General features: G+C 37.0%; 83 protein-coding genes, 2 tRNA genes and 1 other annotated feature (1 of these 86 running past the window's edge). Of the genes, 47 read left to right on the top strand and 38 right to left on the bottom strand.

Features of this window, described 5'->3' with window-relative positions:
- Positions 1 to 123 precede the first annotated feature (123 nt).
- On the bottom strand, positions 124 to 561 hold the full coding sequence (locus DK857_RS14270; protein ID WP_109394220.1) for a type II toxin-antitoxin system HicB family antitoxin: 438 nt from the start codon (positions 559 to 561) through the stop codon (positions 124 to 126).
- Positions 562 to 804: 243 nt separating this feature from the next.
- On the opposite strand from DK857_RS14270, the gene DK857_RS14265 reads away from it, so the two are divergent.
- On the top strand, positions 805 to 1,542 hold the full coding sequence (locus DK857_RS14265; protein WP_099659652.1) for a phosphatase: 738 nt from the start codon (positions 805 to 807) through the stop codon (positions 1,540 to 1,542).
- A gap of 74 nt (positions 1,543 to 1,616) precedes the next feature.
- Here DK857_RS14265 and DK857_RS14260 read toward each other — a convergent pair whose 3' ends face one another.
- The 5 genes from DK857_RS14260 to DK857_RS14240 form a co-directional block, all read right to left on the bottom strand.
- Positions 1,617 to 3,215 (bottom strand): methyl-accepting chemotaxis protein, encoded by a 1,599-nt coding sequence (locus tag DK857_RS14260; RefSeq protein WP_167392450.1) that lies wholly within the window; start codon positions 3,213 to 3,215, stop codon positions 1,617 to 1,619.
- A 672-nt stretch (positions 3,216 to 3,887) separates the two neighbouring features.
- Complete coding sequence (gene nqrE / locus DK857_RS14255; protein ID WP_109394221.1) at positions 3,888 to 4,487, bottom strand: NADH:ubiquinone reductase (Na(+)-transporting) subunit E; 600 nt, start codon at positions 4,485 to 4,487, stop codon at positions 3,888 to 3,890.
- A 336-nt stretch (positions 4,488 to 4,823) separates the two neighbouring features.
- A complete protein-coding gene (gene cyaB, locus DK857_RS14250) occupies positions 4,824 to 5,375 on the bottom strand; it encodes a class IV adenylate cyclase (RefSeq protein ID WP_109394222.1) in 552 nt (183 codons plus the stop codon).
- Positions 5,376 to 5,616: 241 nt separating this feature from the next.
- Positions 5,617 to 5,997, bottom strand: coding sequence for a DUF2628 domain-containing protein (locus DK857_RS14245; protein WP_109394223.1), 381 nt, complete (start codon positions 5,995 to 5,997; stop codon positions 5,617 to 5,619).
- A 311-nt stretch (positions 5,998 to 6,308) separates the two neighbouring features.
- On the bottom strand, positions 6,309 to 6,743 hold the full coding sequence (locus DK857_RS14240; RefSeq protein WP_072062602.1) for a universal stress protein: 435 nt from the start codon (positions 6,741 to 6,743) through the stop codon (positions 6,309 to 6,311).
- 703 nt (positions 6,744 to 7,446) lie between these two features.
- Here DK857_RS14240 and ftnA point away from each other — a divergent pair.
- From ftnA to DK857_RS14220, 4 genes are all read left to right on the top strand, one after another.
- A complete protein-coding gene (gene ftnA / locus DK857_RS14235; protein WP_075673382.1) occupies positions 7,447 to 7,950 on the top strand; it encodes a non-heme ferritin in 504 nt (167 codons plus the stop codon).
- A 434-nt stretch (positions 7,951 to 8,384) separates the two neighbouring features.
- Positions 8,385 to 8,777, top strand: coding sequence for a copper homeostasis periplasmic binding protein CopC (gene copC, locus DK857_RS14230; RefSeq protein WP_023582413.1), 393 nt, complete (start codon positions 8,385 to 8,387; stop codon positions 8,775 to 8,777).
- Positions 8,777 to 9,673, top strand: coding sequence for a copper homeostasis membrane protein CopD (gene copD / locus DK857_RS14225; protein WP_109402502.1), 897 nt, complete (start codon positions 8,777 to 8,779; stop codon positions 9,671 to 9,673). The genes copC and copD overlap by 1 nt, the downstream gene beginning before the upstream one ends.
- Before the next feature lie 47 nt (positions 9,674 to 9,720).
- Complete coding sequence (locus DK857_RS14220; RefSeq protein ID WP_109394225.1) at positions 9,721 to 10,065, top strand: YebY family protein; 345 nt, start codon at positions 9,721 to 9,723, stop codon at positions 10,063 to 10,065.
- A gap of 303 nt (positions 10,066 to 10,368) precedes the next feature.
- Here the strand turns inward: DK857_RS14220 and DK857_RS14215 are convergent, their stop codons facing one another.
- The 3 genes from DK857_RS14215 to yebS all read right to left on the bottom strand — a co-directional run bounded on the left by DK857_RS14215 (position 10,369) and on the right by yebS (position 14,384).
- On the bottom strand, positions 10,369 to 10,611 hold the full coding sequence (locus tag DK857_RS14215) for a DUF1480 family protein (protein WP_075673379.1): 243 nt from the start codon (positions 10,609 to 10,611) through the stop codon (positions 10,369 to 10,371).
- Positions 10,612 to 10,822: 211 nt separating this feature from the next.
- Positions 10,823 to 13,141: a PqiB family protein gene (locus DK857_RS14210; protein ID WP_109402501.1), complete on the bottom strand. Its 2,319-nt coding sequence runs from the start codon at positions 13,139 to 13,141 to the stop codon at positions 10,823 to 10,825.
- Entirely contained in the window at positions 13,083 to 14,384 is a 1,302-nt protein-coding gene (yebS, locus tag DK857_RS14205) for a membrane integrity lipid transport subunit YebS (RefSeq protein ID WP_375804067.1), read from the bottom strand. Before yebS ends, DK857_RS14210 begins: the two co-directional genes overlap by 59 nt.
- A 233-nt stretch (positions 14,385 to 14,617) precedes the next feature.
- On the opposite strand from yebS, the gene DK857_RS14200 reads away from it, so the two are divergent.
- From DK857_RS14200 to htpX, 5 genes are all read left to right on the top strand, one after another.
- Complete coding sequence (locus DK857_RS14200) at positions 14,618 to 15,115, top strand: GAF domain-containing protein (protein ID WP_109394228.1); 498 nt, start codon at positions 14,618 to 14,620, stop codon at positions 15,113 to 15,115.
- A 95-nt stretch (positions 15,116 to 15,210) separates the two neighbouring features.
- Positions 15,211 to 15,906 carry an RNA chaperone ProQ gene (gene proQ, locus DK857_RS14195; protein ID WP_109394229.1) on the top strand — a complete coding sequence of 232 codons (696 nt, stop codon included), beginning with the start codon at positions 15,211 to 15,213 and terminating at the stop codon, positions 15,904 to 15,906.
- Positions 15,907 to 15,925: 19 nt separating this feature from the next.
- A complete protein-coding gene (gene prc, locus DK857_RS14190) occupies positions 15,926 to 17,986 on the top strand; it encodes a carboxy terminal-processing peptidase (protein ID WP_109394230.1) in 2,061 nt (686 codons plus the stop codon).
- A 916-nt stretch (positions 17,987 to 18,902) separates the two neighbouring features.
- Complete coding sequence (locus tag DK857_RS14185; RefSeq protein WP_109394231.1) at positions 18,903 to 20,255, top strand: OprD family outer membrane porin; 1,353 nt, start codon at positions 18,903 to 18,905, stop codon at positions 20,253 to 20,255.
- A 417-nt stretch (positions 20,256 to 20,672) separates the two neighbouring features.
- Complete coding sequence (gene htpX, locus DK857_RS14180) at positions 20,673 to 21,551, top strand: protease HtpX (RefSeq protein ID WP_109402499.1); 879 nt, start codon at positions 20,673 to 20,675, stop codon at positions 21,549 to 21,551.
- 85 nt (positions 21,552 to 21,636) lie between these two features.
- On the opposite strand, the gene DK857_RS14175 is transcribed toward htpX, so the two are convergent.
- The 4 genes from DK857_RS14175 to hxpB form a co-directional block, all read right to left on the bottom strand.
- Positions 21,637 to 22,500, bottom strand: coding sequence for a hypothetical protein (locus DK857_RS14175; RefSeq protein WP_227003175.1), 864 nt, complete (start codon positions 22,498 to 22,500; stop codon positions 21,637 to 21,639).
- Between the two features lie 129 nt (positions 22,501 to 22,629).
- Positions 22,630 to 24,021, bottom strand: coding sequence for an L-cystine transporter (locus DK857_RS14170; RefSeq protein ID WP_109402498.1), 1,392 nt, complete (start codon positions 24,019 to 24,021; stop codon positions 22,630 to 22,632).
- A 243-nt stretch (positions 24,022 to 24,264) separates the two neighbouring features.
- On the bottom strand, positions 24,265 to 24,831 hold the full coding sequence (locus DK857_RS14165) for a metal-dependent hydrolase (RefSeq protein ID WP_109402497.1): 567 nt from the start codon (positions 24,829 to 24,831) through the stop codon (positions 24,265 to 24,267).
- Between the two features lie 310 nt (positions 24,832 to 25,141).
- Positions 25,142 to 25,810, bottom strand: a complete 669-nt coding sequence (gene hxpB / locus DK857_RS14160) for a hexitol phosphatase HxpB (RefSeq protein WP_109402496.1) — start codon at positions 25,808 to 25,810, stop codon at positions 25,142 to 25,144.
- 200 nt (positions 25,811 to 26,010) lie between these two features.
- Here hxpB and DK857_RS14155 point away from each other — a divergent pair, with 200 nt between their 5' ends.
- Positions 26,011 to 26,550, top strand: a complete 540-nt coding sequence (locus DK857_RS14155; RefSeq protein ID WP_109402495.1) for a YniB family protein — start codon at positions 26,011 to 26,013, stop codon at positions 26,548 to 26,550.
- A gap of 144 nt (positions 26,551 to 26,694) precedes the next feature.
- On the opposite strand, the gene DK857_RS14150 is transcribed toward DK857_RS14155, so the two are convergent.
- From DK857_RS14150 to DK857_RS14130, 5 genes are all read right to left on the bottom strand, one after another.
- Positions 26,695 to 27,567 carry a fructosamine kinase family protein gene (locus DK857_RS14150; RefSeq protein ID WP_109402494.1) on the bottom strand — a complete coding sequence of 291 codons (873 nt, stop codon included), beginning with the start codon at positions 27,565 to 27,567 and terminating at the stop codon, positions 26,695 to 26,697.
- 154 nt (positions 27,568 to 27,721) lie between these two features.
- On the bottom strand, positions 27,722 to 28,579 hold the full coding sequence (locus tag DK857_RS14145; protein ID WP_109402493.1) for a metal ABC transporter permease: 858 nt from the start codon (positions 28,577 to 28,579) through the stop codon (positions 27,722 to 27,724).
- Positions 28,576 to 29,487: a metal ABC transporter permease gene (locus DK857_RS14140; RefSeq protein ID WP_098943142.1), complete on the bottom strand. Its 912-nt coding sequence runs from the start codon at positions 29,485 to 29,487 to the stop codon at positions 28,576 to 28,578. Before DK857_RS14140 ends, DK857_RS14145 begins: the two co-directional genes overlap by 4 nt.
- Before the next feature lie 2 nt (positions 29,488 to 29,489).
- The gene (locus tag DK857_RS14135) at positions 29,490 to 30,377 is read right to left on the bottom strand and encodes a manganese/iron ABC transporter ATP-binding protein (RefSeq protein WP_098943141.1); all 888 of its coding nucleotides are present in this window, start codon (positions 30,375 to 30,377) and stop codon (positions 29,490 to 29,492) included.
- Positions 30,374 to 31,231, bottom strand: a complete 858-nt coding sequence (locus DK857_RS14130; protein WP_223672508.1) for a metal ABC transporter substrate-binding protein — start codon at positions 31,229 to 31,231, stop codon at positions 30,374 to 30,376. The genes DK857_RS14135 and DK857_RS14130 overlap by 4 nt, the downstream gene beginning before the upstream one ends.
- Before the next feature lie 518 nt (positions 31,232 to 31,749).
- Between DK857_RS14130 and DK857_RS14125 the strand changes: the two genes are divergently transcribed.
- Complete coding sequence (locus tag DK857_RS14125) at positions 31,750 to 32,421, top strand: transglycosylase SLT domain-containing protein (RefSeq protein ID WP_109394236.1); 672 nt, start codon at positions 31,750 to 31,752, stop codon at positions 32,419 to 32,421.
- Here the strand turns inward: DK857_RS14125 and DK857_RS14120 are convergent.
- Both DK857_RS14120 and DK857_RS14115 read right to left on the bottom strand, forming a co-directional pair.
- On the bottom strand, positions 32,418 to 33,131 hold the full coding sequence (locus tag DK857_RS14120; protein WP_109402492.1) for a MarC family NAAT transporter: 714 nt from the start codon (positions 33,129 to 33,131) through the stop codon (positions 32,418 to 32,420). The genes DK857_RS14125 and DK857_RS14120 overlap by 4 nt on opposite strands.
- Positions 33,132 to 33,230: 99 nt before the next feature.
- On the bottom strand, positions 33,231 to 33,824 hold the full coding sequence (locus tag DK857_RS14115) for a GNAT family N-acetyltransferase (protein WP_109402491.1): 594 nt from the start codon (positions 33,822 to 33,824) through the stop codon (positions 33,231 to 33,233).
- Positions 33,825 to 34,090: 266 nt separating this feature from the next.
- On the opposite strand from DK857_RS14115, the gene DK857_RS14110 reads away from it, so the two are divergent.
- Entirely contained in the window at positions 34,091 to 34,429 is a 339-nt protein-coding gene (locus DK857_RS14110; protein ID WP_109394239.1) for a tRNA-binding protein, read from the top strand.
- A gap of 99 nt (positions 34,430 to 34,528) precedes the next feature.
- The gene (locus DK857_RS14105) at positions 34,529 to 35,218 is read left to right on the top strand and encodes an AraC family transcriptional regulator (protein WP_109402490.1); all 690 of its coding nucleotides are present in this window, start codon (positions 34,529 to 34,531) and stop codon (positions 35,216 to 35,218) included.
- A 4-nt stretch (positions 35,219 to 35,222) separates the two neighbouring features.
- Here the strand turns inward: DK857_RS14105 and DK857_RS14100 are convergent, their stop codons facing one another.
- Positions 35,223 to 35,663, bottom strand: coding sequence for a PACE efflux transporter (locus tag DK857_RS14100; RefSeq protein ID WP_109394241.1), 441 nt, complete (start codon positions 35,661 to 35,663; stop codon positions 35,223 to 35,225).
- 1,427 nt (positions 35,664 to 37,090) lie between these two features.
- Between DK857_RS14100 and thrS the strand changes: the two genes are divergently transcribed.
- The 19 genes from thrS (at position 37,091) to DK857_RS14005 (ending at position 55,700) form a co-directional block, all read left to right on the top strand.
- Positions 37,091 to 39,019 carry a threonine--tRNA ligase gene (thrS, locus tag DK857_RS14090; RefSeq protein ID WP_075673357.1) on the top strand — a complete coding sequence of 643 codons (1,929 nt, stop codon included), beginning with the start codon at positions 37,091 to 37,093 and terminating at the stop codon, positions 39,017 to 39,019.
- A 3-nt stretch (positions 39,020 to 39,022) separates the two neighbouring features.
- Positions 39,023 to 39,562 carry a translation initiation factor IF-3 gene (infC, locus tag DK857_RS14085; RefSeq protein ID WP_109394246.1) on the top strand — a complete coding sequence of 180 codons (540 nt, stop codon included), beginning with the start codon at positions 39,023 to 39,025 and terminating at the stop codon, positions 39,560 to 39,562.
- 94 nt (positions 39,563 to 39,656) lie between these two features.
- Positions 39,657 to 39,854 (top strand): 50S ribosomal protein L35, encoded by a 198-nt coding sequence (rpmI, locus tag DK857_RS14080; RefSeq protein ID WP_004263702.1) that lies wholly within the window; start codon positions 39,657 to 39,659, stop codon positions 39,852 to 39,854.
- Between the two features lie 42 nt (positions 39,855 to 39,896).
- Complete coding sequence (gene rplT, locus DK857_RS14075; protein ID WP_006537111.1) at positions 39,897 to 40,253, top strand: 50S ribosomal protein L20; 357 nt, start codon at positions 39,897 to 39,899, stop codon at positions 40,251 to 40,253.
- Between the two features lie 106 nt (positions 40,254 to 40,359).
- Positions 40,360 to 40,483, top strand: a sequence feature (Phe leader region).
- A complete protein-coding gene (gene pheM / locus DK857_RS19605) occupies positions 40,361 to 40,408 on the top strand; it encodes a pheST operon leader peptide PheM (protein WP_120655563.1) in 48 nt (15 codons plus the stop codon). (Overlaps the previous feature by 48 nt.)
- A gap of 100 nt (positions 40,484 to 40,583) precedes the next feature.
- Positions 40,584 to 41,567, top strand: a complete 984-nt coding sequence (pheS, locus tag DK857_RS14070) for a phenylalanine--tRNA ligase subunit alpha (protein ID WP_023582383.1) — start codon at positions 40,584 to 40,586, stop codon at positions 41,565 to 41,567.
- A gap of 14 nt (positions 41,568 to 41,581) precedes the next feature.
- On the top strand, positions 41,582 to 43,969 hold the full coding sequence (pheT, locus tag DK857_RS14065; protein WP_109402489.1) for a phenylalanine--tRNA ligase subunit beta: 2,388 nt from the start codon (positions 41,582 to 41,584) through the stop codon (positions 43,967 to 43,969).
- Between the two features lie 4 nt (positions 43,970 to 43,973).
- A complete protein-coding gene (ihfA, locus tag DK857_RS14060) occupies positions 43,974 to 44,270 on the top strand; it encodes an integration host factor subunit alpha (protein ID WP_023582381.1) in 297 nt (98 codons plus the stop codon).
- A gap of 377 nt (positions 44,271 to 44,647) precedes the next feature.
- On the top strand, positions 44,648 to 45,658 hold the full coding sequence (btuC, locus tag DK857_RS14055; protein WP_109402488.1) for a vitamin B12 ABC transporter permease BtuC: 1,011 nt from the start codon (positions 44,648 to 44,650) through the stop codon (positions 45,656 to 45,658).
- Position 45,659: 1 nt separating this feature from the next.
- On the top strand, positions 45,660 to 46,409 hold the full coding sequence (locus DK857_RS14050; RefSeq protein ID WP_109394249.1) for a vitamin B12 ABC transporter ATP-binding protein BtuD: 750 nt from the start codon (positions 45,660 to 45,662) through the stop codon (positions 46,407 to 46,409).
- Positions 46,410 to 46,542: 133 nt separating this feature from the next.
- Positions 46,543 to 47,688 (top strand): UDP-4-amino-4-deoxy-L-arabinose aminotransferase, encoded by a 1,146-nt coding sequence (gene arnB, locus DK857_RS14045; protein ID WP_109402487.1) that lies wholly within the window; start codon positions 46,543 to 46,545, stop codon positions 47,686 to 47,688.
- Complete coding sequence (gene arnC, locus DK857_RS14040) at positions 47,689 to 48,669, top strand: undecaprenyl-phosphate 4-deoxy-4-formamido-L-arabinose transferase (RefSeq protein ID WP_109394251.1); 981 nt, start codon at positions 47,689 to 47,691, stop codon at positions 48,667 to 48,669.
- Positions 48,669 to 50,651 carry a bifunctional UDP-4-amino-4-deoxy-L-arabinose formyltransferase/UDP-glucuronic acid oxidase ArnA gene (arnA, locus tag DK857_RS14035; protein ID WP_109402486.1) on the top strand — a complete coding sequence of 661 codons (1,983 nt, stop codon included), beginning with the start codon at positions 48,669 to 48,671 and terminating at the stop codon, positions 50,649 to 50,651. The genes arnC and arnA overlap by 1 nt, the downstream gene beginning before the upstream one ends.
- A gap of 9 nt (positions 50,652 to 50,660) precedes the next feature.
- On the top strand, positions 50,661 to 51,554 hold the full coding sequence (arnD, locus tag DK857_RS14030; RefSeq protein WP_109394253.1) for a 4-deoxy-4-formamido-L-arabinose-phosphoundecaprenol deformylase: 894 nt from the start codon (positions 50,661 to 50,663) through the stop codon (positions 51,552 to 51,554).
- A 7-nt stretch (positions 51,555 to 51,561) separates the two neighbouring features.
- Positions 51,562 to 53,226: a lipid IV(A) 4-amino-4-deoxy-L-arabinosyltransferase gene (arnT, locus tag DK857_RS14025; RefSeq protein ID WP_109402485.1), complete on the top strand. Its 1,665-nt coding sequence runs from the start codon at positions 51,562 to 51,564 to the stop codon at positions 53,224 to 53,226.
- Entirely contained in the window at positions 53,226 to 53,567 is a 342-nt protein-coding gene (gene arnE / locus DK857_RS14020; protein WP_109402484.1) for a 4-amino-4-deoxy-L-arabinose-phosphoundecaprenol flippase subunit ArnE, read from the top strand. Before arnT ends, arnE begins: the two co-directional genes overlap by 1 nt.
- Complete coding sequence (gene arnF / locus DK857_RS14015; protein WP_109394256.1) at positions 53,564 to 53,962, top strand: 4-amino-4-deoxy-L-arabinose-phosphoundecaprenol flippase subunit ArnF; 399 nt, start codon at positions 53,564 to 53,566, stop codon at positions 53,960 to 53,962. Before arnE ends, arnF begins: the two co-directional genes overlap by 4 nt.
- A gap of 149 nt (positions 53,963 to 54,111) precedes the next feature.
- The gene (locus tag DK857_RS14010; protein ID WP_109394350.1) at positions 54,112 to 54,603 is read left to right on the top strand and encodes a C40 family peptidase; all 492 of its coding nucleotides are present in this window, start codon (positions 54,112 to 54,114) and stop codon (positions 54,601 to 54,603) included.
- A gap of 77 nt (positions 54,604 to 54,680) precedes the next feature.
- Positions 54,681 to 55,700 (top strand): lipoate--protein ligase A, encoded by a 1,020-nt coding sequence (locus tag DK857_RS14005; RefSeq protein WP_109394257.1) that lies wholly within the window; start codon positions 54,681 to 54,683, stop codon positions 55,698 to 55,700.
- An 81-nt stretch (positions 55,701 to 55,781) separates the two neighbouring features.
- On the opposite strand, the gene DK857_RS14000 is transcribed toward DK857_RS14005, so the two are convergent.
- From DK857_RS14000 to ppsR, 10 genes are all read right to left on the bottom strand, one after another.
- A complete protein-coding gene (locus tag DK857_RS14000; protein WP_069369334.1) occupies positions 55,782 to 56,150 on the bottom strand; it encodes a helix-turn-helix domain-containing protein in 369 nt (122 codons plus the stop codon).
- Positions 56,151 to 56,677: 527 nt separating this feature from the next.
- The gene (locus tag DK857_RS13995) at positions 56,678 to 57,472 is read right to left on the bottom strand and encodes a heme ABC transporter ATP-binding protein (RefSeq protein WP_109402483.1); all 795 of its coding nucleotides are present in this window, start codon (positions 57,470 to 57,472) and stop codon (positions 56,678 to 56,680) included.
- Positions 57,469 to 58,473, bottom strand: coding sequence for a FecCD family ABC transporter permease (locus tag DK857_RS13990; protein WP_109394259.1), 1,005 nt, complete (start codon positions 58,471 to 58,473; stop codon positions 57,469 to 57,471). The genes DK857_RS13995 and DK857_RS13990 overlap by 4 nt, the downstream gene beginning before the upstream one ends.
- Positions 58,473 to 59,288, bottom strand: coding sequence for a heme/hemin ABC transporter substrate-binding protein (locus tag DK857_RS13985; RefSeq protein WP_109402482.1), 816 nt, complete (start codon positions 59,286 to 59,288; stop codon positions 58,473 to 58,475). Before DK857_RS13985 ends, DK857_RS13990 begins: the two co-directional genes overlap by 1 nt.
- Positions 59,289 to 59,303: 15 nt before the next feature.
- Positions 59,304 to 60,353, bottom strand: coding sequence for a hemin-degrading factor (locus DK857_RS13980; protein WP_167394844.1), 1,050 nt, complete (start codon positions 60,351 to 60,353; stop codon positions 59,304 to 59,306).
- A 35-nt stretch (positions 60,354 to 60,388) separates the two neighbouring features.
- Positions 60,389 to 62,416, bottom strand: coding sequence for a TonB-dependent hemoglobin/transferrin/lactoferrin family receptor (locus DK857_RS13975; protein ID WP_109402480.1), 2,028 nt, complete (start codon positions 62,414 to 62,416; stop codon positions 60,389 to 60,391).
- Between the two features lie 68 nt (positions 62,417 to 62,484).
- A complete protein-coding gene (locus DK857_RS13970) occupies positions 62,485 to 64,671 on the bottom strand; it encodes a TonB-dependent receptor domain-containing protein (RefSeq protein WP_109402479.1) in 2,187 nt (728 codons plus the stop codon).
- A gap of 80 nt (positions 64,672 to 64,751) precedes the next feature.
- Positions 64,752 to 64,934 carry a hemin uptake protein HemP gene (hemP, locus tag DK857_RS13965; protein ID WP_088495769.1) on the bottom strand — a complete coding sequence of 61 codons (183 nt, stop codon included), beginning with the start codon at positions 64,932 to 64,934 and terminating at the stop codon, positions 64,752 to 64,754.
- 258 nt (positions 64,935 to 65,192) lie between these two features.
- Positions 65,193 to 66,242 (bottom strand): 3-deoxy-7-phosphoheptulonate synthase, encoded by a 1,050-nt coding sequence (locus DK857_RS13960; protein ID WP_109402478.1) that lies wholly within the window; start codon positions 66,240 to 66,242, stop codon positions 65,193 to 65,195.
- 121 nt (positions 66,243 to 66,363) lie between these two features.
- The gene (ppsR, locus tag DK857_RS13955; protein WP_109402477.1) at positions 66,364 to 67,230 is read right to left on the bottom strand and encodes a posphoenolpyruvate synthetase regulatory kinase/phosphorylase PpsR; all 867 of its coding nucleotides are present in this window, start codon (positions 67,228 to 67,230) and stop codon (positions 66,364 to 66,366) included.
- 218 nt (positions 67,231 to 67,448) lie between these two features.
- On the opposite strand from ppsR, the gene ppsA reads away from it, so the two are divergent.
- Positions 67,449 to 69,821: a phosphoenolpyruvate synthase gene (ppsA, locus tag DK857_RS13950; RefSeq protein ID WP_109394266.1), complete on the top strand. Its 2,373-nt coding sequence runs from the start codon at positions 67,449 to 67,451 to the stop codon at positions 69,819 to 69,821.
- 455 nt (positions 69,822 to 70,276) lie between these two features.
- Here the strand turns inward: ppsA and ydiK are convergent, their stop codons facing one another.
- Entirely contained in the window at positions 70,277 to 71,389 is a 1,113-nt protein-coding gene (gene ydiK / locus DK857_RS13945; RefSeq protein WP_109402476.1) for an AI-2E family transporter YdiK, read from the bottom strand.
- Between the two features lie 216 nt (positions 71,390 to 71,605).
- Here ydiK and ydiJ point away from each other — a divergent pair, with 216 nt between their 5' ends.
- From ydiJ to DK857_RS13890, 11 genes are all read left to right on the top strand, one after another.
- Positions 71,606 to 74,662 carry a D-2-hydroxyglutarate dehydrogenase YdiJ gene (gene ydiJ, locus DK857_RS13940; protein ID WP_109402475.1) on the top strand — a complete coding sequence of 1,019 codons (3,057 nt, stop codon included), beginning with the start codon at positions 71,606 to 71,608 and terminating at the stop codon, positions 74,660 to 74,662.
- The gene (menI, locus tag DK857_RS13935) at positions 74,659 to 75,072 is read left to right on the top strand and encodes a 1,4-dihydroxy-2-naphthoyl-CoA hydrolase (RefSeq protein ID WP_109394268.1); all 414 of its coding nucleotides are present in this window, start codon (positions 74,659 to 74,661) and stop codon (positions 75,070 to 75,072) included. Before ydiJ ends, menI begins: the two co-directional genes overlap by 4 nt.
- A 172-nt stretch (positions 75,073 to 75,244) precedes the next feature.
- Positions 75,245 to 75,865 carry a hypothetical protein gene (locus DK857_RS13930; protein WP_109402474.1) on the top strand — a complete coding sequence of 207 codons (621 nt, stop codon included), beginning with the start codon at positions 75,245 to 75,247 and terminating at the stop codon, positions 75,863 to 75,865.
- A 416-nt stretch (positions 75,866 to 76,281) separates the two neighbouring features.
- Complete coding sequence (gene sufA / locus DK857_RS13925; protein WP_036913225.1) at positions 76,282 to 76,650, top strand: Fe-S cluster assembly scaffold SufA; 369 nt, start codon at positions 76,282 to 76,284, stop codon at positions 76,648 to 76,650.
- 17 nt (positions 76,651 to 76,667) lie between these two features.
- A complete protein-coding gene (gene sufB / locus DK857_RS13920; protein WP_075673222.1) occupies positions 76,668 to 78,170 on the top strand; it encodes a Fe-S cluster assembly protein SufB in 1,503 nt (500 codons plus the stop codon).
- A gap of 44 nt (positions 78,171 to 78,214) precedes the next feature.
- Positions 78,215 to 78,961, top strand: coding sequence for a Fe-S cluster assembly ATPase SufC (gene sufC / locus DK857_RS13915; protein WP_109394271.1), 747 nt, complete (start codon positions 78,215 to 78,217; stop codon positions 78,959 to 78,961).
- Positions 78,936 to 80,243 (top strand): Fe-S cluster assembly protein SufD, encoded by a 1,308-nt coding sequence (gene sufD, locus DK857_RS13910; protein ID WP_109394272.1) that lies wholly within the window; start codon positions 78,936 to 78,938, stop codon positions 80,241 to 80,243. The genes sufC and sufD overlap by 26 nt, the downstream gene beginning before the upstream one ends.
- An 11-nt stretch (positions 80,244 to 80,254) precedes the next feature.
- The gene (gene sufS, locus DK857_RS13905) at positions 80,255 to 81,493 is read left to right on the top strand and encodes a cysteine desulfurase SufS (protein WP_167394843.1); all 1,239 of its coding nucleotides are present in this window, start codon (positions 80,255 to 80,257) and stop codon (positions 81,491 to 81,493) included.
- A gap of 21 nt (positions 81,494 to 81,514) precedes the next feature.
- Positions 81,515 to 81,943 carry a cysteine desulfuration protein SufE gene (gene sufE / locus DK857_RS13900; RefSeq protein ID WP_109394274.1) on the top strand — a complete coding sequence of 143 codons (429 nt, stop codon included), beginning with the start codon at positions 81,515 to 81,517 and terminating at the stop codon, positions 81,941 to 81,943.
- 116 nt (positions 81,944 to 82,059) lie between these two features.
- Positions 82,060 to 82,977 (top strand): L,D-transpeptidase family protein, encoded by a 918-nt coding sequence (locus DK857_RS13895; RefSeq protein WP_109394275.1) that lies wholly within the window; start codon positions 82,060 to 82,062, stop codon positions 82,975 to 82,977.
- 154 nt (positions 82,978 to 83,131) lie between these two features.
- Positions 83,132 to 83,632, top strand: a complete 501-nt coding sequence (locus DK857_RS13890; protein WP_109402472.1) for a hypothetical protein — start codon at positions 83,132 to 83,134, stop codon at positions 83,630 to 83,632.
- Positions 83,633 to 83,746: 114 nt separating this feature from the next.
- Here DK857_RS13890 and DK857_RS13885 read toward each other — a convergent pair whose 3' ends face one another.
- Both DK857_RS13885 and DK857_RS13880 read right to left on the bottom strand, forming a co-directional pair.
- Entirely contained in the window at positions 83,747 to 83,986 is a 240-nt protein-coding gene (locus tag DK857_RS13885) for a major outer membrane lipoprotein (RefSeq protein WP_036937280.1), read from the bottom strand.
- A 265-nt stretch (positions 83,987 to 84,251) separates the two neighbouring features.
- Positions 84,252 to 85,310, bottom strand: a complete 1,059-nt coding sequence (locus DK857_RS13880; RefSeq protein ID WP_036937277.1) for a linear amide C-N hydrolase — start codon at positions 85,308 to 85,310, stop codon at positions 84,252 to 84,254.
- 454 nt (positions 85,311 to 85,764) lie between these two features.
- Between DK857_RS13880 and DK857_RS13875 the strand changes: the two genes are divergently transcribed.
- Both DK857_RS13875 and gadC read left to right on the top strand, forming a co-directional pair.
- On the top strand, positions 85,765 to 87,156 hold the full coding sequence (locus tag DK857_RS13875; protein ID WP_109402471.1) for a glutamate decarboxylase: 1,392 nt from the start codon (positions 85,765 to 85,767) through the stop codon (positions 87,154 to 87,156).
- Between the two features lie 103 nt (positions 87,157 to 87,259).
- Positions 87,260 to 88,816 (top strand): glutamate:gamma-aminobutyrate antiporter, encoded by a 1,557-nt coding sequence (gadC, locus tag DK857_RS13870; protein WP_109394279.1) that lies wholly within the window; start codon positions 87,260 to 87,262, stop codon positions 88,814 to 88,816.
- A 96-nt stretch (positions 88,817 to 88,912) separates the two neighbouring features.
- Here gadC and pykF read toward each other — a convergent pair whose 3' ends face one another.
- The 4 genes from pykF to DK857_RS13850 all read right to left on the bottom strand — a co-directional run.
- Complete coding sequence (pykF, locus tag DK857_RS13865; protein WP_109394280.1) at positions 88,913 to 90,325, bottom strand: pyruvate kinase PykF; 1,413 nt, start codon at positions 90,323 to 90,325, stop codon at positions 88,913 to 88,915.
- Between the two features lie 467 nt (positions 90,326 to 90,792).
- A tRNA-Val gene (locus tag DK857_RS13860) sits at positions 90,793 to 90,869 on the bottom strand.
- Positions 90,870 to 90,898: 29 nt separating this feature from the next.
- Positions 90,899 to 90,975: transfer RNA gene (locus DK857_RS13855), tRNA-Val, on the bottom strand.
- A 148-nt stretch (positions 90,976 to 91,123) separates the two neighbouring features.
- A protein-coding gene (locus DK857_RS13850) for an MATE family efflux transporter (protein ID WP_109394281.1) crosses the window boundary here: on the bottom strand, positions 91,124 to 91,732 show its final stretch. The gene runs 765 nt beyond the window's last position; the window shows 609 of its 1,374 coding nt (coding positions 766–1,374); the start codon falls outside the window, past its right edge; its stop codon occupies positions 91,124 to 91,126.

Genomic DNA, 91,732 nt, shown 5'->3' with positions numbered 1-91,732 from the left:
CAAAGTAGCAAAGACACTTAGCTTGAACGAAGAGAAAGCAGCGTCATTTAGGCGCAGTCGGTAATAAGCCCTTATAGGGCAAGAGCAAACCACCCGTTTTACGGGTGGTTATGATTTTAACTATTATTGATTGATATTTTTATTAACGCTGACAGAAATGGCATAGCCTAATAAATAAAGTGCTTGCTCTAGACTATCTACTTTTGAGGTCTGATTAATTTCAAGTAGACGCTCTATTTGAGCGCTCGTTAAATTCATCTTTCTTGCAAGATCAGATTTTTTTGTCTTTGTTTCTAACATCGCATTATGTAACGCAATTTTTAAACAGCTAATAAGAGGTAAGTAGACAATAAAATCACCAGTTTGTGCTTTGGATGGTGTAGGAATGGGCAGTTTACTCGCAACAAACTCTTCAAGACCTACATGCAAAATATCAGAGGCTTCTAGTTCAATATCATCTTCTGTATAAGCAACAGCGTGTATATTATCAAAATCACGGTAGGTAATTTCGTAAGTTTCACTTTCTTCATCAAAATGAGCGACTGCTGGATAGCTGAACATAAATAACCTTTTATAAAGTTGAAAGCCATATTTAAAATGAAATTACACAATATAATGTGTTTTCAAAATTCTTGTGTATAGTACTAAAGTGAAACTTTATTTATCTATTTGATATTAAATAGTATGTTAAAGATTAAAGCATATTTATCAAAAATTATCTTCATTTCTTGCTAATGTGAGAAAAAGTGAAGTGGATAATATATCGTTTGTTAGTTGTTAGGTGTTTTTAGGAAGGAGTTGTTTATGTATCCCGTTGATTTACATGCTCATACTATTGCTAGTACACATGCTTACAGTACAGTTAGTGAATATTTTCAACAAGCTAAAAAGCAGGGAATTCAATTATTTGCAATTACTGACCATGGCCCAGATATGGATGATGCACCTCATGAATGGCATTTTTCTAACTTACCTGTGATCCCTCGTATTATTGATGGTGTTGGTATTCTTTATGGTATAGAAGCGAATATTAAAAATATTAAAGGTGAAACAGATTGCAGTGAGAAAATGAGTAAGAAATTAGATATTGTACTTGCTGGCTTTCATGATCCGGTAATGAGTTCATTAGGCCTTGTTGATAATACAAAAGCGTTAATTGCAACAATAGCAAGTGGCTGTATTCAAATGGTAACGCATCCGGGCAATCCAAAATATCCAATAGATATTGCTGAGGTTGCAAAAGTAGCTGCCACTTACAACGTTGCTTTAGAAATGAATAACTCATCATTTATTCATTCTAGAGTAGGAAGTGAGAAAAACTGTATAGAAATAGCGAAAGCAGTGCGTGATGCAGGAGGATTAATTGCATTGGGTTCTGACTCACATATAGCTTCTTCACTAGGAAATTTTGATCGAGTATTAGAAGTATTAGCCCAAATAGACTTTCCACATGAGCGTATACTGAATGTAACTCCAAGAAGAGTGTTAGATTTTCTAAAATCACATGGTAAAAAAGAGATCCCTGAATTTAGCCATTTTTAATATTAGCCTAAATCAGTAATAAGAAAGCTATCCTAAGATTAAGATAGCTTTTATGCTGTAGGTAGATTTAATACTTACTGATGAAAAACAGTCAATTCTTGTTTTAATCTATCTGATTGTGTTTGCAAAGAATCTAATGAACTGACTAATTCCCGTGTCATTGTTGAGTTAGCTTGTGTTGTTTGATCTAATTGATTTATCGCATCTTCAATTTGGGCAATACCATTACTTTGTTCATTTGTAGAAATAGAAATATCGTGGATCATTTCATTAATATTTTCAGTATGTTTAGAAATATCTATCATATTATCGTTTGCGTCAGCAGCTAACTGAAAACACTGATTTATTTTTTTACTTGAATTAGCGACAAGTATTTTTATCTCTTTTGATGCTAAGTTACAGCTAATGGATAATTCTCTTACTTCTTTAGCAACAACAGCAAAACCTTTTCCGTGTTCACCCACTCTTGCCGCTTCTACGGCAGCATTTAAAGCCAACAAGTTTGTTTGGAAGGCGATATTGTCAATCGTAGAGGTAATATCGTTAATTTGTTCAGAGAACGTGACAACCTCATGCATATTTTCAACAACGTTAGCGAGCATTTCATTACTTTGATGGATCATCGTATCTGCTTTTGTTACTAGCTCACATGATGTTTGTGTATTTTCTGCATGTTGTTTTGATGTCACACTTAATTGTCGTATTCCTGCTGAGGTTTCGAGTACAGCTGCTGATTGTTGTTCAACACGAATGGCAAGATTATTGTTCATAACAGCAATATCACTTAGTTCGGAATTAATAAGACCGGAGCTGTGATTGATGTTATTTACGATCCGTTTTATCTGGTCTCGCATTTTTTGAATATTAGTAGTGAGAATATTTATTTCAAATAGACCTTTTGTCGTGACATCAGTCGCTAATTCTCCATTACTAATATCTTCGATATTTTTCATTATCGCGTTTAAAGGTGAAATAAAGTTTTTTCGCAGTACAATCTGAACTAAGAAAGAAAAAATAACAATTAATATTGAAATGACAATTAAGCTATAAATAATTTTATCGTACAGTAACTCGCCTTCATCTAATGAAGCCGTATAATAATTTTCTAGTTGTTGATGATAGGTAGTATAAGCTTGTTCAAAATTGTCTTGATAGGTTTGTGTTGGTTGATTTAAGTATTCGTATGTTTTACCTTGTTCTAGAAAGGCTAAAAATTCAATTAATGCTGCATTAAGCTCAGTATATTTCTGCTCTAGTTGTTGTATATAAGTTTGATTTTCAACATTATGAGGAAAACTCTTGAAACTTTCCCACCCGTTTTCAACGAGTTGAAGTTTTTCTTTAGCTTGTTGTAATAATGAAGAGATATCCGTATTTGCAGTAGCCATTTTATTAATAATTAATAAGTGGCGGGAACTGGCTCTATTTAGGGTATTACGCGTTTGTAAGAGATTTTCCCAAGTGTTATTCAATAGTGATTGTTCATGGTAGATATTATTTAGTGTGTTTAAGTTTCTCTTGTAATCATTGACTGAAGAGAGGAATAAAACACAAGCTAGACCAAGAAGTAAGATTAAAGAGCCTGTAATAAGCCAAACTAAAGTGGTTGTTTTTAAACTCGACATAGTAAAAGAGACGTTTGGCAAATAACGTTGTTTGAAGTTCTTAAACATGTAATGTTATTTCCTTTTTCATAAAAATATAACTGTGTAGTTTATTGATTTTTAAGTTTTATTTTTACTTCCTGTAACTGGTATATACAAAGAATTAAGAAAAAATATAAATATTTTTTAGATCATTCTTTGGTTTAATGCCATATATCCTTTTGATTTTTTCAAATACTAAAAAATAGTATCGGCATTTTATAAATATTCTTTATGCTTATTTATTACTCTAATTAATAAATTTATTAAATGTATTAATTTATCTTGCAACACTTTGATTTTTAATTAATTTATCTTAAATATTAAAAGTTAACGATAAATGGTAAAAATGAGATAAAAGATATTATCTCAATAAATAAGTTTTAACCTGTTGATTTATTATTAATTTTATGTGACTGGTTGGTTTTTTTTAAACAATTAGATTTAAATAGTCTAAGTGTTTCTATTTATAAAATAAAAAAGTAATAATGATTAAAACAGCAATAAATTAAATTATTTTTTATTGATTTTAAAGAATAAATAAGAGAGTCTAACGTTAAAATGGGAGAGAGATAAAAAGATCACAGTAGATAAAAAATAAGAAAACAGACGAAATCACTATAAACGGAAGGTATATTACCCTCCCGTTTATAAATAAAGCTTACATTAATGATGTATGAAAATTGGATGAAAAATAAACTTTTAAAGCGAAATCCCTGAGAACGACATAAAACCAAGAGACATTAATCCTACCGTGATAAATGTGATCCCTAGTCCTCTCAATGCTTTGGGAATATCTGAATATTTCATTTTTTCACGTAAACCAGAGAGCGCGATAATCGCAAGTAGCCAACCTATGCCACACCCAGCACCATATATCACTGATTCAGTAAATGTGTAGTCACGTTCAACCATAAAAATGGTGGCACCAAAGATAGCGCAATGAATAGTCAATAAAGGCAAAAAGATCCCTAATGAATGATAAAGCGAAGGGATAAATTTATCTAAAAACATTTCTAAAATTTGAACTAATGCCGCTAAAACGCCAATAAAAGTGATATATCTAAGAAAACTAAGATCAATACCTTCGACTACCGCATCTTTCTTTAGAATGAAATGATAGATTAAGTTATTGATAGGTGTGGCAATAATCAATAATGCAGTAACAGTAAGACCCAGTTTTAATGAGGTTTTTACTTCTTTAGAGACAGCAAGAAAAGTACACATTCCTAAAAAGAAACTTAATGCCATATTCTCAACAAAAGTCGCCTTAATAAAGATATTAAGGTAATTTTCAAGCATAAACCCTCCTATTAATATATTTTTTTACTAATTCTAGTAAAAACAGTACCTTAATATAAGTGGTATTACAAAAATATCTTTAAAATTAGATCTGAATGACATTTTTTGACTAAGAAGATGCTTTATTTGAGGTAGGGAGAATGACATTCTCAGATAAATATAATAAATATGGCACTCAAATAAATTTTCTATTCGACTCGTTATTTTTTACTTTTTAGTAGATAAGATAAAACAATGCTAGAAATGACAAAGCACCAATATCTATTGATAGAATATCGGTGCTCTGATTAGAGAATTTTGATAATTTCTATGAGGATATTTACTTAGTAAAATTGTTTATGACTTGAGGTTATTTAACATTAGTGTTTTATAGTTATTTTTCTCAAGATCTTTTTCTGTAAAGCCAAATTTTGTGGCTAAGTGCTTTAGTTGGTCAGCATAGAACGAGAGTTTGTTTTGGTCGTCCGTCATGATAGCAAACTCAGCAAATGATCCTAGTTTATCTAGTTTATCGATAGTGATATGAAACTCATCTAGAAAATAGATTTCTCTTGATTTTGTATAATTAAGAATACAATGATAACCAAGCGTCGTGAACATAGAGACTGTTTTTTCTGCATCTTCAATACGAACAGCTTCACATTGTGATAAATCAGGGCCTTTAACGATAAGAAGGTTTATTCCTGCAGGGAGCATTTTTCTTACACATAAACTGATAGTAGGAGCTGAAAATTCAGTATTATCATGCTCCATGTACCAATCTGTTTCTTGATTCTCAGGCGTAAATAATGTGGCTCCTGACTTTTTTAATTCGTTAATAAATTCTTTTGGATTTTGAAGGTGGTATTTTAGTTCGGCTTCAAATTTACCTTGAAAGTGATTAGACATACGTTTTCCCTAATTTAGTGTTAATGCATTATAGCATTAGCAAAGTATCCTTCTGAGATAAAAACGAACTTTTAGTGTTATTTCATTATTTTCTATTTTAAACAATCATTATAGAGAGTTATATAAAAATATTTAAATAGAGTAATGGATAGAATGACTATGAAATAAGAAGAAGGAGGAATGATGTTATTAATAAAGGAATGAATAAGAGAAAATAAAAGGGGCATTGCCCCTTTTATTTTTACAGAACACCTTCAAACGGGTTCCAGCTTTGATCATTTTTGGTTTCTTTCAAGTAATACGCATAGTTGGCTGTTATAGCCCATAAAACGTTAATTGCTATACCTACAGCATTGATAACACCGTTATTTACAGGTAAGAAGCCAATAATAGTAAAAATAGCAATATTAATAGCAAATAATGTTAATGCTTTACGCCATAAACCTAAAATAAGAAAATAAATAAAACCAAAGAAAAATGCCCAGATATTCATTCCGATAAGAATACGTTTACCAAAGGGAAGTGCTTTATAAGCAGCTTTATATTCTGATGTTTTAGGTGAGCCATATTGATCAAAAAATGAAAAACGCTCTTGCCATTTTTCGGAAATTTCTTTATTCATTTTAATTCCTTTTACTCTGTTGATTAAATTTGGTCTTGATGGAAAAGTATTTTTACATAATTTAACATCGTGAACAATATAAATTTATTAAGAGATTATTAATATAGTCATTTATATAAAGGTATTAAAGAGAATGTGATTTTATTTTTTTAATAATTATCTTATTGCTTTAGAATATATTTTTAATTACTACTCTTAAAAATAATGGCAATAAAATAAAATATTATTTTGAATGGATTTTATGGTGAAAAGAATAAGAAATCTGGCTTATGACGAATACCAGATTTCTTATAAAAGTAGGGAGTGGGTGATTAACGCACGACTAGTACAGATGATTCTGCGTAACTGACCACGGAAGATGCGGTAGAACCTAGAAGATAAGTTTTCATCCCAGGATTACGAGAACCAATGACAATCAGCTCTGCTTGAATTTTTTTTGCGGTTTCTAAAATTTTATCGCGTGGATTACCTATAGACACATAAAATTGAGTTGTACTATTGGGAATATCAATATGCGATAAATTTTCTTTTAGTGTGGATAATGCAATTTCAATACGTTGTTTGTCACTAGCTAGTCTATCTTGGCCTGCGAATGCAAATCCGACAAACGACTCATAACTTGGAATAACTGATAAAAAATGAATATTCAATTTGTCAGCGACAGACAATGCTTTTAGATGAGACACAACCTTGTCCAATAAACCAAGCTCTGTAAAATCAACGGGTACTAACACTGTTTTTGTCATAGTGGCTCCTAATTAACCTTTTATTATGATTAGGGCTTTAATATTAATTTTTTGTGCATACAAATATGAGTTACCTACTAATCTTATCAGTCAAAATGAAAAACTGCACAAAAATTGAAATTATTTTTATTTTTTGAGAGTTATGTATTTTTTTATATGAAAAAAAGTGAAAAAAAACTGCGATCTGAACCAATAAATGTGTAGAAATATCAAATAGAAATTATAGAAAAAGGGAAGTATTAAAAAGTAATAGACCGAATATTTTATTTTTTTAATAATAATTATTATAGATATCACTTTGCATATATTTTTTGATATGTGATAAAGCTTATTCTTGAATATCATTTAATGGCTAAAATATAATTTATATTTTATTTTAATACAGAAAATTTGAATCCTAAAGAAAAAACAATAAATATAAAAGCTAAAGATAAAATTAAAGAGTGAGAGTTATATTGTTATTTTTCAATGTGTTATGTTTGTTTTATGATGATAATTAAATGCATGTTTACTCTTAATGATAATAAGTACTATTTAACATTAAAATATAGAGAGAGCATATTACAAATGAGATTGGTTTTTATTTTTATTACAGATAATTGATTAAAAAAATAAACAAAAACTATATGTAAATAGCTATATTTTTATTTTTAAGTGTGCATAATATCCATAATGTTAATTTTCATCGCAAAGGACGTAAAATATGTTACATCAAGATATGATCAATAAATTGAATGAACAGCTAAATTTAGAATTTTATTCAGCAAATCTTTATTTGCAAATGAGTGCTTGGTGCGATGACAAAGGATTTGATGGTGCTGCTAAATTTTTAAAAGCTCATTCTCGTGAAGAAATGGAACATATGCACCGTTTATTTGATTACTTAAGTGATACAGGCGCAATGCCTTTACTTGGTGCGATTGAAGCTCCACCAGCTGAGTTCTCATCATTATCTGAATTGTTCGATAAAACTTACGAACATGAAAAACATATTACATCTGAGATTAATAAATTAGCGCATGTTGCAATGACGACTCAGGATTATTCAACATTTAATTTCTTACAATGGTATGTTGCAGAACAGCATGAAGAAGAGAAACTATTCAAATCAATCCTAGATAAATTAGCAATGGTGGGTGACAGTGGTAAGGCTTTATTCTTGTTAGATAAAGATCTGAACACATTATCAACATCTGCACATGTTTAATTATTAATAAAGTTTTAGATAGCTTAAGTTAATAAATGAATTATTGCGCTCTGCTATGAATGAATAGCAGGGCGCTTTTTTATTCTTCTGCATTAGCTCTATTCTTATTCCTATTTTTTATCTCTTCCTCACTTTCGTTTGCGTATTTTTTATCCTAAAATTTTTTTTGATTGTTATTTATACAAGGTGTTTATTTTACTTTTAGTTGTATTCGGTTATGTATTGAACTGTTTAGACTGTCAATATGGGTATTATATTTTTTCGAAGTGTAAAAATGGGTGATATTTGAAACAGAAACTGGTCTAAATAACATATATTTTGAGTGCTAGTTCACAACCTTTTATTTCTAATATCAAGAAGCGAAGATCTTGACGTAAATTTGCTATAAAATATTTCCATAAATAAAAAAATCACCTGTAATTTAAGAGGTTATTATGTCATTAAATACACTTAAGACATCTTGGGGTAAATTATCGGCTATTGCTGTTTTATTCCTTGGTATGTCATACCAACAAGCATTAGCACACGCACACTTAAAATCACAGTTACCTGCTGAAGGTGCTGCTATTGAACAAGCGCAAGCGCCTAAAGTTATTACGCTAGACTTCTCTGAAGGTATTGAATTAGCCTTTAGCAAAATCAAAGTTACTAATAGCGATGGTAAAGAAATTACCGTAGGAAAATTGAGTTTAGACCCTGTTAACAATACTAAATTGTTATTGCCTTTAGAAAGTGATTTAGCTGAAGGTAACTATTTAGTTAATTGGAACGTTGTTTCTGTTGATGGGCACAAGACAAAAGGTTCTTATCAATTTAGTGTAAAATAATGACACCTGAAGACGTTTATATTTTATGCCGTTTTTTCCATTTCGTGGCAGTCATGTTTATGTTCGGACTGAGCTTCTCGGCTGCCATTCTTGCAAAAGATAAGTTCATTCCTCTTATTCAAGTTCGTTTGCGTCCTGCATTAGCCATTAGTACTGTCACTGTCTTTATTACGACTTATCTATGGATGGCTGTACAATCCGGTATTATGGGCGATGGATGGGAGGATGCTTGGTCATTTGAAATATGGAAAGCGGTATTAGGTACTTCATTTGGTCAAGTTTGGCAATGGCAATTAGTTTTGGCAATCATTGCGTTAGCTGTTTTATTTATACACCAACGTTATGTTCGTAACTTTTCTCTATTAATTGTTGCTTCGATTATGTTGATCTTACATGCATCTATAGGTCATGGTGCAATGTTTACAGGTTCAGAAGCGATATTTTATAAGCTTAATCAAAGTATTCATCTTATTAGTGCTGCGTATTGGTTTGGTGGTTTATGGCCATTTGTTGCTTGTTTACAGTTTTTGCGGAATAAAGACGAGCTTGCAGATGGAATGATCAAACCGATTATTGGTACCATGAAGCGGTTTTCACTTTTGGGTCATATTGCCGTTTTATTGGTTACAATTACTGGTATTATCAGTGCCGTAATGTTAATTCCAGGATGGCCGGCAGTACCATTGTCATCTGAATATCAAAGTATGTTATGGCTTAAAATTAGTTTAGTGCTGTTAATGCTTGGTTTAGCCGTAATCAACCGTTATGTTTTAGTTCCTCATATCCGTAAGAAAAATAATTTTCAATGGTTACTAGTGAATAGTTGGTTTGAGCTGTTACTTGGAACAATGGTTATTTTTACTGTCGCCATCTTTGCGATTAACTCACCTGTATAGATTGTTATATAATCGAAAAAACCTAATTTCTTAAATGAGATATCCACATGAAACGTTTTTTATTTGCGGGAATGTTAATGCTGTTTTCTTTTCAAGCATTCTCGGCAGCACCTATTTCAACGGTCAGTAAGCTTCAATTTGGTGACGACTGGCCATTTACACGAGAAGAGGTGATGCTCAATTGTCGTGCTGATGGTGCTTGGTTTGTGATTAATCCAGCAACACTGATGCAATATCCACTTAATGAAATTGCAATGGAACAAATGGAAAGTGGAAAAGTAAAAGCACAGTTAATTGATGTTATTTTACTACCGGATCCGAATACACCTGAAAAGAAAAAATCAGTAGAAGTGATACAAAATGCGATTAAGTCGCTCTGTAAGAATAATTAATCAAGTGATTAATAATATGGTTAAGAGTTTTTTATTTTTATCGCATTGATTTAAATAATAAAAATTAAGAGTGATAATTTTTTGAATAGAAAATAGTGTGCTACTGGGCTGTTTACTGGATCTTTACATATTGTTAGCTAATATTTAACAGTAGGTTGTGAGATAAAAAAGTCTGAGTTAGTCCTCGATTTTTGTTTATGTAGTAATCAGCAATTAGTTTTTAGCGCACGGCTCACAATGAGCCATTTCCCTAAGCCAGATAAATGATTTATCTGGCTTTTTTTATTTCGCTTTAGCATCTCGTTACGCCACTTTTAAGATCCAGTGGTGGCTATCCTTATCATAAGCATGGCGATAAAGCAGAATATTTTTATCTTTCAATTGGGCTGGAATACTTGTGTTTTCATCCCATCCATCTAATTGCATGCAAAACTCTTTGTCATAATCACATGGAATATGAATATAAGTTAATTGGTTATCAGAAGAGTGTTTCAAAGTAATATCTTCAATTTCATAGCAAGCAATTTTTAACGTTGTTTTTTTCATAATAAAGCTCCAGTTTAAGCGATGTCGTGTTGTGTCCCGTTGTGTTTTATTGGTGGCATTTATTTTAAAGAATGCTTTTTGACCAAACAAAATTAAGCATAGTATAAATGGAATCTATTTCCAAAATATTTTTTAGAAATAAAAAAAACGGATCATTTTTTGTGATCCGCTTTAAATAAATTATCTGAAATAGGGCAGAATTATCTAATTTTTAAGGTTTAGGTATTGCCGTTCCCCATTCATCCCAATCTTTGGGTTCTTTATCATTTAAAATGAAATTCTGTTCCTGTTTTGCTTTCACTTGTAATGGTGTTGAAGGTGGTGTTGCAAAAGTGATCCCTCCACGTATAAATTGCTTGAATGTACCACTACGAATAACACCGCCAGTTAAACCAAACGAGAAGTTATATCCTGATGAAAGCCAAAACTCTGTATTATTTCGAACAAGGTATTGGTATTTTTTACTAATACGGATGTGAATTAATACTCTGTCAGACATGTTTCCGAGTTCAAGACCTGTCACGGCACCAACCTCAAGACCACGATAGTAAATTGGCGTACCAATTTGTACTGAACCAGCCTCTGTGGCATTTAATACAAGATTTAATCCATCGAGATAGCGTGAGTCTGTAATGTTGGATGTTTGCAATTCAAATTGACGATATACGCCACCATTACCGGGCTCTGCTTTAATATAAGGTTGAATAAGTGAATCTAAGTTATCTAATCCTGATGCTGTTAATTCAGGAGTAACTACAGCAAAACGACTGCCAGATCTCGCGAAGGTTTTGACATAATCAGGGTAGAGAACTGCTGATACAATTACCGCTTTTCTATCTGATGAAAGGATTAATGATTCGACTTGGCCAATATCAATTCCTAAATAACGAATAGGCATCCCTTCAGAGAGTTTACTTGCATCGTATGTTTTTAGCGTAATTTGTGCACCGATAGCTCGTGCACTAGTTTCTGATGGATAGAGTTTGTAACGTGAAACGTTATTATTGATATTTTCGAAGTTATCAAAACTAATCGCGCCTTTTAATGCACGATTTAATGGTGTTGCTTCAACAGTTAACCCTGAGCCATTAACGGATACTTTAGCAGCCCCTTCAGTCCAGAAGACACTCTTTTCCGTGAGTAGATGGCGATATTGTTTGGAAATATAAACATCAATATCAAATTCATCCATTAAAGGCCGAACATCAGTAATTTCACCGACTTGGAATTGATGATAAAGAACCACTGAACCTTTTTGGATCCCCGGAAGGCTTGATGCTTTTAAAGTGAGTGTCACGGGTAATTCATTACCATTAACACTGGCTTTTGCAAAGAAGTCGTTACGATAAAGGCGATACTGTTCTTTAGGTGCCCCCTTAGTACCTTGAATCAGGTGAATACCTCCCTCAAGCCATTCTTGAGGTGTTGCACCTTGAACTTCAATACCATTTAGACCCATATTGACGTTGATTCGACTATTGGCGACAAATTTACTATTTTCATAAATATAATGCTTATATTCAGGGGCAATAATTGCATCAAAAATAACCCCGTCATCACTCATATTACGTTGAATGATTTGACCAATAGAAATTCCTCTGAAAAGAATAGGTTGCCCAGCATCGACTCCCCAGCTTTCTTCACTGGTTAGAGAAATAATTAATCCATCTTCACCATATATTGCTTTGCCTGCATCTACAGAGGTAGCTGATTGTAAAACGAATTGCTGATTTTCTTGTGCTGGAGGGCTGTTTTCCGGTGAATCAAAAGCAATTGCGCCATTGATTAAAGCAGAAACGCTTTCCATTTTTACAGATACGCCACTTTTTAAATTGAAATTACCTTGAAAGCCAGAGACGTTCCAGAAATGGCTATCTTGACGTATTAAGTGGGCATATTGTTTATCGATACTAAGTTCAATAAAAATACCCTGATTATCAGGGCGAATTGCATAGCTATACACTTTACCAACAGGAACTTGGCGATAATAAACTTGAGAGTCAACATTGAGTGATCCCAGTTTATCTGCTGTCAAAGTGATTAATTGCTGATTTTTATCGATATTAGCTTGAGGACGAACTTCTTGAGCAATAAATTTAAACTGCTTTTCACCGTCACCCGGCAACATACTGATATAGTTACCACCAACTAAAGCATCTAGCCCAGATACACCAGAAAGGCTGGCTTTAGGTGTAACTAACCAAAACTGTGTGTTTTTGCGTAATGCGGTCGAGAGATCTTTACGGATATCAGCTGTAACAATAACTCGACGTAAATCATCGCTTAAAGTGACATCTTTAACAAGACCCACATCAACACCTTGATAGCGAATAGGTGTTCTGCCAGAGACAATTCCTGATGCTGATTGAAAATCAATCGTGATTTGTACGCCTTTATCTTGCCAATGTTGGAAAAGCAACCAACTAGCAATAAAAATGGCGATAACAGGGAGTAGCCAAAATGTCGAAATTTTACGCTTGCGGCGTATTTGGGCTTGTGTGTCCTGAACGTCGTTTTCTTCTTGTTGCATAAGTATCCCATAGTAAACGACTATCCAACCATTCAACGGCAAGGATAGTAAGAATAACCGCAGTACCAAAATAAAAAGCCGCTGGCCCCATTGTGAAAGTCATCAGTTGATCTCGATTAATCAATGACATCATCAGTCCAATCACAAAGAGATCAAGCATTGACCATCGTCCTATCCAAGAGACAAAACGGTATAGTTTCATTCGTAGTAGAGGATCAATACGAGAATTAAAATGAATGCTTAATAATAAGCCCAACATAATAATAATTTTGAAAAAAGGTACAAAAATACTGGCAATAAAAACAATAATCGCAATTGGTGTATTGCCTGAATTCACTAAGGAAAGTACACCAGAAAAAATAGTGTCTTCACTGCGTTGGCCATTTAAATAGAAGATAGAGATAGGCAATAAATTTGCAGGTATTAGTAAAATTATTGCTGAAATTAATGCCGCCCATGTTTTTTGTAAACTCATTGGCTGTCTTGGGGTATAACAAGATTTACAACGGGGGCAGCGCGTGGATGGCGTTTTTTTAAAATGATAGTGACAAGCATGGCAAGTTGCAGGGCTTTTTTCTATCTCTTTTTGTGGGTAAAAGCGTTGCCAAAGTTGGTCCATATTAATGTTAATTAGCATTAATAAGCTGAGTATCATTAAAGAAACAAAAGCAATTAAGCCATTGCCAATATAGACAGTTGCATAATCGCCTAATTTTATTGTTGCAACACCAAGTCCAATTAAATAGACATCTAACATTACCCACTCTTTCAATTTCCCTAACATCAATAAGACTGGGCGAAGATTAAGGCGTAAGCGAGATCCTAAATGGAGATATAAAATAGCGATGGGGAGGCTAAGCGGTGCTGCAATAGCACAAAAGGCTACCATCGTTGCCGTAAGAGGAGAACCTTGCTCTGACATCATGCGAATACCGTCAAGTACATTCGCCGTTATCATTGTGCCTAATAGATGGATTTTAATCAGTGGCTGAGTAAATGCTATTGATGCCAAAATAAGCATTGTAATAGAGAGAATAAGTAAACGAGTTAATGACCAATATCGATAAGATGCAAGTTTTGCTTGGCAATTAGGGCAATAAGCATCCTCTCCACGTTTTAATGTGAGAGGGAGTGTCACGAGGTGATCACACTCCTGACAGCGTATTGATTTCTTTTCCTTTGTTGCGATATTGTTCACTATGTCGCTCGTTAATTCGCCTAAGTTGGTTTTCTTAAGAGTTATCGTTTGATTAAGCTAAAAAAAAGCACCTATACTCAATGGTTCACAAGTTATCATTTTTATTATATTTATGCCTTTCATTTTACAATACTAAGTGTCTGATTTTTTTTGTGGGTGTTAAGGGAGTATTATCGTTTTTTTACCCAATTCTTGAAAATGGAGTATTCAACCTCAAGATAAAATAGGCTAAATTACGAGTATGTTATCTATTTTAGTTACGCAAATAGGGTTTAATGATGCCAAAATCGCTTTTTTATCAGGAACTCACTGATAATTTGTCAGCCTTGTTGTCTGGTGAAAATGATCTTATCGCATCACTTGCTAATACCAGCGCTCTTCTTTACGAGAGGTTAGATACGATAAATTGGGTTGGGTTTTATCTTAATGATGGTGATTCATTAGTCCTTGGCCCATTTCAAGGCAAAATTGCTTGTGTCAGAATTGGTTTTGGGAAAGGAGTTTGTGGAACTGCATACTCTGAAAATAAAATTTTAAGAGTAAGTGACGTTCACCAATTTAGTGGTCATATTGCTTGTGACAGTGCAAGTCAGTCTGAAATTGTTCTACCTTTAGAAGTAAATGGACAAATTATCGGCGTTCTCGATATTGATAGTCCCATTTTTGATCGTTTTGATAAAAAAGATGAAAATGGGCTTAAAGCGTTGTGTGACGTGCTCTGCGAGCATTTGAAAACTTGTCATACAGCAAAATATTGTGAATTTTGTGTAAGTTAACAGGCGTTTGCCATAGAAATTGTTGGCAACACTATTATAATGTCGCTTGTTCATGCCTGCGCTGGTTGGCAAAACCGTTGTAATCAGGAAATTTCATGGAAAATCAACCTAAGTTGAATAGTAGTAAAGAAATCATCGCTTTTTTAGCTGAACGTTTCCCCAAGTGTTTTATCGCTGAGGGCGAAGCTCGTCCTTTGAAAATTGGCATTTTTCAAGATCTTGTTGAAGATCTAAAAGATGAAACTCAACTGAGTAAAACACAGTTACGTTCGGCATTACGCTTATATACCTCAAGTTGGCGCTACCTTTATGGAGTTAAAGAAGGAGCTAAACGTGTCGATTTGAATGGTAATGACTGCGGCGAACTGGAAGCTGAGCATATTGAACATGCTCGTACACAATTAGCAGAAGCTAAAGCGCGCGTTCAAGCTCAGAGAGCAGAACAACGTGCTAAGAAGCGTGAAGCTGAAGGTGATAAGGAGACCAGCAAACGTCCGGCAGCGAAAAAGCCAAACAATACGCGTCGTCAGCCACCTAAAGAGGGTGAAAAACGACAGCCTCGTCCTCAAAAAGCGACTCAAGCACCTCGTAAAGCACCACCACGCCAAAATACCGAAAAGCTAATTCCAGTGAAAGACACCTCAGTTCTTACTGTTGGTCAATCGCTGAAAGTTAACGTTGGTAGCAGCGTGATGGACGCGACGGTGCTAGAGATAGCGAAAGAGGGTGTACGTGTACAATTGCCTAACGGTTTGGCAATGAATGTACGCACGGAACATTTAAAGTTCTGATACGGAGGCCAACCAGAGCATGAACAAACTTTTAAATGTGGCTTTTGCTATCGGATTAACGTTAACAGGCACTTCTGTTGTGATGGCTGAGAAACCAGCCACTCCAGCAATGGTAACTATTGATCAGTTACCCGAATTAAAGCAAGAGCCACAACATTCTACAGTGAGCGAGCGAGTAACCTCTCGTTTTGAACGTTCTCATTATCGCCAGTTCTCGCTAGATGCGAGCTTTTCTGAAAAGATTTTTAATCGCTATCTTAATTTATTAGATTATAGCCACAATGTGTTGCTAGCATCAGATATTGCCCAATTTGATAAAGAAAAAACCAAAGTAGGTGAATATCTGAAGAAGGGCGAGCTTCAGCCCCTTTATGATCTTTTTAATTTAGCGCAAAAAAGACGTTTTGAACGTTTTCAATATGCTTTAAACCGCCTAGATAAACCCATGGATTTAACTGGCCAAGATAAGTTTGAGTTAGATAGAACAAAAGCGCCATGGCCACAAACGCAAGCTGAGCTAGATAAACTTTGGGATGAAAAAGTAAAATATGATTGGTTAACACTGAAACTATCTGAAAAAACAGATAGCGAAGTTAAAGAGACACTAACTAAGCGTTATAAAGCTGCGTTACGTCGTCAAACACAAAGCCAAAGCGAAGATGTTTTCCAAGTCATTATGTCGGCATTCGCCCGCGAAATTGACCCTCATACAAGTTATCTATCACCAAGAAATACAGAAGCCTTTGACTCTGAAATGAGTCTTTCTTTAGAAGGTATTGGCGCTGTATTACAGATGGATGATGATTATCCAATGATCAACTCTATGGTAACTGGTGGTCCGGCTGCAAAAAGCAAAGAGTTGAAAGTTGGCGATAAAATTATTGCAGTAGGGCAACAAAACAAGCCAATGGTCGATGTTGTTGGCTGGCGACTTGATGATATTGTTGCTTTGATTAAAGGGCCGAAAGGGAGCCAAGTAAAATTAGAGGTTATCTCTGATGAGAAAGGCGCTAAGCCAAGAACAATCACTTTAGTCAGAGAGCAAATCCGTTTAGAAGACAGAGCTGTTAAGCTAACTGAAAAAGTCATTAATGGTGATAAAGTTGCAATTTTGGATATTCCAAGCTTCTATGTTGGTTTAACCAATGATGTGAAAACACAGTTGCAAAAAGTGGCGAAAGATAATGTTTCATCTTTGGTTATTGATTTGCGTGGTAACGGCGGTGGAGCGTTAACAGAAGCGATTTCACTGTCAGGATTATTTATTCCAAGTGGTCCTGTTGTGCAAGTCAGAGATAACAATGGTCGTGTACGACAAGATTTCGATAAAGATGATGTGGTTTATTATAAAGGGCCACTAGTTGTTATCGTAAATCGCTTTAGTGCTTCAGCCTCTGAAATTTTTGCTGCTGCAATGCAAGACTATGGGCGAGCATTAATTGTGGGGGAACAAACGTTCGGTAAAGGAACTGTTCAGCAATATCGCCCATTAACCCGTGTTTACGATCAAATGCTAAGCCCTGATTGGCCTGGTTTAGGTTCAGTGCAATACACCATTCAAAAATTCTATCGAATTAATGGTGGTAGTACTCAACTCAAAGGGGTAACACCTGATTTATTGTTACCAAGCTTTGATAGTGCTGAAATGGGTGAAAGCTTTGAAGATAATGCATTGCCTTGGGATAGTATCTCTCCAGCAAGCTATCAGCTATCTGAGTATTCAGACAAGCTAAAAGCGGCGTTCGCACCATTAACTGAACAACATACTAAACGCATTGCAAATGACCGAGAGTTTTCATACATCTTTGCTGATATTCAGCGTTATAACGATGCTAAAGCAAAAGGTGAAGATAAATTTGTTATCTTAAACTTTGCTGAAAGAGAGAAAGAAAACAAAGAGCTAGAAGCCATTAAATTAAACCGCATAAATGAGCGTTTTAAATTAGAGGGTAAGCCTGCGTTGAAATCACTTGATGATTTGCCTAAGGATTATGAGGGTCCAGATCCTTATTTAGACGAAACTGCTAAAATTGCAGTTGATCTCTCAAAAGTGCTTAAGCCTAAGAAATTATTAAATTAAGTTATCAGTTATAACAACAGATACTTAAAGCAACCCCCCAATAGTTGGATAACCAGTTGTTGGGGGGGTTTTTATATTTATATTAATCGAGATATAAAATTATCATTGCTAATCAATGTTTATCAGGCATTCCATCAAAAACATTTTTAAGAGAGCCATAATATATTTTAAGGTGAGAGCATTCATGTTTTTAGTTATTCACTATATTAAGTTACCAGTAATATAAATAATTATTAATAAATGGATATTTAAATCTAACTTTATGTAACTTAATTTTTAATTCGAAATATATCTTGAATAACTTTGTAAGCTATAAGAGAGAATACCAGGTTGATTTTTAGATAAGAAATGAGTTTCTTTTCTTATAAGTGGAATAAGAAGATAAAGCGATTATTTATTGTGATTAAGATCTCATTTGATGGCATGTCCATTGCAATAAATGTAACATGTTGTGACAATGATCTCTTAAATTGACATAAAATTACTATAGTATACAGATTATGAAATATTTGCGTCATTTTGGGATATTGACGCGTTAGCTAAAATCTTACCTAAATGATGAGTTATCTTTATTCTATGAGTTCAAAATGTATTTTTAGAGCAACATGTCATAACTGAAATATATATTTTCAGAGTAAGGTTCTCTACGTAAAGGATAATGACTAAAGGCAAATAATCTACTATTTGCTTATGGAATTTTATTACGAAAAAAATAAGTAAATATAAATATGGTGAGATATCCATATTGGATTTTTTATGCCAAAAAATGACTCTATTGCTTGAAATTAGTGCAACTATAAATTTAATCAAAGGTTGTTTTTTAGCTAAATAAATAAAGAAATGGTGTTTTATTAAACTTGCTGAATATAAGTCAGCATAACTTAATTCAAATATTTATTAACCAGGTTGCATTAAGATGAAAGTAAAAAAATTAGTATTGTTTATGCTGTCTCCTTGTTTTTTCGCGGTGAGCGCTGCGAATGCTGCGAATTGGGAAAACTCAATTAAAGAAAGCGCATTTATTTCAGATTCAGAACTTGAGCTTTCTACTATTAATATGTGGAAATACTTAAAAACTGAAAACCGTTTTGATAAAAACGAGCAACGTTACAGAAAGCAAGTTGCTAATGCTTGGGGGCAAAACTTCCAAGCTGATTTCAGATCAGGTTATTTTGGCGGCATTCTCGGATTTGATGTCTCTTATTATGGTGGTATCAAATTAGGCGCAAGTAAAGACTTCGCCTCTCGTGCAATTTTATTTAATGATGATGGTGAAGCAAAAGGCTATAACAAAATTGGTCAGCGTTTTGCAAAAGTTAAATTTGATTTAGATCCTGTTTTAATTAATGGTAAAGCAGGTTGGTTTACCCTGAAAAATACAGGTATTTTTACTAACTCACAGCGTTTATCATTAAACAGCTATAATGGATATGCTACCAATACAGCAATGGGTGATTGGAGCTTAGATTTACTGTTTCTTGACGGTAAAATAATGCGTCGTGATAGCCCAAATATCGACAGAATGTATTTCAATGATGGTAATGGTAATAAACATAATATCGACCACGTTCTTACTGGTGGTATTAACTACAACTCTAAACCATTAAAAGTATTTTATTTCTATGGCCAGGCGGATGATGTATTCCGTCAACACGGTTTAGAAGCAAAATATAAATTAACCTCAGATGTGACTATTGGTGGTGTTGTTTATTATCACGATTACGGCAGTGATGGTAAACGTACATTAAGTGATCCCAATAAAGGTAAACGTAACTTTGATAACGATGCATGGCACTTTGCTGGAACTATGGAGTGGCGTATTCCTGAGTCTCCATGGACAATTCGTACAGGTGTGACTTATACCGATGCGAGCAAAGCGAATGGGGTTGGCCAATTTGCACGTAATCCAATTGGTAATACCCGCGGGCGCTTTAACTCACCTGCTTACGCAGATATTGACTATGTGCGTGATGGTGAAGTAATGGGGGCATTAGAAGCAGCATATAAAGTTAACGAGGAATTATCTGTTGGTGCGCGTACTAACTATAGTGAGTTCAGCTATTCAGGTGAAAGATTAAAACAAGGACAGTTTGGTTTATTTAGTTATTGGAAACCAACAAAAAATCTTTCTGTTTCCTTAAGCGGTGGTATTGGCTGGCACCACCAGCAAGAAAACGACTATACCACACCAAAACTTTATGATGGTCACTCACAACGAGCTCACTCATTATCAGGCTCTATGACAACTACATATCGTTTCAAAATGTAATTTATAGCGTTAATTGAGCTTATTGTTTATATCAGATGCACGGCTTGCATACTTTGTAAGTCGTGCATAAAAATACAGAGGCAGTTGTTCTACCGTTGTTTGTGTCGCGTGAGTTATGGTTTTTATGATAAACATAAACCATTGGCACTATATTAAACGATACAAACCGTTCCTAAGTTAATCCTTCCGTTCGACAACACAGAAAAATCACATCATCTATTATCAATCTCACTTTATACTTAAATTTTTAATGATGCCTAATATTGGGGGTTCACTGGCTATTTTTTTTATCAAAATGTAAAGTTATATCGTTTTTAATATTAAATAAGTTAAAGGGCTTGATAAAATCTAAAAAAGCCTTATTTATAAGACAGATTTTGCAATGTGATAATTAGATAAAATAGGAACAGTATCAATATGATGAGAATTGCATTATTCCTGTTAACAAACTTAGCCGTTATGTTTGTTTTTGGGATCATCTTATCTTTAACAGGTATACAAGGTCGTAGTGTTCAAGGCTTGATGATCATGGCGGGCTTATTTGGCTTTGGTGGTGCATTTATTTCACTATTAATGTCAAAATGGATGGCATTACGTTCAGTGGGTGGTCAAGTCATCGAAAGCCCAACTTCAGAAGTAGAGCGCTGGTTATTAGATACAGTAAGACGCCAATCTGAACAAGTCGGTATTAAAATGCCACAAGTGGCTATTTATGATGCGCCTGATATTAATGCGTTTGCGACAGGTGCTCGTCGTGATGCATCGCTGGTGGCAGTGAGTACCGGTTTGTTAGCCAGTATGAGCCGTGATGAAGCAGAAGCTGTTATTGCTCACGAAATTAGCCATGTTGCTAATGGTGATATGATAACCATGACCTTGCTACAAGGTGTTGTGAATACTTTCGTTATCTTTATTTCTCGTATCATTGCCCAATTCGTTGCTAACTTTATCTCTAATGATGAAGAGAGCGAAAGTAGCAATGGAAACCCGTGGGTATATATGGGTGTTTCAATGGTTCTGGAAATCGTATTCGGTATTCTTGCCAGTATTATTACAATGTGGTTCTCACGTTATCGTGAATTCCATGCAGATGCAGGCTCTGCAAAGCTTGTTGGTCGTGAGAAAATGATAGCTGCATTGCAACGTTTGAAAACAAGTTACGAGCCACAAGAAGAAAGCAGCATGATGGCTTTCTGTATTAATGGCCGTAATAAGTCATTCAGCGAGCTATTTTTATCTCACCCACCATTAGATAAGCGTATTGAAGCACTACGTAACGGTGAGTATTTGAAATAAAGTTGAAAGTTTAATCGCGAACTCTCAAATGAAAGCGCTCGATATGAAAGTATTGGGCGCTTTCTATTTATAAAGAACAGGATCTTTAATCTAAATATTCGCCAAAGTATATCGCCACTTTTTCTTCATTAATTTTCAGATTACCTTTCCAGCCCGCCCACGGCATTTCCATATCAGAGCGACCTTTGGTGTTATTAAGTTGATTTTCTGCAATGGTAATATCGCCGAAATTAGCCCAATGATCCAAAGATAAAGGAATATAGGTATTAGGAATAACACCAATTAAGGCAAGTGAGTGCAAAATACCTCGTTTGGTATATTTATCACCAGAAATTAATTTGGCTTCATTTAACCGCTTTTCAAATTTACCCGGTGTTTCATCTTCAGGTGCATGGCGTAATAACTGGAGTAATTGTTTGAAGATTTCTTTATCTGTTTGTGTTGGGCTAACAGGCGCGACGGTGAGGAGATGTTTTAAATTCAAGTAAGCGTAAGAGGGATTGCCTGTATAAGAATTACCGTAATAGAGGCAATATTGAAAATAGCTGTCATTAATATGTTTTTGCTGATCACCATCACTACAAACCCAACAGCAGGCATATTGAGGCTTCTCTTCATAATCATGTAATGGTAAATTTTGTAACTTATGAAAAGCACCTAGAACAGAGCGACCTCTAAGATAACTGCCTCCGACACCAGCAACAAAAGCATCTAAGCAACGTTTTTGGGTGAGTGATGGATTGTTCTTTAAGCTATTTAATTTTGAAATAACATCAGTGTGATCAGCAAATCTTTCTATGATATTAGGTTGCCAATTGGCCTCAGATAACAAGGTTCGTTCTTTGTCTGAAAGAATATCAAGCTGATACAGTGAGACTTGGCGTTCAGGATCATATTGACTGTTTTCATATTTATAGAGTTTACGTAAAACTCGCATAATTTTTTGCACGATCTTTACCTTGTTATAGTTTTTTATTGATATTGGTGAATGACATAAATAAAAGATATATAAATTAATATAGATACAAAAAAAAGCCAGTTCAAATGAACTGGCTTTATCAATAGATGCAGATAAAGTTTATTTTACTGTAAGTTCAGTTTCTTCATCTTGGTTGAAGACAGCTTTGTCCGTTTGTCCCATAATCTGGCTGGTTATTGTACCCGCTGTCATTGAGCCACTAACGTTTAATGCTGTACGTCCCATATCGATTAACGGCTCTACAGAGATTAGCAGAGCAACTAATGTTACAGGTAAGCCCATTGCAGGTAAAACGATAAGAGCCGCAAATGTTGCACCGCCCCCTACACCAGCAACACCCGCAGAGCTAACAGTGACAATAGCAACTAAAGTTGCGATCCACATTGGATCTAATGGGTTAATGCCCACAGTAGGTGCAACCATCACTGCTAACATCGCAGGGTAAATACCCGCACAACCATTTTGACCAATCGTTGTACCAAAAGATGATGAAAAACTTGCGATAGATTCTGGCACACCAACACGCTTAATTTGTGTTTCAATATTTAGCGGAATACTTGCAGCACTTGAACGGCTTGTAAATGCAAATGCTAATAAAGGCCCCGCTTTTTTGAAGAATTTAATCGGGTTTAAACCTGTAAAGCTCACCAGTAAACCATGAACAACAAACATTAAGCCAATAGCAACGTAAGAGGCAACAACAAAGCTTCCTAATTGAATGATGTCGTGCATATTTGAGCTTGCAACAACCTTGGTCATCAGAGCCATTACACCGTAAGGTGTTAACATCATAACAATACGAACTAGCTTCATGATCCATGATTGTAAGCAATCAATCGCGACTAAAACTTTCTCACCACGAGGCTGATCTTCTTTGAGTAATTTCAGTGCAGCCATACCTAAGAAAGTAGCAAAGATAACAACGCTAATAATCGATGTTGAGCTTGCACCTGTTAAATCAGCAAATGGATTTTTAGGAATAAATGACAAAATAAGCTGTGGCATCGTTAAGTCAGAAACTTTGCCCATATAATTTTGTTCAAGCGCAATTAGGCGCTGTGCTTCTTGTTCACCTTGCACTAAGCCTTCTGCTGTTAAGCCAAATAAATTAGCAATAACAATACCGATTAAGGCAGAAATAGCAGTAGTGAATAATAGTGTACCAATAGTGAGGCCACTAATTTTTCCTAGTGATGATGCTTGATGCAATCGAGCTACGGCACTAAGAATAGAGGCAAAGACTAATGGCATAATGATCATTTGTAACAGCTGTACATAGCCATTACCCACGATATTAAACCAAAGAATAGATTCTTTAATAATAGGATCGTGTGAGTCATAGAATGCGTGTAGTGCTAGTCCAAAAACAACACCAAAAACTAAACCAACAAGAACTTTCTTTGAAAGGCTCCACTGACGTTGACTTAATTTAGCCAAGATGAGTAATAGCACAACAAAGACGAGTACGTTAATGATTAACGGAAAATTCATCTTAACTCTCCAACGAGATCTTTATTTATATAATTTCGACGATTGTATGCGATATGAGTTCTTAGGTAATAAGAAAGGATATAACAGCACCAATTCGTTATATGGTAACAGGATTGTTAATAACTTTTTATAATTAATTATTATTTTATATAATCGTTTGGTTATAAAGACAAGGAAATTAGGCATAAAAAGATGTAAGAATTTATAAATAGATAGAGAAACGTAGGGTTTTGTCTGGGGGTGTTAAAAATTAGTGCGCTTATCGTGGTACATCTGTAACCAGTTGTTGACTTGCGAAGGCAGGGTAACAGTAAGGTGAGGTGGTAAAAAAAGTGCACCAACAAGGATCAAAACAGAGATAAATCTCTCTCCTTTTTTATTATTCTTTTTACCTAAAATAGGTAATGCAAAACGCATTTTTAAAGGCCATAAGAAAGGAACACCAGCTGGAGTTAACATATCGGCAATGAGATGGCTAAGATAGCCCAATAAAAGAGCATGGAAGATATCAGCAGAAATATCCCAACGTGGTGAAACTTGGGTTTCCCATAAAATAGCCAACCCACAAAATGCAAGCAAGCTATGTGTAAAACCTCGGTGACCACAGAGTTTTGATAGAGGTAGAGAGATAATACGGAATAATCGCCCAAGAACAGAACTAGGGTGATCTAAGTCAGGTAGAAGCGAGCCCAATAAGACAGCAGGGATCATGTGAAACCAATCACCATGAGCAAGAGCTGGCGTTATTTCAAGCTTCTGCGCTAACACTAGTGTTGCTACAGAAAAAAGTAGATGTCCTTCTGCTGTCATTCCATGTCTGTTTGTTTGCTGTTCATTTATACAGTAATAAAGTATAAAAGGTTTTGACGATAACTAACAGTCAAAAAAGACAAAAATTGTCTTAAATATTAAGGAATAACAGGAATGTTTTATTCGATTGGTTTAAAAGTGATCGAATTTAGGATAAAAAACTAAAAAGTCAGATAAAGGTAAGTGGGCATTAAACGAAATGCACAAGTGGAAGCCTTAAAGACAAAAAAGAGTGAGGAGAGTTGTGAACATTGAAAATAGAATAAAAAGGATATCTTACAAGGCAGGATATCCTTTTTATTTATGGAAACTAGCCTAATAAATGCAGTTGCGTTAGTTCATTGAGTGATGCAATTTTTACATCAGCTAAGCCCCATTGTTTATCATTAAATTGTTCTGTTGCTGGTACAACAATAGAGCGCATTCTTGCTCCTTTACAAGCAATCATACCATTGCGAGAATCTTCTAATGAAACACAGTGGATAGGGTCTAGATTAAGAGCTTTAGCTGCGTTTAGATAAACTTCTGGGTGAGGTTTGCTGTGTGGCAATTCATCGGCAGATACGACGGCAGAGAAGTAATGGCGAATATTAAACAACTCAAGTACACGCTCAAGCATAAAGTCAGGAGATGCGGATGCCAGTGCAATTTTTAACCCTGATGATTTGCAAAGCTCTAAAGCATGCTCAACACCCGGTAATAGTGGCTTTGTTTCTTCAACCAATTTGACAACACGAGAAACCATTTTTTGTTTTGCTTCTTGTTTTGAAATGCCTTGCCAAGGTGATGCTCTATACCATAAATCAATGACTTCGTTTATTCTTAACCCAACCATATCGGGCATTGCAGATGAGAGGGATAAATCGACGCCTAATTCAGCAAAGACCTCATGTTCTGCTTGCTGCCAAAATGGTTCAGAGTCGATTAATAAACCATCCATATCAAATATTGCAGCTTCAATAGGGAATTTAAAAGACATGTTACTCTCCATAAATAAGGTCTATGTTGTCGAGTGGCGATTGTAGCAAGAGTTACAAGGAAAATCTTTTTAATCAGTTTCTTATTTATTGTGTAAAATAAATAGAGAGAATAGCTACTATTAATTTATTGTCGTATTAGCCGTTAATTAGACTACGATAAACAGATAAATATTGACGAATTCTACTTAGTGAGGATGTGATGAGTTATCAATATGCAGGATTGTATGCCATTTTAAAGCGTGTACTTGGGTGGCTTATTTTTATTCCTGCCTTTATTTCGACAGCCGTATCATTGACAGGATTGGCTGCAATACAACGCCCAAGTGGTGATGGTGTAAATGCCGTAATTAATGACTTTTTTCGTGTATTAGCGGAAATGGTGCAATTTAATACACCTTTCTTAGGTTTTTTCTGGCGAAATTCACCTATCCCTAATACACAAATGGGATTTAGCCAAGAAAATATTACTTTTTTTGTTATCTTTCTTTTTATGTTTATTGGTTTAGCATTTAGTGCATCAGGATTACGAATTTATCGCCAAGTAAAATATTTGAAGGAAAATATACAAGATCAGCTGATTATAGAACGCGCAATGAAAAGTGGTGTGACGGCTGAGGAATTGCAACAAAATATCAAATTGCCTCGACATACTATATTTACGCAAATTATGGTGCTTTATCTTTCACCTCTAGTTGTCATTGCAATAGGCTATTTCTTGATAAAATTCTTAGGATGGTAATACTGCTTTAAAGTAAAGTAAAGTGAACGAGGACGGTTCATTTATATTAACTAAAGGGAAAAATAAACCTCGCACAACTGAATCTGGCGAGGTTATATTTTTAGTTTATGTATCTTATCTCATCACTACTTCACTCGTTTCGTATTAAGGTGTTGCTAATAGGTCGTCAATTATTTTTCTAACTTCTAAATAATTTTCTTCTCCCCCAAATAAGTTACAACGGTTAAGGAAGAAATAGAGTTGGTAAATAGGCTGACGTGATAAAAACTTATCTGATAGTGGCCAAACACTTTGATAGCCATCGAAAATATTTGCAGGTACTGCTGTGCAAAGCGGTAACATCGCGATATCACACTCTCGATCCCCCCAATAACAAGCGGGATCAAACACCGTACCTTCTGATTGACCAATTGCAGCACAGTTTTTAGGCCATAAGTTACCGTGAAGCAGGGAGGGTTGAGGGGTATGATCAGCAAGGCGATGATTGATGATTTTAGTGATCTCGTCGATATCCCCAAAAACCATGCCTTTCTCGGAAGCCAGTTGTAGCTGAAAGCCAATACGTTTTTCAGAATAAAAGTGATTCCAGCGTTTTTCCCAGCTATTGAGTTGAGGAGTGGTATCGATTTGGGTATCGAAATCAAAGCCATAACTAGGTTGATCTTCCCACTGATGTAGCCTTGCTAGCTGTTGTCCGAAGCAGTAGGCGCTATGAGGTGTAAATGGTTGAACAGGCAAAAACTCAAGAAGTAGGAAGCTGGCATCTTTACTATTACCGATACCAAGAACCCGAGGAGTTCGAATTGTTTGGCTTTTTGCTAACATTTCGAGTTGTTCTGCCTCATTTTTAAAATTAGGCAGAAATTCACGCAAGTTGGATTTCACAAAAACAGGCGTATCACCATAATAAATTTTCCATGTATGATGAATATCGCCACTAGAAAGGTGAATTTTTTCGTTTATCTTTGCTGAAAATCCTAAGTTTGATTCCAGTAAACGACCTATATTCTGCCACATACTTACACCTCGCAAAGTTGTTTACTTAGTAGACCCAAATAAAATAATAACGAGCGATGTTTATACTATGACAATAACACTTTAATTAAATCAATAAAGTATAAAGCTAAAAAACGGGATGATTGTCCCGTTTTTGCTAAGATAAAGAATATTATCAGGCGCTAGCGGGTTTTGTTTGTCGCTTTATTTTTGCTAATTTAATCTGATTACAGAGTAGCGCAATAATAAAGAATACAGCTTGCGTTAGCACAATACATGGGCCTGTTGCTCCATCAATATGGAAACTAATAAATGTTCCTATAACGCTAGATGCGACAGAAAATACAATTGCTAACATAATCATGCGTGAAAAACTGCGTGTTAATAAATACGCGGTGATCCCTGGTGAAATAAGCATAGCGACAACCAAAATAATCCCAACAGCTTGCATTGAGGCAACGATGGTTAATGCCAAAATAGACAGTAATCCATAGTGTAATAATGTGACAGGTAAACCAACAATTCTTGCTTGGTTAGGATCGAAGCAATAAAGCATAAAATCTTTTTGCTTAATAAGCATAATAGTGATGGTGATTACACAGATAATACTAATTTGAGTTAATACATCCGGCGTAATGCCTAGAATATTACCAAATAAAATATGCATTAAATGTTGGTCTGTATCGACACTGGCAAAAATGACCAACCCCACTGCAAACATGCCTGAAAATACAATTCCCATCACGGTGTCTTCTTTAATGCGACTGTGATCTTTTAAATAACCCGTGGCAAAAGAACAAAAGAGTCCAGAAAGAAAGGCGCCTACGGTTAATGGGATTGCGGTGACGTAAGCAAGAACGACTCCGGGCAAAACGGCGTGAGAAATTGCATCCCCCATTAAAGACCAGCCTTTTAATACCATATAACATGATAAAATGGCGCAGGCGATACCTATAATAATAGCTGCAATAATAGCGCGTTGCATAAACGGATATTGAAAAGGCTCAATGAAAAACTCCATCAACTCATTCATAGTTTCACCTCTTCTGATTTTGTTGATCCTTTATGTTGATGGGATTGTGTGATCAACTGTTGTGAACTCTGACGAGCACGGCGGCGAGCTGCCAACATACCGTGTTTAGGCGCAAATAAGAAAGCCAACAAAAAGAGTGATGTTTGCATTGTAACAATTACGCCACCTGTTGCACCATTAAAGAAGTAGCTAAGATAAGCGCCTACTGCACTTGTGATTGTACCAATACAGATAGCAATAATTGCAAGTCGTTTAAATTGGTCTGTGAGTAAATAAGCCGTTGCACCGGGCGTCACTACCATAGCAATGACAAGAATGGCGCCAACAGTTTGAAGCGCTGCAACAGTACATGCGCTCAAAAGAGTAAAAAAGATAATTTTTAATTTTAGTGGCGATAAACCGATTGATTTTGCATGAACTTCATCAAAGAAAACTACCAGTAAGTCTTTCCAGATGCAAAATAAGACTAAGAAAGAGACGCCTGTAATAATCACAACTTGCCATACATCTTCATCAGCAATGCCTAAAATATTTCCGAGAATGATGGTCTGAACGTTGACGGCTGTCGGTTTAAGAGAAACCAGCAACAGACCAAAGGCAAAAAAAGTGGAGAAGATAAAACCGATAACGGCATCTTCACGAAGTCGTGTGATATGACGAATAAATGTCATTGATAATGCGGCGAGCAAACCCGTAAAAAAAGCACCGACTGCGTAAGGCAAACCTAATATATAAGCCCCTGCAACACCGGGAACAACTGAGTGGGAAAGGGCATCTCCCATTAACGACCAACCTTTCAAAATAAGATAGGATGAAAGAAAAGCGCAGACGGCACCAACTAAGGCACTTACCCAAATCGCTTTCACCATATAGTTATATTCAAAAGGTTGCAGGAGTAAATCTAGCATGGCTAATCTCCTTGTTTGCGCTGGCTTTGGTGCGCTGGAGTGTGTTCTTCTTGATGACCATAGAAGACGGCAGCACGTTCATCATCGGTAATGACAGTGAGCGAGCGAGGATCGTCATCATCATGAAGATCAGAACCTGATAGGCTAATGTGGCGTAATACACCACCAAATGCGTGTTCTAAGTTTTTCTGCGTAAAAGTTGTTTCAGTTGGACCACTGTCTAATACTGTTCTATTGATCAAAATAACGTGGTCACAAAATTCAGGAACACTTCCCAAGTTATGCGTTGAAACTAAAACTAAGTGACCTTCTTCACGCAAATTACGTAATAGCTCAATAATGGCATTCTCTGTTTTAACATCAACACCAGTAAATGGTTCATCAAGTAATAAAACAGTACCTTCTTGAGCCATTGCTCGTGCTAAGAAAACACGTTTTTTCTGGCCACCTGAAAGTTCACCAATTTGGCGATGTCCCAAACCTGACAAGCCAACGCGTTCTAATGATGCTTCAACAACCTCATGGTCGCGTTTTGAAGGAATACGAAAAAAGCCCATTTTTCCATAACGCCCCATCATCACAACATCAGAAACGAGGACAGGGAAATTCCAGTCAACTTCTTCTGTTTGCGGAACATAGGCGATCATATTTTGTTTTAATGCCTGTTGGATCGGGCTATCGTTTAATGTCACTTTACCTTTAGAGGGCTTTACCAGCCCCATAATGGTTTTAAATAGTGTGGATTTACCACTGCCATTGATACCCACTAGGGCACAAATAGTGCCGCCAGTGATAGAGAAGCTTGCATCAAAAATAGCCGTATGACCATTGTTGTAAGTAACAGTGGCATTATCAACAGTCAAAGTAGGATTAGCTTTTATATTACTCATTGCCCAAATCCTTTCGCAATTGTATCTACTGTAATAGTAATTAAATCAATATAAGTTGGAACTTCGCCACCTTCAGCGGAAAGTGAGTCAACATAAAGAACACCACCATATTTTGCGCCAGTTTCTTTGCTGACTTGTTTAGCGGGTTTATCTGAGATTGTACTTTCGCTAAAGACAACAGGGATCTTGTGTTCTCTAACAGTATCAATCACATATTTAACTTGTTGTGGTGTGCCTTGTTCTTCTGCATTGATTGGCCATAAATAAACTTCTTTAAAGCCATAGTCATTGGTTAAATAGCTGAATGCACCTTCACTCGTTACTAACCAACGCTCTTCTTGTGGAATACGAGATAATCTTTCTCTTAATGGTGCATCAAGTTGTTTAATTTTTTCTGCGTAATTTGCTGCATTTTGATTATAAATAGCTGCATTATCTGGATCATGTTCAACAAGCGCTTTACGAATATTTTCAATATAGATTAATGCATTATTCGGTGACATCCATGCGTGTGGATTAGGATTGTTTTTGTAAGCACCTTCACTGATTGCCATTGGTGTAATACCTTCAGTGACAACAACTGCGGGTACGTTACGTAATTCATTAAAAAAGCGTTCAAACCAACGTTCAAGATTTAAGCCATTCCATAAGATAAGATCTGCTTTTTGAGCTTTTACAATATCTTTAGGAGTGGGTTGATAATCGTGAATTTCAGCACCGGGTTTTGTGATTGATTCAACAATCGCTGCATCTCCAGCCACATTTTGAGCGATATCTTGAATAATAGTAAATGTGGTGACAACTTTTAGTTTATCTTTTGCTTGTGTAGGTGCTGTTAAAAATACGGATGCCATAAGGCATAAAGCCGTAAGTGAAAGTTTGTTTACAGAGCGAAATATATCCATATTATTATTGCCTTATAGTTGCAGAGTTATTTTCTTAATTGATAATGATTATCAATATCATTTCAAGAAAGTCAAGTTATCTCTGTGTAAAAAGCTTCATTTGATAACGACTGGAAATAAGATAACAACATGTATTCCAATAAATGTTAAGTAGATTGTCGATTTTTGTCACAAAAATTAACAATAGTTCGTAACTATTTGTGCGAGAGATTATTTTTATGATTATAGCTATCCCTCAGCGAATTGTTTTTATTACAGATATTCTGATTGAGAGATTTCGTGAAGAAAACAGGAAATAGGATAGATTTGAGATAAAACGCACACACTAGAAGTAGTAATAGATTGATTTATTTCTTGCGCTTTGCCATATTTTAGCATGCATTTTTATGTAAAAATAGAATAATATATCAACAAACCTTTGATATATAAATATATCTTGTACAACACGTTATGCAAAAGGATAAAACGTGAAAGTAAAAATCATCTTTTCTTTGGTAATTTTGCTTCTTGCTGGTTGTGCGGATCATGCTCGTCAACCAATTCAAAAAGAAACATCACGATTTTTAAGCCAAAAAACAGTAGAGAACCGCGTTAATAATGCTTCAATCTCAACGGCACAATGGAAATCAACACCTTTTGATAACCATATACAGCAAGCATCAAGTCGTTACGATGTTGATGAAACATTAATTAAGGCGATTATCCAAGTTGAATCAAACTTTAGACCTGAAGTTATTAGCAAATCAAATGCAGTTGGATTAATGCAAATTAAAGCATCAACTGCGGGAAGAGATGTTTACCAAAATAGAGGTAAGGCAGGGCAACCAACAACAGCCCAATTAAAAGATCCCGCTATTAATATCGATCTAGGTACAGCCTATATTCAATTATTAAGAGAGCGCCATCTTGTTGGTATTGCCGATCCTGAAACGCTTTATTACGCCACTATCCTTGCTTATGTGAATGGCGCCGGCGCTTTATTAAGAACATTTGATAAAGATAGAGGTAATGCTATCGCTAAAATTAATTCAATGAGCGCGGATGATTTTTATCGTTATGTTGAAAAAAATCATCCGGCTTCTCAAGCGCCACGCTATTTAGCAAAAGTGAGAGCGGCTTACCATGCAGGTGATAATTAGTCTGGCAAATTAGCGGCTGCTTGAGCCTGTTTTAACAAAGCAGGCAAATCAGCAATAATTTCAAGAACGCCATTGATCATAAACTGAACGCCCATACAGATTAATAAAAATCCCATTACACGAGAAATAGCGTCAATACCACTGTGGCCTAAAAACTTCATAATGCTGGTGGAGCCACGAAGTGACACCCAAACGATAACGCTAATTAAAAAGAAGCTTGTCACAGGGGCAATATACAATACCCATTGTGCAATATCAGTACGTGATGGGATTGAAGCTGCTGTACTAATTATCATTGCAATCGTTCCGGGGCCTGCTGTACTTGGCATTGCTAAAGGAACAAAGGCAATATTAGGCTCTTTAGGATTACGATGTGGATTATTATCGTCTGAAATAGGATCATCGACATTAGGTGTGTTTGGAAACAACATACTAAAGCCAATAAAGGCAACTATCATTCCGCCTGCAATACGAAGACCGGGGATAGAAATACCAAAAGTTGTCATTATGATCCGTCCCGCATAGAACGCGATGGTCATAATGAGGAAAATATATACACACGCCATTAACGATTGTTGATTACGTTGTTCCTTTGTCATATTGCCTGAAAGGCCAAGCCAAAGAGCGACAGTCGTTAATGGATTAGTTAAAGGTAAAAGCAAAATAAGACCAAGACCGATAGCTTGAAAAAACTGGTAAACAGAGTGCATGGAATATAAAAGCTCCCAATAACAGGTAATTAAGGAGTAATTATGATAACAAATTAAACGAGATAAAAGTTATTTTCCTCGTAATATTCTTAATATGTATTAGTATTTTTTCATAAGCCATTCTAAGTGCACTTTTACCGCTTCCCAGTCGTAATCAGTAATGCTATAAACGCAAGTATCTCTTTTTTGACCACCAGTTGTTAATCTATGATTACGCAAAATACCATCCAGTTTTGCGCCAAGTCGTTCAATCGCTCTACGGCTAGTTTGATTTAATATATGAGTACGAAATTCAACAGCAATACACTGTAAGTCTTCTAAGGCATATTTAAGTAAGAGGTATTTAGCTTCTGTGTTTATTCCTGTTCTTTGTACTTCTTTGGCATACCATGTTGAACCAATTTCTAATCTTGGCGTTTGACTATCAATATTCATAAAGGTTGTTATGCCAACCAGACAGTTATTAGCTTTAGAAACTATGGTAAAAGGCAGCATTAACCCTTTTTGTTGCAATTGAAGTTTATGTTCAATATCGCGTTGTAACTCTGTTACTGAAGGAACAGTGGTATACCAAAGCTCATCGGGTCTATCTTTTTCAATTAGCTCATGGAGTTCTGAATAGTGTTCTATGCTAAGAGGCACTAAACGTACAAGTTTTCCTTCCAGTGTTGTCCACTCTGTTATCTTTTTCATAATAAATATTCTCTGGGGTTGTTAATAACACTGCATTTCTTAAGAATACTTTTTATACATAACAAATTTATGAATTGATATGGTTATTTAAAAGGCTATTAGAAAATAAGCAAAATTCAGAATGATGAAAATAGAGAAAAAAGAGTGACAGTGATTCTTTCTAAACAGAGAATGACTGCCTCACCACAGGTGAGCCAGCATAATGCGTGTTAATCTATAATCCAGTAATAGAGATATAACCGTAAACATAATAGATTGGTAAAAAGATGACAGATTTAATTGAATGGGATGATTTTCTACGTGTAGATATGCGAGTAGGGACTATTATTAGCGCAGAAATAAATAAGAAAGCTAATAAACCGGCTTATGTTATGGAAGTCGATTTGGGCGAATTAGGCATAAAGCGTTCAAGTGCTCAAATTACGGTAAACTACACACCCGAAGAGCTTGTTGGTCGTCGTATTTTATGTGTATGTAATTTCCCAGTTAAACGCATTGCAGGTATAAAATCTGAAGTTTTAATTACAGGGGCACCTGACGAAATGGGGGCAATTGTATTGGCTGAGTTTAACTTACCTTTACCAAATGGCTCTCGTTTGGCTTAAATAAGTATCTTGATAAGACACTCTTAAATAGTGATGTTCTGCTGAGTTTTGATATAGTAATTATTATTCAATAGTAGGATGGATATAAAGGAGTGTCTTTTGTTATTACCTCAATTGCATTTGCGATGTTATACACAAGAGACGGTATCTCATCAGCATGATAATTTATGGCAGATTATTTTTGGGCTTTCGGGTTCGATGGAAGTCAATTTTAATCGAGAAGACTTTCTGATTTCTAATCAAAACTGCTTGATTATCCCTCCAACTATTCATCATGCCTTTTCAGGCAATATCGATAATAAAAATTTTATTCTCGAACTTCCAGCGACCTCGCAATGGCAATTAAGTGAGAAAGGTGGGCAATTTGCACTATCACCGGCAGCAATTGGGTTATTGGAATGGCTACATCAATATCCTCAACCCCCTGATCAATATTCAACGATCACGCGCTTATTACTCGCTCAAATGGAAATACAAAAAGGTTGGCGCGATAGTTTGAATGCTTGGCTAGTGAATAAATTACATACACCATTAACAACACATGATATTGCTTCTGCTTTTAATACATCAGCGAGTACGTTACAGCGAAAAATGAAAGCAGAGGTGGGTGTGTCTGTGATGCAATATGTCACTCAACAGCGACTTAGCAAAGCCGCTGAATTATTAAAATACACATCCGTAAATATTGAAAATATTGCACTAGCAGTAGGATATGATTCACACTCTGCATTTAGTCAGGCATTTCGCCAATACTTTAATAAAAGTCCTACTGAGTATCGACAGGATTAAGCGATTACACCACTTTGTTTTCTGTCGAATAAACACGAGGACATAATTTATCGAAAATGAGTGTGAATAAATAGGTATAGATAAAGAAGAACACTAATATAGTGACTTCCATACTTATCGCTTTGATAAAGCTTACATTATACCACCACATATAAAGTGGAATGGTAAAGAAGAACAGACCTAATTCAAAACTTATTGCATGGGTAAGTCGTACCATGACTGTACGTTTTTTGATCCTTAATTTCGACTCAATTAATTCAAAGAAAGAATTAAAAATATAATTCCAAATCAGAGCAATAACAGAAACAGCTATTGCAACGGGCAGTGAATTATGTGATTGGCTTTGGCTTAATATTGCTAGTAAAACAGTGCTTAATAAAATCGCGAGAATCTCAAAGGTAATAGCATAGACCAATTTACGAGGGCGGGGCTTTAAATAAAACACGTTATACACCTTTATGTTAACAATGAAAGTTCTGGCCCGCCCCAGAGAATGTTATTTTTAAAGCCACGGTTTCCGCTTGATGGGTACTGATGGTAATGAAACTAGTTATAAATTGCAAAGTGATAAGTATATTTTTGATGATTAATGCATCTATGTTTATGATTTAAATAACAAGTATTACCTATAATGGAAAATACGAAGAGGAACACAGAATAACGAAAAATTCACACTATAATATGATTATGCAAATGAGAGGAAAATAGTAAATATATTAAATAAGTGTATTTACATAATATAAAATAAGGATAATTATGAGTGGTGAAATAGCTGTTTTTATAATGACTGTCGTTTTTATTGCAATGGCTATTTTATATTTAGCCCCCGTTTATTATTTTTTTTGTTGTTATATCAGCATTTAAATATATCCAGTCTCCACTAAAGAAATCCATCTTATCCTCACTGGTTTTAATAATAATTAATTTAATTTTCTATTTTAATGCCACTTTAGTTTCAAAGGGAGAGCTTGCTCTTATTAAGTGCAATGATCCTAAATTTATTTTCTTAGGTCTATTATTTTTCTGTCTCCCATTTATATATCTTCATATCGTCAGAAAAAGAAACCCTAAAATAGTAGGCTATTGGATAGCCTTCATATTGTCATTTTTAGCTTATAATTTATATTACTTCCCACAAAAAATGATGGGAGATAAAAAAGAGACAGAGAAAAGAGTATCGAGTCAATTCCTAGAAAAAATAGTAAGTTAATCAATCTTAACACACTCACCTTCAATAAAGTCCTCTGCGTCATTTTCGCATTTCACAATATGGCACTTCCCAGGCAGACCATACCGACTAACGACACAGCGAACATCAGGAGAATTGCTTGAGCCCTGGTGTTTATTTTGCCGTCTCTCATAACTGAATACCTTTTCTAACAAGCCATCTTTAACCATGCGATCCAATGTTCTGCGGATAGATTCAAGAATATTTTTCTTGTTAAGAGATCCCATCCCTTTAAGCATGTAAGCTACGCCTGAAACATCAAAAGGTGTGCGTCAATTTCACAAGTTACCCATTCAGGATTATCAGGTTTGAATAATTCCATTATCTTTTTTCTTTACTTAGTTTAAGTTTGCGAGATTCATAACGGATCCGAATGGTGGTTTTTTGGAGAGTATAACAGGGCGTAGAATTAAGATGTTGATGCAACTAACGATATATAATTTTTTTTCACTATGATACTATCGCGTCCGAGTTAGAGCAGTACACCAACACATTTTGAGGTGCTTTTGCTAAATGTGTACACAATGGTGTACATAACTTGCAGAGTGAAGCAAGTAGATGCTACTAACGTATTAAATTTTAAAGAAAAATGATGTTTGCATGTGATCTTGCGTATGGGTCACCACTGTAAATAAGGATTTTAAATGCCAATTATTACTCTTCCTGACGGAAGCCAACGTCAATTTGAAAATGCAGTTTCTGTCATGGATGTCGCTGCAGATATCGGTCCTGGACTTGCGAAAGCATGCATTGCAGGCCGTGTTAATGGTGAGCTGGTGGATGCTTGTGAATTAATCGAGCAGGATTCAAATCTGGCGATTATCACCGCAAAAGATGATGAAGGTCTTGAGATTATTCGTCACTCTTGTGCCCACTTATTGGGACATGCAATTAAACAATTATGGCCACACACCAAAATGGCGATTGGTCCTGTTATTGAAAATGGATTCTACTACGATGTGGATTTAGACCATTCTCTAACACAGGAAGATTTAGACGCTCTAGAAAAACGCATGCTAGAGTTGGCGAAAACAGATTATGACGTTATTAAAAAACGCGTAAGCTGGGCTGAAGCTCGTGAAACATTTGTTTCTCGTGGTGAAGACTATAAAGTTGCTATTCTTGACGAAAATATTAGCCAAGATTCTCAACCAGGTCTTTATCATCACCAAGAATACGTTGATATGTGCCGTGGACCACACGTTCCAAACATGCGTTTCTGTCATAACTTCAAATTGCAGAAAATCGCAGGTGCATATTGGCGTGGTAACAGCGACAATAAAATGCTACAACGCATTTATGGTACAGCTTGGGCTGATAAGAAACAGTTAAAAGCTTACTTAGATCGCTTAGAAGAAGCAGCTAAACGTGACCACCGTAAAATTGGTAAACAGCTTGATTTATATCATATGCAAGAAGAAGCACCAGGTATGGCTTTCTGGCATAATGATGGCTGGACTATTTTCCGTGAGTTAGAAACATTTGTACGTTGTAAATTAAAAGAATATGATTACCAAGAAGTAAAAGGTCCATTTATGATGGATCGTGTTCTTTGGGAAAAAACAGGTCACTGGGAAAACTACAAAGAAAATATGTTCACAACATCTTCAGAGAACCGTGAATATTGTATTAAACCAATGAACTGCCCTGGTCACGTACAAATCTTCAAACAAGGTTTACGTTCTTACCGTGATTTGCCATTACGTATGGCTGAATTCGGTAGTTGCCATCGTAATGAACCATCAGGTGCATTACATGGTTTAATGCGTGTTCGTGGCTTTACACAAGACGATGCGCATATTTTCTGTACTGAAGAACAAATTTTAAGTGAAGTAAATGACTGCATCAAATTGATTTATGATGTATATTCTACTTTCGGATTTGAAAAAATCGTTGTTAAGTTGTCTACTCGCCCAGAAAAACGTATCGGTGAAGATGCATTATGGGATGTTGCTGAAGCAGACTTAGCAAAAGCCTTAACTGATAACAATATTGAATTTGAATATCAGCCAGGTGAAGGGGCGTTTTACGGCCCTAAAATTGAATTTACACTTTACGATTGTTTAGATCGTGCATGGCAGTGTGGTACAGTACAATTAGACTTCTCACTACCAGGTCGTTTAGGCGCATCTTATGTTGCCGAAAACAACGAGCGTAAAGTACCTGTTATGTTACACCGAGCAGTGCTAGGATCCTTAGAACGTTTTATTGGTATTCTGACAGAAGAATACGCAGGATTCTTCCCAACTTGGTTAGCACCACAGCAGGTTGTCGTGATGAATATCACGGATGGACAGGCTGATTATGTACAAAAACTCGTCAAAGAATTGCAAGATGCCGGAATTCGTGCAAAAGCAGACTTGAGAAATGAGAAGATTGGCTTTAAAATTCGTGAACATACTTTACGTCGTGTTCCGTACATGCTTGTCTGTGGCGATAAAGAAGTTGAATCAGGCAAAGTGGCGGTTCGTACTCGTCGAGGAAAAGATCTTGGCAGTATCGACGTTAACGAATTTAAAGAAAAGCTTCTGCAAGAAATTAGAAGCAGAAGTCTTCATCAGTTGGAGGAATAAGGTATTAAAGGCGGAAAAAGAATTCAATCAACGCGTCAGAATCGCATCAATGGTGAGATTCGCGCTCATGAAGTTCGTTTAACAGGTTTAGATGGCGAACAGATTGGAGTTGTTAGTCTGAAAGAGGCTCTTGAGAAAGCCGAGGAAGCAGGTGCTGATTTAGTTGAAATTAGTCCTAATGCCGAGCCGCCGGTTTGTCGTATTATGGACTACGGCAAATTCCTCTATGAGAAAAGTAAGACTCTCAAAGAACAGAAAAAGAAACAAAAAGTTATTCAGGTTAAGGAAGTTAAATTCCGTCCTGGTACAGATGAAGGCGACTATCAGGTCAAACTACGCAACCTGATTCGTTTTCTTGAAGATGGCGATAAAGCCAAAGTCACACTGCGTTTCCGTGGTCGTGAAATGGCGCACCAACAAATCGGTATGGAAATGCTTAACCGTATCCGTCAAGATTTGGATGAACTGGCTGCTGTTGAATCTTTCCCTAATAAGATTGAAGGGCGTCAGATGATCATGGTGTTAGCGCCGAAGAAGAAATAGTCGGGCAATTCAAGTAATAGCGTCAGTCTTTAAAGGCTGATTGCTATTCGCCTTATTATTTTATGTTATTAACAATGCGAAGTGGATTATAGAAATGCCAAAGATTAAAACAGTACGCGGCGCAGCTAAGCGCTTTAAAAAAACTGCTGGTGGTGGCTTCAAGCGCAAGCATGCTAACCTCCGTCACATTCTGACTAAAAAATCAACTAAGCGTAAACGTCATTTACGTCCAAAAGGCATGGTCTCTAAAGGAGATTTAGGTCTGGTCGTAGCTTGCTTACCATACGCATAAGTATCACTTTTTTAACAGAATATAGACATTTAGGAGTTTAATATGGCTCGTGCTAAACGTGGTGTTATCGCCCGTGCTCGTCACAAGAAAATTTTAAAGCAAGCTAAAGGTTATTACGGTGCACGTTCACGTGTATATCGTGTAGCTTTCCAGGCTGTAATCAAAGCTGGTCAATATGCGTACCGTGACCGTCGTCAGAAAAAACGTCAGTTCCGTCAGCTGTGGATCGCGCGTATCAACGCAGCAGCTCGTCAGAACGGTATGTCTTATAGCCGTTTCATCAATGGTCTGAAAAAAGCATCTATTGAAATCGACCGTAAGATTCTGGCTGACATCGCTGTATTCGACAAAGTAGCATTCGCTGCTTTAGTTGAAAAAGCGAAAGGTGCTCTGGCTTAATATTTATTAAGCAATGGAAGAGGGAGTTTTCTCCCTCTTTTATTTTGTCTAGATTTGTGGCTTAATGATATAAATTCAATAAGTTAATATTTTAAGAGACATTATCAATGTTAAATATCGCTTTTTTTCGTTTCTTTTTTTACTTTAGCGCCTAATTCAAGGGGGCTTTTGCGCGTAAGAAAAGAAACGAAAAGTAGCGCCTGAGCCTCCAATATGGAGGCTTTTTTGTTTTCAGATCCCAATACTGGGTTAGAAACCAAAAAGGGCAATTTTATTCGTCATCATTGATAACAACTAATAGACCTCATCAGGTCAAAGGAAGAGGAAACGATGCCACATCTCGCTGAACTCGTTGCTCAAGCTAAAGCAGCTATCGAAGAGGCACAGGATGTTGCTGCGCTGGATTCGGTTCGTGTTGAATACTTGGGGAAAAAAGGTCATTTAACGCTTCAGATGTCCACGCTGCGCGACTTACCCGCGGAAGATCGTCCAGCTGCAGGGGCTGTCATTAATCAGGCTAAACAAGAGGTTCAGCAAGCGCTGAATACTCGTAAAGATTATCTTGAATCTGCATTATTAAACGAACGTTTATCTGCTGAGAAAATCGATGTGTCTTTGCCTGGTCGCCGTATTGAAAACGGTGGTCTACACCCAGTAACTCGTACAATTGAACGTATTGAAACTTTCTTTGGCGAATTAGGGTTTTCTGTAGAATCTGGCCCTGAAATTGAAGATGATTATCATAACTTTGATGCGTTGAATATTCCTGCTCATCACCCAGCAAGAGCTGACCACGATACTTTCTGGTTTGATGCAAAACGTTTACTACGTACACAAACATCAGGTGTACAAATTCGCACCATGCAAGATAAACAGCCACCTATTCGCATCATCGCACCAGGTCGCGTATATCGTAATGACTATGATCAGACTCACACACCAATGTTCCACCAAATTGAAGGTTTAATTGTTGATAAAGACATTAGCTTTACCAATTTAAAAGGAACACTACACGATTTTCTGAAAAACTTTTTTGAAGAAGATATGGAAATTCGTTTCCGCCCTTCTTATTTTCCATTCACAGAGCCTTCTGCAGAAGTCGATGTAATGGGTAAGAATGGTAAATGGTTAGAAGTGTTGGGTTGCGGTATGGTTCACCCAAATGTATTACGTAATGTAGGTATTGATCCTGAAGTTTATTCAGGTTTTGCATTCGGTATGGGTATGGAACGTCTGACCATGTTACGTTACGGTGTCACTGACTTGCGTTCATTCTTCGAAAACGATCTTCGTTTCCTCAAACAGTTTAAATAAGGTGGGATTATCTCATGAAATTCAGTGAACTTTGGTTACGTGAGTGGGTAAACCCAGCGATTAGTAGCGAAGCGCTTTCCGAACAACTGACAATGGCAGGCCTTGAAGTTGACGGCGTTGAAGCTGTTGCTGGTGATTTTCACGGTGTGTTTGTAGGTGAAGTTGTTGAATGTGGACAACATCCTAATGCCGATAAATTACGTGTAACGAAAGTTAATGTAGGCGGTGATAGATTACTCGATATCGTTTGTGGTGCACCTAACTGCCGCCAAGGCCTAAAAGTTGCGGTCGCAACAGTTGGTGCTGTATTACCAGGCGATTTCAAAATTAAAGCAGCAAAACTGCGTGGCGAACCATCTGAAGGTATGCTGTGCTCATTTTCTGAATTAGCAATTTCAGAAAATCATGAAGGTATTATTGAATTACCTGCTGATGCGCCTATTGGCATGGATATTCGTGAATATTTAAAATTAAATGATAATGCGATTGAAATTAGCATTACACCAAACCGTGCTGATTGCTTAGGTATTTTAGGTGTTGCTCGTGATATAGCTGTGATCAACAAAATGGAATGCCAAGTACCTGATATGTCGCCTGTTGCGGCAACATCATCAGCAACATTCCCTGTACGTGTTGAAGCACCAGAGGCGTGTCCACGTTATTTAGGTCGTGTTTTCACCGATGTGAATGTGAAAGCAAAAACACCTTTATGGATGCAAGAAAAGTTACGTCGTGGTGGCATTCGTTCTATTGACCCAATTGTTGATATTACCAACTTAATTTTACTTGAAATGGGCCAACCGCTACATGCGTTCGATCTTGATCGCGTTGAAGGTGCTGTAGTTGTTCGTCTGGCTAAAGATGGTGAAAAACTGACTTTACTTGATGGCAATGAAATTACATTAAAAGATGATGTATTAGTTATTGCTGACGAAAAACAAGCATTGGGTATGGCCGGTATTTTCGGTGGTGAATCATCAGGTGTTAATGAAGAAACGAAAAATGTCTTCTTAGAGTGTGCATTCTTCTCTCCATTATCCATCACAGGCCGTGCACGTCGTTATGGCTTGCATACTGATGCCTCTCATCGTTTTGAGCGTGGCGTTGATTCTGAGCTGCAATACAACGCAATTGAGCGTGCAACGAAATTATTGCTAGAGATTTGCGGTGGTGAAGTTGGTGAAGTGATTGATGTAACCAATAAAGCACATTTACCAAATATTGCGCCAGTCAAATTAACACGTAAAAAATTAGACCGTTTATTAGGTCACGTGATTGATGATGCACAAGTTCTGGACTCATTAACTCGCTTAGGTTTCAACGTGTCTGTTGAAAATGACGGCTGGTTAGCAACAGTTCCTTCATGGCGTTTCGATGTTCAAATCGAAGAAGATCTAATTGAAGAAGTTGCTCGTATTTATGGCTACAACAATATTCCAGATGTGCCATTACGCGCTGACTTGGTGATGACAAATCATCGCGAAGCGAACTTATCATTAAAACGCGTTAAAACAATGCTAGTAGACAATGGCTTCCAAGAAGCAATTACTTATAGCTTTGTTGATCCTAAGATCCAATCTTTATTACATCCAAATGAAGAAGCATTAATTCTGCCTAATCCAATTTCAGCGGATATGTCAGCAATGAGACTGTCTCTATTAACCGGATTATTGACTACAACTGTATATAATCAGAATCGTCAACAATCTAGAGTTAGGTTATTTGAAGCAGGTCTGCGTTTTGTTCCTGATAATCAAGCAGAATATGGAATACGTCAGGAACTTATGTTAGCTGGTGTGATCGCGGGCAACCGTTATGAAGAACATTGGAATTTAGATAAGCAAACTGTTGATTTCTTTGATTTGAAAGGTAATATTGAATCAATTCTGGAATTGACAGGCCAGCTAGATGAAATTACATTTAAACCAGCTAGTCATTCAGCACTTCATCCGGGACAAAGTGCTGGGATTTATCTGAGAAATGAATATATTGGCTGTATTGGCGTTGTTCATCCAGAGCTTGAACGTAAACTTGACTTAAACGGTCGTACGGTAGTATTCGAAATACGTTGGAATGCAATTGCAAATCGCAGTTTACCACAAGCAAAAGCAGTTTCTCGTTACCCTTCGAATCGTAGAGATATCGCTGTAGTTGTTCCGAATGATGTTGCTGCAGAAGATATTTTAGCCGAATGTAAGAAAGTTGGCGGAAATCAAATAGTTGGCATAAACTTATTTGACGTGTATTGTGGTAAGGGAGTAGCAGAGGGCTATAAAAGCCTCGCTATTAGCATAATCTTGCAGGATATCGAGCATACACTGGAAGAAGATGAGATTGCTGCAACAGTGAGTAACTGTGTAGCAGCATTGAAACAGCGATTCCAAGCATCCTTGAGGGACTAGACCTATGGCGCTTACAAAAGCTGAAATGGCAGAAAATCTGTTTGAAAAACTTGGTGTTAGCAAACGCGATGCAAAAGACCTTGTAGAATCCTTTTTTGAGGAAGTGCGTCGTTCTCTTGAAAATGGGGAACAGGTGAAGCTGTCTGGATTCGGAAACTTTGACCTACGTGATAAAAATCAGCGCCCAGGTCGTAATCCGAAAACTGGGGAAGACATTCCTATTACAGCTCGCCGTGTTGTTACTTTCCGCCCAGGACAAAAGTTAAAAAGCCGGGTTGAAAGTGCAACACCAAAAGAATAAGATTTAAAAAACATCCAAAACGGCTTTCTTTGAAAGCCGTTTTTTTATCATCTTTATCTGTATCTAATTTTGATGATAGCCATATTGGGGTGTTTATATTTATCGATATAGTCTGAATGGATATTTCTATTTGGATGGCATATTTTATTTTCTAATTATCTTTCCTTTTTATTCTCACTTCTTATTTTGACTCTTTTTTATCTCTTATTTATATCAATACTGTGATAGTTAATCCTAGTTTTTTCTTCATTATTAGTGACAGGCTTGTATGTTCTCAATTTAGTTTTTCATCATTGAATGCGAACATGTTATGTTGCTAAAAAATGACTTTATAAATAAAAACAGTAAGAGCCGTTGTTGCGTGGATAGGGAACGAAATGAATAAAGAAGTTAATCCTCTGATTAAATTTACTAAAAGACAACGCATTGGCGACAGAAAAAAGCTGTTTCTAATGGCATTAGTATTATGTTTCTTATTTATTTTTTCCCTCTCTGTTGGTGAGATTGTGTTATTTCCACATCAATGGTTAACAGATGAAGCCAATTTATTTGTTTGGCAAATTCGTTTACCAAGAATACTTGCCGTCGTAACTGTTGGTGCAAGTTTGGCAATTGCCGGTGCTATTATGCAGGCTCTATTCCAAAATCCACTCGCAGAGCCCGGATTATTAGGAGTAAGTAGTGGTGCGGGAGTGTGTGTTGTATTACTTATTGTTTTACAAATTGGTTTAAGCCCTTGGCTAATAAGTAGTGCGGCAATATTTGGCGCATTAGGGATCACTCTTTTATTAATGTTTTTTACTCGAATAAGAAAACTCTCCAATGCTCAGTTATTATTAATTGGTGTGGCATTGGGTGTTATGGCAAGTGCGATAATGACTTGGTTGGTTTATTTCAGTTCAGCTTTGGATTTAAGGCAATTAATGTATTGGCTGATGGGGAGCTTTAGCGGTATTGATTGGCGCCATCAAGTCTTATTTTGGGCTCTTATGCCTATCCTCTTGATCCTTATTCTACAAGCTGATGTTCTTAATTATTTATCACTAGGTTCATTTAGAGCAAAACAATTAGGCATATCCGTTAGTCAATGGCGAAATTGGTTTATTTTAGCCGTTGGACTATTGATAGGGCTGAGTGTCGCTTTAGCGGGCGCTATAAGCTTTGTAGGGCTTGTTGTACCGCATTTATTAAGATTATGTGGGCTAACTCATTATAAAACATTATTACCCGCGTGTGCGCTTTCTGGTGGTGGATTGTTATTACTTGCTGATTTGCTATCTCGCTTGATTTTAAATGGTGCAGAAGTTCCGATAGGTGTGATTACAGCAACGCTTGGTGCACCTTTATTTATCTGGTTATTGGCAACCAAAGAGATGGGGCGTTTATAATATGGCGTTACTTAAACTTAATAATGTAAGTGTTGATGTTCGGCTTAACGCATTTACAGAGCAAGTAAGTTATGGCGAGCGTATCCACTTAATTGGTGCTAATGGCGCAGGAAAAAGCACGCTTTTAATGGCGATCGCAGGAGAGTTTTCGTTTAGTGGCAAAATTATTCTAAACGAAACTTCAATAAGACATTATAAATATGATGATCTTTCTAGAATGCAGAGCATTGTTATACAACAATTGGAAGCTTTGTCATTTATGCCTGTTTTTCATTACCTCTCGCTATATCATAAATTGTCGAAAATGGATGTTCAGCAATTAAATATGCTGTTAAATGATTTTAGAATTAACAAATTATTATCAAAAAATATTCATCATTTATCGGGAGGGGAATGGCAGAGAGTCAGAATTGTTGGCGCATTTATCCAATTATGGTCAAGTTATGATTTAAAAGGGAAATTAATGTTACTTGATGAACCAACTAATAATTTAGATGTCGTACAGTTGGCAATTTTGGACAAGTGGGTTGATAAGTTTTGCCAACAAGGTGGCGCCGTTATTATGAGTACACATAATTTGAATCATTCCTATCAAAAAGCAGACAGAGTTTGGCTCATAAAAAATGGATATTTGGTTAATTCTGGCGCATCTGCACTCTTATTGGACGAAAGATTATTATCAACTACATTTAATACAAATATCAAGTGCATCAATGATGTTGATCATATTGATTGGCAGGTTTTGCAATAATATGGCTATTGTTAAGCTTGTCCCAAAGTAATTATTAAGATTTTTTTAATGTTTTCTTAATAAGACGGATGTCGGCGAACAATAGTTTGTATATAATTGTTTTTTATTCATTCATTAATTAGGCTACATTTTTATGAGTCACTTCCTTCCTTTCTCTCGCCCTGCGATTGGCGATGAAGAAATCAAAGCCGTTGAGGATGTACTGCGTTCAGGTTGGATTACAACAGGCCCTCAAAATCATCAATTAGAGCAAGATTTTTGTGAAAAATTTGGTAGCAAACACGCTATCGCAATTTGCTCTGCCACTGCGGGTATGCATGTTGTTTTAATGGCGATGGGAATTGGCGCTGGTGATGAAGTTATCACACCATCACAAACTTGGGTTTCAACAATGAACATCATTACGTTACTTGGTGCAGAACCTGTAATGATTGATGTTGACCGCGATACCTTGATGGTGAGTGCTGAAGATGTCAAAAAAGCAATTACACCTAGAACGAAAGCAATTATTCCAGTTCATTATGCTGGTGCACCTTGCGATCTTGATGCCTTACGAAAAGTTGCACAAGATGCAGGAATTCCTCTAATTGAAGATGCTGCGCATGCTATTGGTACTCGCTATAAAAATGAATGGATTGGTGAAAAAGGAACCTCTATTTTCTCTTTCCATGCAATTAAGAACGTTACTTGTGCAGAGGGCGGATTGGTTGTTACTGATAATGACGAATTAGCGAATAGAGTACGTTGCTTAAAATTCCATGGTTTAGGTGTTGACGCCTTTGATAGACAAGTTCAAGGACGTAAACCCCAAGCAGAAGTTGTTGAGCCAGGTTATAAATACAACTTATCTGATATTCATGCAGCCATTGCTGTAGTGCAATTAGGGCGTTTAGATGAAATGAATGCTAAACGTGCTGAGTTAGTTGCACTGTATCGTGAAAAACTCAAAGACTCACCATTAGAGATGTTGAGTATCCCTGAATATTCACATTTACATGCTAATCACTTGTTTATGGTGAGAGTCGATAAAAATATGTGTGGTATCGATCGCGATGCCTTTATGGAAGAATTGAAGCAAAAAGATATTGGTACAGGGCTTCATTTCCGTGCGGCGCATACACAAAAATATTATCGCGAACGCTATCCTGCCTTATCCCTTCCTCAATCAGAATGGAACTCTGCAACGTTATGCTCGCTGCCGCTGTTTCCTGATATGAGTAATGAAGATGTTATTCGCGTTGTAGATGCGATCAATGAAATTCTTTCGGAGCATATTTAAGTGTCAACATTTGATGAAATCAAGAAAGTATCGGTTGTGATCCCCGTTTATAACGAGGAAGAAAGCCTTCCTCAGCTTTTAGAACGTACAATTAAGAGCTGTAAACAGTTAAAACAAGAGTATGAACTGATCCTTGTTGATGATGGTAGCAGTGACCATTCAGCTAAGATGTTAGAAGAAGCGGCTGCAATTGAAGAAAATCACGTTATTGCAATTATTTTAAACCGTAATTACGGCCAACACTCTGCAATTATGGCAGGTTTCAATCAGGCTGAAGGTGATTTAGTGATCACATTAGATGCTGATTTACAAAATCCACCTGAAGAGATCCCAAGGCTTGTCGCGACAGCTGAAGAAGGGTATGACGTTGTTGGAACTCGTCGCCGTAATCGTCAAGATTCATGGTTTCGTAAAACCGCTTCAAAAATGATCAACTCAATGATCACTAAAGCAACTGGTCGCTCTATGGGAGACTACGGTTGCATGTTACGTGCTTATCGTCGCCACATTGTTGAAGCGATGTTACAGTGTCACGAAAGAAGTACGTTTATTCCTATCCTTGCGAACACATTCGCTCGTCGTACTATTGAAATCGATGTTGCTCACGCAGAGCGTGAATATGGCGATTCAAAATACAGCTTTTTAAAGCTTATTAATTTAATGTACGACCTATTAACTTGTCTTACCACGGCACCATTACGTTTATTAAGCATTGTCGGCAGTGTTATCGCTGTATCTGGCTTTGTTCTAGCTTTATTGTTGATTATTTTACGTATTATTTTCGGTGCGATGTGGGCCGCTGAAGGTGTATTCACACTTTTTGCAATCTTATTTATGTTTATCGGAGCGCAGTTCGTTGCAATGGGCTTATTAGGTGAGTATATAGGCCGGATTTATAATGATGTAAGAGCGCGTCCTCGGTATTTTATCCAAAAAGTGGTTGGCGTTAATAAACCCAACGAAGATCAGGAAAAAGACTAATGAAAGCAATAGTATTTGCCTATCACGATATTGGCTGTGTTGGTTTAAAAGCACTTGAAAAAGCAGGTTATGAGATTCAGGCTGTATTTACCCACACTGACGATCCTAATGAAAATCATTTTTTCTCATCTGTTGCTCGCGTGAGTGCAGAAATGGGATTGACAGTATTTGCACCTGAAAATGTCAATCACCCATTGTGGATTGAACGTATTCGTGAAATGAAGCCTGATGTCATTTTTTCTTTCTATTATCGTCACATGTTAAGTGATGAGATCCTGAATTTGGCACCTAAAGGTGCATTTAATTTACATGGCTCTTTATTACCAAAATATCGTGGTCGTGCACCAATTAACTGGGCGATCGTGAATGGTGAAACAGAAACGGGCGTTACTCTGCATAAAATGACAGCGAAAGCTGATGCAGGTGATATTGTTGCTCAAGAAAAAGTGACCATTGCTGACAATGATACTTCTTTGATTTTACATGAAAAAGTAAAAGAAGCAGCGAATAAATTACTCTCTAGTGCATTACCTCATATTGCATCAGGTGATTATTCAACAACTGCACAGGATGAAAGCCAAGCTACTTACTTTGGTCGTCGTTGTGCTGATGATGGTTTAATCGATTGGAATGCAGATGCAAAAACAGTCCACAATTTAGTACGAGCTGTTACTGAACCATACCCAGGTGCATTCACGTTCTTAGGTGAACGTAAAATGATTATCTGGCGTTCACGCACCCTTGCTGATAATCAAGGCAAACGTCCAGGTACTGTTATTTCAACAGAGCCTTTAGTGATTGCATGCGCTAAAGGTGCAATTGAAGTTGTTACTGGTCAAAGTGAAAATGGTCTTTATGTTCAGGGTAGTCGTTTAGCGGCTGAAATGGGTATTGTGACTGATGTTCGCGTTGGACCAAAAGCAACTGCACAAGTTAAACGTCGCAAACGTGTTCTGATTTTAGGTGTGAATGGCTTTATTGGTAACCATCTAACAGAGCGTCTATTAAAAGATGATAATTATGATATCTATGGTATGGATATCGGTTCTTCTGCAATTGAGCGTTTTATTGGAAATCCACGTTTCCACTTTATTGAAGGTGACGTGAGCATTCATACAGAATGGATTGAATACCATATTAAAAAATGTGACGTTATTCTGCCATTAGTTGCTATTGCAACACCAATTGAATATACCCGTAATCCATTACGTGTATTTGAATTAGACTTTGAAGAAAACTTAAAAATTGTACGTTATTGTGTTAAATATAATAAACGTATTATTTTCCCATCCACATCAGAAGTTTATGGTATGTGTGATGATAAAGAATTTGACGAAGATAATTCACGTCTGATTGTTGGTCCAATCAATAAACAACGTTGGATTTATTCTGTATCTAAACAGTTATTAGACCGAGTTATTTGGGCTTATGGTGCCAAAGAAGGTCTGAAATTTACGTTGTTCCGTCCATTTAACTGGATGGGGCCTCGTTTAGATAACTTAAATTCAGCGCGTATCGGTAGCTCTCGTGCAATCACACAATTAATTCTGAACTTAGTTGAAGGTTCACCAATTAAATTGGTTGATGGTGGTGAGCAAAAACGTTGTTTCACTGATATCAATGACGGCATTGAAGCTTTATTCCGTATTATTGAAAACCGTGATAACAAATGTGATGGTCAAATTATCAATATCGGTAACCCAACTAACGAAGCAAGTATTCGCGAATTAGCAGAAATGCTGTTAGATTGCTTCGAAAAACATGAGTTACGTGGCCATTTCCCTCCATTTGCAGGCTTTAAGAAGATTGAAAGTAGCAGTTACTATGGTAAAGGTTACCAAGATGTTGAGCACCGTAAGCCAAGCATTAAAAACGCAGAACGTTTATTGGATTGGAAACCAAGTATCGAAACTCGCCAAACAGTAGAAGAAACATTAGATTTCTTCTTACGTGGTGCAGTTGAAGAATTAGGCACTAAATAGGAATAAATAATGAAGAAAGTTGGTTTGAGGGTTGATGTGGATACTTATCAAGGAACGAAACAAGGTATTCCACAACTGTTGGATGTATTTGCCAGACATAACATTCATGCCAGTTTCTTCTTTAGTGTCGGGCCAGATAATATGGGGCGCCATTTATGGCGCCTTTTAAAGCCCAAATTTTTATGGAAAATGCTGCGATCAAATGCTGCATCACTATATGGTTTAGATATTTTATTAGCTGGGACAGCATGGCCAGGAAAAAAAATTGCTAAAAATTTAGGTTATTTGATGAAAGAAGCCCAAGATGCGGGACATGAAGTTGGCTTGCATTCATGGGATCATCAAGGTTGGCAAGCAAAAGTCGGACGCTGGTCAACAGAAGAATTAATGCAACAAGTTCGTTTAGGTGTTGAAGCACTGGAAAAAGCACTTGAAAACCCTGTAAAATGTTCGGCAGTTGCTGGATGGCGAGCAGATGAACGCGTATTAACAGTTAAAGAAACTTTTCAATTCGATTACAATAGCGATTGTCGAGGAACGCATCCTTTTAGGCCTATTTTAGAAAATGGTTCTATCGGTACGGTGCAAATTCCAGTAACATTACCAACTTATGATGAAGTCGTTGGTATAAAGGTAAAGGATGAAGATTTTAATCAATTTATTATTGATGAAATCAAAAAAGACAGTGGAATACCTGTTTATACTATCCACACTGAAGTTGAAGGAATGTCAAAAGCCGCTCAGTTTGAGCAGTTACTGGCAATGATTGCAAATGAAGGCATCGAATTCTGTCCGTTAAGCGATTTATTACCACAAAATAAAGAAACGCTTCCGATAGGTAAAGTTGTTCGGTCTGACTTTCCAGGTCGAGAAGGCTGGTTAGGGTGCCAACAAGAGGTCTAACGAAACTATGTTGAATAACCGGGCAAGTAAAATCGGGGCCATCCTCTTGGCTCTTTTTTTTGTTCTTACCTACTTATTTCCATTGAACAGCCGGTTATTATGGCAACCAGACGAAACACGTTATGCGGAAATTAGCCGTGAAATGGTGGTGAGCGGGAACTGGATTGTTCCTCATATGCTCGATATTCGTTATTTTGAGAAACCCGTTGCAGGTTATTGGATTAATAATGTTAGCCAATTAATTTTTGGGCATACTAATTTTGCCGTGCGTTTTGGCTCTGTTATTTCTATTCTCTTAAGCACATTACTTGTTTATTTATTGGCAAGAATGATGTGGCGTAATCGCCAAGTTGCTTTTGTTTCTAGTTTAATCTACATGTCCATGTTTCTAGTGTTTAGCGTAGGCACTTACAGTGTATTAGATCCTATGTTAGCGCTTTGGGTTACTGCGAGTATGGTTTGCTGTTTTTGGGCTCTGAAAGCGACGACGGTAAAAACGCGAATATTAGCATGGATAACATTAGGGCTTGCCTGTGGTATGGCCTTTATGACAAAAGGATTTTTAGCGTTAGCTATTCCGGTTATTGTCATGATACCTATCACGTTGTATCAAAAACAATTTACGCAAATGTTACTCTATGGCTTACTTGCGGTGTTGAGTGCCGCATTAATTAGTTTGCCGTGGGCGTTAACTATTGCAAAAGCAGAGCCTGACTATTGGCACTACTTTTTCTGGATTGAACATATTCAGCGTTTTTCAGGTGAAGATGCTCAGCATAGTGCTCCATTTTGGTACTATATTCCAATTGTTTTATTAGGTGTGATCCCTTGGCTTGGTTTACTGCCGGGCTCTTTAATAAGCGCTTGGAAAAAAAGACGTAAACGCCCTGAATTATTTTTCTTATTATGTTGGTTTGTTGTTCCATTCTTATTTTTTAGTATTGCGAAAGGTAAGTTACCAACATATATGTTGCCATTTATGGCGCCACTTGCGATGCTAATGGCAAAATATGGCGTAGATTGCGCACGCAAGTTTAGAATGAAAGCATTGCGTATTAATGGCTATATCAATATTTTTATTGGTGTTGCTGCGGTTATTGCTATCTTAATCATTCAGCTTGTTTCCTCAAAACCTATTTATATGCCTTATGAATGGTCTAAATGGGTCTTAGCTATTGTTGCATTCTCTTTATGGGGGATCATCGGTTATCTTTGCTCCACACTTAATGGTAAGCATTGGTTGTGGGCTGCATCTTGCTCATTAGGTGTGAGCTTATGCATTGGACAAGCGATCCCTAACAGCAGCGTTGATGGAAAACTACCTCAAGAATTTATTCGTCAAAATATTGATACATTAAATACCAGTAAATATATTGTGAGTAATAGCGTGGGGATTGGTGCTGGATTGGCATGGGAATTACAGCGTAGTGATATTTATCTTTATGAAAGAACTGGCGAATTAACTTATGGTATTGAAGAATATCCTGATTCTCAGCATAAGTTAATTAAACCTGATAATTTTGCTCTGTGGTTAGAGCAAGCAAGAAAAGAAGGTAATGTGTCAGTCGTTATTACGTTTAAAGATCCTAAGAAATTAGCACAATTGCCAAGACCTGAAGAGCTGGTGACAAACCATCGAGTTGCTATTTTAACTTATGAGAAGCGTAATTAATGTCATTTGTTTTATTGCTAATCGTGAGCTTTTTGACCTGCATAGGACAGGTGTGTCAAAAACAAGCGGTGGTTAGCTGGCAAAGTGATTCATTAACAAAAGCCAGAAAAACGATTTTCTGGCTTTTTGTTGCCATTACAATGCTTGGCTTGGGTATGCTTTTTTGGTTACGACTATTACAAATTCTCCCACTAAGTATCGCTTATCCTATGTTAAGCATTAATTTTATTGTAGTGACATTAATTGGCCAGTTTGTTTATAAAGAGTCTGTTAATGTGAAACATTGGATTGGCATCACATCAATTATGGTCGGCATTGTATTAATGAGTATACAAGCATGAAAGGCTATTTATGGGCGATTGGAAGCGCGCTATTAGTGACAGCAGCTCAATTGTTGTTAAAGTTTGGTATGTCTGAACTACCAGAACTACAGCTAGAAAAACAGTGGTTTGATTTCACATGGCTATGGGCGAATATAGCGCCAATTGCTATCGTGTTTGTTGGTCTTATCGGTTATGTCCTTTCTATGGTTTGCTGGCTATTCACTTTACGTACCATTCCTTTAAATAAAGCCTATCCGCTGATCAGTTTGAGTTATGTGTTTGTTTATATTCTTGCAGTGATATTACCGTGGTTTCAAGAAACACCATCATGGACAAAAACAGCGGGCGTAGCATTTATCATGATTGGAGTGTGGCTGATAAGTCAAAAAACGAAAGAGACACAATCACACTAACTTAATGATTATAGAATTTATTTTCTGATCCTTGTTGTTAATTGTGCGATTTATTCTACCAATCATCATTCATTCATCTTCAATAGCTTGTTTTTGCTTAAAAAAGCAGATAGATTTTAAAATCTATGGTAACAATAATGGTGGATGCAATGAGAAAGTCCGTTTTCTATCCTTTCTTACTCTGTATTATTCTGCTGGCTGGGTGTTCATCTGGTCCGTCGAAGCGTATTCCACCAGCACCTCCCTTAAAAACACAACTTTCCGATCCTATCATGGTGATAGTGCAATTGAAGTCACAACTTGAGCAATGGTATGGTACGCCATATAGCTACGGTGGAATGACTCCTTCTGGTATTGATTGCTCAGGTTTTGTGTATAAAACTTACAGTGATCGCTTTGATATAAAACTTCCACGAATGACCATTGATCAAACCAAATATGGTACACAAATCAGCAAAAGTGATTTAATGCCAGGTGATTTGGTTTTCTTCAAAACGGGAGGGGGTGAGAATGGGCTCCATGTTGGTATTTATGATACTGATAATACATTTATTCACGCATCAACTAGCAAAGGGGTAACTCGTTCGTCGCTTGATAACGTCTATTGGAAAAAAACATTCTGGCAAGCTCGCCGATTGTAGTTTCGTGCCATTTAACAGCCTAATATATTGAGAGTTATGGTATCTTATACCTTATTTTCTTCATATAGGTATTCCTTATGTCAGGCAAATTGCGTCTGTTAATTTCCGAGTCTTATGATCCTTGGTTTAACCTTGCTGTTGAAGAGTGTATTTTTAGACAAATGCCCGCTGATCAACGAGTGCTTTTCCTTTGGCGTAACGATAATACGGTAGTTATTGGTCGAGCACAGAATCCATGGAAAGAGTGTAATACCCGTAAAATGGATGAAGATGGTGTGAAGTTAGCTCGTCGCTCAAGTGGTGGTGGTGCCGTTTTCCATGATCTTGGTAATACCTGTTTTACCTTTATGGCGGGAAAGCCTGAGTATAATAAAACGATTTCAACTCAAATTATTCTTGATGGATTATTAAAAGCGGGCATTAATGCTACGGCATCAGGACGTAATGATTTAGTGGTTCCTCAAGATGATGGTGAAAGAAAGGTTTCAGGCTCAGCTTATAAAGAGACAAAAGATCGCGGTTTTCATCATGGCACATTATTAATAAATGCTAACTTATCTAGATTAGCTAATTACCTCAATCCAGATCCGAAAAAGCTTCAAGCTAAAGGGATTACTTCTGTACGCTCCCGAGTGGCTAATTTAGTTGAGCTCAAACCAGATATTACCCACAAAAAACTCTGTGAAACTATCACTGAAAGCTTTTTTGAATACTATGGTGAGAGAGTAGAAGCAGAGATTATATCACCACAAAAATTACCTGATTTACCCGGTTTTGAAGAAACGTTTGCTAAGCAAAGTAGTTGGGAATGGAATTTTGGGCAAGCTCCTGCATTTTCACATCTTTTAGATCACCGTTTTAAATGGGGAGGTGTTGAGCTACATTTTGATATTGAGCGTGGCAATGTTATCAGAAGCCAAATATATACAGACAGTTTAGATCCCGCACCATTAGAAACATTATCTGATATGCTGGTAGGGGAACGTTATACACCTGAGTCTTTAAAAGGGCTTATTGAGCAACTCATTGTGCGTTATCCTAATAATAAAATAGAGCTTAATGAGCTTCAAGAATGGCTTGTTGCAGCGATAGCGTGATTATTATTAATGTTAGAAAATAATAAAAAACCAGCTAAAAGAGCTGGTTTTTTCATGAAGAATAATGTGATGTGAAACTGATTAGTGATTTTCACATGACATAAAGCAATGAGTGTCTGGCATTTTGCCATTTTCTCTAAATTTAGCGGGTGTAGTATTGAAATGCTTTTTAAAGATACGTGTAAATGTTGCTTGGGAGCTAAAGCCATACATTAAAGCGATATCTAAAATAGACATATCTTTTTCTTGTAATGATTTAGCCGCTTCTAATAAGCGACGTTTACGAACATATTCGCCTAATGTACAACCTTTAAAATCTTTAAAAATGCGTTGCAAGTGCCACTTCGAGTAGCCGCTTTTATTTGCAATCGTATCGATTTTTATACCTTCGTTACGTTGTAACTGGGTTTCTAACCATTTCAGAATATCATTAACGACATTTTCAGCCATAAAACCTCCCACAAAAATGGTGGGGACACAGTGCCCAAGTAAATAGAATAGTAACGTATGTTATTTATAATCTATTTTAAGCATGGGGGAAATAACAGGTAGGCAAAAAGTGCTTTTCGTGATTGATAATCATTATCACAACGATAGGTGTGGCTTATATAGCTCAAGTAAGGTTCAGTTTATTGAATCTTTATGATTAAAAATGTTATTTTGTATGACTTTTACTTTGTTGAATTTATTGATTTATTTTTTAGCATAATAGCTCTGTTATATCTTTTATTTTTAGTTTTGTTATGTTTTTTTGTGCGAAATAAAAGCTAATCATTGATTAAGATGTATTTTAGAGTCAGTTTATTTGACTAAATATTGAAAAAATGAAATAAGATTTATTAATCAATTGGTGTGGTATTACCTTTACTTTTTTATTTTCAATTGATCAGTTTATTGAGAATAAATTAACTAAGCCACCCCTTAAAAAAATAAAGCTAAGAGGTGACTTAGTAAAAATAACCATGGCTAAAATTCTTTTAAGGACGTAGAAATACTTGAGGATAAAAATGTTCTGGATGAGTATTAACACTCACATCTGCACCATACCATTTTTGAATATTCTCGGTTGTGAGTACACTGTGTGGTGTGCCTTCACAAACTAGCTTTCCTTGATGCAGTAATAAAATTCTATCAGCATAAAGAGACGCTAAATTAAGATCATGCAAAACACAACACACCATAAGATTTTGTGTTTTTGCTAATTGTTTTAATAAACGTAAGCTATGTTGCTGGTGGTAAAGATCAAGTGCGGAGGTTGGCTCATCAAGGAATAAGACAGCTTCTTGTGGCATAGGGTGCCATAATTGCGCTAACACTCTAGCAAGCTGTACACGTTGTTGCTCACCGCCCGATAATTGGCGATAGTCTCTATCCTTAAATTTTAAACAATCCGTTTGTAGCAGCGCAGTCTCAATTGCAATTTTCTTATGTTGTTGTCCATGAGGCGTTCTTCCCATAGCAACCACTTCTTCTACTGAAAATGAAAATGAAAGCTGACTGTTTTGTCGCATAACAGCGCGGTTTTGCGCTAATTGTTGGCTATTCCATTGTGAATAGGTTTTTTGTTTAAAATAACACTGACCTTGCGTTGGTGTTGTATAGCCTGTTAATAAGCGTAATAGCGACGATTTTCCTGCACCATTAGGACCAATAATGGTAACCAATTCCCCTGCATTAAGTGAAAGAGACACATCATCAATAATGGTCTTATTGCCAATTTGATAAGTTAAATTATTTCCATAGAGCAATGGCGTGTTTTGTTTTTCAATCATGACATTCTTCCTGCGGGTTGTCGTAAGATAAGCCAAAGGAAATAAGGGCCACCAATTAATCCAGTAATGAGTCCAACAGGGATTTCAGCTGGAGATACTAGTGTTCGTGATAATGTGTCAGCGGCGAGTAACAGTGTTGCACCACCCAAAATGGTGGCAGGTAATAACCATACATGATTACTACCAATACGCATGCGAATAAGGTGTGGAACCACAAGTCCAATAAATCCAATAACACCACTCAGTGCAACAGCACAACCAATTAGGATGGCGCTAAGAAGTAACAAAATAAACTTGGTTCTTCTTACATTTAGTCCTAAGTAATGTGCCTCTTCATCACCCAGTTGTAATAGGTTTAATTTATGGCTTTGCCAACATGCCAAAATACTGACGGGAATGATCACAAGAGTAGCAATAGATAAGGTTTTCCAGTCAATCTGGCTTAATGAACCCATCATCCAAAGAGAGAATTGACGTAATTGTTGGTCAGTGCTGATGTAACTTAATACACCAATAAAGGACATACAAAGCGCATTGATAGCAATACCGGCAAGCAATAACCGCGCTAAATTACCATCACTCAATTGATGTAATGAGAAGATAATCATTGCTACAATTAAGCCGCCAACAAAGGCGGCGACAATATGACTGTAGAATGCAAAGGCTGGCGAAAAAGAGAACGGTAGAATAATAACGATGGCAACCATTAGTGCTGCACCGCTACTAATACCCAATAAACCGGGATCAGCTAACGAATTTCTAAATAATCCCTGCATTATAGCGCCGGATATTGCTAAAGCACCTCCAACAAGAATGGCTAATAATACGCGAGGTAAACGGATATCTAGCCAAATTTGCCATTCCATGTCATCAAAAGAGCTATTCCATAATGTATGAAACGAAAGGGCTAATGCTCCGCTATTCACAGAAATTAATGTAACGGTAGTGAGCAAAAAGAGTAAGAGTAGAATACTCACCCACGGTGAACGAAAACGAGACATTATTGCTCCAACGCTTGACGAATTTGATGCATGACTTCTGGTGTTGAAAGGGTAAAGCCTAATAACCCCATGTCATCAACAACAACATAATGCTTATTTTTACCCGCAGGTGTGTATTTTATGCCGGGTAATTCCCATAGTTTCTCAATTCCGCCAATGCCTTTAATACCTTCTTTGGTTACAAGCAAAATATCAGGTTGGCTTGCAATAACACCTTCTTGAGAAAGTGGACGATAGCTTGTAAATCCTTGCATGGCATTTTTACCACCAACCAGTGAAATAATGGTATCTGCGGCAGTATCTTGACCCGCAGCCATTGGAATAACGCCACCATGACTCATGATATAAATGACTTTCTTATCGATAGGAGTGGTTGAAATTTGTTTGATAGAGAGGGCGAGTTTCTCTTTTAGTTGATTGCCTTCTTGTTCTCTATTTAAAGCAGTCGCAATAGTGTCTATTTTTTCATTAATGGCTTCTAATGAATGTGTACCTGTAATGGTTTTTACAGCGACTCCGGCTTCTTTAATGCGGCGTAATGCCAAAGAAGGGCGAGCTAATTCGCTGGTAATGATCAAGGTTGGTTTGACAGATAAGATCCCTTCAGGGTTTAGCATTCGCATATAACCTACATCAGGAAGCGTTTTCACTTGTTCAGGAACTAAGCTGGTGCTGTCTCTTGCAATAATTTGCTCGCCTGCACCTAATGCGAAAACAATTTCTGTAATATCACCACCAATAGTAACGATACGTTCATTAGCTGAAGTGATGAACGACATTACGCTACACAGGATCAAAAGAAGCCATTTTTTCATTAAATCATTCTCCGATTAGGCGGTTTTAGTGAGAGTATTCACTTGTTCACGCCATTGTTGTTGCTCGGCAGTGCCTTCAGTACGTTGTCCATAGAGTTGAGCAATTTGTTGCCCCTTGCTATCAAAGATCTCAAGGCTAGTAACAAACCCATCTTGAGTTGGTTTGCGTGTTACCCAACTTTCTGCAATTTCACTTTCAATTAAATGAAGAGTAAAAGCAGGATTGAAAACATTGATCCAAACTTGTTCGCTATTTTCAAATTGATGAGGGACTAGGCGGTCAATTTGACCTGTGAAAATTTGTACACAGCCACGGCTACCGACAAATATCATGATCTCGTTTTGTTCTTCTTTGGCGAGTTCTAACAAGGTTTTCAGGGCGTTGTTTTCGACTTGATAAGCAAGATCATCAGGAACAGCTTTGAATGCTTGTTGACGACTTAAGTTATTTTCTTTTAGTAATTTGAAGAATTGGTGAACATCAGTCATTGAACGCCACTGTTGTTCAAGTTGTTCCGCTAATTCATTACTAACGGGTGTGTTTGAGTAGGGTTCAACAGGTGTGATATCGAGAGCCGGGTTTTCTTCCAATAAGAATGATTGAATAAGTGCATCCCATTCATCCATATTTGTGTTATCTGTCGTATAGACTTTATGTAATGCATCACCATGCATATCAAAGAACTGAATACTATAACGCGTTCCTTTTGATGTCTCTTCGGTAAGTGCAAAAATGCTTGACCAATAAGCGAAGAAAAAGCGTAAATCCATTGCTCGCGGGTTTAAAATTAAGCCAGCATGATCGCTAAAACGGGCATTTGTGTATTCACCAAGATGTTCGTGAACGGCGATATCGTTACGAGTAATGGCTTTGACTTCACCCACTTTACTTAAGGCTTTTAATAATTCTTGTACATCATTGCGTAGACGTTTTGCATCATGCCCTACACGGGCGTGAGTGAGTTCAGCTTCACTGACATTTAAGTAAGAAGCGAGATCACGCGCATACGGTGCTTTTTTGTCCGTTTTAGCTTGCAGGTAGCTCTCATAAAGAGATTTATTCACAGAAACTCCTATTGTATCGTTGATTTTATTGTTAATTACCATTGATAACTCACAAGTACTTTTGCATTTCGGCCTTCTTGAGGAATACCTGCAGAAGAATAATAAGTTTTATCAAATGCGTTACTCAGTACAAATGAGGTTGTTAGCCCCTTAAATGAGGCATCACCCTCATAACGAAGGTAAAAATCATTAACGCCATAACCTGCCTGTTGGCGATTGCTTGGACGATTAAAACGGTCATGTTTGGTAAAGTCCGTTTTCTTAGTAAATTGACCAACCCAACCCACAGAAAAATCAGTACTTGGTACAGGAACATCAAAGCGACTGGTTAATGTATCTGGCTCAATTGAGGTAATTGAGGCATTAGTCGCATTATCTTTCCCTTTGGTATGGTTGTAAGCTAAATCCCAATTAAAGAATTTTGATTGGTAGCTCATAGAAACATCCCACCCCCAAATAGTTGCTCTTGGAATATTTGTTGATTGTGTATATCCCTGAAAAATAGCAACATCTGCATCAATATAATCTTTTGCACGAGTATTGAAATGGGCAGCTTTAATTTTCAGATTATCATTATTAGATAATAAGTCGTCGAATTGAAAACCGAATCCGTATTCAGTTGTTGAATTGGTTTCAGGCTTTAAATTAGGATTTGGACGCCAATAGTTTGTTGGTGCGCCGGGGAAAGGTGCATCAAAATGTTTTGCATCGTTATACATCTCACCTAAAGTTGGTGCTCTAAATGCCTGTGAGTAAGAGGTATAAAGCATCGACCAATCAGTGGGTGTAATACTGATTGCTCCTTTTGATGACCATTTATCCGCAGTAATATCATCATAACGATCGTTTTGGCTTTTATATTTGTCAAAACGCGTTCCTAAAATTAAGGAGACAGGTAAATCACGTAAAGTGACTTCATCTTGTACCCAACCTGACATAAAGCGGATATCGGCTTGTGGGAAGCTTTCTGCATTTTGGCTTGGTGATTGTTTTTGTTTATAAACTTCGCCACCATAAGTCAATCCATGTGATGCAAAGCTGTATGTACCTACTTGTGAGCGGTTTTCGAGTTTTACGCCATAGGTTTTTTGTTCTCGACCTTCAAATCCTTTTTGTATCGTTTTGGCATTGATATCAACTTGACTGTAGTAAGCCTGTGTTTTCAAATTAATCCATTGTGAATCTGAAGGATCAAATTGATAGGTTAGCTGAACATCTTTTTGTGTCGTGGTGCGATCAGTTTCTACATTTGTAAGTGTAGGGTTTGAGGGAACTTGAGGGTTTTTGGGTTGATTTGTATTGTTATGATAATAGCGGAATTGTCCACTTAACGTGTTGCTATCATCAATTAACCAACGCCCTTTAGAAAGAAGATTAATAATGGTTTCGTCATTTTGAGCACGATAACCGCCACCATAGCGGGTATCGCCTTTGTCGCGAGCTGATAATGCAATAAGTCCATCAAGGTTATCGTGTCTACCAAAAGCAGTGACACCTAAACCTTGGCTATGTTGAGCGGTATTACCAAGACCAGTAACACGTACGCCCCCTTGTTCGTTTTTTGAAAGCAGATCGCTTGCATCAACAGTATCGTAAGCGATAACACCGCCAAGAGCTCCACTACCATATAAAAGAGCAGAAGGGCCACGAATAACTTCAACTTGTTTTATAAGCAAAGGATCGACAAAAATACTGTCGATATGACCAGTATCTGTTCCTTGGCGCACGCCATCTACAAGTGTCAGTATTCCATTTTTACTGTATCCACGCATACTGATGGTTTCACCATTAGTACGACCTGCCCCTGAAATAGAAATTCCAGGTACATGACGAAGTAATTCAGAAGCACTTCCTGCAGTTTCTGACAACGCATTGTTATTTTTTATAACCGTTGACATCATGGGCAATGTAAAGCTGTCGCGTTCATTACCTGTTGCATAAACAGTAAGTACCTCTGATTTTCTTCCCTCATTAGTTTGTGTTTTCTCTTGTGCAGACACACAAGCAGAAGAGACAGCAACAGCCAGCAAACTAAATTTTATCAATAAAGATGACTGAGACATGCAGATGGATCTCCGTTATTGAATGGGCTGTTAAACAGCCCTTTGTTATATAAATCATTGCTCCTCATCTACCAGCGATAACTGACGGACATTTTGATATTTCTACCTTCTTGTGGCACACCTAATGCCGAGAAATATTCTCGATTAAAGGCATTAGAAAGTACCAATGCAGCTTGAATATCTTTATTGTTTTGAGATTGATAACTGATTAAAAAATCATGAATACCATAGCCGGGATATTGAGTAATCAGCTCTTGCATTCGATTTGTTGTTTTACCTTTTACGTGAGGCGCTCTTCCTTTATGTGTGCCTTTATTTTCTGTTGCACTGGCAAATTTTCCTGACCACCCTAATGAGAAGGGGGTTTTAGCAATAGGAAGTTGAATAAAGGTTGTAAGTACTTCAGGGCGAACAGGCGAAATGGTTTCATGCGTAGTTAATTCAAGGGTTCGAGTACGATTATAACCAAGCCCAATAGAAATTAATGGATGTGAATAGCGTAATCCGAGATCAACACCGTCGATAAGTGCCTGAGGAATATTAATGGCTTGCAGATGAAGTTTTTTCGTTAATACACGAGCATCCCAAATGTCATATGTAATATAGTCTATCGCTTTCGTATCAAAATAAGCTACATTCAGAGAAAATTCATCATCAGATGCTAATAAGTGCGAAAAAGTCAGTTTTCCACCATATTCCCAAGTACGGTTTTTTTCAGGGCTAAGATTAGGATTAGGGATCCAAAATCCTTTTGCTGTACGACCAAAAATAGCCGGTATTTCAAAATGAAGAGAGTCGTTAAACATTTCATTTAGCGTTGGTACTCTCATATTGGTTGAATATGAGGTATAGAGTTGTAACCATTGTGTTGGTGTAAAGGTTAGGGCAATATTTTTACTAATATTGTTTTCACTTGTTTGATGAAAATCGGGTTTATGTTGTTTAAAATCCTCTAAAAGCGAATTTAGCTCACTTTGAGGTTTATTTTTATAATAGTGATAACGCAAACCAGTTGTTAATGCTAAAGGTAAATGTGGTGTCGAGAGCTGACTTTCTACCCAACCAGCAACATAAACCATTTTTGCAAGAGGGAAGTTTTTTGCCGCTTGGTTAGAAACCATTTTTTGTTGATAAGCTTCTGTGCCTAAAATGATTTTTTGATTTAATTTATCTGAATAGGAAAATTGAGAGTTATTCTCAATTTTTAGCCCATAAGTTAATTGTGTCCGATCTTCATTTCTACCTATTTTCCCTTGTTGGTTTTTTCTACGTTGATAATCAGAAAGGGAAGTATCGGTTAAAAATATTTGATTAATATTGAATTGTGAGTAATACAAATGACTGGTTAAATTAATCCAACTTTGTATTTCAGGCTCATAATGATAAGTGACAGAATAATTTTTCTGTTTAGATTGTCGTTCTACTTGGTTACTTTCATTCTTACCAAACCCACCCATGCGATGCAAAACTTCTCGCTGAGTACCTTTATTCTCATAGTGTCTTGCTGAAAAAATAAGGGTCTGATTTTCTGTTGGATAGAGATAGGCTTTAGCAAAAAAATTATTAATATGTTCGTGATTTTCGAGTTTGTCACCACTTGCTAAGTGAATAGGACCTCGTTGGCGTTGGCTATATGCGAACAAACCTTCAGCAATATCGTGTCGTCCCGCAATAATCCCTCCATAAGTGAAGTGCCTATCAGCAGATGAAAGCGAGGTAAATAATTTAGTACTGAGTTTCTCATCTATTTTTAATAAGTTACGAGGCTCAAGCGTTTGAAATGAAACAACACCGCCCATTGCCCCATTACCGTGTAATACAGGGGATGAACCATGTTTTATATCAATACGTTTCACTAATGAAGGATCGAGAAAAATACCACCTAAGTTATTGATAGTATTTTCTAAAGGTTGCTCGATACCATCGACTAAGATCTTAACGCCTTTTTGATCATAGCCACGCATAAGGATGTTTGCGCCATTTGTAACACCTGTTCCTGATAGGGTTGCACCAGCCACTTTATTTAGCATTTCACCAGTGGTTGATGCAGTTTGTGCTTGAGGTGTCGAACTATCAATAATGGAATGAAAGTCGTGAGTTGTTTTATCAATGGAATGACCGACAACCGTTAGAGAGTCCATCTCTGTATTATCTGATTGTGCAGAGGCAATAGGGGAGTACAACAAGCAAAGTGCTGTCGCTATACCTGAATATTTGAAATGTTTTTTCAGCATACACATACCATAAATGTCCATAAAAAGTCCTTGTATATGGAGTTATTTAGCTGGCTGCCTAGCTGAGGGAGTAGGTGGCTTGCACGTTATTGTCAAAATGATTATTTAGTCAGGATTAATTTTCCCGCCTTTGTTTGACGCAGTTGATACAACTCTCCGTTATGTTGAATGTAAACCACGCCATCTTTACCCAATAACTCAATGCTATTGATTGATTGAATTATTGAAGAATGAGAATTCTGTTTAGTTAAAGAACTATCCAAATTATTAGCTTTTTTATTCATAATACACTAAGAGTAATAAGCGTTATCATTATGATAATCATTATCGTTAACAAAAGTGTTTAGACAAGCTTTTTTTAACGTAAACTGGTAAATTTAAGTCATATTGTGAATAACTAAACGCTATGCGATGAAAATTAAAACAATGGAATAAAAGGGACTTATATTTTTCTCAAAATATAACGTCAATAAAGGGGGGGAATTTAGATGAAAACAGAAGACAAAATAAAAGGGGTAAAGGTTACCCCTTAATAAATAAGTTTATCGAAATCGACTCTCAACGGCTTGTGCTAATAATTCAAGAAGTTGTTCTGTGTCATTCCAACTTAAACAAGGATCAGTGATCGATTGCCCATAATTAAGCGGTTTATTTTGTACGACTTTTTGTGAGCCTTCTTGTAAAAAGCTCTCAGCCATCACACCTACAATCGCTTGTGAGCCATCTTTAATTTGCTGACCAACATTTCTGGCTACTTCTAATTGGCGACGATGAATTTTTTCACAGTTGCCATGACTAAAATCGATAATAAGATGCTCTGGTAAATCTACTTGTTTTAGTGCATCAACCGCATCAGCGATATCACTTGCGTGATAATTCGGCTTTTTACCTCCACGCATAATAATATGACCATAAGGATTACCACTGGTTTGGTAAATCGTCATACGGCCATTTTTATCAGGTGATAAGAAAGTATGACTTATACGAGAAGCGCGAATAGCATCAATAGCAATACGGGTATTACCATCGGTGCCATTTTTGAACCCCACAGGGCAAGAGAGTGCAGAAGCCATTTCACGATGAACTTGGCTTTCAGTTGTTCTTGCACCAATGGCGCCCCAACTAATTAAATCTGCAATATATTGGCCTGTAACCATATCGAGAAATTCAGTTGCAGTGGGTAAACCTAATGCATTTATTTCAATTAATAGCTTTCTCGCAAGGCGAATACCTTCGTTGACATTGCAAGAATTATCAAGGTAAGGATCGGAGATTAAGCCTTTCCAGCCAATGACTGTACGTGGTTTTTCAAAGTAGGTTCTCATGACGATTTCTAAGCGCTCATGATAATGCTCTTTTAGCTGATTAAGCTTAGTGGCGTACTCTTTGGCGGCTTTAGGATCATGAATAGAACAAGGCCCTACAATTACTAATAGTCGTTTGTCTTCGCCGGTAAGGATCGCTTCAATTCGTTTACGTGCTGATGTGATATTTTGGGTTATCTCATCAGAAATGGGGAACTCTTTTGCTAAGGTTTCTGGTGTTACCAGACTGTCTAGCACCTTAGTCCGTAGTTCGTCAGTCTTTAACATAATTCATCTCAATAAATATACAGGGTAAGTCTACCCAGTGATTAAGATCACAATAAACGAAATTCAGCTAATTTCAACAGCGTTCACAGAGAAAAACGAATAAAAAAGTCGCCAGAAAGAGTTAAAACATTCTTCTCGCTAATCCCATAGAATCAATTACCTTGGTTGAAATTTCTTCAACAGAATAATTAGTGGTGTTGAGATAAGGAATATTGTTTTTTCTAAAAAGGGCTTCCACTTCAGCTAATTCGATTCTACATTGGCGAATTGATGCATAACGGCTATTTTCACGACGTTCACTTCGGATAGCAGCAAGACGTTCTGGTGCAATGGTTAAGCCAAATAATTTATGCTGATATTCTTTTAGTTCCGCTGGTAGTTTTAAGAAATCCATATCATCTGCAGTAAATGGATAGTTAGCAGCTTGAATACCAAATTGCATAGCTAAATAGAGGCTGGTGGGCGTTTTTCCACAACGAGAAACACCAATTAATATCACTTGAGCTTGGTCGAGATTCCGTAATGATATACCATCATCATGGGAAAGGGTGTATTCGATTGCAGCAATACGAGCATCATATTTGCTAAGGTTTTTTTCAGTTAATCCGTGGGTTTTGTTTAATTTTGGTGATGCCTGGATCCCCATTTCTTTTTCGAGTGGTATTACGAGAGATTGCACAATATCCTGACAAAAACCTTCACTACTATTTATTATCTGTTTAACTTCAGGGCTGATAATAGAATAAAAAACAAGAGGCTTAGCACCACTCTTTTTATAAATTTCAGAGATTTTCTGTTTTATTTCTTCAGCTCTTTCTACAGTAGAAACAAAAGGTAATGTATAACTTTTCATTTTTAATGGAAATTGAGAAAGTACCGCATGGCCTAATACTTCTGCCGTAATTGCTGTACCATCAGAGATAAAAAAGACTGTCCTATCAATGGGTTCATTATTATCACAATTAATAGAATTCAAGCTTAATATCATAACGCTCACCTTTTTTTAGCTGAATTAGCAAATCAAACAATATTATCTAAAGCATTTTTAGTGATTATAAAGGATAAAAAAATAAAGTTTTCTGGTTGATCGATTCACCTTTCTATATTCAGCATCACATTGTGATACGCTTATTTACGTTGTCATTTTGACAGCGGGTTTTTCTTTTTTTCTCTCTCTCATAATTGTTTAAAAAAGGATTGTTCTCAATGTCCAGCAATAGCCTCACCCCGTGCAATGTGCTTTGGTATAACCAATTAGGTATGAATGACGTTGATCGTGTTGGTGGGAAAAATGCTTCCCTCGGTGAAATGATCACAAACCTAGCGGAACTGGGTGTTTCTGTTCCTAATGGGTTTGCTACCACAGCGCAAGCGTTTAATGATTTTCTGGAACAGAGCGGTATCAATCAGCGTATTTATGAATTACTTGATAGCGTTGATGTTGATGATGTTAATCAACTGGCTCAAGCAGGTAATCAAATTCGCCAGTGGGTAATTGATACACCTTTTACGCCTCAGTTTGAAAAAGACATTCGCGATGCTTATCTCACATTAAGTGAAGGTGAATCTGAAGCTTCATTTGCCGTTCGTTCATCTGCGACTGCAGAAGATATGCCTGATGCTTCTTTTGCCGGTCAACAAGAGACGTTTTTAAACGTTCAAGGTATTGATGCCATACTCGTTGCAATCAAACACGTATTTGCCTCGTTATTTAACGATCGCGCAATCTCTTATCGTGTTCACCAAGGTTATGATCACCGTGGTGTTGCATTATCTGCTGGCGTTCAACGTATGGTGCGTTCTGATCTCGCTTCTTCAGGTGTGATGTTTACCATCGATACTGAATCTGGATTTGATCAAGTTGTCTTTATTACATCAGCTTATGGTTTAGGTGAAATGGTTGTACAGGGTGCTGTTAACCCGGATGAGTTTTATGTACACAAGCCAACTTTAGCAAAAGGTCTACCTTCTATTGTTCGTCGTAATCTTGGCTCTAAAAAGATCCAAATGGTTTACGCAGACAGCGTTGAACATGGTAAACAAGTCCGTATCGAAGATACGCCAGAGCCACTGCGCAATCGTTTCTCTTTGACTGATCATGAAGTTCAGGAGCTAGCTAAACAAGCTGTATTGATTGAACGCCACTATGGTCGTCCAATGGATATCGAATGGGCTAAAGATGGACATAATGGTCGTTTATACATTGTTCAGGCTCGCCCAGAAACTGTTCGTTCTAACCAACAAGTGATGGAACGCTATCAATTAAATGAAAGTGGCTCTGTTATTATCGAAGGCCGTGCTATTGGTCATCGTATTGGTACGGGTGCCGTTAAAGTTATCCATAACTTAAGTGAGATGGATAGAATTGAAGCGGGTGATGTGTTGGTTACTGACATGACAGATCCAGATTGGGAACCTATCATGAAGAAAGCCTCTGCGATTGTGACTAATCGTGGTGGTAGAACATGTCACGCTGCAATTATTGCTCGTGAATTGGGTATTCCAGCGGTTGTGGGTTGTGGTGATGCAACAGAATGTATTGCTGAAGGACAAGTTGTAACTGTTTCTTGTGCTGAAGGTGACACAGGGTTTGTTTACGATGGCAAACTGGATTTTTCTATTCAGAGCTCTGAAATCGATAATATGCCTGAATTAGGGCTCAAAATCATGATGAACGTCGGTAATCCTGATCGTGCATTTGATTTTGCAGGCTTACCAAATGATGGTGTCGGTCTTGCGCGTTTAGAATTTATTATTAACCGTATGATTGGTGTGCATCCCCGCGCATTACTAGAGTATGACGACCAAACTGAAGCACTGAAAGCTGAAATCAATGAAATGATGGCAGGCTATGAATCTCCAGTTGAGTATTACATTAGTAAATTAACGGAAGGGATTGCAACATTAGCAGCAGCATTCTGGCCTAAACGCGTTATCGTTCGTTTATCTGACTTTAAATCTAACGAATATGCCAACTTAGTGGGTGGCGATCGTTATGAACCAGATGAAGAGAACCCAATGTTAGGATTCCGTGGTGCGGGCCGTTATGTTTCTGACGATTTCCGTCGCTGTTTCTCGCTTGAATGTGAAGCGGTAAAACGTGTTCGTAATGATATGGGCTTAGAGAATGTTGAGGTCATGATCCCATTTGTTCGTACTGTACGCCAAGCTGAAGAAGTTATTGATGAATTAGCGGCAAATGGTTTGAAACGTGGTGAGAATGGCTTAAAAGTCATTATGATGTGTGAAATTCCATCAAATGCCTTATTAGCAGATAAATTCTTAGAACACTTTGATGGTTTCTCTATCGGCTCTAACGATATGACCCAATTAACATTAGGTCTTGATCGAGATTCAGGTGTGGTCTCTGCACTGTTTGATGAACGCAATGATGCAGTGAAAGCATTATTATCAATGGCAATCCAAGCCGCTAAACGTAATGGAAAATATGTGGGTATTTGTGGTCAAGGACCTTCTGACCATGAAGATTTTGCACAATGGCTAATGGAAGAGGGAATTGATAGTTTATCTTTAAACCCAGATACCGTAATTAAAACTTGGGTAAAATTAGCACAATAGAATTAATATCATTGCTATAAATAAAAAGCTCACAATATAATGTGAGCTTTTTTTATACAATTATTAAATAATAGGCAAAAAAAAAGCCTATCATGGGCTGACAGGCAAAGACTACACACAGCAATATTTTATATTCTTTAATCTCGCCAATTAATCTATTAATATGAAAGGCAAAATTATTAATTTGATGAAATATTTGTTTCGTTGATATTTATATTAAGAGAAATGCGTTAATTATGCTCTAAGAATTATCTCAATAAAAAGAATATAAGCTTATTTGAAAGTGAATATAACTTGCTGGTAACAAACAGGTTTAAAAAAATGTAATTTGTTTCAAATTGTAAGTTTCAATATAAAAATATAATAGTTTATTCCTAAATTGATAATCTTTATTAAACTTTACTCTGTTATTTTTAGAGCATGTAAGTAGCTACACTTACATGCTCCATTATTATTTATTCTTTTTCGATAAAGTTTTTATTCATAAATTCTACTGTTTCAGTTAAATCAGGATTAGGTTTTGGTACTTCATTAATCCATGCATTTAATAAGCTATGTGCAACAGCAAGAACAACAGGGCCAATAAATAATCCAATCATACCTAATGTTAAAATCCCCCCAATAACACCCGTAAGAATTAATACCATAGGCAAATCAGCACCCATTTTGATTAAATAAGGTCGTAATACACCATCCATTGTTGCAACGGCGCCCCCCCAAATCACCATAACAATGCCCCAAGTGGTATCACCTGTCCAAAATAGCCATAAAATGGAAGGGATCAGTACTAATAAAGGGCCTATTTGAGCAAGGCAGCAAATAAACATAATGACCGTTAATACAGTCGCATAAGGTACGCCAGACACAGCGAGACCGATACCACCAACAATCGCTTGAATTAATGCGGTTAAAACCACGCCTAATGCGACAGCACGAATAGACATGGATGCAAGTAAGATTGCAGCATCACCACGCTGACCGGCTAAACGAATGGCAAAATGACGTAACCAAGATACGACATTTTCGCCTTGTAAAAACAGTAAGCCAGAAAATAACAACATCACACCCAAATGTAGGGCAAATCGACCAATATTTAAGGCTTGAGCAAAAAACCAGTTTGCAGCTTGTCCGACATAAGGCTGGATTTTTGAGATTAACGCATTACCACCAGAGACAAGGATAGAGTGCCATGTATCATAAAGCTTGCTCCCTATCATTGGGATTTCGTTAAGCCATAATAATTGAGGCGGCTGAATATTCGAAGGTGATTTTGCTAATTCTATTAAAGGCGCACTATTATCAATGACACTACTAATTAATAAGATAATAGGGATAACGAAGATCAGTAATATCAAAATCATCATTATCATGGTTGATAACCAACGGTATTTTACCCGTTTTTCAATAATAAGAAGTAAAGGCCACGTTGCAACAACAATCATTCCAGCCCAAATAAAACCCACAATAAAGGGATTTAGGATCCAAAAACTGGCGATAATAAAAAAAGAAATAAAAAGAACAGTGAATAAAACTTTGGGTATATCTGTATGGATCTGCGGTTTTTCCATGGTTTTAAATCCCTACACGAATAAAAATGCTAGAAGCAGATGAATAAACATTGCAAATATCACGTTGTTTATATCACTACGCAATTTGCCAGAATTGTATGATAAGGTGAACAGGTATCGGTCTGAAAGTGCAAAATGAGACAAAGTACCTCTTAGCATACATTTCAACATCTAAAATTAAGCAATGTGGACTATTAGATTAAAGAGCTATAACAAATGATCCCACGTATATCGCAAGCACCGCAAGTCAGTGAACTCACAACAGAATTTCTTGATACTCTTCGAAAAAACGGTTTCACCGGTGATATCTCCAGCAGTTACGCTGATAGACTCACTATGGCAACAGATAATAGTATTTACCAGTTATTGCCACAGGCTGTTGTTTTTCCTCGCTCAACCGCTGATGTAACTATTATTGCTCGCTTAGTTGATGAACCTCGATATCATTCACTCTCTCTGACTCCTAGAGGGGGCGGTACAGGCACTAATGGGCAAGCGTTAACGGATGGTATTGTGGTTGATTTATCTCGCTATATGAAGCGTATTATCGAGATAAACCCGCAAGAGCGTTGGGTAAAAGTGGAAGCAGGGGTGATAAAAGATGAGTTAAACCTCTTTTTAAAACCTTATGGCTTTTTTTTCGCACCAGAACTATCTACCAGTAATCGCGCTACATTAGGTGGAATGATTAATACTGATGCATCAGGGCAAGGTTCAATGGTTTATGGTAAAACCTCTGATCATGTACTTGGTGTTAGGGCGGTTTTGTTAGGCGGTGAGCTGCTTGAAACACGAGCTATGGATACGGCACTAGCTGAAAACATTGCCCAAGAAAGCTCCGCAATGGGTAAAGTTTACCGTACTGTTTTATCTCGTTGTAAAGAGCAACGAAAGCTCATTCTTGAAAAATTCCCTAAATTAAATCGCTTTTTAACAGGGTATGATTTGCGTCATGTCTTTAGTGATGACATGAAACGATTTGATTTAACGAGAATTTTAACAGGCTCTGAAGGAACGCTAGCTTTTATTACTGAAGCGACACTGAATATTACGCCAATTCCCAAACAGCGCAGTTTAGTCAATGTAAAATACGATTCGTTTGACTCAGCATTACGCAACGCCCCTTTTTTAGTTAAAGCGAATGCACTTTCTGTTGAAACGGTTGATTCAAAAGTATTAAATCTCGCCCGTGAAGATATCGTGTGGCACTCTGTAAAAGAGTTGATCACAGATATACCTGATAAAGATATGCAAGGACTGAATATTGTTGAATTTGCGGGCGATGATGAAAACCTTATCGCATCACAAGTCGCATCATTATGCCAACGCTTAGATTCATTAATGAAAGAGGGCCAGGGCGGTGTTATTGGTTATCAAGTCTGTGAAGATTTGGCGGATATTAACCGTATTTATGCCATGCGTAAAAAAGCGGTTGGTTTATTAGGTAACGCCAAAGGACAAGCAAAGCCAATTCCTTTCGTAGAAGATACCTGTGTGCCACCAGAACACCTTGCTGATTATATTACCGAATTTAGAGCGTTACTTGACAATCATCAGCTCAATTATGGCATGTTTGGACATGTTGATGCAGGGGTATTGCACGTAAGACCGGCTCTTGATATGTGCGATCCACAACAAGAATTATTGATGAAATCTATCTCAGACGACATTGTCACGTTAACAGCCAAATATGGTGGGTTACTCTGGGGTGAACATGGAAAAGGCTTTAGAGCGCAATACAGCCCCGAATTTTTCGGTGAAACGCTTTATCATGAACTGCGTCAAATCAAAACGGTATTCGATCCTCGAAATAGACTGAATCCTGGGAAGATATGCCCTCCATTAGAGGTCGATGAACCCATGAAGCAAGTAGATACCATCAAACGAGGTACCTTTGATCGCACAATCCTTTTATCTGTGCGTCAAGAGTTCAAAGGTGCACTAGATTGTAATGGTAATGGACTTTGCTTTAACTTTGATGCCAAAAGCCCAATGTGCCCTTCAATGAAAATCAGCGGGCAACGCATTCATTCACCTAAAGGACGCGCTGCACTTGTAAGAGAGTGGTTACGCTTATTGACAGAGCAAGGCGTTAGCCCAAAACAACTTGAATCTAGCCTTGAAAATAATAAACCTAGTTTAAGAGGTTTGATTGAGAAAACACGTAATACATGGAAAGCCAAACGTGGCGAATATGACTTTTCTCATGAAGTGAAAGCGGCTATGAACGGTTGCTTGGCTTGTAAAGCCTGTTCAACGCAATGTCCGATTAAAATTGATGTGCCATCGTTTCGTTCTAAGTTTACTGAACTTTATCACCAGCGTTATTTACGCCCGTTAAAAGACTATATTGTCGCGAATGTTGAATTAACAACGCCGATGATGGCGAAAGCTCCCGGATTTTTTAACTTTTTTATGAAGCAACCGTTGGTGCAGTCATTAAGTAAACATACGATAGGAATGGTCGATTTACCTTTGCTGTCATCGCCTACATTAAGACAGCAATTGGCTGGGCACAAAGCGTTAGATATGACGCTAGAAGACTTAGAGCGTTTATCTGAAAAGCAACGAAGTCATTATGTGCTGGTGGTACAAGATCCCTTTACCAGTTATTACGATGCAAAAGTGGTTGCCGATTTTATCAAACTGATTGAAAAAATTGGATTTAAACCTGTTTTACTGCCATTTTCACCTAATGGGAAAGCGCAACATATTAAAGGTTTTTTACAGCAATTTAGCAAAACGGCACAAAAAACCTCAATCATGCTTAATCGTGTCGCAAAATTAGGTATTCCTATGGTAGGGGTTGATCCCGCATTAGTGCTTTGTTATCGCGATGAATATCGTGAAATATTGGGTGATAAGCGTGGGGATTTTAATGTTCAACTTGTTCATGAATGGCTAAGTAAATTGGTATCTGATCCAATAGCAGTTCGCGATGATGCTGAAAAATGGTATCTTTTCGGGCACTGTACAGAAGTGACGGCGCTACCACAAAGTATGAAACAGTGGCAGGCTATTTTCCAACGTTATGGGCAGCAACTCGAATTTGTGAGTACTGGATGTTGTGGAATGGCAGGTACTTATGGACATGAACTAAATAATTATGAAAACTCGTTGGGCATTTATCAACTCTCATGGGGTAATGCATTAAAAACATTACCAACAATGCGTTGTTTAAGCACCGGTTACTCTTGTCGTAGTCAAGTGAAACGTATTGATAATATTGAGCTAAAACACCCACTACAGGCACTTTTGGAGATTATGCCATGATATGGAAACGTGAAACGACAATTGAGTATCTTAATCATATTGGACAAAACAATATGATGAGCCATTTGGGCATTGAGTTAACATGTCTTGGTGATGATTATCTTGAAGGAACAATGCCTGTTGATCATCGTACTAAGCAACCTTTAGGGCTTTTACATGGTGGTGCTTCTGTTGTATTAGCTGAAACATTGGGCTCTGTTGCGGGTTATCTTTGTACTGAAGGCGAACAAAAAATTGTTGGACTAGAAATCAATGCGAATCATATTCGTTCAGCGAGAGAAGGCAAGGTAAGAGGCGTATGTAAACCGATTCATTTAGGACGTTCACACCAAGTCTGGTCAATAGAAATCTTTGATGATGAAGATCGTCAAGTGTGTATTTCTAGATTAACGACATCGGTTATTTCTTAAAGAATAAAAAAGACAAACGCACAAAGTGAAATACTCGCTTTGTGCGTTTTTTGTGTTTATAGATAATGTCAAAAAAATAAAAATAGAGAGAGAAAATAGAATTACTTCTTTATTTAGATTTTATTTTTAATGATAATCATTATCTTCATAATAAAAGATAAGACGATCAATAATGTTTACTATTTCTAAATTCAACACAACAGTATTATTAATTGCAGGTTTATTAATCAGCGGGTGCGATAATAATTCTACCTCTGAAACGAGTAATAATATAAGTAATATTCCGGTACAAACTATTTCTGGTTTTAATATGGCTTATCCCACTTCGTTTTCAATGAGCAGAGAAGATACTGAAAATTATTTTAAATCATTACCTGATAATATTCAGGATGTCACAACGGAAATGATAGTTTATAAATCAGAACCTATTTGTGACTTGACAGAGGTTCGTCTGGTTTATTTTAAAATGATCGATGCAATGAGTTACGATGTGGATGCGGGAGCACAAGGTATTGTAGATAATATTGCTATCATAGATGGCATGAATGAAATATCTACATTGATAAAACCATTAACTATCCCAAATGTGGAAAGTCGACATGTCTTTTTTGAAGGGAAATATGCAAAAGAGAACGTGAGCTATGAAGGTATTTTAGCGGCAGATCTTAAAACGAATCGAGTATGGCAACTGCAATTAATTAGTAATTTCAATAGCCAATCGAACAAACAAAAAAATAGTCAAATTCTTGAATGTACAGACAAATATATTCAAACCATCACTATTAATAAATAACATCGAAGAGCACACAAACCAATAAGAGGTCATCACATAAGTGGTGCTATCTTATCCCTCATCAAAGCATAAAAATGAATGTGAGTAGGCTCAATAAGCTAGTTGTAAAAACACATTTTTATGCTTTTTTCTCTAAATTTCAGTGATAACATATAAAGTGTATTTATTTTGCAACTTATATGCGTATTGTGCGAAATATAAGAAAAATTAAAAGTTTTATTTTTTAGAATGAAAAAATATAAAAGTGTTATATTACATTGCGTTAACATGAGTTGTTAACAAAATAAGTGCAAAAATAGAACAAAAAATACACATTTACAGAATATCCTTTCAAAAGACATGGTTGAAGTGATAAGGGTTATCATTACCATTAGTGTCAGGAAAGATATCAATCTCCTTTCGAAATGAGGTCAGAAATGACAAACAACGTTGAAACTTTTTCTCTTAATGACACAGCTTGGCAAGGCATTGTATTAACGGATAATGCGGCAAAGCATATCTGCCATTTAGTCGAGAAAAACCCTGAAAAACAAGGGCTTTCCTTAAGTATCAAACCCTCTGGTTGTACAGGGTATGGTTATGTTATTGAACTCGCTACTGCCCCAAATGATGATGATCTTGTTTATGAACATAATGGCGCAAAACTCTTTGTTTCATTAAAAGCAATGCCATTTATTGATGGGTTGGTTGTTGATTATGTTCGTGAAGGACTTAATCAAATGTTTAAATTTAATAATCCTAAAGCTCAAAACGTCTGCGGATGTGGTGAGAGCTTTGGGGTATAACATAGTGAAGTCAGATTATGTCTCAGAGCAATGTTGAAATTGGTGATGAAGTTCAGGGATGGCTAAGCGATCACCACTATAAAGAAGGTTTTTATACCGATATCTCAACCGACACCTTAGAAAAAGGATTAAATGAAGCGGTTGTACGTGCAATATCGGCAAAAAGAAACGAACCAGAGTGGATGCTGGAATTTCGTTTAGATGCTTATCGCCATTGGTTAGAAATGGAAGAGCCACATTGGCTAAAAGCAGATTATCCATCGCTTAATTATCAAGATTATAGCTATTACTCAGCACCATCTTGTAGTTCATGTTGTGCTAACGGCAGTTGTGCTGGTGGCACAAATGAAGCTGTTACGAGCGATAAACAAGCTGCGCAGGATTATTTAACCAAAGAAGTTGAAGATGCTTTTAACCAACTCGGAGTGCCTGTAAGAGAAGGGCAAGCCGTTGCTGTTGATGCTATTTTTGACTCGGTTTCTGTTTCAACAACCTATCGTGAAGAGCTTGCTGAACATGGCATTATTTTTTGTTCATTTAGCGAGGCTATTCAAGAATATCCTGATCTAGTGCGCCAATATTTAGGCACTGTTGTCTCAAGCCATGATAACTACTTTGCTGCACTGAATGCTGCGGTCGCATCTGATGGTACTTTTGTCTATATTCCAAAAGGGGTTCGTTGCCCAATGGAGTTATCGACTTATTTCCGTATTAATGCCGCTCAAACAGGCCAATTTGAACGAACTATTCTGGTTGCTGATGAAGGCAGTTATGTCAGTTATATCGAAGGTTGTTCAGCACCTGTTCGAGATAGCTATCAGCTTCATGCTGCTGTGGTTGAAGTCATTATCCATAAAGATGCCGAAGTAAAATACTCTACTGTACAAAACTGGTTCTCTGGTGGTGATAGTGAAGGCGGTATCCTTAACTTTGTGACTAAACGTGCTATCTGTGAAGGCGAAAATGCCAAAATGTCATGGACGCAATCAGAAACAGGTTCTGCAATCACATGGAAATACCCAAGTGTGATTTTAAAAGGGGATAATTCCACCGCTGAATTCTTCTCGGTTGCTTTAACCAATGGCAATCAACAAGCAGATACGGGGACTAAGATGATCCATATCGGCAAAAATACCAAATCAACCATTATCTCTAAAGGTATTTCTGCGGGTAAAAGTCAAAACAGTTACCGTGGGCTCGTAAAAGTACTTCCTGGTGCGCAAAATGCTCGTAACTTCACCCAGTGTGACTCCATGTTAATTGGCACACAGTGTGGTGCGCATACTTTCCCTTATGTTGAAGTAATGAACAATTCAGCACAGCTTGAACACGAAGCAACAACGTCACGTATTGGTGAAGATCAGTTGTTCTATTGTCGTCAGCGTGGATTAAGCGAAGATGATGCAATCTCAATGATTGTAAACGGATTTTGTAAAGATGTGTTCTCAGAATTACCGCTGGAATTTGCTGTAGAAGCACAAAAATTATTAGCAATCAGCTTAGAGCATAGTGTCGGTTAATTATTAACCAGATTCTGAGTATAAAGATACCGAAGGCATATATTATGTTAGATATTAAAAATTTACATGTCAGTGTTGAAGGCAATGAGATCCTTAAAGGATTAGATTTGCAGGTACGTGCAGGTGAAGTTCACGCGATTATGGGACCAAATGGCTCGGGTAAAAGTACGCTATCTGCAACGCTTGCTGGTCGTGATGAATATGAAGTTGATGACGGTTCAATTACTTTTAAAAATAAAGATTTATTGGAATTAGAACCGGAAGATCGCGCAGGTGAAGGCATCTTTATGGCATTTCAATATCCTGTTGAAATACCCGGTGTCAGTAATCAGTTTTTCTTACAATCTTCTGTAAATGCAGTGAGAGAATATCGTGGTCAAGAGCCGTTAGATCGCTTTGACTTTGAAGATTTTATTGAAGATAAAATCAAATTACTGGATATGCCACAAGATTTGCTAACACGCTCTGTTAACGTGGGATTTTCTGGTGGTGAGAAAAAACGTAATGATATTTTGCAAATGGCTGCGTTAGAGCCTGAGCTATGTATTTTAGATGAAACAGACTCAGGTCTTGATATAGACGCATTAAAAATTGTTTCTAATGGTGTTAATAGCTTACGTGATGGTAAACGTGCTTTCATCGTTGTAACACACTACCAACGTATTCTAGATTATATTAAACCTGATTTTGTGCATGTGCTTTATCAGGGAAAAATCATTAAATCAGGTGATTTTTCATTGGCGCAAAAATTGGAGGAACAAGGTTATGGCTGGCTTATTGACCCTCAATGAAAAGCGTGAAAAACAGCGTCAAGTTGAACAGCGTAATCAACAAGCATTAAAAATGTTTTCGGCTTTATATCATCAACGTAAAGGTGACGATAATCTCAACGCTCGTAATCATTGGTTGCAAGTTGAGAAAATAGGTTTCCCTGCTTATCGCCATGAAGATTGGCATTATACGCCTTTAGAAGAAACACTAAGTCAACGCTATCAACAGTTGCCACCTTTTGATGTACAAAGTTTAATAGCTAAACACGCATTATCTTTTGATTGCTACCGTATTGTTATGGTGAATGGTACATTTTCACCAATAGAAAGCAGTAAAGATTTTGGTCCTTATCAAGTCACTTTACTTGATAACCAAAGTGAATTACCTAAAGCGGTAAATAGTGAAATCTTCCTGCATTTAGTTGAAAGTTTAGCGCCACATCCTTTGCTTATTACCCTGAAAAACGGTGTTATTGCGGATAAACCGCTTTATATCCTCAATATTACTCAGGGGGATCAAAGTGCTGAGGTAAATAGTGCAAATTATCGTTTTCATCTTGATGTTGGTGCAAATACCCAGATGCAAGTGGTAGAGCACTATATTAGCAGTGATAGTGAAAACCGTCATTTTACAGGAGCAAGGTTAACTGCAACGATCGGCGATAATGCCTCTTTTAACCATATCAAATTAAGTTTTGAGAATGGCGTAAGTCAGCATTTTGCCCATAACGATCTGTCGATAGGCCGTGATGCTCGTGTTAACAGTTACGCTTTCTTATTAGGCGCTAAACTTAGTCGTCATCACACAAGTTCTGCATTAAAAGGTGAAAATACAGAGCTTTCGATGAATAGCGTTGTATTACCTAAAGCTGGAGAGATTGCAGATACTCGCACATGGTTGGTTCATGGTGAGAAAAATTGCCAGAGTCGTCAACTACATAAAAGTATTGCGATGGATGCAGGGAAAGCTGTATTTAACGGTATGATCACGGTGACACCTCAAGCATTAAAAACAGATGGTCAAATGACTAATAACAATCTGTTGCTGGGTGAAAAAGCGCAAATCGATACTAAACCACAGCTTGAGATTTATGCTGATGATGTGAAGTGTAGTCATGGTGCTACTGTGGGACGAATTGATGATGAGCAGCTATTTTATCTGCGTTCACGAGGTATTTCCTTAAGTGATGCCCGTAAAATGATCATTCATGCATTTGCAGCTGAATTAACTGAATCACTAGAAAATAGTGTGATTAAAGCACTGGTATTAGAAAGAGTTAATCAGCGCTTATTAGAGGTATAAAATAAGGCATTATGACGCATTCCATTGAAAAAGCGCGAGATGATTTTCCAATTATTTCACAACAAGTGAAAGGAAAACCTTTGGTTTATCTCGATAGTGCCGCAAGTGCTCAGAAACCGGCTTGCGTCATTGAACATGAAAAACAATTTGCCTTAACACAATATGCCGCGGTTCACCGTGGCATTCACACATTAAGTGCAAATGCGACAACGTTAGTTGAAAATGTCCGTAAAAAAGCCTGTGATTTTTTAGGTGCCAATAGTGAAGAAGAGATAGTCTTTGTTAAAGGCACAACGGAAGGGATCAACCTAATTGCGAACGTTTATAGTCAACGATTTTTGAATGATGGTGATAATATCATCATCACAGAAATGGAACATCACGCAAATATTGTTCCGTGGTATATGTTAGCAAAACAGTATGGCTTTAATGTTCGTGTGTTACCGTTGTTGCAAGACGGCACGCTCGATTTTGCTCAATTGCCTCACTTAATTGATGAGCGAACTAAATTACTCAGCCTCACTCATCAATCAAATGTATTGGGCACAGTGAATCCAGTCGCTCAAATTATTCGTGATGCTCGTCAATATGCAATTGAACAAGGTGGTGAATTACATATATTGCTTGATGGTGCTCAAAGTGCAATGCATCAAACAATTAATGTTTCACAACTTGATTGCGACTTTTTTGTTTGTAGCGGTCATAAACTTTATGGGCCTACAGGTATTGGTTTGTTATACGGCAAGAAAGCGATACTGGATGAATTACCGCCGTGGGAAGGCGGTGGCGCAATGATAAAGCATGTTCATATTAATGGCGATATTACCTACGCAGATGCGCCTTGGCGCTTTGAAGCAGGAACACCTAACATAATGGGAATGATTGGTTTAGGTGCGGCATTAGATTATCTTTCACAAATAGGCATGAATAATATTGCTGAGTATGAAAGTCATATAATGAAGTATGCCCAAGAGCAGTTGCAAAAAGTAAAATCCTTAACGCTTTATGGCAATGATTCTCGACAAGGTGTGATAGCGTTTAATTTAGGCAAACATCACGCTTATGATGTTGGGACATTCCTTGATAATTATGGCGTTGCTATTCGTACAGGGCATCATTGTGCGATGCCAATTATGGATTATTACCAAGTTCCTGCGATGTGTCGCGCATCTCTTGGTTTATATACCAATAAAAATGATATCGATGCGTTGGTTAATGCGCTATTACGTGTTGAGATGTTATTAGGTTAAAAATTAAAAAAGAGGTTATTCATGGCAGTTGCTAATTTGCCAGATGAAGCAAAGCTATTACGCAATTTTTCTCGTTGTCAGGATTGGGAACAACGTTATCTTTATATGATGGAGCTAGGTGAGCGCCTTCCTCCTTTAACAGATGAACAACGTATTTCAGCTAATTTTATTGAAGGTTGTCAAAGTCAAGTTTGGATAGCGGTTTCTCTTAATGAGAATAAACAGCTAGTGCTGGCTGGTGATAGTGATGCGGGCATTGTGAAAGGCCTTGTTGCTTTAGTGATTATCTTATTTCAAGGTAAAACTATCGAACAAGCATTAGAAACGGATATCAAACATTACTTCTCATCATTAGCACTAGAAAGCCACTTAACACCATCTCGCACGCAAGGTTTGCATGCGATGGTTACAACGCTTATTACACGTTTTTCAGAATACGCTGTAGCATAAATGTTACCTGATCCCGCATTAATGTTCTAAACTGACTTATTATATGAAAGCATAACAATGATAATGTTATCATCATAATAGTCAGTTTATTTTATTTCTAACACACGGGATAAACGATGAAAAAATGGTTAACTCTTTTAGGGGTATCGCTATTAGGGATGAGTAGTCACTTATCTTATGCGACAGAATATCTACTACCTGCTGATGGCCAGCGTATTATTGGTGAAAATTTTTCATATATAGTTCCCGATGATAAACGCTCATTAGAGGCTATTGCGTCCGAATACCAAGTGGGATTGCTCAATATGATGGAAGCGAATCCTGGTATTGATCCTCTTTTGCCTGATGCAGGTAAAACCTTAACAATCCCATTGCAGATGATTTTGCCTGATACCATACATAAAGGCATTGTTATCAATCTTGCTGAACTGCGCCTTTATTATTATCCAAAAGAGGGTGGAACTGTTGATGTTTACCCGATTGGAATTGGCCAATTAGGGCGAGAAACACCTGAGATGGTGACATCGATTTCTCAATTAATTAAAGATCCCACTTGGACACCAACGGCGAATATTCGCAAAAATTATGCAGCTAAAGGGATTACGCTACCGGCTGTCGTTCCTGCTGGCCCTGAAAATCCAATGGGGGCATATGCTTTAAGATTGGCACATAGTCGAGGTGAATACCTTATACATGGTACTAATGCTGATTTTGGTATTGGTTTAAGAGTGAGTTCAGGTTGTATCCGTTTACGCCCAAGTGATATTGAGACCTTATTTAACGTGGTACCTAAAGGGAGTCGAGTCCAGGTTATCAATAAACCGATTAAATTTACTGAAACCGCAGACGGCAGACAGTTTATTGAAGTTCATCAGCCACTATCACGTAATGAAGATGACGATCCGCAAACCATGCCTCTTACATTCACAAAGCAATTTAATGCTTGGTATGAGAGTGGCAAGGTTAATAAAGATAAAGCTGATGCAGAACTTATTCGACGCTCGGGTATTCCAGTAGAGGTTACTGCTTACTAGTCAGTGAGGATGATACTATTAAAAACAAAACAGGTGCTTTAGGCGGCTGTTTTGTTTTAGGTTTCAAAAAAATAAAAAAGACTTCTTTATAAAATCAATAGTGCTAAAAATACCTTACCATCAAAATGTTTTCTATTGATAATAAGGGAGTTTAATGAAAGTTTCAGTTAATAATGAACACATAATAAAAGAAAATCGTAATATCACTTCTAGCATGAGAGATAGTTTTAGTGGACTATTTAATAATTTATCTCAGGTGAAAAATAGCTGTAAAACGTTTTTAATTGGAAATGAAAAGCTAAAAAGTGAAAATATTCAATCAATGTGCGATGAGATCCTTCAACGATTCATTCCCAAAGAGGGAACTAGGGAATATGAGTTAATTGAAATAGAGGCTTTGCTGGATATGGCTAGTTCTAGAATATCCTACACAAAATCTTCAAAATCAGTGACAGAGCTGTTTAATATTCTAGAGAATGAACTCAAAAAAATAAGTGGTATGGATTATACTGTGCTGACATTAGCTCAAAAAAAATATGTTAATAAAATTAGAGAAACATTTAATGAATTATTAACTCAAGCCAATAAAAATATCAACATTGGCTCAAACCTAGCAACGAATTATAATTTAATTGCTCATATAAAAAGCCCTTAATACCGATTAATTTACCAATAAGCAATAACCTTATAAAAAAACAAAGCCCTAACATTGTTAGGGCTTTGTGATTAATGCTTACCTAAAGCTGTTTCAGCTTATTGGTGGGTCAAATTACTTTTTATAAGTAGTGACTTGGTTATCTAAACGCTGATTTGCACGAGCTGCTTCGTCGTAAGCTGACTTCGCTTCAGCACGAGCAGATTGTACATCACTACTTAGTTGTTGAACTTGAGAATTCAGGCTACTTACATCAGAAGAGATTTGATCTAACTGTGCATTATTACTAGAAGAACAACCTGCTAGTAAGCCTGAAGCCAGAATTACTGCACCTAGTACAAGTTTCGCTTTCATAGTTACAACCTCTATTATTAATTTGTGTAAAGGAACAAGTAGCATTTATATGAAGCCATTAATAAGTATGGCACAGATATAAGAAAATGCTGGATTTATTTACCATACTCTACTTACTCATTAACTGAACAATAGAAAAAATAACACCTAAAAGGCAAATATTCAGTACAAAAAATGCGTGTTATTTCACAAAAGATTTTTATTCATAAAAGTCTGATAGAAAAACATTTTATCTGTACTGTTTTATTCTTGCTCATGTTTATAGCTATAAATCACCTTCTAAATTTACTTTTATGAAAACGGGCTCTGCTTCATTTTTAAATGCTTCAAGCGTAAATTTTCGGAAGTTGAGATTGTTATACCCTCTAAAAAAGAGTATTCCTCGTTCTAAATCGGTGAGCGTTGTCCACACTGAAAATTCACTGGTATGAAGCGCTTTCAACGTGTCATGGCCTAGTAATGGATCGATTGTGGAATTTTTAGGGCGATCGAAACGGTTCATGATATGAGCTAATTCAACAAGTTGTGTGTCTGGATCAGCAACTTGGTGATAATACGTTGTATAGTAAACCGCACGAATAAATCTATCGACAGAAGTATCAGAGCTTGGTAAGGAAGCTAAAGCAATCCCACTATCTGGTTGTTTGACCTTTATATTTCCCAATGTGTTGGTGGAAATATTAACATTAGAAAGGTGAGTATAATTATTTAAGTTAGTAAGATGCCATGGAAATATTGGACCATTGGTCATGCAATAAGTTGGATTATCATAAATATGCAATGTGCCTTCTGAAATCTCAACAACAATGCACGCTCCCGTTTTATCATAAAAAGCGTAATGGAAAGGGCTGGGCAAATTGCGTAAAAGTAATAGTTTTTGTGACCAAAAAGCCGTTTTCGGAATGGCTTGTCTTAACTCTTCAACGGTTGCATATTGTGCTAAAGCCCATTCACCGATTGCCGCAATAGGTACGGACGTTGCGTAATCTTGCGGAGGAATATCATCTAGCTTTGAATCAGGAAGCATATTCAAGCTAAAAGAGAGCCCTTGTGTATTGACTCCCTCTAGCACATCTTTTGTTCCTTCTAAATTAATTGGTGCTGTAATGGCGATAAAAGGGTATTTGACGGCATATTTTAATCCTGGTGTACCATCAGGGGCATTTTGTTGGAATGTGTGAGCTTTAGGATAATATGCAAATATTGAAGCAGGTTTATCTGCTGAAAACTCCATTGTTCTACCGTGATAAATGCGATTTTTCTTATCTTTAATCGCGAGCGTGGTACAAGCGAATACTCGATTATCAATGTTATTTTCTGGCATAGTTTATTCCTAATAAATTAATCAGTATGTATGATACAAATAAGATCCATGTATAAATACAGTTATAATACAGATTATTGATTACAGCCATTTCCATAAAATATTTTTTTAATATATTGTCATTTTTATATTTAACCAAACATCAATATCTTAGGAAAAATAAGTAAATACAAAATGAATCTTTTTGGCTCAGTAAAGTGAGTTTTTTATTATGTAAATGTTTTTTTTATGATAATGAAGTGTTTCTGTGTTGATTTTTAATGTTGGTAATCCTCATTATGATAACACATTGTACCAAAAAATGATTTAAATTGAAACAAAGTATCACGTTAATTATCAGATCTAAAATTAAATTTGAATTTCATTTCTCACTTTTTATATTGTTGACTATCTTTAATAAATAAGCGTTACACCTATTCATTTCTTATTATATTTATTTTAGTAGGGTATTAATATGAAAAACAAATCATCAAATTATAATGAACTAGATGATATATATGCATCTCTCAACCTTTCTCAATCCTTACCTAAAACAAAAATCCCGCAGAAAGAAAATAATCCACGTAACGTTTTTAATGCTGTCCGTGATGAATTAATGTTAGATGGCAACTCAAGACAAAATTTAGCGACATTTTGCCAAACTTGGGTTGACGATGAAATACGCGATTTAATGGATATTTCTATTGATAAAAATATGATAGATAAAGATGAATATCCGCAAACAGCTGAAATTGAAAATCGTTGCGTTCATATGTTAGCTGATTTGTGGTCTTCGCCTGATGCATTAAATACGCTAGGTTGTTCTACTATTGGTTCATCAGAAGCTGCAATGTTAGGTGGGCTAGCATTAAAATGGCAATGGCGTAAAAAACGTATTGCACAAGGAAAACCAACAGATAAACCGAATTTGATTTGTGGTCCTGTTCAAATTTGTTGGCATAAATTCGCTCGTTATTTTGATGTGGAATTAAGAGAGATCCCTTTAGAGGGAGATCGTTTAATGATGAGTCCAGAAGAGGTCATTAAACGTGTGGATGAAAATACTATTGGGGTTGTACCAACTTTAGGAGTTACTTTTACCTGTACCTATGAGCCTGTCAAAGCGGTTCATGACGCATTAGATAAACTGCAAAAAGAAACAGGTTTAGATATACCAATTCACGTTGATGGCGCAAGTGGTGGCTTTTTGGCTCCTTTTTGTGCACCCGATATTGAATGGGATTTCCGTTTACCACGAGTAAAATCTATTAATGCTTCAGGGCATAAATTTGGTTTGGCGCCATTAGGTGCAGGTTGGGTTGTTTGGCGTGAAGCAAAAGATCTGCCTGAAGAGCTTATCTTTAATGTGAACTACTTAGGCGGTAACATGCCTACTTTTGCGCTGAATTTCTCACGCCCTGGCGGGCAAATTATTGCTCAATACTATAACTTCTTACGTTTAGGCCGAGAAGGTTATACAAAAATTCATAACGCTTGCTACTCAACAGCACAATATTTAGCAAGGGAAATTGAAAAGTTAGGTCCTTTTGAAATGATATTTAGTGGTGATTGTAAAGAAGGTATCCCAGCATTAGCATGGAAACTAAAAAAAGACGCTAAAGTCACTTATTCTTTATACGATATTGCAGATAAATTACGTAGTCGCGGTTGGCAAGTTCCTGCTTATTCCATGCCTGCTAATCGTGAAGATTTAGTGATCCAACGTATTTTAGTTCGTCATGGTGTCAGCCTAGATCTTGCCTCACTATTAATTGATGATTTCAAACGTACGCTAGAATACTTTGATAAACACCCAGTCAGCAATCCTTTATCAGCAGAAGATGGTAGTGGTTTTAACCATAGTTAATTCTGTTCATTTTGAGGTTGAGGATCGCTATCCATTCTCAACCTCCTTCTAGATAATAATTACAGTGTAATTATTTTTTCTGAATAAATTTCAGGAGGATTGTATGGTTACATCATCAACAAACTCAGCACCCAAACAACTTACATTAGTTGGTTTTTTTGCTATTACTGCTTCGATGGTGATGGCGGTATATGAATATCCAACTTTTGCAACTTCTGGTTTTAGTCTTGTTTTCTTCTTACTTTTAGGTGGATTATTATGGTTTATTCCTGTTGCATTATGTGCAGCTGAAATGGCGACAGTAGAAGGCTGGCAAGAAGGGGGCGTATTCGCTTGGGTATCAAATACATTGGGTGAGCGTTGGGGATTTGCAGCTATTTCTTTTGGTTATCTGCAAATTGCTATTGGGTTTATTCCGATGCTTTACTTCGTATTAGGTGCACTTTCTTATATTCTTAATTGGCCTGAATTAAATACCGACCCAATAATTAAAACTGTTGCAGCTTTAATTATTCTTTGGGTATTAGCATTTACCCAATTTGGCGGCACCAAATACACGGCATCTATTGCCAAACTTGGTTTTTTTGCTGGCATTTTATTACCTGCTTTAATTTTAATTGTTTTAGCTGTCAGTTATTTGATGAGCGGAGCGCCATTAGCGATTGAAATAAGCACAAAAACTTTTTTCCCTGATTTTACCCAAATAGGGACATTAGTTGTTTTTGTTGCGTTCATTTTAAGCTATATGGGCGTAGAAGCTTCAGCAACCCATGTTAACGAGATGAAAAACCCAGGGCGAGATTATCCAATTGCCATGTTCTTACTAATGATAGTGGCGATTTGTTTAAGTTCTATTGGGGGGTTATCTGTTGCTGCGGTGATACCTAATAATGAAATTAACTTATCAGCAGGTGTCGTACAAACGTTCAGTGTTTTAGTCTCTCACTTCAGTAATACACTTGATTGGGCCGTTAGGATTATTGCTGCTTTATTATTGTTAGGGGTATTAGCAGAGATAGCGTCTTGGATTGTAGGACCTTCTCGAGGTATGTATGTTGCTGCTGAAAAAGGTATTTTACCGAAGTCGTTAGCGAAGGTGAATAAAAATGGGGTACCTGTTGCTTTAGTGATTTCTCAATTATTGATAACAAGTATTGCGATCATTATTCTGACTAATACCGGTGGTGGCGGTAATATGTCGTTCTTAATTGCTTTAGCCTTAACGGTCGTTATTTATCTGTGTAGTTATTTCATGCTTTTCTTAGGTTATATGCAACTTACTTGTAAACAAGCCGATAAAAAGCGAGCGTTTCGTATTCCTGGCGGTAAAAACGTTAAACTTCTTGTTGCAATGGCGGGTTTATTGCTCTCTATTATTGCGTTTGTGGTTTCTTTTTTCCCACCAAGCTCTTTACCGAACTCAAAAAGTGATGAAACTTACGTTACGTTGCTGATAGTCGGCTTTCTTATTATCTTTGCTTTACCATTTATTGTTTATGCGTGTCGTTCTAAACAAGGTAAACCAGCTAACAATATATCTTTAGTTCATATCAAAAGCCACAATGCACCAGCAGGGCATTTTTTTATTCATCCTCGTGCTCGTGCAACACATTATTTATTATTAAAAAATAGGGAAGAGACAGATAAGAATAACGTGTAACCAAAAAATAATAGGTAAAGGGAATTGCCATTAAAATGCATTAAAAAAACACCACTTCAAATAGTGAAGTGGTGTTTTCAGTTGTAAAGCGATTAATTACAGCACGTGAACAGATGAAGTATTTGTTGTACCGCTATCAACCAGGGCACCAGTAACCATAACAACACGCTCACCAGCATGCGCTAAACCACTTGCTAATGCAGCTTCTTTACCAATACGGTAGAAGTCATCAGTAGAGGCGATTTCGTTAACTAATTGAGTGGTTACACCTTTAACTAACAGTAACTGACGAGCTGTTTCTTCGTTGTTTGTTAATGCTAAGATTGGTGCAGTTGGGAAATATTTACGGATAGAACGCGCTGATTTACCACCGAAAGTTGCTACAACAATCAGAGGCGCATCTAAGTTTTCAGCCATTTCAACCGCACCGCGACAAACTGCTTCAGTTACGCGTAATTTTGCAGCTGTTTGTTTGTAATCAAGACGAGATTGCATGATACGGTCTGTACGATCACAGATAGTTGCCATGATAGTCACAGCTTCTACTGGGTATTTACCTTTTGCACTTTCACCTGACAACATAACAGCATCAGTACCATCTAAGATAGCATTCGCAACGTCACCCGCTTCAGCACGAGTAGGGCGTGGGTTTTTGATCATTGAATCTAACATTTGCGTTGCAGTGATAACCACTTTACGTGCAGCGTTACATTTTTCGATCATCATTTTTTGTGCGAAGATAACTTCTTCAACTGGGATCTCAACACCTAGGTCGCCACGAGCAACCATGATACCGTCAGATGCTTCTAAGATCTCATCAAAATTGTTTAAACCTTCTTGGTTTTCAATTTTTGAGATGATCATGATGTTTTCGCCGCCGTGTGCATTTAAGTGAGCACGCATTTCTTCAACGTCAGAACGTTTACGAATGAATGATGCAGCAACGAAATCAACGCCTTGCTCGCAACCAAAGATAAGATCTTGTTTATCTTTTTCAGCTAATGCAGGTAAACCGATAGAAACGCCAGGTAAGTTAACACCTTTATTTTCACCTAAGTCGCCGTTGTTTAAAACTTCACAAACAACTTCTTTATCAGTTACAGCAGTGACTTTCATGCCGATAAGACCATCATCAACTAAAACGGTGTTACCAACAGTTAAGTCTTTAGCAAAACCTTCGTAAGTTACAGCAACGCGGTCTTTATTACCTACAACAGTTTTGTCTGTGGTGAAAGTGAAAGTTTGACCAGCAACTAAAGCGACATCATTACCACCTTCTAATTTGATGGTACGAATTTCTGGGCCTTTAGTATCTAATAAGATAGCGGCTTTTTTGCCTGTTTTAGCGCAAACGTCACGCAGGTTTTTGATACGGTTGCCATGCTCTTCATAGTCACCGTGAGAGAAGTTTAGACGCATAACGTTCATGCCTGCGTCCAGTAATTGATTCAGTTTTTCTTCAGATTCGGTTTTTGGTCCGATGGTGCAAACAATTTTTGTCTTTTTCATGGCAGTCTATTTAATGGTTGTATTGTAATGGATGAATAAGGATTAATGTCGCTGTTTTCTATTAACAGTATCAACGGTGCAAAACAGGGTGTACAAACTCATCTCTAATGGATAAGTTGCGCAACATGTTAATGGTTCAGCAACATCATAAAAATCTTGTCACTATTTTGTATCAAAGGTTGGCAGACATCTTACATTATAGTCTATCACGATTCATTTGTTCTGTTTTCTAAAGATGCCCGTAAATCAACACGCTGAAACCTTTCAACAAAATTATGTTTCGTATTATAGAGGTTAATTTCTATGAAGAAAATCGAAAAAAGGTAAATTTAAGTGATGTGATCAAAATACGGCGTTGATTGCTTGTTTTTTAAACACTTTGTTGCGCAATAAAATATTGCAAGCTAAATTAATTATTTTGTAGGGTAGGTAAGATGAGTAAAAATAAGAAAATAGAGAAAGAGAAATGGTGCGTCCAAGTGGACTCGAACCACCGACCCCCACCATGTCAAGGTGGTGCTCTAACCAACTGAGCTATGGACGCACTGTATTGAAACGTTGTCGAGAAATAAATGGTGCGTCCAAGTGGACTCGAACCACCGACCCCCACCATGTCAAGGTGGTGCTCTAACCAACTGAGCTATGGACGCATTATCTATTGGATGACAACGGGGACGAATATTAACGAGATGATTCGATTCTGGCAAGAGGAAAAACACAAATTTATATTCAACTGCTCGTATTTAAAGCTATTTGTTGATATTTGTGTCATTCCTTTGCCTAAATAATAGTTTCTGTTTACCGCTCTGAGCGTAATAACACCACTTCATCAGGTTGACGTTGGATCCACCAAATACGGGAACCCATCATAATCGCTGAGGCAGTTAAACCTAAAATAAAGCCAATCCAGAAACCAGCGGGTCCCATAGCTTCAACAAAGTAATTAGTACGCCCTAATATATAACCAGAAGGTAGCCCAATTACCCAGTAGGCAATAAAAGTAATAAAGAAGATAGAGCGGGTATCTTTATAACCTCGTAATACACCTGAGCCAATAACTTGCACAGAATCTGATAACTGATAAAGCGCAGCGAATAACATAAGATGAGAAGCTAATGTCACCACTTCAATATTATCGTTATACATTAACGCGATTTTTTCTCTGAAGATGATAGAGAAAATCGCGGTACAACTTGCCAACATTAGTCCAGCAGCAAGCGCTGTAATGGCTGAAATACGCGCTTGCTCTGTAGAGCGTTGCCCTAAGTTATGGCCGACACGGATGGTTGCAGCTATTCCCAATGAAAGAGGGAACATAAACATCAGTGAGCTAAAGTTAAGTGCTATTTGATGACTGGCAACCGCAGTAACGCCTAGAGGTGAAACTAATAACGCAACAACGGCAAA

The organism is Proteus terrae (assembly GCF_003144325.1).
Lineage (GTDB): Bacteria > Pseudomonadota > Gammaproteobacteria > Enterobacterales > Enterobacteriaceae > Proteus > Proteus terrae.
Note: the sequence above shows the minus strand (reverse complement) of the source record. Positions and strands in the feature narration are given on the sequence as shown.

Coding starts and splice junctions, on each gene's coding strand:
- DK857_RS14270 (WP_109394220.1), bottom strand. CDS start 561: ATGTTCAGCTATCCAGCAGTCGCTCATTTTGATGAAGAAAGTGAAACT.
- DK857_RS14265 (WP_099659652.1), top strand. CDS start 805: ATGTATCCCGTTGATTTACATGCTCATACTATTGCTAGTACACATGCT.
- DK857_RS14260 (WP_167392450.1), bottom strand. CDS start 3,215: ATGTTTAAGAACTTCAAACAACGTTATTTGCCAAACGTCTCTTTTACT.
- nqrE (WP_109394221.1), bottom strand. CDS start 4,487: ATGCTTGAAAATTACCTTAATATCTTTATTAAGGCGACTTTTGTTGAG.
- cyaB (WP_109394222.1), bottom strand. CDS start 5,375: ATGTCTAATCACTTTCAAGGTAAATTTGAAGCCGAACTAAAATACCAC.
- DK857_RS14245 (WP_109394223.1), bottom strand. CDS start 5,997: ATGAATAAAGAAATTTCCGAAAAATGGCAAGAGCGTTTTTCATTTTTT.
- DK857_RS14240 (WP_072062602.1), bottom strand. CDS start 6,743: ATGACAAAAACAGTGTTAGTACCCGTTGATTTTACAGAGCTTGGTTTA.
- ftnA (WP_075673382.1), top strand. CDS start 7,447: ATGTTACATCAAGATATGATCAATAAATTGAATGAACAGCTAAATTTA.
- copC (WP_023582413.1), top strand. CDS start 8,385: ATGTCATTAAATACACTTAAGACATCTTGGGGTAAATTATCGGCTATT.
- copD (WP_109402502.1), top strand. CDS start 8,777: ATGACACCTGAAGACGTTTATATTTTATGCCGTTTTTTCCATTTCGTG.
- DK857_RS14220 (WP_109394225.1), top strand. CDS start 9,721: ATGAAACGTTTTTTATTTGCGGGAATGTTAATGCTGTTTTCTTTTCAA.
- DK857_RS14215 (WP_075673379.1), bottom strand. CDS start 10,611: ATGAAAAAAACAACGTTAAAAATTGCTTGCTATGAAATTGAAGATATT.
- DK857_RS14210 (WP_109402501.1), bottom strand. CDS start 13,141: ATGCAACAAGAAGAAAACGACGTTCAGGACACACAAGCCCAAATACGC.
- DK857_RS14200 (WP_109394228.1), top strand. CDS start 14,618: ATGCCAAAATCGCTTTTTTATCAGGAACTCACTGATAATTTGTCAGCC.
- proQ (WP_109394229.1), top strand. CDS start 15,211: ATGGAAAATCAACCTAAGTTGAATAGTAGTAAAGAAATCATCGCTTTT.
- prc (WP_109394230.1), top strand. CDS start 15,926: ATGAACAAACTTTTAAATGTGGCTTTTGCTATCGGATTAACGTTAACA.
- DK857_RS14185 (WP_109394231.1), top strand. CDS start 18,903: ATGAAAGTAAAAAAATTAGTATTGTTTATGCTGTCTCCTTGTTTTTTC.
- htpX (WP_109402499.1), top strand. CDS start 20,673: ATGATGAGAATTGCATTATTCCTGTTAACAAACTTAGCCGTTATGTTT.
- DK857_RS14170 (WP_109402498.1), bottom strand. CDS start 24,021: ATGAATTTTCCGTTAATCATTAACGTACTCGTCTTTGTTGTGCTATTA.
- DK857_RS14165 (WP_109402497.1), bottom strand. CDS start 24,831: ATGACAGCAGAAGGACATCTACTTTTTTCTGTAGCAACACTAGTGTTA.
- hxpB (WP_109402496.1), bottom strand. CDS start 25,810: ATGTCTTTTAAATTCCCTATTGAAGCTGCAATATTTGATATGGATGGT.
- DK857_RS14155 (WP_109402495.1), top strand. CDS start 26,011: ATGAGTTATCAATATGCAGGATTGTATGCCATTTTAAAGCGTGTACTT.
- DK857_RS14150 (WP_109402494.1), bottom strand. CDS start 27,567: ATGTGGCAGAATATAGGTCGTTTACTGGAATCAAACTTAGGATTTTCA.
- DK857_RS14145 (WP_109402493.1), bottom strand. CDS start 28,579: ATGAATGAGTTGATGGAGTTTTTCATTGAGCCTTTTCAATATCCGTTT.
- DK857_RS14140 (WP_098943142.1), bottom strand. CDS start 29,487: ATGCTAGATTTACTCCTGCAACCTTTTGAATATAACTATATGGTGAAA.
- DK857_RS14135 (WP_098943141.1), bottom strand. CDS start 30,377: ATGAGTAATATAAAAGCTAATCCTACTTTGACTGTTGATAATGCCACT.
- DK857_RS14130 (WP_223672508.1), bottom strand. CDS start 31,231: ATGGCATCCGTATTTTTAACAGCACCTACACAAGCAAAAGATAAACTA.
- DK857_RS14120 (WP_109402492.1), bottom strand. CDS start 33,131: ATGCACTCTGTTTACCAGTTTTTTCAAGCTATCGGTCTTGGTCTTATT.
- DK857_RS14115 (WP_109402491.1), bottom strand. CDS start 33,824: ATGAAAAAGATAACAGAGTGGACAACACTGGAAGGAAAACTTGTACGT.
- DK857_RS14110 (WP_109394239.1), top strand. CDS start 34,091: ATGACAGATTTAATTGAATGGGATGATTTTCTACGTGTAGATATGCGA.
- thrS (WP_075673357.1), top strand. CDS start 37,091: ATGCCAATTATTACTCTTCCTGACGGAAGCCAACGTCAATTTGAAAAT.
- rpmI (WP_004263702.1), top strand. CDS start 39,657: ATGCCAAAGATTAAAACAGTACGCGGCGCAGCTAAGCGCTTTAAAAAA.
- rplT (WP_006537111.1), top strand. CDS start 39,897: ATGGCTCGTGCTAAACGTGGTGTTATCGCCCGTGCTCGTCACAAGAAA.
- pheS (WP_023582383.1), top strand. CDS start 40,584: ATGCCACATCTCGCTGAACTCGTTGCTCAAGCTAAAGCAGCTATCGAA.
- pheT (WP_109402489.1), top strand. CDS start 41,582: ATGAAATTCAGTGAACTTTGGTTACGTGAGTGGGTAAACCCAGCGATT.
- ihfA (WP_023582381.1), top strand. CDS start 43,974: ATGGCGCTTACAAAAGCTGAAATGGCAGAAAATCTGTTTGAAAAACTT.
- btuC (WP_109402488.1), top strand. CDS start 44,648: ATGAATAAAGAAGTTAATCCTCTGATTAAATTTACTAAAAGACAACGC.
- DK857_RS14050 (WP_109394249.1), top strand. CDS start 45,660: ATGGCGTTACTTAAACTTAATAATGTAAGTGTTGATGTTCGGCTTAAC.
- arnB (WP_109402487.1), top strand. CDS start 46,543: ATGAGTCACTTCCTTCCTTTCTCTCGCCCTGCGATTGGCGATGAAGAA.
- arnA (WP_109402486.1), top strand. CDS start 48,669: ATGAAAGCAATAGTATTTGCCTATCACGATATTGGCTGTGTTGGTTTA.
- arnD (WP_109394253.1), top strand. CDS start 50,661: ATGAAGAAAGTTGGTTTGAGGGTTGATGTGGATACTTATCAAGGAACG.
- arnT (WP_109402485.1), top strand. CDS start 51,562: ATGTTGAATAACCGGGCAAGTAAAATCGGGGCCATCCTCTTGGCTCTT.
- arnE (WP_109402484.1), top strand. CDS start 53,226: ATGTCATTTGTTTTATTGCTAATCGTGAGCTTTTTGACCTGCATAGGA.
- arnF (WP_109394256.1), top strand. CDS start 53,564: ATGAAAGGCTATTTATGGGCGATTGGAAGCGCGCTATTAGTGACAGCA.
- DK857_RS14010 (WP_109394350.1), top strand. CDS start 54,112: ATGAGAAAGTCCGTTTTCTATCCTTTCTTACTCTGTATTATTCTGCTG.
- DK857_RS14005 (WP_109394257.1), top strand. CDS start 54,681: ATGTCAGGCAAATTGCGTCTGTTAATTTCCGAGTCTTATGATCCTTGG.
- DK857_RS14000 (WP_069369334.1), bottom strand. CDS start 56,150: ATGGCTGAAAATGTCGTTAATGATATTCTGAAATGGTTAGAAACCCAG.
- DK857_RS13995 (WP_109402483.1), bottom strand. CDS start 57,472: ATGATTGAAAAACAAAACACGCCATTGCTCTATGGAAATAATTTAACT.
- DK857_RS13990 (WP_109394259.1), bottom strand. CDS start 58,473: ATGTCTCGTTTTCGTTCACCGTGGGTGAGTATTCTACTCTTACTCTTT.
- DK857_RS13985 (WP_109402482.1), bottom strand. CDS start 59,288: ATGAAAAAATGGCTTCTTTTGATCCTGTGTAGCGTAATGTCGTTCATC.
- DK857_RS13975 (WP_109402480.1), bottom strand. CDS start 62,416: ATGTCTCAGTCATCTTTATTGATAAAATTTAGTTTGCTGGCTGTTGCT.
- DK857_RS13970 (WP_109402479.1), bottom strand. CDS start 64,671: ATGGACATTTATGGTATGTGTATGCTGAAAAAACATTTCAAATATTCA.
- hemP (WP_088495769.1), bottom strand. CDS start 64,934: ATGAATAAAAAAGCTAATAATTTGGATAGTTCTTTAACTAAACAGAAT.
- DK857_RS13960 (WP_109402478.1), bottom strand. CDS start 66,242: ATGTTAAAGACTGACGAACTACGGACTAAGGTGCTAGACAGTCTGGTA.
- ppsR (WP_109402477.1), bottom strand. CDS start 67,230: ATGATATTAAGCTTGAATTCTATTAATTGTGATAATAATGAACCCATT.
- ppsA (WP_109394266.1), top strand. CDS start 67,449: ATGTCCAGCAATAGCCTCACCCCGTGCAATGTGCTTTGGTATAACCAA.
- ydiK (WP_109402476.1), bottom strand. CDS start 71,389: ATGGAAAAACCGCAGATCCATACAGATATACCCAAAGTTTTATTCACT.
- ydiJ (WP_109402475.1), top strand. CDS start 71,606: ATGATCCCACGTATATCGCAAGCACCGCAAGTCAGTGAACTCACAACA.
- menI (WP_109394268.1), top strand. CDS start 74,659: ATGATATGGAAACGTGAAACGACAATTGAGTATCTTAATCATATTGGA.
- DK857_RS13930 (WP_109402474.1), top strand. CDS start 75,245: ATGTTTACTATTTCTAAATTCAACACAACAGTATTATTAATTGCAGGT.
- sufA (WP_036913225.1), top strand. CDS start 76,282: ATGACAAACAACGTTGAAACTTTTTCTCTTAATGACACAGCTTGGCAA.
- sufB (WP_075673222.1), top strand. CDS start 76,668: ATGTCTCAGAGCAATGTTGAAATTGGTGATGAAGTTCAGGGATGGCTA.
- sufC (WP_109394271.1), top strand. CDS start 78,215: ATGTTAGATATTAAAAATTTACATGTCAGTGTTGAAGGCAATGAGATC.
- sufD (WP_109394272.1), top strand. CDS start 78,936: ATGGCTGGCTTATTGACCCTCAATGAAAAGCGTGAAAAACAGCGTCAA.
- sufS (WP_167394843.1), top strand. CDS start 80,255: ATGACGCATTCCATTGAAAAAGCGCGAGATGATTTTCCAATTATTTCA.
- sufE (WP_109394274.1), top strand. CDS start 81,515: ATGGCAGTTGCTAATTTGCCAGATGAAGCAAAGCTATTACGCAATTTT.
- DK857_RS13895 (WP_109394275.1), top strand. CDS start 82,060: ATGAAAAAATGGTTAACTCTTTTAGGGGTATCGCTATTAGGGATGAGT.
- DK857_RS13890 (WP_109402472.1), top strand. CDS start 83,132: ATGAAAGTTTCAGTTAATAATGAACACATAATAAAAGAAAATCGTAAT.
- DK857_RS13885 (WP_036937280.1), bottom strand. CDS start 83,986: ATGAAAGCGAAACTTGTACTAGGTGCAGTAATTCTGGCTTCAGGCTTA.
- DK857_RS13880 (WP_036937277.1), bottom strand. CDS start 85,310: ATGCCAGAAAATAACATTGATAATCGAGTATTCGCTTGTACCACGCTC.
- DK857_RS13875 (WP_109402471.1), top strand. CDS start 85,765: ATGAAAAACAAATCATCAAATTATAATGAACTAGATGATATATATGCA.
- gadC (WP_109394279.1), top strand. CDS start 87,260: ATGGTTACATCATCAACAAACTCAGCACCCAAACAACTTACATTAGTT.
- pykF (WP_109394280.1), bottom strand. CDS start 90,325: ATGAAAAAGACAAAAATTGTTTGCACCATCGGACCAAAAACCGAATCT.